Origin of the sequence: Neorhizobium sp. NPDC001467, from assembly GCF_050275975.1 — a bacterium.
In the GTDB taxonomy this organism is placed as follows: domain Bacteria; phylum Pseudomonadota; class Alphaproteobacteria; order Rhizobiales; family Rhizobiaceae; genus Neorhizobium.
Genome location: NZ_JBNNPS010000005.1, coordinates 224,883 through 312,547, shown reverse-complemented (window position 1 = coordinate 312,547; position 87,665 = coordinate 224,883). Strand labels below are relative to the sequence as shown.

The 87,665-nt window shown below is 62.2% G+C and carries 91 protein-coding genes, 1 tRNA gene and 1 pseudogene (1 of these 93 only partly in view); 33 read left to right on the top strand and 60 right to left on the bottom strand.

All coding sequences use genetic code 11. From position 1 onward, the window contains the following. Positions 1–1,632, bottom strand: a pseudogene (locus ACQKKX_RS13450) (hypothetical protein); the annotation flags it as partial. Between the two features lie 509 nt (positions 1,633–2,141). Between ACQKKX_RS13450 and ACQKKX_RS13445 the strand changes: the two are divergent. Further along, positions 2,142–3,077, top strand: coding sequence for a DMT family transporter (locus ACQKKX_RS13445; protein ID WP_427571186.1), 936 nt, complete (start codon positions 2,142–2,144; stop codon positions 3,075–3,077). Between the two features lie 39 nt (positions 3,078–3,116). Here the strand turns inward: ACQKKX_RS13445 and ACQKKX_RS13440 are convergent, their stop codons facing one another. From ACQKKX_RS13440 to ACQKKX_RS13420, 5 genes are all read right to left on the bottom strand, one after another. Next, positions 3,117–3,257 carry a hypothetical protein gene (locus tag ACQKKX_RS13440; RefSeq protein WP_427571185.1) on the bottom strand — a complete coding sequence of 47 codons (141 nt, stop codon included), beginning with the start codon at positions 3,255–3,257 and terminating at the stop codon, positions 3,117–3,119. Between the two features lie 251 nt (positions 3,258–3,508). Further along, entirely contained in the window at positions 3,509–3,700 is a 192-nt protein-coding gene (locus ACQKKX_RS13435; protein ID WP_427571184.1) for a hypothetical protein, read from the bottom strand. Positions 3,701–3,836: 136 nt separating this feature from the next. Further along, a complete protein-coding gene (locus tag ACQKKX_RS13430; protein WP_427571183.1) occupies positions 3,837–4,754 on the bottom strand; it encodes a uracil-DNA glycosylase in 918 nt (305 codons plus the stop codon). A gap of 71 nt (positions 4,755–4,825) precedes the next feature. Then, entirely contained in the window at positions 4,826–6,118 is a 1,293-nt protein-coding gene (locus ACQKKX_RS13425) for an Hsp70 family protein (RefSeq protein WP_427571182.1), read from the bottom strand. 126 nt (positions 6,119–6,244) lie between these two features. After that, positions 6,245–7,147, bottom strand: coding sequence for a LysR family transcriptional regulator (locus tag ACQKKX_RS13420; RefSeq protein ID WP_427571181.1), 903 nt, complete (start codon positions 7,145–7,147; stop codon positions 6,245–6,247). A gap of 102 nt (positions 7,148–7,249) precedes the next feature. On the opposite strand from ACQKKX_RS13420, the gene blaOXA reads away from it, so the two are divergent. Next, positions 7,250–8,077: a class D beta-lactamase gene (gene blaOXA / locus ACQKKX_RS13415; protein WP_427571180.1), complete on the top strand. Its 828-nt coding sequence runs from the start codon at positions 7,250–7,252 to the stop codon at positions 8,075–8,077. Between the two features lie 34 nt (positions 8,078–8,111). Here the strand turns inward: blaOXA and ACQKKX_RS13410 are convergent, their stop codons facing one another. The 3 genes from ACQKKX_RS13410 to ACQKKX_RS13400 form a co-directional block, all read right to left on the bottom strand. Further along, positions 8,112–8,315: a hypothetical protein gene (locus ACQKKX_RS13410; RefSeq protein ID WP_427571201.1), complete on the bottom strand. Its 204-nt coding sequence runs from the start codon at positions 8,313–8,315 to the stop codon at positions 8,112–8,114. Between the two features lie 78 nt (positions 8,316–8,393). Further along, on the bottom strand, positions 8,394–9,002 hold the full coding sequence (locus tag ACQKKX_RS13405; protein WP_427571179.1) for a hypothetical protein: 609 nt from the start codon (positions 9,000–9,002) through the stop codon (positions 8,394–8,396). Between the two features lie 323 nt (positions 9,003–9,325). Then, a complete protein-coding gene (locus ACQKKX_RS13400) occupies positions 9,326–10,114 on the bottom strand; it encodes an SDR family oxidoreductase (protein ID WP_427571178.1) in 789 nt (262 codons plus the stop codon). Between the two features lie 254 nt (positions 10,115–10,368). Between ACQKKX_RS13400 and ACQKKX_RS13395 the strand changes: the two genes are divergently transcribed. From ACQKKX_RS13395 to ACQKKX_RS13385, 3 genes are all read left to right on the top strand, one after another. After that, complete coding sequence (locus ACQKKX_RS13395; protein WP_427571177.1) at positions 10,369–12,033, top strand: 4Fe-4S dicluster domain-containing protein; 1,665 nt, start codon at positions 10,369–10,371, stop codon at positions 12,031–12,033. Positions 12,034–12,358: 325 nt separating this feature from the next. Further along, entirely contained in the window at positions 12,359–13,417 is a 1,059-nt protein-coding gene (locus tag ACQKKX_RS13390) for a preprotein translocase subunit SecY (protein ID WP_427571176.1), read from the top strand. 96 nt (positions 13,418–13,513) lie between these two features. After that, positions 13,514–14,134 carry a L,D-transpeptidase gene (locus tag ACQKKX_RS13385; protein WP_427571175.1) on the top strand — a complete coding sequence of 207 codons (621 nt, stop codon included), beginning with the start codon at positions 13,514–13,516 and terminating at the stop codon, positions 14,132–14,134. A 55-nt stretch (positions 14,135–14,189) separates the two neighbouring features. Here the strand turns inward: ACQKKX_RS13385 and ACQKKX_RS13380 are convergent, their stop codons facing one another. The 3 genes from ACQKKX_RS13380 to ACQKKX_RS13370 all read right to left on the bottom strand — a co-directional run bounded on the left by ACQKKX_RS13380 (position 14,190) and on the right by ACQKKX_RS13370 (position 17,042). Next, positions 14,190–14,606, bottom strand: a complete 417-nt coding sequence (locus ACQKKX_RS13380) for a DoxX family protein (protein ID WP_427571174.1) — start codon at positions 14,604–14,606, stop codon at positions 14,190–14,192. Between the two features lie 95 nt (positions 14,607–14,701). Further along, positions 14,702–15,718 (bottom strand): zinc-binding alcohol dehydrogenase family protein, encoded by a 1,017-nt coding sequence (locus tag ACQKKX_RS13375; RefSeq protein ID WP_427571173.1) that lies wholly within the window; start codon positions 15,716–15,718, stop codon positions 14,702–14,704. A gap of 103 nt (positions 15,719–15,821) precedes the next feature. Then, complete coding sequence (locus ACQKKX_RS13370; RefSeq protein ID WP_427571172.1) at positions 15,822–17,042, bottom strand: MFS transporter; 1,221 nt, start codon at positions 17,040–17,042, stop codon at positions 15,822–15,824. 264 nt (positions 17,043–17,306) lie between these two features. On the opposite strand from ACQKKX_RS13370, the gene ACQKKX_RS13365 reads away from it, so the two are divergent. From ACQKKX_RS13365 to ACQKKX_RS13355, 3 genes are all read left to right on the top strand, one after another. Beyond that, positions 17,307–18,212 (top strand): diacylglycerol/lipid kinase family protein, encoded by a 906-nt coding sequence (locus tag ACQKKX_RS13365; RefSeq protein WP_427571171.1) that lies wholly within the window; start codon positions 17,307–17,309, stop codon positions 18,210–18,212. A gap of 155 nt (positions 18,213–18,367) precedes the next feature. Next, the gene (locus ACQKKX_RS13360; protein WP_427571170.1) at positions 18,368–18,853 is read left to right on the top strand and encodes a hypothetical protein; all 486 of its coding nucleotides are present in this window, start codon (positions 18,368–18,370) and stop codon (positions 18,851–18,853) included. 103 nt (positions 18,854–18,956) lie between these two features. Next, positions 18,957–19,706 carry an SDR family oxidoreductase gene (locus ACQKKX_RS13355; protein ID WP_427571169.1) on the top strand — a complete coding sequence of 250 codons (750 nt, stop codon included), beginning with the start codon at positions 18,957–18,959 and terminating at the stop codon, positions 19,704–19,706. 120 nt (positions 19,707–19,826) lie between these two features. Here ACQKKX_RS13355 and ACQKKX_RS13350 read toward each other — a convergent pair whose 3' ends face one another. After that, entirely contained in the window at positions 19,827–20,255 is a 429-nt protein-coding gene (locus ACQKKX_RS13350) for a winged helix-turn-helix transcriptional regulator (RefSeq protein WP_427571168.1), read from the bottom strand. 82 nt (positions 20,256–20,337) lie between these two features. Beyond that, positions 20,338–21,672 (bottom strand): glutamine synthetase family protein, encoded by a 1,335-nt coding sequence (locus tag ACQKKX_RS13345; protein WP_427571167.1) that lies wholly within the window; start codon positions 21,670–21,672, stop codon positions 20,338–20,340. Positions 21,673–21,773: 101 nt separating this feature from the next. On the opposite strand from ACQKKX_RS13345, the gene ACQKKX_RS13340 reads away from it, so the two are divergent. After that, positions 21,774–23,129, top strand: a complete 1,356-nt coding sequence (locus tag ACQKKX_RS13340; protein ID WP_427571166.1) for an aspartate aminotransferase family protein — start codon at positions 21,774–21,776, stop codon at positions 23,127–23,129. 51 nt (positions 23,130–23,180) lie between these two features. On the opposite strand, the gene ACQKKX_RS13335 is transcribed toward ACQKKX_RS13340, so the two are convergent. After that, complete coding sequence (locus ACQKKX_RS13335) at positions 23,181–24,683, bottom strand: ArnT family glycosyltransferase (RefSeq protein WP_427571165.1); 1,503 nt, start codon at positions 24,681–24,683, stop codon at positions 23,181–23,183. Between the two features lie 4 nt (positions 24,684–24,687). Beyond that, on the bottom strand, positions 24,688–25,710 hold the full coding sequence (locus ACQKKX_RS13330; RefSeq protein ID WP_427571164.1) for a glycosyltransferase family 2 protein: 1,023 nt from the start codon (positions 25,708–25,710) through the stop codon (positions 24,688–24,690). A 78-nt stretch (positions 25,711–25,788) separates the two neighbouring features. Here ACQKKX_RS13330 and ACQKKX_RS13325 point away from each other — a divergent pair, with 78 nt between their 5' ends. Beyond that, positions 25,789–26,775 (top strand): lysylphosphatidylglycerol synthase domain-containing protein, encoded by a 987-nt coding sequence (locus tag ACQKKX_RS13325; protein WP_427571163.1) that lies wholly within the window; start codon positions 25,789–25,791, stop codon positions 26,773–26,775. A 79-nt stretch (positions 26,776–26,854) separates the two neighbouring features. On the opposite strand, the gene ACQKKX_RS13320 is transcribed toward ACQKKX_RS13325, so the two are convergent. The 5 genes from ACQKKX_RS13320 to ACQKKX_RS13300 all read right to left on the bottom strand — a co-directional run bounded on the left by ACQKKX_RS13320 (position 26,855) and on the right by ACQKKX_RS13300 (position 29,962). Next, positions 26,855–27,283 (bottom strand): type II toxin-antitoxin system VapC family toxin, encoded by a 429-nt coding sequence (locus ACQKKX_RS13320; protein ID WP_427571162.1) that lies wholly within the window; start codon positions 27,281–27,283, stop codon positions 26,855–26,857. Beyond that, a complete protein-coding gene (locus ACQKKX_RS13315; RefSeq protein WP_427571161.1) occupies positions 27,280–27,558 on the bottom strand; it encodes a type II toxin-antitoxin system VapB family antitoxin in 279 nt (92 codons plus the stop codon). Before ACQKKX_RS13315 ends, ACQKKX_RS13320 begins: the two co-directional genes overlap by 4 nt. Positions 27,559–27,606: 48 nt before the next feature. Further along, positions 27,607–29,106 carry an AMP nucleosidase gene (locus ACQKKX_RS13310; RefSeq protein WP_427571160.1) on the bottom strand — a complete coding sequence of 500 codons (1,500 nt, stop codon included), beginning with the start codon at positions 29,104–29,106 and terminating at the stop codon, positions 27,607–27,609. A 215-nt stretch (positions 29,107–29,321) separates the two neighbouring features. Next, positions 29,322–29,483 carry a hypothetical protein gene (locus ACQKKX_RS13305; protein WP_427571159.1) on the bottom strand — a complete coding sequence of 54 codons (162 nt, stop codon included), beginning with the start codon at positions 29,481–29,483 and terminating at the stop codon, positions 29,322–29,324. Positions 29,484–29,626: 143 nt separating this feature from the next. Continuing rightward, positions 29,627–29,962, bottom strand: coding sequence for a DUF2147 domain-containing protein (locus ACQKKX_RS13300; protein WP_427571158.1), 336 nt, complete (start codon positions 29,960–29,962; stop codon positions 29,627–29,629). A 506-nt stretch (positions 29,963–30,468) separates the two neighbouring features. Here ACQKKX_RS13300 and ACQKKX_RS13295 point away from each other — a divergent pair. Continuing rightward, complete coding sequence (locus ACQKKX_RS13295) at positions 30,469–30,744, top strand: SEL1-like repeat protein (RefSeq protein ID WP_427571157.1); 276 nt, start codon at positions 30,469–30,471, stop codon at positions 30,742–30,744. A 254-nt stretch (positions 30,745–30,998) separates the two neighbouring features. Here ACQKKX_RS13295 and ACQKKX_RS13290 read toward each other — a convergent pair whose 3' ends face one another. Together ACQKKX_RS13290 and ACQKKX_RS13285 are read right to left on the bottom strand one after the other, a co-directional pair. Further along, positions 30,999–32,120 carry a pyridoxal phosphate-dependent aminotransferase gene (locus ACQKKX_RS13290; RefSeq protein WP_427571156.1) on the bottom strand — a complete coding sequence of 374 codons (1,122 nt, stop codon included), beginning with the start codon at positions 32,118–32,120 and terminating at the stop codon, positions 30,999–31,001. A gap of 95 nt (positions 32,121–32,215) precedes the next feature. Next, positions 32,216–32,557: a hypothetical protein gene (locus ACQKKX_RS13285; RefSeq protein WP_427571155.1), complete on the bottom strand. Its 342-nt coding sequence runs from the start codon at positions 32,555–32,557 to the stop codon at positions 32,216–32,218. 351 nt (positions 32,558–32,908) lie between these two features. On the opposite strand from ACQKKX_RS13285, the gene ACQKKX_RS13280 reads away from it, so the two are divergent. From ACQKKX_RS13280 to ACQKKX_RS13265, 4 genes are all read left to right on the top strand, one after another. Further along, a complete protein-coding gene (locus ACQKKX_RS13280; protein WP_427571154.1) occupies positions 32,909–34,129 on the top strand; it encodes an NAD(P)/FAD-dependent oxidoreductase in 1,221 nt (406 codons plus the stop codon). A gap of 105 nt (positions 34,130–34,234) precedes the next feature. Further along, positions 34,235–34,324: transfer RNA gene (locus ACQKKX_RS13275), tRNA-Ser, on the top strand. Positions 34,325–34,816: 492 nt separating this feature from the next. Beyond that, complete coding sequence (locus ACQKKX_RS13270; RefSeq protein WP_427571153.1) at positions 34,817–35,896, top strand: porin; 1,080 nt, start codon at positions 34,817–34,819, stop codon at positions 35,894–35,896. Between the two features lie 256 nt (positions 35,897–36,152). Beyond that, entirely contained in the window at positions 36,153–37,235 is a 1,083-nt protein-coding gene (locus tag ACQKKX_RS13265) for a porin (protein ID WP_427571152.1), read from the top strand. Between the two features lie 412 nt (positions 37,236–37,647). On the opposite strand, the gene ACQKKX_RS13260 is transcribed toward ACQKKX_RS13265, so the two are convergent. Further along, complete coding sequence (locus ACQKKX_RS13260) at positions 37,648–39,747, bottom strand: transglycosylase SLT domain-containing protein (protein ID WP_427571151.1); 2,100 nt, start codon at positions 39,745–39,747, stop codon at positions 37,648–37,650. Between the two features lie 325 nt (positions 39,748–40,072). Between ACQKKX_RS13260 and dapA the strand changes: the two genes are divergently transcribed. From dapA to ACQKKX_RS13245, 3 genes are all read left to right on the top strand, one after another. Further along, on the top strand, positions 40,073–40,957 hold the full coding sequence (dapA, locus tag ACQKKX_RS13255) for a 4-hydroxy-tetrahydrodipicolinate synthase (RefSeq protein ID WP_427571150.1): 885 nt from the start codon (positions 40,073–40,075) through the stop codon (positions 40,955–40,957). Between the two features lie 155 nt (positions 40,958–41,112). Then, positions 41,113–41,589 (top strand): SsrA-binding protein SmpB, encoded by a 477-nt coding sequence (smpB, locus tag ACQKKX_RS13250; RefSeq protein ID WP_306837647.1) that lies wholly within the window; start codon positions 41,113–41,115, stop codon positions 41,587–41,589. A gap of 134 nt (positions 41,590–41,723) precedes the next feature. Continuing rightward, positions 41,724–42,752 (top strand): hypothetical protein, encoded by a 1,029-nt coding sequence (locus ACQKKX_RS13245; protein ID WP_427571149.1) that lies wholly within the window; start codon positions 41,724–41,726, stop codon positions 42,750–42,752. 347 nt (positions 42,753–43,099) lie between these two features. On the opposite strand, the gene ACQKKX_RS13240 is transcribed toward ACQKKX_RS13245, so the two are convergent. Continuing rightward, positions 43,100–43,675, bottom strand: coding sequence for an NYN domain-containing protein (locus ACQKKX_RS13240; RefSeq protein WP_427571148.1), 576 nt, complete (start codon positions 43,673–43,675; stop codon positions 43,100–43,102). 286 nt (positions 43,676–43,961) lie between these two features. Here ACQKKX_RS13240 and rpoZ point away from each other — a divergent pair, with 286 nt between their 5' ends. From rpoZ to era, 8 genes are all read left to right on the top strand, one after another. Then, complete coding sequence (gene rpoZ, locus ACQKKX_RS13235) at positions 43,962–44,357, top strand: DNA-directed RNA polymerase subunit omega (RefSeq protein ID WP_427571147.1); 396 nt, start codon at positions 43,962–43,964, stop codon at positions 44,355–44,357. Between the two features lie 140 nt (positions 44,358–44,497). Further along, on the top strand, positions 44,498–46,738 hold the full coding sequence (locus ACQKKX_RS13230; RefSeq protein ID WP_427571146.1) for a RelA/SpoT family protein: 2,241 nt from the start codon (positions 44,498–44,500) through the stop codon (positions 46,736–46,738). Between the two features lie 207 nt (positions 46,739–46,945). After that, positions 46,946–47,098 carry a DUF3563 family protein gene (locus tag ACQKKX_RS13225; protein ID WP_427571145.1) on the top strand — a complete coding sequence of 51 codons (153 nt, stop codon included), beginning with the start codon at positions 46,946–46,948 and terminating at the stop codon, positions 47,096–47,098. Positions 47,099–47,169: 71 nt separating this feature from the next. After that, positions 47,170–47,754 carry a DUF2062 domain-containing protein gene (locus ACQKKX_RS13220; RefSeq protein ID WP_427571144.1) on the top strand — a complete coding sequence of 195 codons (585 nt, stop codon included), beginning with the start codon at positions 47,170–47,172 and terminating at the stop codon, positions 47,752–47,754. Between the two features lie 29 nt (positions 47,755–47,783). After that, on the top strand, positions 47,784–48,188 hold the full coding sequence (acpS, locus tag ACQKKX_RS13215; protein WP_427571143.1) for a holo-ACP synthase: 405 nt from the start codon (positions 47,784–47,786) through the stop codon (positions 48,186–48,188). A 116-nt stretch (positions 48,189–48,304) separates the two neighbouring features. After that, a complete protein-coding gene (gene lepB, locus ACQKKX_RS13210; RefSeq protein ID WP_427571142.1) occupies positions 48,305–49,054 on the top strand; it encodes a signal peptidase I in 750 nt (249 codons plus the stop codon). Continuing rightward, positions 49,051–49,770: a ribonuclease III gene (gene rnc, locus ACQKKX_RS13205; RefSeq protein ID WP_427571200.1), complete on the top strand. Its 720-nt coding sequence runs from the start codon at positions 49,051–49,053 to the stop codon at positions 49,768–49,770. The genes lepB and rnc overlap by 4 nt, the downstream gene beginning before the upstream one ends. Before the next feature lie 6 nt (positions 49,771–49,776). Further along, positions 49,777–50,775: a GTPase Era gene (gene era, locus ACQKKX_RS13200; protein ID WP_427571141.1), complete on the top strand. Its 999-nt coding sequence runs from the start codon at positions 49,777–49,779 to the stop codon at positions 50,773–50,775. A 137-nt stretch (positions 50,776–50,912) separates the two neighbouring features. Here the strand turns inward: era and ACQKKX_RS13195 are convergent, their stop codons facing one another. Next, entirely contained in the window at positions 50,913–51,299 is a 387-nt protein-coding gene (locus ACQKKX_RS13195; protein WP_427571140.1) for a hypothetical protein, read from the bottom strand. A 180-nt stretch (positions 51,300–51,479) separates the two neighbouring features. Here ACQKKX_RS13195 and recO point away from each other — a divergent pair, with 180 nt between their 5' ends. Then, positions 51,480–52,241: a DNA repair protein RecO gene (gene recO, locus ACQKKX_RS13190; protein WP_427571139.1), complete on the top strand. Its 762-nt coding sequence runs from the start codon at positions 51,480–51,482 to the stop codon at positions 52,239–52,241. A gap of 99 nt (positions 52,242–52,340) precedes the next feature. Here the strand turns inward: recO and ACQKKX_RS13185 are convergent, their stop codons facing one another. The 16 genes from ACQKKX_RS13185 to ACQKKX_RS13110 form a co-directional block, all read right to left on the bottom strand. Then, positions 52,341–53,567, bottom strand: a complete 1,227-nt coding sequence (locus ACQKKX_RS13185) for an MFS transporter (protein ID WP_427571138.1) — start codon at positions 53,565–53,567, stop codon at positions 52,341–52,343. A gap of 113 nt (positions 53,568–53,680) precedes the next feature. Next, on the bottom strand, positions 53,681–54,658 hold the full coding sequence (locus ACQKKX_RS13180; RefSeq protein ID WP_427571137.1) for a flagellin: 978 nt from the start codon (positions 54,656–54,658) through the stop codon (positions 53,681–53,683). A 209-nt stretch (positions 54,659–54,867) separates the two neighbouring features. Further along, complete coding sequence (locus tag ACQKKX_RS13175; RefSeq protein ID WP_427571136.1) at positions 54,868–55,764, bottom strand: DMT family transporter; 897 nt, start codon at positions 55,762–55,764, stop codon at positions 54,868–54,870. Positions 55,765–56,116: 352 nt separating this feature from the next. Continuing rightward, entirely contained in the window at positions 56,117–56,974 is an 858-nt protein-coding gene (locus ACQKKX_RS13170; protein WP_427571135.1) for an MOSC domain-containing protein, read from the bottom strand. Between the two features lie 3 nt (positions 56,975–56,977). After that, positions 56,978–57,634 (bottom strand): HD domain-containing protein, encoded by a 657-nt coding sequence (locus ACQKKX_RS13165; protein ID WP_427571134.1) that lies wholly within the window; start codon positions 57,632–57,634, stop codon positions 56,978–56,980. Further along, positions 57,631–60,561 (bottom strand): DUF2339 domain-containing protein, encoded by a 2,931-nt coding sequence (locus tag ACQKKX_RS13160; RefSeq protein WP_427571199.1) that lies wholly within the window; start codon positions 60,559–60,561, stop codon positions 57,631–57,633. Before ACQKKX_RS13160 ends, ACQKKX_RS13165 begins: the two co-directional genes overlap by 4 nt. Positions 60,562–60,802: 241 nt before the next feature. Then, positions 60,803–61,663 (bottom strand): mechanosensitive ion channel family protein, encoded by an 861-nt coding sequence (locus tag ACQKKX_RS13155; RefSeq protein ID WP_427571133.1) that lies wholly within the window; start codon positions 61,661–61,663, stop codon positions 60,803–60,805. A 175-nt stretch (positions 61,664–61,838) separates the two neighbouring features. Next, positions 61,839–62,357: a tyrosine phosphatase family protein gene (locus ACQKKX_RS13150; protein ID WP_427571132.1), complete on the bottom strand. Its 519-nt coding sequence runs from the start codon at positions 62,355–62,357 to the stop codon at positions 61,839–61,841. Beyond that, positions 62,354–62,932, bottom strand: coding sequence for a hydrolase (locus ACQKKX_RS13145; protein ID WP_427571198.1), 579 nt, complete (start codon positions 62,930–62,932; stop codon positions 62,354–62,356). Before ACQKKX_RS13145 ends, ACQKKX_RS13150 begins: the two co-directional genes overlap by 4 nt. Positions 62,933–62,976: 44 nt before the next feature. Continuing rightward, positions 62,977–63,819, bottom strand: a complete 843-nt coding sequence (locus tag ACQKKX_RS13140) for a YgfZ/GcvT domain-containing protein (protein ID WP_427571131.1) — start codon at positions 63,817–63,819, stop codon at positions 62,977–62,979. A 132-nt stretch (positions 63,820–63,951) separates the two neighbouring features. Next, positions 63,952–64,680, bottom strand: coding sequence for a hypothetical protein (locus ACQKKX_RS13135; RefSeq protein ID WP_427571130.1), 729 nt, complete (start codon positions 64,678–64,680; stop codon positions 63,952–63,954). Positions 64,681–64,739: 59 nt separating this feature from the next. Next, complete coding sequence (locus ACQKKX_RS13130; RefSeq protein ID WP_427571129.1) at positions 64,740–64,997, bottom strand: hypothetical protein; 258 nt, start codon at positions 64,995–64,997, stop codon at positions 64,740–64,742. A gap of 103 nt (positions 64,998–65,100) precedes the next feature. After that, positions 65,101–65,535, bottom strand: a complete 435-nt coding sequence (locus ACQKKX_RS13125; protein ID WP_427571128.1) for a TIGR02301 family protein — start codon at positions 65,533–65,535, stop codon at positions 65,101–65,103. 55 nt (positions 65,536–65,590) lie between these two features. Beyond that, a complete protein-coding gene (locus ACQKKX_RS13120) occupies positions 65,591–66,019 on the bottom strand; it encodes an NUDIX hydrolase (protein WP_427571127.1) in 429 nt (142 codons plus the stop codon). Further along, complete coding sequence (locus ACQKKX_RS13115) at positions 66,016–66,324, bottom strand: HigA family addiction module antitoxin (RefSeq protein ID WP_427571126.1); 309 nt, start codon at positions 66,322–66,324, stop codon at positions 66,016–66,018. Before ACQKKX_RS13115 ends, ACQKKX_RS13120 begins: the two co-directional genes overlap by 4 nt. Positions 66,325–66,335: 11 nt before the next feature. Beyond that, positions 66,336–66,611 carry a type II toxin-antitoxin system RelE/ParE family toxin gene (locus tag ACQKKX_RS13110; RefSeq protein ID WP_427571197.1) on the bottom strand — a complete coding sequence of 92 codons (276 nt, stop codon included), beginning with the start codon at positions 66,609–66,611 and terminating at the stop codon, positions 66,336–66,338. Between the two features lie 150 nt (positions 66,612–66,761). Here ACQKKX_RS13110 and ACQKKX_RS13105 point away from each other — a divergent pair, with 150 nt between their 5' ends. Genes ACQKKX_RS13105 through ACQKKX_RS13095 form a run of 3 tightly spaced genes read left to right on the top strand, consistent with a single transcriptional unit; the run spans position 66,762 to position 68,578 of the window. After that, positions 66,762–67,091, top strand: a complete 330-nt coding sequence (locus tag ACQKKX_RS13105; RefSeq protein WP_427571125.1) for a YnfA family protein — start codon at positions 66,762–66,764, stop codon at positions 67,089–67,091. A 46-nt stretch (positions 67,092–67,137) separates the two neighbouring features. After that, complete coding sequence (locus ACQKKX_RS13100; RefSeq protein WP_427571124.1) at positions 67,138–67,905, top strand: SOS response-associated peptidase; 768 nt, start codon at positions 67,138–67,140, stop codon at positions 67,903–67,905. Between the two features lie 55 nt (positions 67,906–67,960). After that, entirely contained in the window at positions 67,961–68,578 is a 618-nt protein-coding gene (locus tag ACQKKX_RS13095; RefSeq protein ID WP_427571196.1) for a LysE/ArgO family amino acid transporter, read from the top strand. Between the two features lie 11 nt (positions 68,579–68,589). Here ACQKKX_RS13095 and ACQKKX_RS13090 read toward each other — a convergent pair whose 3' ends face one another. The 7 genes from ACQKKX_RS13090 to ACQKKX_RS13060 form a co-directional block, all read right to left on the bottom strand. Further along, positions 68,590–68,718, bottom strand: a complete 129-nt coding sequence (locus ACQKKX_RS13090) for a hypothetical protein (protein WP_427571123.1) — start codon at positions 68,716–68,718, stop codon at positions 68,590–68,592. A 161-nt stretch (positions 68,719–68,879) separates the two neighbouring features. Continuing rightward, on the bottom strand, positions 68,880–69,734 hold the full coding sequence (gene pssA / locus ACQKKX_RS13085) for a CDP-diacylglycerol--serine O-phosphatidyltransferase (protein WP_427571122.1): 855 nt from the start codon (positions 69,732–69,734) through the stop codon (positions 68,880–68,882). A 69-nt stretch (positions 69,735–69,803) separates the two neighbouring features. Next, positions 69,804–70,502: a phosphatidylserine decarboxylase gene (locus ACQKKX_RS13080; protein ID WP_427571195.1), complete on the bottom strand. Its 699-nt coding sequence runs from the start codon at positions 70,500–70,502 to the stop codon at positions 69,804–69,806. Between the two features lie 330 nt (positions 70,503–70,832). Further along, positions 70,833–71,855, bottom strand: coding sequence for an LLM class flavin-dependent oxidoreductase (locus ACQKKX_RS13075; RefSeq protein WP_427571121.1), 1,023 nt, complete (start codon positions 71,853–71,855; stop codon positions 70,833–70,835). A 173-nt stretch (positions 71,856–72,028) separates the two neighbouring features. Next, on the bottom strand, positions 72,029–72,169 hold the full coding sequence (locus ACQKKX_RS13070) for a hypothetical protein (protein ID WP_427571120.1): 141 nt from the start codon (positions 72,167–72,169) through the stop codon (positions 72,029–72,031). Positions 72,170–72,186: 17 nt separating this feature from the next. Beyond that, positions 72,187–74,076, bottom strand: a complete 1,890-nt coding sequence (locus ACQKKX_RS13065; RefSeq protein ID WP_427571119.1) for an ABCB family ABC transporter ATP-binding protein/permease — start codon at positions 74,074–74,076, stop codon at positions 72,187–72,189. Positions 74,077–74,264: 188 nt separating this feature from the next. Then, positions 74,265–76,055, bottom strand: coding sequence for a LysM peptidoglycan-binding domain-containing protein (locus tag ACQKKX_RS13060; RefSeq protein ID WP_427571118.1), 1,791 nt, complete (start codon positions 76,053–76,055; stop codon positions 74,265–74,267). Between the two features lie 167 nt (positions 76,056–76,222). On the opposite strand from ACQKKX_RS13060, the gene ACQKKX_RS13055 reads away from it, so the two are divergent. The 3 genes from ACQKKX_RS13055 (at position 76,223) to rarD (ending at position 78,890) form a co-directional block, all read left to right on the top strand. Continuing rightward, positions 76,223–76,828 carry a TIGR00730 family Rossman fold protein gene (locus tag ACQKKX_RS13055; RefSeq protein WP_427571117.1) on the top strand — a complete coding sequence of 202 codons (606 nt, stop codon included), beginning with the start codon at positions 76,223–76,225 and terminating at the stop codon, positions 76,826–76,828. Between the two features lie 164 nt (positions 76,829–76,992). Next, positions 76,993–77,865: a protein-L-isoaspartate O-methyltransferase family protein gene (locus tag ACQKKX_RS13050; protein WP_427571116.1), complete on the top strand. Its 873-nt coding sequence runs from the start codon at positions 76,993–76,995 to the stop codon at positions 77,863–77,865. 107 nt (positions 77,866–77,972) lie between these two features. Further along, entirely contained in the window at positions 77,973–78,890 is a 918-nt protein-coding gene (gene rarD / locus ACQKKX_RS13045) for an EamA family transporter RarD (RefSeq protein ID WP_427571115.1), read from the top strand. An 85-nt stretch (positions 78,891–78,975) separates the two neighbouring features. Here rarD and pip read toward each other — a convergent pair whose 3' ends face one another. The 11 genes from pip to radA form a co-directional block, all read right to left on the bottom strand. Beyond that, positions 78,976–79,935: a prolyl aminopeptidase gene (gene pip / locus ACQKKX_RS13040; RefSeq protein WP_427571114.1), complete on the bottom strand. Its 960-nt coding sequence runs from the start codon at positions 79,933–79,935 to the stop codon at positions 78,976–78,978. Further along, the gene (locus ACQKKX_RS13035) at positions 79,932–80,408 is read right to left on the bottom strand and encodes a GFA family protein (RefSeq protein ID WP_427571113.1); all 477 of its coding nucleotides are present in this window, start codon (positions 80,406–80,408) and stop codon (positions 79,932–79,934) included. The genes pip and ACQKKX_RS13035 overlap by 4 nt, the downstream gene beginning before the upstream one ends. Further along, positions 80,405–80,911, bottom strand: a complete 507-nt coding sequence (locus ACQKKX_RS13030) for a GFA family protein (protein ID WP_427571112.1) — start codon at positions 80,909–80,911, stop codon at positions 80,405–80,407. The genes ACQKKX_RS13035 and ACQKKX_RS13030 overlap by 4 nt, the downstream gene beginning before the upstream one ends. Next, positions 80,908–81,402 (bottom strand): GFA family protein, encoded by a 495-nt coding sequence (locus tag ACQKKX_RS13025; RefSeq protein WP_427571111.1) that lies wholly within the window; start codon positions 81,400–81,402, stop codon positions 80,908–80,910. Before ACQKKX_RS13025 ends, ACQKKX_RS13030 begins: the two co-directional genes overlap by 4 nt. 67 nt (positions 81,403–81,469) lie before the next feature. After that, positions 81,470–82,855 (bottom strand): cysteine--tRNA ligase, encoded by a 1,386-nt coding sequence (cysS, locus tag ACQKKX_RS13020; protein WP_427571110.1) that lies wholly within the window; start codon positions 82,853–82,855, stop codon positions 81,470–81,472. A gap of 193 nt (positions 82,856–83,048) precedes the next feature. Then, the gene (locus ACQKKX_RS13015; protein ID WP_427571109.1) at positions 83,049–83,219 is read right to left on the bottom strand and encodes a hypothetical protein; all 171 of its coding nucleotides are present in this window, start codon (positions 83,217–83,219) and stop codon (positions 83,049–83,051) included. Between the two features lie 104 nt (positions 83,220–83,323). Further along, on the bottom strand, positions 83,324–83,869 hold the full coding sequence (locus ACQKKX_RS13010; RefSeq protein WP_427571108.1) for a hypothetical protein: 546 nt from the start codon (positions 83,867–83,869) through the stop codon (positions 83,324–83,326). An 80-nt stretch (positions 83,870–83,949) separates the two neighbouring features. After that, complete coding sequence (locus ACQKKX_RS13005; protein WP_427571107.1) at positions 83,950–84,690, bottom strand: SDR family NAD(P)-dependent oxidoreductase; 741 nt, start codon at positions 84,688–84,690, stop codon at positions 83,950–83,952. A 120-nt stretch (positions 84,691–84,810) separates the two neighbouring features. After that, positions 84,811–86,301: an amidophosphoribosyltransferase gene (purF, locus tag ACQKKX_RS13000; RefSeq protein ID WP_427571106.1), complete on the bottom strand. Its 1,491-nt coding sequence runs from the start codon at positions 86,299–86,301 to the stop codon at positions 84,811–84,813. A 139-nt stretch (positions 86,302–86,440) separates the two neighbouring features. Then, complete coding sequence (locus ACQKKX_RS12995; RefSeq protein ID WP_427571105.1) at positions 86,441–87,019, bottom strand: CvpA family protein; 579 nt, start codon at positions 87,017–87,019, stop codon at positions 86,441–86,443. A gap of 136 nt (positions 87,020–87,155) precedes the next feature. After that, on the bottom strand, positions 87,156–87,665 hold the end of the coding sequence (radA, locus tag ACQKKX_RS12990; RefSeq protein WP_427571104.1) for a DNA repair protein RadA. Its footprint extends 894 nt past the window's final position; the window shows 510 of its 1,404 coding nt (coding positions 895–1,404); the start codon falls outside the window, past its right edge — the gene reads right to left on this strand; its stop codon occupies positions 87,156–87,158.

Below are 87,665 nucleotides of genomic sequence, written 5' to 3'. Positions count from 1 at the left end.
TGAACGCGGCGCTGTCATACCAGATGTCGGCGAGCGGCATGTCGCGGATGGTTTCGAACGACAGCGAAGGAATGGTTTCTGCCGTGCGACCAGCCGGTAGAGGACGGCGGTGACCCAGGCGGGGGCGGCGAGGAAGGCATCCGCCCGGCCGGCGGGCGCGGAGCGTTGTTCGCGCCACACGCCGAGGCGGGCCGCCGCCGCGAGGACCAGGGTGTACCGGTCGGCGAGGCCGAAGCTCTGCGGGCTGGACAGGGCCTCGCGGTCGCCCTCCGCGACCTTCTCGAACGCCTTCTTCAGCTCGGCGAGTTCACCGGTGAGGACGCGGGCCAGGAAGCGCAGGGCCGGCCCGCCCAAGCCGGTCTCGTCCGGCGGTTGCGCGGCTTCGAGGAGGTCGGTGCAGGCGACGAGGGTCGCGGCGAGCGGGTCGCCGTCACCGAGCAGCACGGGCTGGGACAGGTCCAGCGGCGGCAGCTCCCGGTCCGGCCGGAACAGGTCCGGCGGCGGCTCGGGGTCGGCGAACCAGGCGTGCCGTGCGAAGTACGGCAGTTGGGGCAGGATGCTGACCTGCCGCCCCGCGCTGCCCGCGTGCCCCAGCGAGGTGACCGGCAGGTCGCGCCGCTGCTTCTGGAACATCGCGTACGCGCCGTCCTGGGCGAACGTCTCCTCCCCGAGCACCGACGACATCTCGTCCATGCTCTCGGCCACGAGCTTCGGGGCGAGGTAGGCGGCGGCCGCCGCGTAGGCGCTCATCTGCCGGGGCAGCAGATGCAGGGCCCGGGTCGCGACCAGGGCGAGGCAGTCGATGATCAGCAGATCGAGGAAGCCGCCGGTGAGCACGTCCCGCACATGGCGCACGTCCAGCGACGAACGGCCGTCCGCCCGGCTGCGGCCCGCGAACCGGGCCACGGTGCGCAGGGCGGTGTCGGCGCCCGCGAGCACGATGGACGGGATGAGGCCCCGGATGAGCAGGGAGGAGCGCAGCGACAGCTCGTAGCCGTCGCCGACCTCCCCGAGCACAGCGCTGCGCGGGACGAGGCAGTCGGTGATCCGCAGTCCGCCGAACTCCGCGCTGCGCATGCCGGTCGTCGTGCGGCGGGCCAGGTTCTCCACGGCACCGGCCGGCAGCAAAAAGTTGCCGTTGGAGAGCATGACCGGGTTGGCCGCCTTGTCACCGATGATGGTGATCGTATAGGGCGCCAGAACGTCCGGGCGGTCGGGGAAGTAGGTGATGCGGCGGAAACCTTCGGCCTCGCACTGGGTGCAATAGATGCCGTTGGTGCGGTAAAGGCCCATCAGCTGCGTATTGGCTTCCGGGTTGATATAAGTGGTGACGGTGATCTCGAACGGCGCCTCGGCCGGCAGGTCACGGATCGTCAGAAGTTCCGGGGTCACGTCATACTGGCTTGCCGGCACTTCGCGCTGGTCGAACAGCAGGCCCGAAAGTTTCAGCTCGTCGCCATCCAGAACCAGCGGTGCCTGCGGATCGACGCCTTCGCGGCGGTGGAAGATCAGGCGCGCATCGACCTTGGTATTGGTCGGATCCAGTTCGAAGGTCAGATCGACGCGTTCAAGAACAAAGTCAGTGGGACGGTAGTCTGCCAGATTGACGATCTGACCCGTGTCTGTGCGCATGATCTTTCCTGGAAATAGCAAATATTAAAAGGCGGGTTTCTTGAGGCTGGCCAAGAGTTGACCTGATAATGGCAGCCAAAGCTGAACGATTGCTAAAATTCTGGACCATTGCTTCAAAAAGGTACAGTGCGTTTGTCTGCCTGCAATTGTCGGACTTTCGATAGCATAGATGGCACAGCATCTTTTATGCAGCCAATATATTGGTGTGCAGCCGTGATATCGCTACAAGTTCATGTGTGCCTGCGGGCGATGGCACGGGGCCTTTAGTTTGACCGGATACAGGCCTCCGGCAGTCAATCAGGAAATCCCTTTTGCGGCGTGCGAATTTTCGGGCCGCACGGCGTCAGCTTGCAAGACCGATGGCCGCAATGATGCCGATTTGTGCGGGAACAAGGCATGGACGACCGCAGCGTAAGAAGATGTGAACTCTTTTTCGCCATTGGTTGGCATAGCAACTGATTTGAACGTCCTGCAGGCGTTTCTCGGCCTGCCTTCACAACGAGTCCGAAATGGCACCCGAAGCGATCAATCCCCTCAAGGGCATCGCGCTGAAACTGTTTTCCGTCGTGGCCTTCCTCGGCATGCAGACCTGCATCAAGTCGGCCGGGCCGGATGTCGAGGCGGGACAGGTGACATTTTATCGCTCGGCCTTCGCGCTGGTGCCGATCATGGCCTATCTCGCCTTCCGCAGCGATCTGCGCGCGGCTTTTTACACCAACAACATGTTCGGTCATTTCAAGCGTGGCTTTCTCGGCATCGCCTCGATGGGCTTCGGCTTTTACGGCCTGGTCAAGCTGCCGCTGCCCGATGCGATCGCCATCGGCTATGCAACGCCGCTGATGGGCGTCGTCTGCGCCGCCGTGTTCCTGAAGGAGAAGGTACGCATCTATCGCTGGTCGGCGGTGGCGGTCGGCGTTTGCGGCGTGATGATCATTTCCTGGCCCAAACTTTCCATGTTCGACGATGGCGGTTTCGGCAATGCCCAGGCGATCGGCGCCGCCTCGGTCCTGATGTCGTCCTTCCTCGCCGGTTTCGCCGCCATTCAGACCCGGCAACTGGTCAGCACGGAAAAGACATCGACCATCGTGCTGTATTTCTCGCTCTCGGGCGCGATCTTCGCGCTCGTCACCATTCCCTTCGGCTGGTCGGCGCTAACCTTCTGGCAGGCATTCTTCCTGATCGCATCGGGTTTCTGCGGCGGCGTGGGACAATTGCTGCTGACCGAAGCCTATCGTAATGCCGATGTCTCGACGGTGGCGCCGTTCGACTATACCTCGATCCTGCTCGGCATTGTCATCGCCTTCATCCTGTTCGGCGATATCCCCACCGTGACCATGCTAATCGGCACGGCGATCACCGTCTCGGCGGGCATCTTCATCATCTACCGCGAACACAAGCTTGGGCTGGAGCGCAAGGCCGCCCGCAAGGCAACCCCGCCCGCCTGACCGCATGGCTGATAGATCAGCCTCGACGGCGCGACGCTTTCAGAAATGAATGCCGGTGTCGCATGGCGGCGACGTCTTGCTGCGGGTGGCCTGCGTGTACTGGCGCGAGGCGCTGATAGCGGTGCCGATATCGCGCAGGTTTTGACGCAGCGACCGCAGGGGGTGGAGGCTCATTTTCATCGGCTTGCTCCTTGCCGCCGGCGTCCGGGTGGGACGCACAAAAAATGCGCGGATGTTCCTAAGATCTTTGCATCGCTCGGAAGCGTAGCCCTACAAAGGCTTTACCGCGTCATGCGCATTGCATGGCGTTTCCGCTCGCGATCCGATCCGAAAAAGCGGGATGCACCGTATTGGAAGCGTCCTGCGTGCCGCCCGCCATTCACAAGGGAAGGCCGGCGCCTGGGAGTGGCCGGCCACTGCCCACCGGAAACTCAGCGCTCGCGAAAATCTGCGAAAACGGCGGTCGGACGGGTGAGCATGCCACGGCGGGCAAAGCCGGCTGCCGTCAGTTGCTCGTTGGTGGCCGAGCCGAAGTGGTGATAGCCTTCAGTCGTGCGCGCCGACAGGCCGGCAAACTGCAGGGTCTCGAAACCCGAATGGATCGGGCGGGTGTTCGTGGTCATTGCCTTGGTTCCTTAAACCAGAATTCCTCCCAAGACATGGCGGCAATATCGCAGTGCAGCGTGATTTTCGCAATGCACGCAAAGGAAGTGCAGCCATGCGGGTCACGCATGGCTCTTGTCATAAAACCTTAATCGATTATATTTCTGCCTGAATTTCGTTCAGTCTTGCCTTGAATTGCAGCAGATCCTGCCAGGCAAGCGCCTTGTTTGCAGGCGCAGCCATCAGATCCTGCGGGTGCAGGCTGGCCAGCGCCGGCAGGGTCAGCTGACCGAGTGTGACATCGCGGAAGGCGCCGCGAATCGAAAAGATGGACGCGTCGCCGCCAAGCAGACATTTCACGGTAAAGTTGCCGAGAAGCAGCAGCAGCCTCGGTTCGGCGAGCACTACCTGGCGCTCGATGAACGGCCGGCAGATTTCCATTTCGGCCGGCGAGGGCGTGCGGTTGCCGGGCGGCCGCCACGGCACGGCATTGGCAAGCAGCACGGTCTCGCGCGAAAGACCGATGGCGGAGAGCATGCGATCGAGCATCTGGCCCTGGCGGCCGGAAAAGGGCATGCCGTCGCGATCATCGTCGGCATTCGGCATGGGGCCGATCACCATGACGCCGGAGGATGGATTGCCGCTGGCAAACACGGTGGAGCGGGCGCCATGCTTCAAGTTGCAGCCCCCGAAGGCTTCCATCGCCACCTTCAGCTCGTCGAGCGAGCGGGCGCCGTCGGCGGCAAAACGCGCGGCGGCAATCGCCTGATCGTCGGGAATGGCTACGGGCGTGCTGGACGGGCGCGGTGGCGGCGGGGCGCGGCCGGGCAGGACCTTTGCCTGTGGAGAGGGCGACGGCGGGGCAGACGTGTCGCCGGCCTGTTGCTGCGGGGCGCCTTGGGCGGCGGGCGTCTGAAGCGGCGGGCGATTTGCCCGTGCCGCCTGCTGCTCGGCAAACTCGGCAAACCGATCCACCGGCGCGTCTTCCAGCATCCATTCGACGCCCGAATCCGCATAGAAATGCAGAAGGGCGGCAAGCTCTGCCGGGTCGAGATGGCTGGCGCTGGCGTTCATGGGCTTACCCTATAACACGATGGCTGCGGGTGAAAACCGCCTCGCCGCTGTCATGTGCGGAATGCCCGGCTTTATGCCGCCCATTCCTGCACATCACCGCTTTCGCCGATGAGCGCCAGTCCGTGGGCGATGGACAGCAATTCGCCACCGGTCTCGATCTTGGAGGCATCGAAACGCTCGGTGAAGATCTTGCGCACGGCCGGCACGAAGGACGTGCCGCCGGTCAGGAACACCTTGTCGACCTGATCGACCGCGGTGTTGGTCTTGGTCAGCACATCGTTGAGCGCGCCCTCGATCTTTTCCAGATCCGCCGCGATCCAGCTTTCGAAATCGGCGCGTTTCACGGTCTTGCGGCCGGCCTTGCCGAGTGGCGAAAAATGGAACTCCGCTTCTTCCGCACCCGACAGCGCCATCTTGGTGGCCGAGATCGCCTGATAGAGCGGATAGCCCTCGTCATGTTCGACGAGATCGATGAAAAGTTCCAGCTTGTCCGGGTCGGTGGCCGAGCGCACCAGCGATTTCAGGTCGGTGAATTCGCGCGTCGTCTTGAAGATCGACAACTGGTTCCAGCGCGAGAAGTTGGCGTAATAGCCGGCTGGCACATCGAGCAGCTTGTCGAAGCTCCTGAAATGCGTGCCCTTGCCGATTTCCGGCGCCACCAGTTGGTCAACCATGCGGGCGTCGAAATGATCGCCGGCAATGCCGACGCCGGAATGTCCGATCGGGGTTGCCTTGAGCTTGCCGGCAACCCGTTCGAAACGGATCAGCGAATAGTCCGTCGTGCCGCCGCCGAAATCGGCGACCAGAACGTTTGCGTCGCTTTTCAGCGTCTGGGCAAAATAATAAGCGGCCGCGACGGGTTCGTAGACGTAGTGGATTTCCGGGAAGCCAAGGCGGGTCAGAGCTTCGTTATACCGCTCCGTGGCGAGCGCCGGGTCCGGGTTGGCGCCGGCGAAATGCACCGGGCGACCGGCAACGAGGCGCGACACATCGGCCGGCCAGTGGCCGTCCGCATAGGTCTTCAGACGCTTCAGGAAAACCTCCATCAGGTCTTCGAAGGAATGGCGGCGGGCAAACACCTGCGTGCCCTGGAAGAGGGGGCTTGCCGCAAAGGTCTTGATCGACTGCAGGAAGCGCGCGTCACCGGGATTGTCGATGAACTGGCGGATGGCGGCCTGACCGGCTTCAACTTTCAGCGCCTGCGCGCCGAGCTGCGCATCCTTCATGAAGGACAGCGCGGTGCGCATGGAATCGGTCGTGCCGGCGCTGCTGGTGAACGACATGGAGTTGGTGGTGCTGCCGTCCTTGGACAATGCGAGAACAGTATTGGTCGTGCCGAAATCAAGCCCGAGCGCCCGTGACATGGCCGTGCTCCTGAAAAGGTCAGAAATGGATGGGACGGGGCCTTGCCCCGAACGACAAGGGCGCGCCAGAGCCGCCCGGAAATAGGAGCGCGCCTGATGCCACAGGGACTGCCGGATAGCAAGCCGTCAGCGCGGATTTCGATGGCCCGGATCGGTCTGCGCTTCGCCCGCACGCTCCATGATCCAGGCGCGAAAGGCATGCATGGCCGGGGTGACGATGCGCGATTTCAGCCGTGTCAGCCAGTATCTGCCAAGCGATACGGTGATATCGAACGGCTGCTCCAGATGGCCGCTCGCGATCTGGCGGGAAAACATCAGGGGCGGCGCCAGCGCCACACCAAACCCCTGCAATGCGGCATCGACCATCAGAACGGAACTGTCAAAAACCGGACCACGGATCGGCGGAGCGTTCATGCCCGCCTGCTCGAACCAGCGCGGCCATTCGTCGGCGCGATAGGAGCGCAGCAGGCGGTGGCCGACAATGTCTTCCGGGACTTTCAACTGGCCGGCGATCGAGGGCAGGCACAGCACCGACAACGGCGTCTCGATCAGCGGTTCAGCCTCGATATCGTGCCATGCGCCATTGCCGAACCGGATCGCGTAGTCCAGTCCCTCGGCGGCGATGTCGACGCGGTTGTTATTGGTGGACAGGCGCAGGTCGATGAACGGATGGCGTTCCAGAAAATCGTCGAGCCGGGGCAAAAGCCAGCCGGTGGTGAACGTGCCGACGGCGCCCACGGTGAGCACCTCGCGCAAATGCCCGCCCTCGAACCGTTCCAGCACGCCGGCCATGCGGTCGAACGATTCCTGCAGAATGGGCAGCATGGCAAGCCCTTCTTCGGTAATCATCAGCCCGCGCGGCAGGCGGCGGAACAGCGTTGCGCCGATGCGTTGTTCGAGCAGCTTCACCTGATGGCTGACGGCGGCCTGGGTGACGCAGAGTTCGATCGCCGCACGGGTGAAGCTCAGGTGGCGGGCGGCCGCCTCGAAGGCGCGCAGGGCATTGAGCGGCAGATGCGGACGAACCATGGTCGAGGCCTAGATAAATTTATGGCTCGCCGCAGATATCATCGTTTGATCGGGTCGTGCAACGGATCGTAGGAAAGGGCTAAGAAACCTTGGAGAACCGCCATGACCATGTGCAAACGATCCTATCTGGCCACCATCTTGCTCGGCCTTTCCGGCCTGGCCGCCAGCTTTTCAGCCACGCACGCCGCAGAGAAGGTGGAATGCACGGTCGTGATCGACGGGCAGAGCGGCGCGCCCATCCTGCGCGAAGGGCATTGCGACGAGCGCTTTTATCCGCAATCGACCTTCAAACTGCCATTGGCCATGATGGGCTATGACGCGGGCATTCTGATCGATGCACAAAATCCCCGTTGGCCCTATCAGGCCAAATTCAACCGTTCCAAGCGCGAGCAGCAGGACACCGATCCGACCATCTGGGAGCGGGATTCGATCGTCTGGTATTCGCAGGAGATCACCCGCAGGCTCGGGCCTAAAGCTTTTGCCAAATACGTGCGCGATTTCGGTTACGGCAATCGTGACGTTTCCGGCGGGCCGGGGAAAACGGATGGTCTGACCGAAGCCTGGCTGATGTCGTCGTTGAAAATCTCGCCGGATGAGCAGGTGGCGTTTCTCAAGCGTTTCCTCGACGGCAAACTGCCGATTTCGGCGACTGCTGGCGACAAGACCCGGGAGATCGTGCCGGTCTTCAAGGCTGCGGACGGCTGGGTGATCCGCGGCAAGACCGGGTCAGGCAGCCTGCGCGACAAAGCCGGCAAGCCGGATCGCAACCGGCCGATCGGCTGGTTCGTCGGCTGGGCCCAGCGAGAAGGACGCTCGGTGATTTTTGCACGCCTTCTGGTCGATACCCGGCCGCACAAGGATACGCCGATCAGTTATACCGTGCGTGACGGTTTGATCGCCGACCTTCCCGGGATCGTCGCCGGGGACTGACGGGTTTTGAGACCGATCCTAGGCCGATCGCCGCTCAGCGCAGGTGGCGCCGGGCGATCCAGAGGATCGCGGCGCCAATGACCGCGACGACTGCGCCGCGCAGGATCCAGGGTGACTGATCGATCATGAAGCTCGAGGCCGGGTAGGGGAAGATGCCGGTTCCCTGAGCGGCCCAGAGAAGGCCGGCCAGAAGCATCAGCAGGCCGAGGATTGTCAGAACGATCCGGACAAGGCGCATGGTCATCTTTCCCCCGACGAACAGGTCTGCATGTTACGATGCAGACCTGCTTTCGTCATGTCGGAAATTGCCGCAGGGTCAACGCCCGGTTTCGGCGTAATACCGGCTGATGAGCGAAACCGGATCGGCGGCTTCGGTGCCGCGGTCCAGAAGCGCGAGCCGTGCATCCGCGGTCGACATGCGGTCGATCAGGCTGGTCAGGACACGGTTCTGTGCAAGTTCGAGGGCACGCGCACGGGCCGGGTCCGTTTCGATCTTTTCCGGTTCCGCCAGCATGGTCTCATAGCGGGCGATGAGGCCGGTGATGCGCGACACCGCGTCGTTCCTGTAAACGGCGGGGCCGGGGGTTGCGACAATGTCACCAAGGTCGATCCCAGGCACCAGCGGGTCGGCCAGACCCAGCGGATCCTCGCCGAGATCTGGCGCCGATGGCAGCGACGGCATGCTGTCGTCGATGCCGGCGTCGTCAGCCGCGTCCGGGCCGGGGTCGGCCATGTCGGGCAGGGGGAGTTCGAAAGCGGGGTCGGTTTCGCCGGTCCCGGTGTCTGTGCCGGCCCCCGTCCCCGTGCCTGGCGGAGCTGCTTCCGTTTCCGGCGCATGCATCTCTGTGTCTTCGGCAACCGGTGCCGGCAGATAGGTTCCGTCGTCGCTGTCCATCGGCAGGCTGTTTTCCGTCGTGTCGGTCACGGGTGGGGCCGGCTGCGGCGCCGGGCTTGCGGGCGCCGTGTTTTCGGCAGGGCCTGCGGGTTTGGGAGGAGGAGAAGAACCACCCCCTCCCAATAGGGCATCCAGTAACATGAGTGTCTCCGATCGAATTATCGGAAACCCATTAGATCAAGGGCATTTAGGTATATTCAACTCACGTGTCGCAATTAAAGTAAAAAGCGAAGTTGTAACGAGTATCGTTCAATCTTCTACGGCGATGTTGCAACGATCCTCAACAGGAACCGGGATCGTTGCTTGAAATTTGTGACTATTTATCGGATTTAGACTTCGCGCCGACCTGGCTGCTATACGGATTTTGCGGCGCCTCCATCCACCCGCAGCATCGTGCCGGTAATGTAGCTTGCCGGTTGCGAGCACAAAAATGCCCCGGCGGCGGCAAATTCCTCGACCTTGCCGAGACGGCCGGCTGGGATGGTCTTCAACGAGGCGGCACGGATCTCCTCCACCGGCTTGCCTTGCCGCTTGGCATTGGCGCCGTCCAGTTCGTCTATGCGATCGGTATGGATGCGGCCCGGCAACAGCATGTTGACGGTAATGCCGGAATTGGCGACTTCGGTTGCCAGCGTCTTGTTCCAGCCGACCAGTGCCGAGCGCAGCGTGTTGGACAGCGCGAGATTGGCGATCGGCTCGAAAACGCCCGAAGAACCGACGGTGAGCACGCGACCCCAGCCCTGTTCCTGCATCTGCGGCAGAAGCGCGTTGGTGAGCGCGATCACCTTGAGAACCATTGTTTCGAAAAAGGTGGACAGCTTGTCCGCCGTCATTTCCGTGACGCCGCCCGGGGTCGGGCCGCCCGTATTGTTGACCAGAATATCGATGCCGCCCAGCTTTTGCCTGACCGCTTCGATCATGGTTGCGACGAAATTCTCGTCGGCGAGATCTCCCCAGACCCAATCGGCCCGGCCTTTGCCCTCGGCATTGATCGCCTTGCAGTTCTCCGCAAGCTTTTCCCCGGAGCGGCCGACCAGGAGCACGTTTGCGCCTTCGCGGGCAAGCGCGGTTGCAATGCCAAGCCCAAGGCCGCGTGACGAGGCGAGTACGAGCGCCCGCTTGCCGGCAATTCCAAGATCCATATCGCTGTTCCTTCCATCTGGCCTGCATGGTCCGTGCAGCAGTTATAGGGAGGCAATGCGAAGAGGCAAAGGGAACTTGCCGGGAGCGTATTGAGTTTGGTATTACGTGCACGTAAACGTAATATTATCCTGCCTTCAGGTGGGCTGGAAAGCGTGCGATCCGCATCGCTTTACCGGGTCGACAAGGCCTGCGGCTTTTGTCAAAGAAAAACGAGCGGATAGAACGCTGTGGGCGCAGCAAGGGAGCCAAGACAATGACCGAAGCGATGGAGCTTCCCGAGCGGGAATCAATGGAATTCGACGTGGTGATCGTTGGTGCCGGCCCGGCCGGACTGTCAGCGGCGATCCGTCTGAAACAGATCGATCCGGACCTCTCGGTCGTGGTTCTGGAAAAGGGTGCGGAAGTGGGCGCCCATATCCTCTCCGGCGCAGTGGTTGATCCCGCTGGCATCGATGCACTTCTGCCGGGCTGGCGCGAGGAGGAGGGGCATCCCTTCAAGACGAAAGTCACCGACGATCATTTCCTGCTGCTCGGCCCGGCAGGGTCGGTGCGGCTTCCCAATCTGCTGATGCCGCCGCTGATGAGCAATCACGGCAACTATATCGTCTCGCTTGGCAATGTCTGTCGCTGGCTGGCGGAAAAGGCGGAAGCGCTCGGTGTCGAGATCTATCCCGGCTTTGCCGCAACCGAAGTCCTGTACGATGAAAACGGTGCGGTGCGCGGTGTTGCGAGCGGCGACATGGGCATCGAGAAAGATGGCACGCCGGGCCCCAATTTCACCCGCGGGATGGAACTTCTGGGCAAATATACGCTGATCGGCGAGGGCGTGCGCGGTTCGCTGGCCAAACAGCTGATCCGGAAATTTGATCTGTCGAAAGACCGCGACGTCCAGAAATACGGCATCGGCATCAAGGAACTCTGGCAGGTCAAGCCGGAGAACCATAAGCAGGGGCTGGTGCAGCACTCGTTCGGCTGGCCGCTCGACATGAAGACCGGCGGCGGGTCCTTCCTCTATCATCTGGAGGACAACATGGTTGCGGTCGGCTTCGTCGTTCATCTGAACTACAAAAACCCCTATCTCCATCCGTTCGAGGAATTCCAGCGCTTCAAGACGCATCCGGCGATTGCCCGGACCTTCGAGGGCGGCAAGCGCCTCTCCTACGGTGCCCGCGCCATTGGCGAGGGCGGTTACCAGTCGGTGCCGAAACTGACCTTCCCGGGCGGCGCGCTGATCGGCTGTTCCGCGGGTCTCGTCAACGTGCCGCGCATCAAGGGCAGCCACAACGCCGTGCTGTCGGGCATGCTGGCGGCAGACAAGCTGGCGGCGGCGATCGCGGCCGGCCGGGCCAATGACGACGTGATCGAGATCGAGAACGAATGGCGCGCCGGTCCGATCGGCGCCGACCTCAAACGCGTGCGCAACGTCAAGCCGCTGTGGTCGAAGCTCGGCACGGTGTTCGGCGTGGCACTGGGCGGGCTCGACATGTGGACCAACCAGCTTTTCGGCTTTTCCGTCTTCGGCACGCTCAAACACGGCAAGACCGACGCGCAGGCGCTCGAGCCGGCGGACCGCCACAAACGCATCGATTATCCGAGGCCGGATGGCGTCCTGACATTCGACCGCCTGTCCTCGGTGTTCCTGTCCAACACCAACCACGAGGAGGACCAGCCGGTTCACCTTCAGGTCAGGGACATGGAGTTGCAGAAACGCTCCGAACACGACGTCTATGCCGGGCCCTCGACACGTTACTGTCCGGCCGGCGTGTACGAATGGGTCGAGAAGGATGGCGAGGAAGTCTATGTCATCAACGCCCAGAACTGCGTGCACTGCAAGACCTGCGACATCAAGGATCCCAACCAGAACATCAACTGGGTGCCGCCGCAGGGCGCGGAGGGGCCGGTGTATCAGAATATGTGAGGATGCGGCATGACCGGCGGGGCCGGACGAGCGAGCGGGTTCGAGAGGCAGCCCGGCGGACTTAGCCAGCCCACCTGATCGGCAACGGCAGGCGGCCGGGTCGTCGGGCGCAGGCGGGCGGTCACATGGGCCGGCCGGGTCTCTCTGCCGGGTCTGGCCGGCGGCTCTGGCGGCTGACGTTGTCGGCTCGGGCGGGTGATGCGCAAACCCGTTGCACCCGCAGCGTCACGGCGGCGCTTGTAGACTGAAGCGTCCGCCTTGACTTCGGCGCGCCCTGCCGAAGATAACGGCTGAACCACATCGAAGCTGCGGGCAGGGCGAGGGCATGGCTGCGAAACGATCGATCCTCATGCTGCTGCTTGCCGCGATCGTGATGATGGTGGGAACGAAAATACCGCTTCCCGGCCTCGATACCGCCGCGGCCGCAGCCCGGATGTCCGGTGGTGACGGCGCGCTTTCGCGTCTTTCGATCTTCGCGCTCGGCCTGATGCCGCTCTATAATGCGCTGGCGCTGGTGGAAATCGGCCGGCTGTTTCTGGCAAGGGGCGCAGGCCGGAACCGGCACTCCGGTCCGGTCGAAACGGCGATTGCCGGCGTGCTGGCCTTGGGCGTGACGGCGCTTCAGGGATACGGGATCGTGCAGGCGCTGGCCGCCATGGGGATGCTCAACGGGACCTCGCCGATGGTCGGGATCGCGACCTATATGGGTGCCACCGCCGTGACCCTGTTCCTTTGCTACCACCTCCGCATTGCCGGTTTCCGCAACGGTTTTTGGGCGCTGTGGTCGGTCCCGGCTTTGATCGGCCTGCCGGGGCAGGTGTCTGATGCGGCGGCATTGATGCAAACCGGCGCGATTTCTGCCTTGCCACTGCTGATCTTCGCCATTCAGCTGGCACTGTCGGTCGCGGCGATCGTCTTCATGACCCGCACGTGGGAGACTGTAGCCACGCACGGCTCGGGGGAGGTTGGCGAGCGCCGCGCCGCGCCGCGTGAAATTCTCATCTGGCCGGCTGTGCTGGCGAGCGTGGTCGCAGGCTATCTGCTCACACTTCTGGCCGTTCTTGCGCCGGCGGCCGTCAACGGGGTTGATATCCTCATTCTCCAGGCGATCGTCCTTGCCGTCACCTGCGCTCTCATCCCGGTCTTCGTCGCTGTCTATCTGCGGTCGATCGACCTCGTTTCGACGCCGGATCGGCCGTTTGCTCCGGTTGTGTTTGTCGTCGTGGCCGTCCAGGTTCTGCTGGTCGTTTCCGGTGGCGTGTTGAGCGTCTGGGTCGGTCTGCCCCTGGGATTGGGATTCTCCTCGCTTCTGGCCATCGGCCTAACGATCGAGGCGCTGCTGTTCGCAATCCCGTCGGCCCGCTCTGCCACTGGGCGCGCATGACCGGGACGTGAATGCATCGCGGCACCACGTTAGCGTTTGATTAACCATGAATTCCTAATCCTTGGCCATCTTTCCGACTCACCAAGGACACGTTTCATGTCGATTTCCCGCCGCGGCCTGATGTTCGGCCTGCCGCTGTTTCTGGCCGGATGCAGCGCCACGACCGTCAATCAGCAGACCAATTACGCGGCGCTGCCGAACGAGCCGTTTCCGATGAAACAGGTACCGATCGACCGCATCGCACCGGAACTGCGTCGCCAGGAAGTCGCCTATGCCTCCGCTTACGCGCCCGGCACGGTCGTCGTGGATACGCCGGCGCGGCGGGCCTATTTCATCCTCGATGGCGGCCGTGCCATCCGCTATGGCGTCGGCGTCGGTCGCGCCGGGCTGGCGCTTGCCGGCGATGCCTATGTCGGGCGCAAGGCCGAATGGCCGACGTGGACGCCGACCCTCAACATGCAGCGCCGCGAACCGCGCTACCGCAAGCTTGCCGGCGGCATGCCGGGTGGCCCGAACAACCCGCTCGGGGCCCGCGCCATCTATCTCTATCGCGGCGGCAACGACACGCATTTCCGCATCCATGGCACCAACCAGCCGGAATCCATCGGCCATGCGATGTCGAGCGGCTGCATCCGCATGATGAACCACGACGTTATCGACCTCTACGCCCGTATCAAGACCGGCGCACGGGTCGTCGTCATCCAGGCAACCGCCTGATCCTTTGCCACGTCAGGCAGAGGCCCGCCGCACTTTGTGCTGCGGGCTTGGCGGATCACCGCGATTTCCAGGCGACCACCATCAGGCCGCCGATCACGGTGATGTGCTCGGCCACGATGTGGAACTCCATCGTCCGCATCGGCTCCTCCATCGTCCAGAAATGATGGACGAGCGGAATGGTGAGCGCGGTAAAGACGGCAAGCGCTGCCGCGCCGAGCCATGTCCAGCGATTGAGGATGATAAGCACCGACCCGCCGATCTGCGTGACGATGGTGGCGATGTTGAAGACGACCGCCGGTTCCAGCCCGAAATGCGCCATTTCGGCGACCCCGGCGTTGAAGTCGATCAGCTTCGACAGCCCGCTTCCCCAAAAGGCGAAGGTGAGCAGGATGCGGGCGAGATAGCCGAATACGGTCGATCCGGTCAGTGCATCGAACGGATTACCGAACGAATTGGTCTGTGCTGTTGCCATGATGTCCCCCTCAGACGTTGACGAGCGACTATGACATCTTGCGCCTCATAGATAAAGTGCACTCCCTGGACAATGCACCTATATCGCGAAGCCGTTCAGAAGCCCGACAGAACCAGCTTGCCGCGGGTCGTACCGCTTTCGATCAGGGCATGCGCCTTTTTCAGATTGTCCGCATTGATAGGACCGAGCACGTCCGCAAGCGTGGAGCGGATGCGCCCGGCATCGACGAGTTCGGCGACATGGGTCAGAAGCTTGTGCTGCTCGATCATGTCGGCGGTTTGGAAAACGGGACGCGCGAACATCATTTCCCAATGAACCGACAGGCATTTGCGCTTGAAAAGACGCAGGTCCACCACTTCGGCGGGGTCGTCGATCAGCGCCATCCGGCCCTGCGGCGCGATCAGGTCCAGTATATCGGGAAGGTGCTTGTCGGTCTGGGTGAGGGAAAAGACGAAACCCGGCTGGCCGATGGCCATGGCGGCCAGTTGCGGCGCCATCGGTTTCGAATGGTCGATGACGTGATGGGCGCCCAGTTCGCGCACCCATGCCTGACTTTCCGGCCGGGAGGCCGTGGCGATGACGGTGACGTCCGAAAGGGCGCGTAGAAGCTGGATGGCGATCGAACCGACGCCGCCGGCAGCGCCGACCAGCAGAACCGCATTCCAGGCGCCGGCGACCTTGTTCTCCACCTTCATGCGGTGGAACAGCGCTTCGTAAGCCGTGATCGCCGTCAGCGGCAGCGCGGCCGCCTCCTCGAAGCCGAGCGTTTTCGGCTTCATCCCGACAATGCGCTCATCGACCAGATGAAACTCGGCATTGGTGCCGGGACGATCGATCGCGCCGGCATAGTAGACCGCATCGCCGGGCCGGAACAGCTTCACGCCCGGGCCGACGGCCTTCACGACGCCGGCGGCGTCATAGCCGAGAACCCTGAACTGGCCGGGCTCGACCTCGGCGCTCCTGCGCACCTTGGTATCGACCGGATTGACGGAGACGGCGCGGATTTCCACCAGCAGGTCGCGGCCCTGCGGATCGGGCTCGGGCAGGTCGATATCGACAAGAGCGGTTTGCGAAGTGATCGGCTGGCTGTGGTTGAACCCGACGGCGCGCATTCTGTTCTCCCTGGTCTGACTGGCGGGGAACATGGCCTGCCGAACGGCGTGTGGCAAGCGGTTGGCCGGGGTGCGGGGCGCCCGACGATGCGCCGCACCCGGTTCAGGCCGCGGCGGTCTTTTTCTCCAGCGTCATCGAGGTGAGGAAGACGAGAAAACCACCGGCTGACAGGAAGGCGCCGACATAGCCGGTGGCGGCAAATCCCCAACCCATCGCGATCACCAGTCCGCCGAGCCAGGCGCCGAGCGCATTGGCGATGTTGAAGGCGGAATGGTTGGAGCCGGCCGCCAGCGTCTGCGCGTCGGCGGCGACGTCCATCAGCCGCGTCTGCAGCGCCGGGCCGGCAGCAAACCCGCAGCCGATCAGGAAGACGCACAGGCACAGCACGACGGGATGCTGCGCGGCAAGGCCGAACACGGTCATGACGACGACGTTGAACAGCATCGTGCCGCCGATCGTGCCGGTGAGCGACACGTCGGCGAGGCGCGAGCCGACGATATTGCCGACATTCATGCCGATGCCGAACAGGGCAAGCACGATGGATACCATGGCGACCGGCAGGCCGGCGGTCTGCGTCGTCGTATGGGCGATGTAGGAGAATACCGAAAACATGCCGCCGAAACCGACGGCGGCGATGCCGAGCGTCAGCCAGACCTGGCCGCGGGCAAAAGCCCCCAGTTCGCGGCGCACGCTGGCGCCTTCTGCAACCGTGTCACGCGGCTGGAACGACCAGAGCAGGGCGACGGTCAGCGCGGCGATGAAGCCGACCAGGTAGAAGGCGGCGCGCCAGTTCAGCCACTGACCGAGCAGGTTGGCGATCGGCGTGCCGACCAGCGTGGCGATGGTGAGCCCGAGCATGACGCGGCCGACGGCGCGCGCCCGCTTGTTGGGCGGCACCATGGATGCGGCGACCAGCGCCGCCACCCCGAAATAGGCGCCGTGCGGCAGGCCGGTGATGAAGCGCAGCACGGTGAATGTGTAGAAATCCGGCGCCATCGCGCTCAGGACGTTGCCGAGCGCAAACACGCTCATCAGCGCCAGGAGCAGGGTGCGCCGCGTCATCTTGGCGGCGAGCACCGCAATGATGGGGGCGCCGACGACCACGCCCAGCGCATAGGCGCTGATGACATGGCCGGAAACCGGCACGCTGACGTCGAAGGTTTTCGCGACGTCGGGCAACAAGCCCATGATGACGAATTCGCCGGTACCGATGCCGAACCCTCCCACGGCAAGCGCGATCTCGATGAGAAGGATGGCCAGAGGAGACAAGGCCGAAGCCTCGCCGCGAACGGATGCGGTCATGTGCATGTCTGTATCGGTCATGTTGGGTGGCGCGTTAAGCGCAAAAAGAACGGGCAAAGCCGTGAAGCTCGCCCGCGCTGGAGGTTAGATCATGGAATGATCGTGATAAAACGCTAACACAGGATTGCGCCTTGCGGTAGAGCGCAACGAATCATGTCATCAAAATCACGCAAATGTGTTGCCTGTTTGCAAAAACAGTTTTTGTCGCGCCGCATCTTGCTAAGTGGTCGCCTCGCAACCAATTCCTGATAACCCTTGCGTGGCCCGGACAATGCGAAAGAACCCATGAAGCTCATAGCCATCTTCAACCGCGACGGCGGCACATTTCGCACAACGGACATGGAAGCCTATGCCGGGCGCGCGCAGGAAGTGTTCAGCGCTGCCGGGCATGAGATCGACTGCCGCGTCGTCGCCGGCAGCGAGATCGTTGAGGCGATGGAGCGGGCCGCCAACGAGCCGGGCGTCGAGGGCCTGATCGCCGGCGGCGGCGACGGCACCATGTCGGCGGCAGGCGCGATTGCCTGGCGTCACGGGCTGGCGCTCGGCGTGGTGCCGGCCGGCACGATGAACCTGTTTGCCCGCTCGCTCAAACTGCCGCTCGACATTTTCCAGGTTCTCGATGTGCTCGCGAAAGGCCACGTCCTGCATGTCGATATCGCCACCGCCAACGACCACACGTTCATCCACCAGTTTTCCGCCGGCATGCACGCGCGCATGGTGCGCTACCGCGACAGCATGAATTTTGCCTCGCGGCTGGGCAAGATGCGGGCAAGCACCCGCGCCGCCCTGGGCGTCGTCTTCAATCCGCCGGTCTTTGAGGTGGAGTTTTCGACAGGCGAGAACGCCGGGCATCACAAGGTCTCTGCAATTTCGGTTTCCAACAACGAATTCGGCCGCGACGCTTTGATGTATGCCGACGATCTGACGGGCGGCATGTTGGGATTTTATTTCGCCGAGCCGCTCACGCCGCCCAGGGCGATGAAGCTGTTTTTCGATATCCTGCGTGGCCGGCTGAAGGAAAACCCCGCCGTCACGGCGATGACGGCGCGCGAGATCGATCTGCATTTTCCCAAAACGCGCCATGACGTGCGCTGCGTCATCGATGGCGAACTTCTGCCGATGGCGCGCGACGTGCATCTACGCATTCACGCCGGCGAACTGAAGGTTCTGGTGGCGCCGCCGGCCATGTAAGCGACGCTACCGGCCAGCGATTTGCGGGTCAAAACTCGGCGCCGGCCTTAAGGGCCTTTTAACTGCCTGCGCCTAGCGTCCGGTCATCCCTTCGGGTGTCCAGGCAGAAGGCATGACCGCCTTCCATTCCTGTCCGAATGTAACGGGCCGAGATGATGAGTATTGCGTATCCTTCGATCCTGTCGACCGGTTCCGGCGTGCCGGATGCCGATATCCCGTTCGAATTTCCGGAATTTGCCGCCAGTTGCGAAGAGGCCAAGGCCGGCATTGCCGCAACCCTGGCCGGCCGGGCCGATCTTCGCCGCCGGCTGGAGCAGCAGACCCGCGACCTGAAACGCCGCAATCCGCGCATGCCAAAACGGCAGGCAGCGCATATCGCGCTTGTCGAAGTGCTGAACGAATGGCGCGAGGATTTTCCCCCGCAGGAATTCGTCGTCCAGACGGATCTGGGGGATGGCGCCATCGCCATCGATACGATCTCCTGCGCCGAAAAGATGCGGGCGAAGCGGATGCTGGCCGAACTTTTGGAAACGCCCGCCCAGGCCGCTGAAAGACGCGCCGCGAGCGAGGCGCGCGCGGATGTCTTCACGGCGCGAGCGCATGGGCAGATCGTCTCAGCGCTGCTGTTCGGCAGCAACTGAGATGCCCTCGGCGAGATAATTGTCGCTTACTAAAAGGTGCCTACTTTCCATAAGAGAGTCATCGGCCTAGTTTCCGGGCATCACAAGTGCACGGAGCATCATCATGGATTTCTCGAAAGCAACCATCCTCATCACGGGCGGCAATTCCGGCATTGGGCGGGGCCTGGCCGAAGCGCTCGCATCGCGCGGCGCGCAGGTCATCATAACCGGCCGCAACGAAGCGACGATTGACACAACGCTTGCCGCCAATCCCGGCATGAAGGGCTACGTGCTCGACGTCACCAATGCTTCTGACATTGCCGCCTTTGCGGCCCGCATCGTAACGGACCATCCCGGCCTCAATGCCGTCATCCACAATGCCGGCATCATGGTCGTGGAGGATGTTCTGGCGGAACCCTTCGATCTCGACATCGTGCAGCGGACGGTGGCAACCAATCTTCTTGCGCCGATCCAGCTGACGGCGGCGCTCATGCCGCATCTGAAGACCAAACAGGAAGCGGCAATCGTCACCGTTTCCTCCGGTCTTGCCTTCGTGCCGCGGGCCAATACCCCGACCTATAGCGCGACCAAGGCCGCCATCCATTCCTGGACGCAGTGCATGCGCCACGAACTGCGAAATACCGCGATCGCCGTGGTCGAACTCGCGCCGCCGCTGGTTGCGACCGACCTGACGCCGGGGCAATCCGCCAATCCGAATGCGATGCCGCTCGATGCCTTCGTGAGCGAGGCCGTGGAATTGCTTTGCGCCGACGAGACGCCGAAGGAGGCGCTGGTCGAGCGCGTCATGCGCCAGCGCCGCGCCGAACAGAACGGCACGTTCGACGCCGTCTTTGCAATGATCAATCCCGGCTGATCGATCGCCGCCGATCAATCCACGCGTTAAACAGGTGCCCGTGCCGCATGGCGCGGGCATCCGCTCGTTCATCCGCAAACGTTCAGGCTTTACATTCGCAAGGACCGGCTGCGCTGCGGTTCATTCCGCCTCGTCGAAACGCGCACGCGCGTCATCGACCGCCTTGTGGTTCTCGAGCGCCCAGATCCAGACATTGCAGAAGGCAGCCCCCAGTGTCATGCCGAGGGGCGACAGCGTGTATTCCACTTTCGGGGGCACGCTGGGATACAGAGTGCGCACCACAAGCCCGTCACGCTGCATGCGTCTCAGGGTCTGGGTCAGCATTTTCTGGCTGATGCCGGTCACCTGGCGGGCAAGTTCGGAAAAGCGCAGCGTGCCGGAATCCCATAGCGTATCCAGAATGGTCACCGTCCACTTGTCGGCAAAGCCGGACATCATCTCGCGCACCAGCGTTTCGATGGCCGGATCGACATTCGCGGGGTAATCGCGTGCCTTGTAGGTCTCGGCCCTGGCCAGATCGGCCTTGGAATAGATCGGCGCGCCTGCCATGACGTTCACCATGCTCCCGGTTTGTTACTCTCTTTTGGAGACCTAGTCGACCGAGGCAGGCGTTGCAAGACTCTTCCAGTCCTCAGAGACGCGGCAGATAGGTGCGGTAGTCGAAATCGCTGACGGTGCGCAGATGCGCGATCGCTTCCTTTCGCTTGGTATCGCCGAACAGCTTTTGATAGCGGGTGCCGAACGTGTCGCGGATGAAGGCGGAGGCGGAAAAATCCTCGACGGCCGTGAGGAAATCGTGGGTCAGCCTCGGCGTTCCTGGCGGCACGTCCTTGCCCGGTTCCGTCATCGGGCCTGGATCGAGACGGTCATCGAGGCCAAGCAGCATGCCCCCCAGGATTGCCGCCAGCAGCAGATAGGGATTGGCATCGGCGCCGGCGACGCGGTGTTCGATGCGCGCACCCGGTCCCGCGGTTTCGGGAATGCGGATCGCCGTGCCGCGATGACCGATGCCCCAGTCGATATCGACCGGCGCGAACGAACCCGGCTGGAACCGGCGATAGGAATTGGCATGCGGCGCGAAGATCAACTGCGCCTCGCGCATGGTGGCAAGCATGCCGGCGGTGACGGATCTGAGAAGTGCCGGATCGCCGTCCCCTGCGTCGAGAATGTTTCGTCCCTGCGCGTCGAGAATGCTGGCGTGCACATGCAGGCCTGAACCGGCGTGCTCGCTGTAAGGCTTGGCCATGCAGGTCGATTTCAGCCCGTGTCTTTTGGCCGCCTGCTCGGCAATGCGCTTGAGATAGAGGCAGTCATCGGCCGCGGCCAGCGCATCGGCGCGGTGTTTGAGGTTGATTTCGAACTGGCCGGGCCCGAATTCCGCGGTCGTGGCGTCGCCCGGCAGGTTCATTGCCTCGATATAGGCACGCATGGTTGCCAGATAATCGTCGAGCGCATCGGTGGCGCGCATGTCGTAGAGCTGGAACCCGTTCGGGTCGTTGCGGTAGGTGAGGTTTGCCGGTGGCTGCGGTCTGCCGGTCTCGCGCCAGTCGTCTTCGACCACGTAGAATTCGAGTTCCGTCGCGACCACCGGCTTCAGGCCACGCGCCTCGAATTTCGCAACGACCGAAGCGAGAATGGCACGCGGGTCCATGAAGCTCGCAGCACCGGTCAGTTCATGCATCGTCGCCAGCACCTGGCTCGAACCTTCCGGCGCCCAGGGCATGGCGACATGGCTGCGTGGGTCCGGCATGCAGGTGCCGTCGGGATCGCCCAGCGCCAGCGACAGCCCGGTGATGTCGTCATTGTCGTCGCCCCAGATATCGAGCGACTGGGTCGACGTCGGCAGCCGCACGGTGCCCGCCCAGATCTTTTCCGCCGCATCGAGCGGCAGCCGCTTGCCGCGCAGATCGCCATTCATGCCGACGATCAGGATTTCGATACGGGGAAGGGAATTGTCCGGGGCCATGCGATGCCGTCGTTTAGCTGTTGCAGTGGCCCGTTGGTAGCAACTAAGACAGGGCTGCACAATTGCCGGCGTGCCGATGCGCCGCCCGAACGGAGACTGTCGTGACCGCCAAGCTTTCCAATCTTGCCGCCATCGATGCCGCCCATCACATGCATCCGTTCAACAGGATGACCGAGCTCAACGAGCAGGGCGCGCGGCTGATCGCCCGCGGCGAGGGCGTCTATATCTTCGATGGCGCGGGCCGGAAATATCTCGACGCCTTTGCCGGGCTGTGGTGCGTCAATGTCGGCTACGGCCGCACCGAGATCACCGAGGCGGTGGCGCGGCAGATGCAGGAGCTCCCCTATTACAACACGTTTTTCGGCACCACGACGGCGCCGACGGCGCTGCTCGCCCAGAAAGTGACCGAACATGCCGGCGCAAATCTCAACCGCGTGTTCTTCACCAATTCCGGCTCCGAGGCGACCGATACCTGGTTCCGGCTGGCACGCATCTACTGGGCCGCACAGGGCAAGCCGGGCAAGAAGCAGGTGATCGCACGCCGGAACGGCTATCACGGCTCCACCGTGGCCGGCGCCTCCCTCGGCGGCATGAAGCACATGCACGAGCAGGGCGATCTGCCGATAGAGGGCGTGCATCACATCGGCCAGCCCCACTGGTATGTCGAGGGCGGCGCGCTTTCGCGCGAAGGGTTCGGGCTGAAAATGGCGCGCGAACTCGAAGATAAGATCGATGCGCTCGGCGAAGACACGGTGGCAGCCTTCGTCGCCGAACCCGTGCAGGGGGCAGGCGGCGTCATCGTGCCGCCCGACAGCTACTGGCCGGAAATCGCCCGCATCTGCAAGGCGCGCAACATCCTGCTGATCGTCGATGAGGTGATCTGCGGTTTCGGCCGTCTGGGCGAGTGGTTCGGCTACAAGCATTTCGGTGTCGAGCCGGACATGGCGCCGATCGCAAAAGGCCTGTCGTCCGGTTATCTCCCGATCGGCGGCGTGCTGATCAGCGACCGTGTCGCGGATGTACTGGCGCAGGAGGAGATCCATCACGGCTACACCTATTCCGGCCATCCGGTGGCAGCTTCGGCGGCGCTTGCAAATCTCGCCATCATCGAGAACGAGGGCCTGGTGGCGCGGGTGCGCGACGAGATCGGTCCCTATTTCGCCGAAGCCTGGAAAAGCCTTGAGGATCATGCGGTGGTCGGCGAGGCGCAGGTGGTCGGCCTGATGGGCGGGCTCCAGCTTTCGCCCGACAAGGCCGTGCGCGCCCGTTATGCCAAGCCGGACGATGCCGGCGTGCTGGTGCGCAATCACTGCCTGGAAAACGGTCTCGTCATGCGCGCCACGGCCGACCGCATGCTCGCCTCGCCGCCGCTTGTCATCAGCCGTTCGCAGGTCGACGAGATGATCGAGAAACTGCGTGCCGGCCTGGATCACCTGCGCGACGCGCGCATGGGATGATGGTGGTCTGCTCCGGTCGCCAGAAGCGTCCGGGACAAGCCGGATCTGTCTTTATTGGCGCGCCGGGATCCACAGGTAGCTGAAGTCCGCCGCCTTGGCGCCGCCCGAAAACTGGTAGGGCACGCGCATGGTTTTGATCGCAGCAGGATGCGGAACTGCGGCGTTCTCGCCAAGAAGGGCAAGCACTTCCGGCGGGATCGGCTGGAGCGCACCGTCAGTCGCCTTGCCGGCCCACAGGAGAAGCGTGCTGCCGTTCGTGGGCGCGGGCGCGTCCTGCCGTAAAGCGGCGTCCTTCGGCGTGCGCAACAGGGCCTGCGGTACCAGAATTCGGGCAGCACCACCGAGATAGGGATCGTCGCTGATGATGACGGCAGGAAGCGCACTGTCGCTTTCGGCCAGCACGCGTTCGACAAAGGCGCGGTAGGGCACGGTTTCCTTGTTGTAACGGCCAAGACGGGGGCCAATTGCATTGGCGGCGAACAGGTAGAGGACGAACAGGGTGGCAACGCTCAAGGTGGCGATGGCCAGGCGCTTGAGGCCGACCTCAGCGGCGATGCCGGCCGCATCGAGCTTCAGGCAGAGATAGAGCGGAAACAGCATCAGGAAGGGCGCAAGCCATTTCTGGCGAATGCTGCTGGCGCCGAAGCCGAGTGCAATCAGCGCCACGATAACGAGGCAGACGACGAGCGTGAGGCCGATCAGGCGCGTCCAGCGGCTGTGCGCTCGCGCTGCAGCGCCGATCCTGCCGTGAAAGGCGATGGCGAAGAAGATCAGGGTCGGGACGGTGCCTTGCAACGCCGAGACGACGATGGATGCCAGGCCGCCGAGGCGATCGATCAATGGATTGCCGCTGCCATCCTCGTGCATGGCGGAAATCGTGCCAGATGTGGCCGTTTCGAGATGGTCGAGAACCCACAGCATGTGCGGCAGGCAGATCAGGACGGCAATCACGAGCGCCGGTATCAGCCGCCAGTCGAAGACCCGCTTGCGGAATTCCGCATCCGCCAGCGCCGCGACGAGAGCGGCAGCCGGCAGAATGACGAAATTGTACTTGGTAATGGTGCCGAGCCCAACGATGAGGCCGGTGGCGAGATAGGCGGCAAGGCTCGGTCTCGTCAGCGTGCGAAGGAAGGTCAGCAGGAAAAGCGCGACGAAACAGAAGAGCGCGACCGCATGCGTGAGGTCGCGCTGCACCATCACGATGATCGCCGGCATGGTCAGCACGCCCAGCATGGCGGCGCTGGCCATCTGGCGATCTTTTGCCGCCACGCGGGCGGCAAGGCCGAAGATGATGCAGGTAAGCGCGAGCAGCAGGTTCTTGAGCAGGGTCAGGCCGAGGATGGATGGACCGACCAGTTCGAACATGCCGATCTGCAGCCAGTTGTAGAAGGGCGGCTGGCGACCGTAACCCATCAGCAGATATTGCGACTGGAGGATCTGCTCGGCTTCATCCGGCTGCAGGGCGTCCGAGCGGATGAGGCGCAGGATCACCGACAGTGCGAAATAGCCGAGGATCAGCCACAGGATAGCCTGCGGTCGCGCGAAAAAAGCCACGGGTCTAGCCGTTGCGCTGCGGGTCGCTGCCATAAACTTCCCTGACGATATAGCTGAGCGTGCTGTCGTCGCGATAATAGACGCGCGCCATCATCTCAGCGAGAATGCCGGTGGTGATCATCTGCACGGAAGACAGGAACAGCATGACGCCGATGAGGAACAGCGGTCGCGTGCCGATATCGTTGCCGAGGACGAACTTGTCGAAGCCGAGATAAACCAGGACGACGGCCGAAATGGCGCCGAGGCCGAGGCCGAGCGACCCGAAGAAATGCCCCGGCCGCGCCTTGAAGCGCATGAAGAACATCACCGACAGAAGGTCGAGAATGACGCGGAACGTGCGCGAAATGCCGTATTTCGAAGTGCCGTGCTCGCGCGCGTGATGGGTGACCGGCATTTCGCCGATGCGCGAGGACGGCACGACGCCCGCAACCCAGGCCGGGATGAAGCGATGCATTTCGCCCATGAGCTGAACCTGCTTGATGATCGAGGCGCGGTAGATTTTGAGCGAACAGCCGTAATCGTGCAGGCGCACGCCGGTGATGCGGCCGATCAGCCGGTTGGCGATCCAGGACGGAATTTTTCTCAAAACCAGCCCGTCCTGGCGGTTGCGGCGCCAGCCGACGAGAAGGTCGAGTTCGCGGCGCTCCAGTTCCGCCACCATTTGCGGAATATCCGTCGGATCGTTCTGCAGGTCGCCGTCCAGCGTCGCGATCAGGCGGCCTTTGGCCTGGTGAATGCCGGCCTGCATGGCGGCGGTCTGGCCGAAATTGCGCTGCAGCGCCACGATCTTGAGGTCGAGACCGGGCTGCGAGACCGCGAGACGGGCATTGGCAAGCGTCGCATCCGTGGAGCCGTCGTCGACAAGGATAAGCTCCCAGCGCGCAGCGTAGCCGGCCATCGCCTCGCAGACGCGCGCGATCAGCGGGCCGACGCTTTCCTCCTCGTTAAAGATCGGAACGACCAGCGACAGTTCCAGCGGTTCAAGCGACATCAGCCGGGACGGGATCGATTCTGCTGTTGTCGCCACTCTGTCTTTCTCCTAATGCTCGGCGGTCGGGCAGGTGGGCAGGACGCCGCGACCGTCGAGAGATGAGGCATCCTCTATATGAAGAACGAACCGGTTGCCAGTCAGGGCCCGTGGATAATCCGCAATGCCATGTGGCTGGCAACGCTGGCAATCATCCTGGCCTATGCCGGCGTTATCGAATGGCTGTGGGGCTGGGCGCTGATTTTCGATCGCTGGCAGAAGGCCGGCTGGGGTGCAGCGGTGCTGGCGCTTGCTTTGCTGCTCGCAACCTACGTGCTGCGCACCTGGCGCATCTACGATTATTTCCCGGCCGAGACGAAAGGCCGGTTCGGCACGCTTTTACGGCTGGTACAGGTGCATAACCTGCTCAACATCATGATGCCGCTGCGCACCGGCGAGGCGAGCTTTCCTTTACTGATGCGCCGTGAATTCCAGGTGCCGCTCGCCCGTTCCACCTCGGCGCTGCTGGTGATGCGACTGTTCGATCTGCATGCGCTGCTGGCGGCAGCCGCCATCGGCAAGGTGGTGGACCTGCGCAGCGACGGCTATGGCGGCTGGCTGTGGCTGATCTGGCTGGCCTTTCTGGTCCTTCCGGCTTTTGCCTTCGCGCAGAGCAGCCGGGCGGTCGGCATGGCGAAGCGGATTCTGCCGGCCACTGGCAAGGGCGCCAAACTGGAACGCCTTGTCGAGGAGGCCGCGGCCGGTCTGCCGGCGAATGGCACAGCCTTTGCCCGCGCCTGGGGGGCGACACTGGTCAACTGGTTCGTCAAGATCGCGGTGCTGGCCTGGGTTCTCATGCTGCTTTGCGATGTCGATCTCGGGGCGGCGTTCGGCGGCGGTCTCGGCGGCGAACTGTCTTCCGTGCTGCCGGTGCATGCGCCGGCCGGCGTCGGCACCTATCCGGCCGGCATGACCGCTGGAGCCATCGCCTTTGGTGCGCCGACGGCAAAGGCGGCGCTGGACGCGCTGGGGCAAGCCGCCGTCAACGCTCACCTTCTGGTGGTCGTCGCCTCGCTGCTGGGAACGGCTATTTCGCTGCCGTTTGCCCGCGAGGTGAAAAGCTGAGTGAGCAGGCCGTCGCGGATCGGGCCGAACTGGACGGTGCGACGGCATTCGTCAGCAACGGTTGCCAAAGTGACGTGGGTTATGCCCAGTCATCCAGCAAAACCGCGATAGTGCGGAGGTGGCCGTCGGAAGATTGCTGAAGCTTACGAACCAGACTCTGGTCAGCTGTGAGGAGCTGACATTCCTCTTGTCGTGCCAATGCAATGTACATGCAGTCGTAAGCGGGATGATCGAGCAGGAATGCAAGTTCAGCCGATTGAACGATCAGCGATCTCATCTCGACGAACTCCATGCCGGTACTCTCGATCAGCATTGCCGCGAACCGGCCTTCGCTTGCCGTGAGTTCGCCGCGGCGAACCTTTTTCCAGAGAATGTTGGCGCATTCCGCGAGCATCAGTTCAGGCGCCATCAGCCTGTTCTGTTGGCGGACGGAAAGGGCCTTGTCCGTGCCAGTCTCCTCAACGACCCATTTGATCGCGACGCTGGCATCGATGACGAGAGGCGTCATCGTTCATCGCGCCCCTCTCGCATCAGGACCTCGGAAGGCGTGTGGTCGCGGCTCGCTGTGAGCGCCCTAAATTCCTTCGCCAAGCTTTCGAAGCTTGGGCTGTTGTGATGCCGTCCATGCCAGCCAATGCCGCGCATTTCCTCGACTTTCTGCCCAAGTTCGTGGTTCTTGACCAGAATGCGCAATGCCTCTTCCACGGCAGCTGCGTCGGATAGGCCGGTGATTTTCTCGGCGTTGTTGACCAGTTGATCGTCAAGCTTCACGGATCGGGTCATTTGGAACCTCCCACTCAGTTCCGATGATAGTCCGCAATCAGGTCAATGTCACTGGAACGCCGTCTCGTAGAAACTGCGCAGCTTGCGTGAATGCAGCGTTTCCGTCGGCATTTCGGCCAGTTTCTGCACGGCGCAGATGCCGATCTTCAGGTGCTGGCTGACCTGCGTCTTGTAGAAGGCCGTGGCCATGCCCGGGAGCTTCAATTCGCCATGCAGCGGCTTGTCTGAAACGCACAGAAGCGTGCCATAGGGCACGCGGAAGCGGAAACCGTTGGCGGCGATCGTGGCCGATTCCATGTCGAGGGCGACGGCGCGGGCTTGGCTCAGGCGCTTCACGGGACCGGCCTGGTCACGCAGTTCCCAGTTGCGGTTGTCGATCGTGGCGACCGTGCCGGTGCGCATGATCCGTTTCAACTCGAAGCCTTCGAGGCCGGTGATCTCCTCCACCGCGCCTTCCAGCGCCTGCTGCACTTCGGCGAGCGCCGGGATCGGCACCCAGACCGGCAGGTCGTCGTCGAGTACATGGTCCTCGCGCATATAGGCATGCGCGAGCACATAATCGCCGAGACGCTGGCTGTTCCTCAGACCGGCGCAGTGGCCGACCATCAGCCAGGCATGCGGGCGCAGCACCGCAACATGGTCGGTAATCGTCTTCGCATTCGACGGGCCGACGCCGATATTGATGAGCGTGATGCCGGAGTGATCGTCCTTCTTGAGGTGATAGGCGGGCATTTGCGGCAGGCGGCCCACTGCTTCGGGAGCCGATGTGGCGCCGGCCGGGGTGACGATATTGCCCGGCTCGACAAACGCGCTATAGCCATGGCCGCCTGCGGCCATGAGTTCCCGAGCCCATGCGGTGAACTCGTCGATATAGAACTGGTAATTGGTGAACAGGACGAAGTTCTGAAAATGATCGGCGCCGGTCGCCGTGTAATGGGCAAGGCGGGCGAGCGAATAGTCGATGCGCTGGGCGGTGAAGGGCGCAAGCGGCGCCGGTTCGCCGGGCAGGGCCTCGTATTCGCCATTGGCGATCAAATCGTCGGTATTGTTGAGATCGGGCGTATCGAACAGGTCGCGCAGCGGATGATCTGCCAACGCGCTCGAGCCCGAGGCTTCCACATGCGCGCCTTCGCCGAAGGCGAAATGCAGCGGGATGGGCGTCGTCGATTCCGACACGATCACCGGCACATGGTGGTTGCGCATCAAGAGTTCGAGCTGTTCGACCAGATAACGACGGAAAAGCTTTGGCCGGGTGATCGTGGTCGTGTAGACGCCCGGCGCCGAGACATGGCCGTAGGACAGACGCGAATCGATATGGCCGAAACTCGTCGTCTCGATACTGACCTGCGGATAAAACGCGCGGTATCGGCCGGCCACCGGCCCGCCCCGCGCAAGCGCCTGAAAGGCATCGATCAGAAAGGCGGTATTGCGCTCATAAAGCGCGATGAGCGCCTCGACGGCCTGTTCGGCATCGTCGAAAACCTGCCGTTCGGCGGCAGCGGGGGAGATGCAGGTCATGGGGAAAAGCGTCTTTATCCGTTTGTTCATGCAGCACTATAATACGCAGCGCGTCACAAGCGGAAGACATCTGTTTGATGGTTTGTGGCAGTCACCCGGATATTCTGGTCCGGCGCACGGCGCGTGAAGCGGCACGACAGTCGCTGTGAGCTGCGTTCGCCCCGGTGACTGCGAAAGCCAGTCACCCCTGAAAATACCGTCTAGCGTATGAAACGCAGTGGCGGCGCCTGCGCCGCAGATCGAACCTACAACGAAACGGAGCATGCCTGTGACGGGCCGCAAAGCGCTTGTGCGTTCAGTCGCGTCATCGAGTTCCTGCCCTGATGCGTCACCAGAGCCGAGAAGGAGAGGGCGAACACGCACATGATGAGCGCCAGGATGGTCATGCGTCTTGCAATGATGGTCATGCCATTTGCCCTCTGATCATCTGATTTGAGCTATCATCCGGCCATCCGGCTGAACGGGCGCTGAGACACCCGTTCATCGGACGGACAGAAGCGTTAACAGCTATGCCGATCCGCGTTTGGCGCGCAATCTGCGCCCGGAAACGTCAGATGCGGGTCCAGGTCTGCGTCTTGCACAGGATCTTCATCACGCAGCCCTTCATCTTAAGCGAATTGCCGCTGACCGAGCCGGAGCCGCTATAGGTCTTGTCATTGGCCGGGTCGGTGATCTGGCCGCTGTAACTTTCGCCCTTGCCGTCCATCTTGCCGATCTGCTTGCCGGCATGCTTGCCCGTTTTCAGCGTCACGCAATAGGCGCCGCCGCAGCGGGCAATCTGCGCGGTCTCGCCGCTTGCCGTCTTCCAGCTGCCTTCGATCGGTTCGGCGGCAAGAGCGCCGGACGCGCCGAACAGCAGCCCGGCCAGAACCATGAAACGTTTCATCGCAAACTCCTCCTCAAAGCCGCGGGCGATAAGCGTCCGCCGGCATAGTCCTCCCTGCCGACACTCTAAGCGACGGCCGGTGCAGATTATCTTACGCACACGTAAAGGTAAACTGTGGGGATCGTGGATAAGAAGAGCGTCGGATGCGGTCCCTGGTCCCGCCCTTGCGGCCATTCACAGCAGCCCATGCCGATCCTTGGTGAACGAAGCGTCAATTTGGGGAGCTGAATTTTGTGTAAATTTTAGACCCGATCGCCTGTGCGTCAGGGGATGCGATGTTTAACAAAAAACCAAGTTTACCAAGCGTTTGGACTTTGTTTGCAGCCAATTAATCATGCATTTTAGGCGAATTTTGAAATCCCGCTGGCATAGTCGAAGCATCAAACGAGCGGGGAAGCCCGCCACCCGAGAGATCGAAAAGCCGCTCGAACGGCGATCGTCGGGGCCCCATGAGGGCCGATGAACAGGGACTGCAACAACGACGTCTTAAACAGGGATCACGTCAGATGGCACGTTTTGAAATGCATGAAACCGAACTGGCCGGCGCTGCCCAGATGGGCGGGGCCGACCGCGCCGAAACCTTTTGCGACATGGGTCTGATGTATGCGACCGGCCGCGGTTGCCCGGTCGATCTTGTCGCCGCGCACAAATGGCTCAACATCGCCGCCATCAAGGGCTCCGACAGGGCTGCCGAGCTGCGCGCCGATCTGTCACACCAGATGAGCAAGACCGAGATCGCACTGGCCCTGCGCGCCGCCCGCGACTGGATGACCATGCATTAAGACGGGCTCGCGGCATCGATACGAAAGCCATGAACGGCTTTCGGCACGGCCGATCTTGCCTGTCTTGAAATGCTGCGGCGTCCTTGCGCGCCATGACGGACGCACAAGGACGCCGCAGGCTCAAGCCTTTCGCATTCTACGGCAGAGCCTGCCGAACGCATTATCGCCAACCGGTCGCTTTAAGAATCGGGGCATGGCAAAGCATCAATGACCGCGACCGGCAGGAACAAGGCCGGCGCGGTCTTTCTGTATGGCTAGGACAGTGCTTTCAGCACCTGCGGCAAGGCCTCTTCGAGAAGGGCCATGTCCTGCGGTGTGCCGGCGCTGATGCGGATGCAGCGATTGAGGGGCGCCACGCCCGGCATGCGGATGAAGACGCCGTGATCCATCAGGCCCTCGACGATGGCGCGGGCATAAGCGCCGTCGCGGCCGCAGTCGATGGCAACGAAATTGGTAGCGGAAGCAAGCGGCAGCAGGCCGTTGTCGCGGGCAATGCGACCAATCCGTTCGCGCGAGGCGGCAATGTCGCTGATCACGCTTGTGAGGTAGGCCTGATCTTTCAATGCCGCCAGCGCCGCAGCCGTGCTGATACGCGCCATGCCGAAATGGTTGCGAATCTTGTCGAAGGCTTTGACGGTGCCCGGCGTCGAGATGGCGTAACCGATGCGCGCGCCGGCCAGGCCATAGGCTTTCGAAAAGGTGCGGGTGCGCACGATATTGGGCCTGTCGAGAAGCGCTGCGATGGCCGGCGTCGCATCGGCAGGGCCGGTTTCGCAATAGGCCTCGTCGAGGATCATCAGGCAGGTTTCCGGAAGGGCTTTCGCAAAGGCGACGATATCGTCTGCCTTGTGCCAACTTCCCATCGGATTGTCCGGATTGGCGAAATAGACGAGGGGTGCGTTTTCGCGGCGCACGAGATCGGCCAGACCGTTCAGGTCTTCGCGGTCGTCGACATAGGGCGTTGTCACCAGCCGTCCGCCGAAACCGGCGACATGGAAATTGAAGGTCGGATAGGCGCCGAGCGAGGTAACCACGGGAGAGCCTGGTTCGATCACCATGCGCACGATCAGGCCGAGCAGATCATCGATGCCTTCGCCGACGGCAATATTGTCCGCAGCAATGCCGAGATGCTGGGCAAGAGCCTGCCTCAACTCGAAATTCTCAGGGTCGTTGTATTTCCAGGTATCGGTGGCGGCTTCGGCAATCGCTGCGATGACCTTCGGGGAAGGGCCGAACCCGTTTTCATTGGCGCCGATGCGCGCCTTGACCGCCACCCCGCGATTGCGCTCGATCGCTTCCGGCCCGACGAAGGGAACGGTGGCGGGCAGGCTGCTGATGAGCGGCGTGAAGCGGGAAAAGGACGACGGGTCAGACATGGGCGCATTCCGGTTGGGCAAAGCCGGCACAATAGGTCCAAATCGGTCCCGTGCAAGCGCATTTGGCGTCGGCCGGTGCGTCTGCGCGACGAAGATCACGACGGTGCGGCGTCGAAACCCAGGCGGATGACATGGTGAAGGAAGTCGGCATCGATCAGCATGTTGAAGCCGACCGTCAGCCTGTCCTGCGCGCGGCTGACCAAGGTGCAGCCGATCTCGTCGCGTATGCCGAAAATTTCCAGAAAGAAATGAGCGGGCACGACGGCGCCGGCGGCGACCTCGAGCGTTGCCCCCTGGACCGACATCCTGCGGATCTGGCAGGGCAGGCTTTGCCGGGTCGAAAGATGGTGCTCGACAAGTATGATCCGGCCCGGCCGATCGACGACGAACGGCTCGTAGATTTTCTCGGGCGAGACAATGGGCGCGCTCGGCGGCATGAGACCCCTCCCTGGGCCTTGTCGTGACGGCAGTCCGGTGCGTTTCCGCTCATATATATTGAGCCGCACCGGTAAAATAAGAATGAGCGCCGCCAAGGCTCGGCCTGTGTGCGCCGGTCTCGCCCATCCCGCTGGTTCCCCCTGCCGTCCAGGCTCGCCATGCCGGCCTGCTCCGGAAAGCCGGGTTGCGGTACGCGCCAGGGAACCGGTGTTTGCATGAAGCCGGTGTTTGCATGAAAAGTGCCGCGCGGACCAACCTGCGCCGATACCACTCGGTTGACGGCTCGGCGGCACGGCTTTACCCCTCTCAACGGCCCGCGTCCGGCGGGCGTCCGATCGAGAGGATATGACGTGAGCGCAGGCAGGCTGGTAATCATCGGGGCGGGACAGGCGGGACTGGCGCTGGCGGCCCGGCTGCGGGCGCTCAACGACACGCGCCCGATCACCATGCTCGGCGCCGAGGATGTGGCACCCTATCAGCGCCCGCCGCTTTCCAAGAAATATCTCTCGGGCGAGCTGCCGTTCGACAGATTGCTTCTGCGCGGCCCGGAATGGTTCGTCGAAAACGCTATCGACCTGCGCCTTTCCGCCTTCGTGGAGGAGATCGACCGCGACGCTTGCCAAGTGACGCTGCAGGACGGCACCAGTCTCGACTATGATGCGCTTGTGCTCGCCACCGGCGCCACGCCCCGCACCCTGCCGGCCGAGATCGGCGGCGATCTGGCCGGCGTTTACGTGATGCGCGCCAAGCGCGACGCCGATCGGATGGCAGCCGAGATGAAGGAGGGCCGACGCCTTCTGGTGATCGGCGGCGGTTACATCGGGCTCGAAGCGGCAGCGGTCGCCCGCACGTTTGGGCTCGACGTGACGTTGATCGAGATGACGGACCGTATTCTCAAGCGCGTTGCCTGCGCGGACACGGCCGCCATCCTGCGCGATATCCACAAGGGGCATGGCGTCACGATTCTCGAAAATACCGGGCTGAAGCGGCTGATCGGCAAGGACGGCCGCGTTACCGCCGCCGAATTGTCCGACGGAACGGTGATCGATGTCGACGCCGTCATCGTCGGCATCGGCGTTACCGCCAACGATGAGCTGGCCGGGGCCTGCGGCCTGGATGTCGGAAACGGCATCCTTGTCGACGAATTCACCCGCACTTCCGATCCCCGCATCCTGGCGGTCGGCGATTGCACCAGCCTTCCCTGGCAGGGCGAGCGGGTGAGGCTCGAATCGGTGCAGAACGCCATCGATCAAGCCGAGGCCGCAGCCGTGGTCCTGTCGGGACAGGAGATCCCCTATCAAGCAAAGCCGTGGTTCTGGTCCGACCAGTATGACGTCAAGCTTCAGATCGCCGGCTTCAATCTCGGCTTCGACGAGACCGTGGTGCGGCCTGGCGCCCGGCCGGGCAGCGTCTCGGTATGGTATTTCCGGCAGAATCGCTTCGTCGCCGTGGATGCCATCAATGACGCCAAGGCCTATGCCGCCGGCAAGCGCCTGCTCGATCAGGGCCGTCAACCGAATCGCGCCGTGCTTGCCGATCCGGATGCCGACCTGAAGCTTCTGCTGGCCTGAGCCATTGCAGGGGCGTGGAAAAGCGCCGCTGCGACAAGGAAATGTCGCGGCAGGCGTGAAAAGACCTTGCAATCGCGATTCTTCCCGAATAATCACCACGGCACCGGAGAGGTGGCCGAGTGGTCGAAGGCGCTCCCCTGCTAAGGGAGTATACCCGAGAGGGTATCGTGGGTTCGAATCCCATCCTCTCCGCCATCAAACAAAATTCCCCACATATCCGGTTCCGCGACAGCCATTCCAACATGGTTGGTTCCGCATGATGCCGGATCGCCGCCCTGCGGCTGCTGTCGCCCGCTTTCTTTTGAATATCACGATATGTCGCCCATCAGGAATCGCGGTCCTGGCGATTGACGGGGGAAGCGATTCCCTGCTTCTCCACAGGCACGGAAGCGTCTTTTCGGGGCTTAAGTGCCTGCTTCCCAAGGCAATTGTTAAGGATTCGTAAAAATTGAACGATCCTCAACAGGCGTTTTGTGTCCTTTGCGCAACAGCGTGATTGGAAGCGGGGGCGATGAGCTGCAATTCTCCCACTTCAACATTGCGTGCGCGGGCCGGTCTTGTATTTTCACTCTCGGAAGCGCGGCGGTGGATCGCACGTTTTCGAATACCGACGGGGATGGGGCAGGGAATGCTGTCCTTCAGCTAAAAGAACCCAGACCCTTATGTAACTTTGACTGGAGGTCAAAAATGAACATCAAGAGCCTTCTTCTCGGCTCCGCTGCTGCCCTCGCAGCAGTATCTGGCGCCCAGGCTGCCGACGCTATCGTTGCTGCTGAGCCTGAGCCCATGGAATACGTTCGCGTTTGCGACGCCTTCGGCACCGGCTACTTCTACATCCCGGGCACCGAAACCTGCCTGAAGATCGGCGGCTACGTTCGTTTCCAGGCTGACGGTCGTTCGGACTTCGCAGTTGCCAACCCGAACGGTGGCGCATTCGTTCAGGACGGCGGCTACCGCACCAACACCCGCGGCCAGCTCCGCGTTGAAGCCAAGTCGGACACCGAACTCGGCACGCTCGGCTCGCGCATCACGCTCCGCGCCAACACCAACACCGACGACGACTTCTACCTCGAAGACACCTACCTCGAGCTCGGTGGCCTCCGCGTTGGTTACTTCTACAACTACTTCGATAACGGCCTTCCGGGCGAAACCGTCCTCTCCGACGGCGGCCCGATCGCTGGCGCTTCCTACGTTGGTGGCAACACGCTGAACAACTCCATCCGTTACACCTTCGACGGCGGCGCTTTCCAGGCCTACGTCCAGGCTGACGCATTCAACTCGGAACTGGGTTGGAAGACTTCGGAAAACGACGGTGACGACGATCTCGGCGTCAACGGCCTGATCGCTGGCAAGCTCGGTGGCGTTGCTATCGACCTGTTCGGCGCTTACGACTTCGACTACGAAGAAGCTGTTATCGCTTCGACCCTGACGGCTGAACTCGGCCCGGGCACCCTCGGCGTCTTCGGCGTATACTCCTTCGGCCCGTCGCGTTACTGGGACTTCTCCGAGTGGAGCGTTGGTGCAGAATACGCAATCAAGGTCACCGACAAGTTCTCGATCACGCCTGGCGCTCAGTACTGGGATAACATCGTTTACTCTGCTGGCGACTACAACGGTGGCGACGCATGGCGCGTTGGTGTAACGGCTGACTACGCCATCACCACCAACCTGTCTGCCAAGGCGACCGTCAACTACACCGACGTCGACACCGGCATCGACTCCGACGACCGTTGGGACGGCTTCTTCCGTCTGCAGCGTTCGTTCTAATCTGACCTTTCAGGTTTGATCGGAAAGCCCGGCCTCTGGCCGGGCTTTTTTGCGTTTGCGCCCTGCCCGTCGGCATGACTTCCGCCGGCAGCGGGAAGGGGCGCTCGCTCGCACTATAAAAGTTGTGACAAAAAAGTGACGCATTCGCCGCAACTATGTGGCGAGGCATGTGAGTGATGCCGGATTTGCTTGAAAGCCGGTTATGCACATGTACGTTGTTCTCGTGATATTGAATCGCCAAATCGGGGAATGACCTATGAACATCAAAAGCCTTCTTCTCGGCTCCGCTGCTGCCCTGGCAGCCGTTTCCGGCGCTCAGGCAGCTGACGCAATCGTCGCCGCTGAGCCGGAACCCATGGAATATGTTCGCGTCTGTGACGCGTTCGGCGCAGGCTACTTCTATATCCCGGGCACGGAAACCTGCCTGAAGATCGGTGGTTACGTCCGTTTCCAGGTTGATGGACGTAGCGATTTCGATCTCGACGGCTTCGGCACTGTCGAAGACGGCGGCTACCGCACCAACACCCGCGGTCACCTCGTCGTTCAGGCCAAGTCCGATACGGAACTCGGCACGCTGACTGGTCTCATCACCATGGAAGCGAACACCAATTCCGACGACGACTTCTTCCTTGACGAAACCTATATCGAACTGGGCGGCCTTCGCGTCGGCTATTTCTACAACTACTTCGATAACGGCCTTCCCGGCGAAACCGTCCTCTCGGACGGCGGTCCGCTCGGTGGCAGCGTCGCCTATATCGGCGGCGACACGCTTAACAACTCGATTCGCTACACGTTCGACGGCGGCGCGTTCCAGGCCTATATCCAGGCCGACGCTTTCGATTCGCAGCTGGGTTGGAAGACGGATGAAAACGGCGGTGATGACGATCTCGGCGTCAACGCCCTGATCGCAGGTAAGTTCGGTGGCGTTGCCATCGACCTGTTCGGTGCCTACGAGTTCGACAACGAAGATGGCGTCATCGCCTCGACGCTGTCTGCCGAAATCGGCCCCGGCCAGCTCGGCGTCTTCGGCGTCTACTCCTTCGGTCCTTCCCGTTACTGGGACTTCTCCGAGTGGAGCATCGGTGCGGAATATGCCATCAAGGTCACCGACAAGTTCTCGATCACCCCCGGTGCCCAGTATTGGGATAACATCGTGCCGGTTGCTGGCGATTACGAAGGTGGTGAAGCATGGCGCGTCGGCGTGACCGCCGATTACGAAATCACCACCAACCTGACAGCCAAGGCGACCGTCAACTACACCGATGTCGACGTTGACTTCGGTGGCGTCGGCGACGGCGACCGTTGGGACGGCTTCCTGCGTCTGCAGCGCTCGTTCTAAGCCGGAAGGCCATTCAAACATTAGCCCGCGGATTGTCTCCGCGGGCTTTTTTGCGTCTTGTGCGAGACGGCTGGACGCCGTTATCTGCGATGCAGCGCATCCGGCTTGATCGGCATTAAGCAGCGTGACGGCTGCGCAAGTTTGATCTCCCTTGCCTTCGTCTGTCGCGCGGCAGCATCGTCTGGCAAATGCCACCAAACTGGCGGCCACGTTCCCATAGTTTGTATGGCGCCACGTGTTCGGTCCAAAAGGGTAAAGGGAACTTTATAGCGCGCGGCGGCGGACCGATGAGCGCGCGGACTTGAAAGCGCGCGGACCGGCGGAGCGTGCGGACGTTGGCGAGATTGTCGCCGCAGTACCTGTCCGGCAGAGCCCGTCCGGCGGTCGCGGCCGCTGCCTCCCGCGAAAGGCGTTACCGCCGCCCGAACCGTAGGTCGTCCTCGATATCGGCCGTCTGGCCGAGCCGTGTCTTGTAGACCTGATAGTTTTCCATCACCCGCTGCACGTAATTGCGGGTTTCGGGGAAGGGAATGCGTTCGATCCAGTCGATCACGTCATCCAGGGATTTGCCGCGCGGGTCGCCATAGCGGGCGATCCATTCCGGCACCCTGCGCGGACCGGCATTATAGGCGATGAAGGTGAGGATGTAGGATCCGCCGAAACTGTCGATCTGCTCACCAAGATAATGCGCGCCGAGCGTGGCATTGTAGCCGGCATCGGTGGTCAGTCTGGCGGCCGTATAGGGGATGCCGTGGCGGCCGGCGACACCCTTGGCGGTGCCCGGCAGGATCTGCAACAGGCCGCGCGCATCCGCCGGCGAAACGGCGGACGGATTGAACGCGCTTTCCTGTCGCGCGATCGCATAGGCCAATGCCTTGCCGGAGCCGGCAATGTCGGCGGAGGAGGGGATGACGCCGGTCGGATAGGCGAGCGCCGCAACTTCGATGCCGCGGGCAAAGGCGCTCTTGCCGATCTGCAGCGACAGCGCATGATCGCCGTTCCTCTCGGCGCGGGCAGTAAGGATGGCCAGTTCGCCGGGGCTGGTGATCTCTTCGGCCAGCGACCGATAAAGCGCGTTGGCGCGGCTGTCGTGGCCGGCGGCATCGAGCCGGTCGATGGCGCGCACAACCTCACGGTTCTCGAAATTGCGTCGGTCTGCCTCGCTTGGCGCGGGATAGGCGACGTTCAGCACCTTGGTGCCAAGCTTGGCTGCTGCCAACTGGCCGTAGAATGTACCGGCATATTGCGCAGCCTGGCGGTAGAAGTCGCTCGCCCTTCCGGGGCCGCCGGCCTCTGCGGCGCGGCCGAGCCAGTAAAGCGCGCGTGAGGCGGAGAGTGGCCGCGACGAGGCGGTCAGAATGGCGCGAAAATGTTTTTCGGCGGCCTGGGGGTTGTTAAGCTCGCGCAGCGCGTAGAAACCGGCATGGAATTCCGCATCGACGATATCGGTCGCAGCCGTCGCCGTGTGGTGGGATACCACGCGATAGGCTTCGGCATAATCGCCCCGGTCGGCGAGACCGCGGGCAATGATGCGACGCTCGTTCCACCATTCGCCGCCATTGACGAGCCGGGTGGCATCGCGCGGCGCTTTGTCAAGCAGTGCCGCCGCCTCGCGGTAACGGTCCTGATGCCGCAGCGCTTCGATCCGGGCAAACAGGTAGGCCGGATCGCGGCTCCAACGCGCCGATGCGGCATCGAGCAGCGCATCGGCATTCTTCGCCCCGCTCGCGACCGCCGCCCAGGCCTTGTAGAGCGCCTGTGCCTGGCCAAGATCGGCAAAGTGGGCGGCCTGCGCGGCGCGGCCGCGATACATCAGGTAGTCCATCCGCGCCTTGTGGTCGGACGCGGAAAGCAGGCCCGAAAATTCCTTGAGGATGCGGTCCTCGGTTCCCTTGTCGAGCGCGTCGCCGGTCCAGATCGTGCGCAGCGTGCTTGCGGCGCGCCCTGAGCTTCCGGTAGCGACGAGCGCCCGGGCAAGGATGATCGCGCCTTCCGGGGTTTCCGCCGCACTGTTTCCGAAAGCGGCAAGCACCTGGGCCGGCGCCGGATTTTCCCGGTAAAGCGCCCTTTCGGAATGGCCGCGCAGCCGGTTGAGACCCGGCCAGCCGTGCAATTGACTTTGTGCCGCGGCGATTTCGGACGAGGGGACGCCCGGCAGTCCCGACGTGGCGATCGCCCAGGTCAGGATCTGCCGGTCGAGCGAGCCCGCAGCAAGCGTGTTGCGGGTGGCGATTGCCATCCCGGCATCGCGGCCGGACAGCGCGTCGAGACCTGTCTTCAGAGCGCCGACCACGCCGGGTCGGTCGCCGCGCAGCGGCAGGGGTACGGACGGAATGGAACCGGTAATATCAGGCGATGGCAGGGCGGCGGCCGACACGGGCGCATCGGGGCGCACGAAGGGCAGTGGCACCGGTCCTTCGGGCAGCGGCGCAGCGGTGCCCGTCCGGGGATCGAATGCGCCCGCGGTCAATCCGAGGCCGAGGCCTGCGAGGATCAGAACATGATGTCTCATTCACCGTCCACGTAATAACCGCGTCGAAGCCTGATGGACCGCCCCGTCCGGCAGCTTGCGCGCATCTTCATACCCTCGATGGCGAGCAGTGTAGCGCCATGCCCTATACCATAAATTAACGAGGATGCCGATTAACGATCGCTTACCGCATCCCGGTCCATCCGCGCTTTTCCCCGGGGTGATCGTCACGAAAGCGTCATCGCTGCGCTTGTCGGCGGATCGACGGCGCTTTATGGTGCCCACCGACGGGGTGAAACCTATAGAAATGGATTGCGGCCGAAGCGTGGATCACCATGGATTCCGGGCCGGCAAGGAGAGTTATTGCATGTTCAAGGGATCGATGCCCGCTCTTGTTACCCCGTTTACGACGGAGGGCGCGGTCGACGAGCAGGCCTTTGCGGCGCATGTGGACTGGCAGATCACGGAGGGGAGTTCCGGTCTCGTGCCGGTGGGCACGACCGGCGAATCGCCAACGCTGACCCATGCCGAGCATAACCGCGTGGTCGAATTGTGCATCGAGGCCGCCGCCGGACGCGTGCCGGTCATCGCCGGCGCCGGTTCCAACAATACGCGGGAATCGATCGAGCTTGCCATGCATGCGGAAAAGGCCGGCGCCGATGCCGTTCTGGTCGTCACGCCCTACTATAACAAGCCGACCCAGAAGGGCCTGTTTGCGCATTTTTCCGCCGTGGCCGAAGCCACGAAACTGCCGATCATCATCTACAACATTCCGCCGCGCTCGGTGATCGACATGAGCCCGGAGACGATGGGTGCGCTCGTGAAGGCGCATCGCAACATTGTCGGCGTCAAGGATGCCACCGGCAAGATTGAGCGGGTTTCCGAACAGCGTATCGCCTGCGGCACGGATTTCATCCAGCTTTCGGGCGAGGATGCCACCGCGCTTGGTTTCAACGCCCATGGCGGCGTCGGCTGCATTTCGGTGACGGCGAATGTCGCGCCGCGGCTCTGTGCGGAGTTCCAGGCTGCGCTTGCCGCCGGCGATTACAGGACCGCGCTCGATTACCAGGATCGCCTGATGCCGCTGCACAAGGCGATCTTCATGGAGCCGGGCCTGTGCGGCGCGAAATACGGGCTCAGCCGCACGCGGGGCATGAACCGCACGGTGCGCTCCCCGCTGATGTCATCGCTGGAGCCGGCAACGGAGGCGGCGATCGATGCGGCGCTGCGCCATGCCGGCCTGCTGAATTAGGCTGCTGGACTGAGGCCTGCGGAGCCAGGTCACGACGGCATCGCTTGGCAACGCTTCCCTTTTGCCGTGCCGGACACTAGATAGGAATGAGAAAACCCCGGTCCGCGCCAAGGCCGGGGACATTTATTTCAAAAAGGCGACACGGAAGAATTCCCATGGCACCCAGAGGCAGCCAGCGCACCGTCAACAAGATCGTGGCCGAAAACCGCAAGGCGCGGTTCAATTACGAGATCGTCGATACCTATGAGGCGGGCCTGGTCCTGACCGGAACCGAGGTGAAATCGCTGCGCGAAGGCAAGGCCAATATCGCTGAATCCTATGCGTCCGACGAGGGCGACGAGATCTGGCTGATCAACAGCCATCTGCCGGAATATCTCCAGGCCAACCGTTTCAACCACGAGCCGCGCCGCCGCCGTAAGCTGCTTTTGTCCAAACGCGAGATCAGCCGCCTGCGCGCCGGCATCAACCGCGAAGGCATGACGCTGGTGCCGCTCAAAATCTACTTCAACGAGAAGGGCCGGGCCAAGCTCGAACTGGCGCTCGCCAAGGGCAAGAAGCTGCATGACAAGCGCGAGACCGAGAAGGAACGCGACTGGAACCGGCAGAAGTCGCGGTTGCTGAAGACGGGGTGAAGCCGGCAGGAGGCAATCTACAAAACTGCTTGCTGTTACGCCCTCGTCACCGGCACATGCAACAAATTACCCGAACCATCTTGCTTAATCTCCGGTAGTAATTGATAGTCGTGTCAACCGGAGGTAGGCGCACGATGAAGCTTTTCATGCTGGCAGGTTTGGCAGTCGCAATCTGTGGGTGCCCAGCGCTATGTCAAGACGTGCCGGCAGATACGGCCGCTTTGCTACGGGAGTGGGGGCGATATTGCCTGAACGACTTGCAAGGCAAAGTCGTTCTCACCGACGGTGTTTGGCTGAGCCGTGTAGACATCGATGGCGATAGTGCGGCTGACTTCATATACGATGGATCTGGGGTCGGCTGTGAGAAGGATGGCCGCTTTCTTGGAACACATTCTGCGGCGGTCGGTCCCATCCTCCAAGTCGTGATGTCTACTTCCACCGGTTCAGTAGAGGTCTTCCAACAAGCGATCAGGGCTGTGGAGATAGATCGGCATGACGGGTTCGGCGTTATCGCATACGATGGTGCTGGTGTTGGAAGTATATACCGCGTCGCCGCAGGAAAGATGATAGAGATGCTGGAACGGCCGGCCGGTGGCCAGAGAGTTTATATGCACGACGGTGACAATGCGAGGTTATTGGAGCCGCGCGTACCTGACGCGGTGGTAGCAACGTTGCTGAAATCCGATGATCTGGGATCGGAGGGTGCCTTGTATCTCGATCCATCCAATTTCCCTCCGCCGATCGCGGAAGCAATCTCCAACTGGAAGAGATACTGCGAGGAAATACAGGGTTTTGAAGCAGTTTTTTCCAAGGACTTCATTACTAACGTAGATATTGATCAGGATGGAGATAAAGACATCATCCTCGACGGACACGAAAAGATGTGCGTAAGGGGTGCCTCCGGCGAAGTAAGTGATCGTGGAAGCGGTAATGGTAACTCGATTGAAATATACACTGTAGCAAAGAGGGGTATGTCAGGCGAGCGGTTCGACAATATCAGGCGAGGCCGGGTAATTGAGTGGAAGGGCTTTGCAGTATTTGTATATGAAGCCACAACTGGGGTAAGGCATGTTGTACAGTTGAAGGGCGGCAAGTTAGCGAGTTTGAAGGCGGAACCAAGGGGTGGTAAGGTGGTTTACATTACGCAGGAAAAAACGCGATAAGCATCAAAGCGTCGTTGTGGTAGCCACGGTGGCTTACGGTTCTCGTTAGCAGTGAAAAAGATCCAACGGCGGTTCCGCGCAAAGTATCCTCGGTGAATGCCTATCAGTTTAATGATAAGTCTTGTGAATATGCCAAGTATCTCGATAGCTAATTTGATGACGTTTCTCGCAGTGCTCCTGATCAGCCGGTCCATTCATGCCGATACGGACCGATACATAGCACTCTTATAGGCGATCGTATTTGGCGCGTGGCCGCGTTGATGGCTAGACACATTTCAACGCACTGGTCGAGGTCGGGCAGGCGCCACCGCGGCCGGGGCGCCTGCATGGTTTTCATCTGGCGCGTATCAGGCGTCGGCGCTTTCAGCCGGCTCGATCGGCCGCTGCGGCCGCTCCGACGGGTCGCGGCCGATTTCGGCACGAAGCGACGAGAGGTCGATGAAATGGTCGGCCTGGCGGCGCAGATCGTCGGCGATCATCGGGGGCTGGGTTGCCATCGTCGAGACCACCGAGACCTTGCGGCCCTTGCGCTGAAGGGCCTCCACAAGGGTGGTGAAATCGCCGTCTCCTGAGAAGATGACGAGATGGTCGGCGGTTTCCGATTGCTCCATGGCGTCGATTGCCAGTTCGATGTCCATATTGCCCTTCACCTTGCGCCGGCCCATGGAATCCGTGAATTCCTTGGCGGGCTTGGTGATGACCTTGTAGCCGTTGTAATCGAGCCAATCGATCAAAGGGCGGATGGACGAGTATTCCTGATCTTCTAGCAGGGCTGTGTAATAATAGGCGCGTAGAAGATAGCCGCGCTTTTGAAAAGCCTTAAGCAGCTTACGATAGTCGATATCAAAGCCCAGGCTTTTGGAAGCCGCGTAAAGATTTGCCCCGTCAATGAAAAGCGCAATCTTCTCCCTAGGGTCGAACATTAATCCTCCACTCCCTTAATAATACGTCGGTGTGCCATGCAAACCGCCCAGCCTTTGAATTTGTAGCTGGAACACCCAGAATAACCGTTACATTACGCTATCTTGATATAAAAGTCATTTATGATAGCGCGTCGTAGAATCCAAACACCTTTTGTGGGCGCAACGCGATTGTCGGGGGTTGCCACGACCATGCGGGCTGCGGTCGTCAACAAAAACTTGAATTTTGCCGGCAATGCCTGTATCGGGCGTGTCAATCCCTGAAAGACACAGAGAAGAAGGACAGGCAATGGCCCGCGTCACCGTAGAAGATTGCATCGACAAAGTTGACAACCGCTTCGAGCTCGTCCTGCTCGCCAGCCATCGCGCCCGCCAGATCTCGCAGGGCGCCTCGATCACCATCGATCGCGACAACGACAAGAACCCGGTCGTGGCTCTGCGCGAAATCGCCGACGAAACGCTGTCGCCGGACGATCTCAAGGAAGACCTGATCCATTCGCTGCAGAAGCATGTGGAAGTGGACGAGCCCGAGCCCGATCCGTCGAGCCTGATCGCTGCGGGCGTGGCCGACGGCGTCGAGGAAGAAGACGCACCGGAAGCGGTCAATTTCGACCAGATGTCGGAAGAAGAACTGCTGGCTGGTATCGAGGGCCTTGTGCCCCCGGAAAAGAGCGACGATTACTAAGATTGATCGGATCGCGGGGAGGGCCTGTTCATCCTCTTGCCGCAATCTGAACGTCTTCTGTCTGATGGCTGCGCCGGTCACCCGATCGGCGCGGCATTTTTCGTTTCCCCTATAGGGCATGTCGAGGGACCGGTTACAGGATGATGCGGCAATATGAGCTCGTCGAGCGGGTGCAGCGCTACAAACCCGATGCGAACGAAGCTCTCCTCAACAAGGCCTATGTCTATGCCATGCAGAAGCATGGCCTGCAGAAGCGCGCCAGCGGCGACCCCTACATTTCGCATCCGCTGGAAGTGGCCGCCATCCTCACCGACATGCATCTCGACGAGTCGACCATCGCGGTCGCGCTTCTGCACGATACGATCGAGGATACGACGGCCACGCGCGCTGAAATCGACGATCTTTTCGGAGAAGATATCGGTCGCCTTGTCGAGGGGCTGACCAAGCTCAAGCGGCTCGACCTCGTCAGCAAGAAGGCCAAGCAGGCCGAAAACCTGCGCAAGCTGCTGCTCGCCATTTCCGACGACGTGCGCGTGCTTCTGGTCAAGCTCGCCGACCGGCTGCACAATATGCGCACGCTCGACCATATGGCGGCCGACAAGCGCGCCCGCATTTCCGAAGAGACCATGGACATATACGCGCCGCTGGCCGGCCGCATGGGCATGCAGGACATGCGTGAGGAGCTGGAAGATCTGTCCTTCCGCCACATCAATCCGGAAGCGTATGAAACGGTCACCAAGCGGCTGGCGGAACTCTCCAGCCGCAATGAAGGTCTCGTCACCAAGATCGAGGACGAATTGCGCGAGCTTCTGGTGGCCAACGGCCTCAAGGATGCCACGGTCAAGGGCCGGCAGAAGAAGCCCTATTCCGTTTTCCGCAAGATGCAGTCCAAATCGCTGTCCTTCGAGCAACTGTCGGATGTCTACGGTTTCCGCATCTTCCTGTCGGAACTTGCGGACTGCTATCGCGCACTTGGTATCGTCCATACCCGCTGGCGCGTCGTCCCCGGCCGGTTCAAGGATTATATCTCGACGCCGAAACAGAACGATTACCGATCCCTGCATACCACGATCGTCGGTCCGTCGCGCCAGCGTATCGAATTGCAGATCCGCACCCGTCGCATGCACGAGATCGCCGAGTTCGGCATTGCCGCACACGCGCTCTACAAGGACGGCGTCGGCAGTGACGGCGAACTTCTCTCGAAGGAAAGCAACGCCTATTCCTGGCTGCGCCGCACCATCGAACAGCTGGCCGAAGGCGACAACCCGGAAGAGTTTCTCGAGCACACCAAGCTCGAACTGTTCCAGGACCAGGTGTTCTGCTTCACCCCGAAGGGCAAGCTGATCGCGCTGCCGCGCGGCGCCACGCCCATCGACTTTGCCTATGCCGTCCACACCGATATCGGCGATACCACCGTCGGCGCCAAGATCAACGGTCGCATCATGCCGCTGGTCACCCGCCTGTCGAACGGCGACGAGGTTGAAGTCATTCGCTCCGGTGTGCAGGTGCCGCCCGCCGCCTGGGAAGAAATCGTCGTCACCGGCAAGGCGCGCGCCGCCATCCGCCGCGCCACCCGAATGGCGATCCGCAAGCAATATTCCGGCCTCGGCCATCGCATTCTGGAGCGCACGTTCGAGCGCGCCGGAAAAACGTTCTCCAAGGATGCCCTGAAGCCGGCACTGTTCCGCCTTGGCCATAAGGATGTCGAGGATGCAGTGGCGGCCGTCGGGCGTGGCGAGCTGTCCTCGCTCGATGTCGTGCGCGCCGTCTTCCCGGATTACAAGGACGAGCGCACCACCGTAAAACCGTCCGCCGACCAGGGCTGGTTCAACATGCAGACGGCGCAGGGCATGATGTTCAAGCTGCCGGAGACGCCACGCACCGCCGAACAGGCGGCGGCAGCCAGCGTGCAGGATGGCACGGGCCCCGGTCCGTTGCCGATCCGAGGCCTGTCCGGCAATCTGCCAGTCCAGTTCGCGCCCGCGGGCGCCGTGCCGGGCGATCGCATCGTCGGCATCATGGAGAAGGACAAGGGGATCACCATCTACCCCATCCAGGCCTCGGCGCTGCAACGCTTCGACGACCAGCCGGAAAGCTGGATCGACGTGCGCTGGGATATCGACGAGGCCAACAAGTCGCGCTTTCTCGCCCGCGTCTTCTTCAACACAATCAACGAGCCGGGGACACTGGCAACCGTGGCGCAGGCTGTCGCCAATCTCGATATCAATATCCGCACCCTCAAAATGGGCAGCAGCCGCGCCGCCGATTTTTCCGAAATCGAGATGGAGGTCGAGGTCTGGGACGTGCGCCAGCTCAACCAGTTGCTGACGCAGGTCAAGGAGCTCGACGTCGTTTCGAGTGTGCGCCGCCTCTACGACTAGAGTGGTTCGCCTTAACATCGCACGGCGTCGCGGCATCTCGGCACAGGCGCGGTGCCGAATGGCGCGCATTTGCCCATTTCATGCGCAGAGAGAAACGCTCCGTTAAGTCGACATGCGCCCAGTGCATGGCTGCCGCATCCGCTGAGCGTTGGTAAAATCGACTGAAAAACGGTACATGATGAACATCCAAAGCAAGGGATTAAAGAGATGTTCAAGCCACTTCGCCAGTTTGCCCGCGCCCTTCGCGCCCCGTCGGTACAGGAGCGTGAAATGGCATACCTCAACGAGTCGACCGACCCGATCGAGCTCGAATACCGCATGCGTCAGATCGATCGCGGCATGTTCCGCAAGGGTCTCTGACAGAATGATCGCGGCGGCGCGTTACCGCGCCGCTCTTGGCATTTGCCACATGGCGGTCTAGACGCTGATCCATGCCGTTTCGTCGCCGAAGCCCTGCCGGATGGGGCGAAAAGATCCGCAGCGCTGTCTGGCCCCGCAAGGGACCGAGCCGAAATCTTCGCTATCAGGCCCTTCGTGCGGCCCGCATCAGCGCCTCGCCGCATGCGGTTGCAGCCGGCATCGCCGCCGGTGTTATGGCCGGCTGGACGCCCTTTCTCGGCTTCCACATTCTTCTTGGCATCATGCTCGCCTTCATCTTGCGCGGCAGCATGGTTGCGGCCGCCCTCGGCACGCTCGTCGCCAATCCTCTGACATTTCCGCTGATCTGGTCGGTGAGCTGGGAGCTCGGCCATATCATGCTTGGTCATGCCGGGCCGGTTGATGGCGGCGCGCTGACCGGCCAGCATGTCGACCTTGCCGATCTTGTCCGCACACTGCGTTTTGCCGATCTCTGGCAGCCCGTCCTCAAACCCATGCTGGTCGGGTGCCTGCCTCTTGCCGCCGTCAGCGGGCTTGTTGTTTACGCCGCGACCTATATGGGTGTGAGAGGTTTTCGCGCCCGCCGGCGCGAGCGCATGGCGGCAAGACGACGGGGCTTGGCCAGGGCAGGGATTTGAGCGCGACGATTTAGGAGAGGCGACAGGACATGATTATCGGCATGGGCAGCGACCTGATCGACATCAGGCGCGTTGAAAAATCGATCGAGCGCTTCGGCGAGCGCTTCACGCACCGCGTGTTTACCGAGGTCGAGCGTGCCAAGTCCGACGGTCGCAAGAACCGCGCTGCCTCCTATGCCAAGCGGTTCGCCGCCAAGGAGGCATGTTCCAAGGCGCTCGGAACGGGCATCGCCCATGGCGTCTTCTGGCGCGACATGGGCGTCGTCAACATGCCCGGCGGCAGGCCGACCATGAAGCTGACCAACGGTGCATCCGAGCGGCTTTCGGCCATGATGCCCGCCGGTCACGTACCTCTGATCCACATCACCATTACCGACGAATATCCCTACGCCCAGGCCTTCGTCATCATCGAGGCCTTGCCGGCGGCCGATTGAAGCCGATTTGAGCCATTGCCGCCGATTGGCGAAGGGTTTAGAGAAAGCACCACTCCGCCGCAGATGGGTGGATCCGGAAGACAGAAAGCCGGAAGACAGAAAGAAAGACGTCCTCAGTGTCGAACACCGCAGAAGCAAAGCCGCAGAATGCTCTTTGGGAAAACATCAAGGTCATCATCCAGGCCCTGTTGCTCGCCATGGTCATCCGGACCGTCCTGTTCCAGCCCTTTACCATTCCGTCCGGCTCGATGATGCCGACACTGCTGGTCGGCGACTACATCTTCGTCAACAAGTTCGCCTACGGCTATTCAAAATATTCGCTGCCGTTCTCGCCGGACCTGTTCGACGGCCGTATCCTTGAATTCAACGAGCCGAAGCGCGGCGATGTCATCGTCTTCCGTCTGCCGCAGCAGCCCGAAATCGACTACATCAAGCGCCTTGTCGGCCTGCCGGGCGACCGTGTGCAGGTGACCAACGGCATTCTGCTGATCAACGGCCAGCCGGTGCCGAAGGTGCAGGACGGCACGTTCACCTCCGACTACCGCCTCGATCCGGGTTCCGACGTTCCGGTCTTCCGCGAAACCTTCGACAATGGCGTGACCTTCGACACGCTCGACCAGTCGCCCGTCTCGCGCGGCGACAACACCCGCGAATTCGTGGTGCCGGAAGGCCATTATTTCTTCATGGGCGACAATCGCGACAACTCGCTCGACAGCCGCTTCGACGTCGGCTACGTGCCGGCCGAAAATCTCGTCGGTCGCGCCAGCGTGATCTTCTTTTCGCTCGGCAATGACACCTCCTTCCGCGAATTCTGGAAATGGCCTGCCAACATGCGTTGGGACCGCTTGTTCAAGGTCGTCAACTGATGAAGGCGGCCACGCTTTCGGGCGATGAGCGCGCCAGGCTGGAAGACATTGTCGGCCACGTCTTTTCGGAGAAACAGTGGCTGGACCGGGCGCTGACCCATGCCAGCACCGGCACTGCCAAGAACGCCAATTACGAGCGGCTGGAATTTCTGGGCGATCGCGTTCTGGGCCTGTGCATGGCCGAACTCCTGTTTCGCACCTTCAAGAACGCCACCGAAGGCGAACTTTCGGTGCGTCTGAACCAGTTGGTCAGTGCCGAAAGCTGCGCGGCCGTTGCCGATGCGCTCGACCTGCACCGTTTCGTGCGCACCGGCGCCGACGTCAAGAAGCTGACCGGCAAGCGCATGCTGAACGTGCGCGCCGATGTGGTGGAAAGTCTGATCGCCGCGCTTTATCTCGATGGCGGGCTGGAAGCCGCCCGCGGCTTCATCGAGCGCAATTGGGCCGAGCGTGCCAACAGCGCCGACGCTGCCCGTCGCGACGCCAAGACCGAATTGCAGGAATGGGCGCATGCGAAATTCGCGCTCACCCCCGTCTACCGCATCAACGACCGTTCCGGGCCGGATCACGACCCGCGCTTTACTGTGACGGTCGAAGTGAATGGCGTTGCGCCCGAAACAGGCGTAGACCGTTCCAAACGCGCTGCCGAACAGGTGGCTGCCACGAAAATGCTCGAACGCGAAGGCGTCTGGCAGAAGAACCCTGCCGAAGGCTGAGGACCGATGACCGAACACGAAGACAATAATACCGGCCACGGGCCGGCCGATGACGCGCATTTGAGCGAAGTGCAGGGCGATGAAGCGCCGGCCGAAGCCGTGCCGGCCGGCCCGACCCATTCCGGTTTCGTGGCGCTGATCGGTGCCACCAATGCCGGCAAGTCGACCCTTCTCAACCGCCTCGTCGGCGCGAAGGTATCGATCGTCAGCCACAAGGTGCAGACGACGCGCGCCATCGTGCGCGGCATCGCCATTCACGACAATGCGCAGATCGTCTTCATGGACACGCCCGGGATCTTCAAGCCGCGCCGCAGGCTTGACCGTGCCATGGTGACATCGGCCTGGGGCGGCGCCAAGGATGCCGACCTGATCCTGCTTCTGGTCGACAGCGAGCGCGGTATTCGCGGCGATGCGGAAGCGATTCTCGAGGGCCTGAAGGACGTTCCGCAGCCGAAAATCCTCGTGCTCAACAAGATCGACCGCGTGCGCCCGGAAGATCTCCTGAAGCTTGCCGCACAGGCCAATGAAACGGTCTCCTTCGAGCAGACCTTCATGGTTTCGGCAACGACCGGTTCAGGCTGCGACGATCTCATGAATTTCCTGGCCAAGCGCCTGCCGGAAGGTCCGTGGTATTATCCGGAGGACCAGATCTCCGACCTGCCGATGCGCCAGCTCGCAGCCGAAATCACCCGCGAAAAACTCTTCCTGCGCCTGCACCAGGAACTGCCCTACGCCTCTCACGTCGAGACGGAAAAGTGGGAGGAAAAGAAGGACGGTTCGGTGCGCATCGAACAGGTCATCTATGTGGAGCGCGAGAGCCAGAAGAAGATCGCTCTCGGCAAGAACGGCGAGGCAATCAAGGCAATTTCCACCGCCTCGCGCAAGGAACTCTCCGAGATCCTCGAACAGCCCGTGCATCTCTTCCTGTTCGTGAAGGTGCGCGAGAACTGGGGCGATGACCCGGAACGTTTCCGTGAGATGGGGCTGGAATTCCCGCGGTCTTAAGATCTTGTGGGGCCACAGCGCCCACGCCCGTCATCCTCGGGCTTGTCCCGAGGATCTAATCACGCAGACAATGACGCCCAGCAGATCCTCGGGACAAGCCCGAGGGTGACGAAAGTGTGTGTAGGGCCCTTCCGCCTTTACTTCTTCCGGTCCATCAGCGCCTTGATTTCCAGATAACGGCGGCGATTGTCGGGGTCCTGCTCGTCGGCCGAATAGCAGGTGGTCGAGATGCAGAATTTCGTGAGCCCAAAGGGGGCCGTCGCCTTGTCGAACTGGCAGTCGATCGTGTTGGTGAAATCGTTCGGTTTCGGATTGTCACGCGTCGAATAGGTCAGGCGGGCGCCCGGCGGATCGAGTTCGGGAAAAGACTGAACCGTGCCGGTGGAAAGGACGGGCGTCATCAGGAAATTCCTGGCGACATTGACGCAGGCGTTTTCCAGCTCCTTCGACTGTGCCGCCGCCGGTGTGGAAACCAGCGTGAGCGACGGAGCCAGCATGAGGGCGGCGACGAGAGCGTATTTCATGAAATCTCCCTAAATTCGATTTCCGCTGGAACACGCAAGGAGGGCAATTGGTTCCGTCCGATGCTCGGAACTTTTGGAGTGCGGTAGCGGCGCCACACCAGATAGCCGAAAACAGTTCTTCCCGGAGCACTTATCGCTTAAAATGGGCTCGGCGCATCAGGGATCAAGATACACAAATCCATGCAGTGGCAGAGCGAAGCGATCATTCTCGGGGTCAGGCGTCACGGCGAATCGAGCGTGCTGGTCGAGGTGATGACGCGCGATCGCGGTCGCCATCTCGGCATGGTGCGCGGCGGCCGTTCGCGAACCATGCAACCGGTGCTGCAGCCGGGCAACCGGGTTGCGGTGGTATGGCGCGCGCGGCTGGATGAACATCTCGGCGAGTTCCGGATCGAGCCGGTCGAATTGCGTGCCGCGCGGCTGATGGAAACCGCGACGGCCGTCTACGGCGTGCAGGCCATGGGCGCTCTGTTGCGCCTGCTGCCCGAGCGCGATCCGCATCCGCATCTCTACGACGCGCTCGATGTCATTCTCGATCATATGGGCGATCCGCTCGACGCCGGCGAACTGTTCGTGCGGTTCGAGCTGGCGGTGCTTAACGATCTAGGTTACGGCCTGGACCTCACCGAATGCGCCGCCACCGGCCGTCGCGACGAGCTTGTCTATGTCTCGCCGAAAAGCGGCAAGGCGGTCTCGCGCGATGCCGGCGCGCCCTATGCCGATCGCATGCTGGCCCTGCCGCCGTTTCTGGGGCAGGGGGCGCAAAAATCCGCAACCCGCGCCGGCATGGCCGAGGCCTTTCGCCTGACCGGTTTCTTTTTGCATCGCCATGTCTATGAACCGCGCGGCATGAGCGAAAACTCCGCCCGCGACGGTTTCGTGCAGGCGGCGTTGAAGGCGATCGGCAGGATGGAGGAAGAGCGGCTGCGTCAGGCCGGCTAAACCGGAGCGGGCCAGCCTGAGAGTGCCCGGACAGGTTCGTCTGGCTCGGGCTGCCTGCTTTGGGCCGCTTCCTTTGGGCTGCTACCTGCGCCGTCTGTGTCAGGCCGGCTGCGCGCCAATGGCCGGGCGGTCCACCGGCTGTTCACGGATCGGCCAGTGCACGGCGGCCGCAAACAGTCCCATCGCCACGCCCAGCCACCAGACGATGTCATAGGATCCGAACCGGTCGTAAAGCACGCCGCCCATCCATACGCCAAGGAACGACCCTATCTGGTGCGATAGAAAGACGAGACCGCCCAGCATGCCGAGATGGCGGGTGCCGAACATGATGGCGACGAGGCCGTTGGTCGGCGGTACGGTCGACAGCCACAAGAGTCCCATGACGATGGCGAAGATGACGACCGACGTCGGCGATTGTGGCAAAAGCAGAAACGCCGTCACGGCGATCGAGCGGCCGACATAGATATAGGCGAGGAAATAGGGCTTCGAATAGCGCTGGCCGATGATGCCGGCAGCAAGGGAGCCTGCGATGTTGAAGAAGCCGATCAGCGCCATGGCGATGACCGCATATCTGGAATCGATGCCGATATCGCCGAGATAGGCTGGAAAATGCGCGGTGATGAAAGCCACCTGAAAGCCGCAGACGAAAAAGCCGCTGGTGAGGAGCAGGTAGCTTCTATGGCCAAAAGCCTCCCGCAGCGCTTCGCCGGCGCTTTGCTGGAACTGCGCCTGCGACTGGCTGCCGGACGAGGAATTGCCGCGCAGCGGATAGGCAAGAAGCGGCACCAGCAGCATCAGCGCCGCCATGATGGTGAGACTGTCCGACCAGCCATAGGTGGTGATCAGCGCCTGGCTGAGCGGCGCAAACAGGAACATGCCGGCAGACCCTGCCGCCGTGCCGATGCCGAACGCCATCGACCTTTGCTGCGGGGTCACATTGCGGGCGAAGGCGGAGAGGATGGTGCCGAACGAACCGGCGCCGACGCCGAGCCCGACCAGCACGCCACCGCCGACATGCAGCCAGAGCGGCGAAGCGGCATGCGCCATCATCAGCAACCCGACCGCATAGATGACGCCGGACAGGACAAGAACGCGACCGGTGCCGTATTTGTCAGCCGCCGCTCCGAAGAAGGGCTGGCTCAGCCCCCAGGCGAGGTTCTGAAGCGCCATGGCAAGCCCGAAGGTCGTACGGTCCCAGCCGGTATCGGTCAGCATGGGCAGCTGAAAAAAGCCCATGGCCGAGCGCGGGCCGAAGGTCAGCACGGCGATCAGGGAACCGGCGGCGATGATGAAAAGGGGTAGCTGCGGGCGGGCGACGGACGCCATGGAATGTCCTCCGGATGAAGGAACTACCTTAGCGCCGGCCGCGATTTTCCAAAAGCCAGTTTCGCTGACACCATCCATCACCGCCGTTGATGATGCGCAATCCTTTTCCCGCGTTACTGGAACAGCTGCAGCAACGTGCTCGGTGTCGAATTGGCGATCGACAATGCCTGAGTGGTCAACTGCTCGCGCGCCTGCAGTGCCTTCAGCCGCGTCGCTTCCTCATCCATGTCGGCATCGATCAGACCGCTGACACCCCCGGTGGTCCAGTCGCGCAGCGCCCCGACGAATTCTGTCTGCAGATCGACACGCGTTTTGAGCGCGCCGTAATCAGCGCCTGCATTGGTCAGTTGCAGCAACATCTTGTCGACGACGGAGACCATGTCGTCGATCTCGTCTTCCGTCGTTGTGTCCGAAAGCGAGATCTCGACCGCCGTGGCCGAATTGCTGTCGTTCACATGCAGGACCCAATTGCTCGCCGCAGCAGCCTCCTGCGCGTAATGGGTACTGGTAAGGATGCCGGCGCTGCCCCCCGTCGCCGTGGTCCTGTCGTCGATCAGCCCCAGAACCTCGCCCGTTGCCGCGCCGCCAAAGATGTCGAAATCGATGGTCTGCATCGACACGAGGCGATCCGTATCGCGGGTAAAGGATCCGACGACCGCCACTTTCGACGTACTGTCGTCGGTAATGTTCAGCCAGTTGACGTCGTTGAAGGTCGAGGACTTGGCGATCGACTGCAACTGTTCCTTAAGCTGCGTGATCTCCTTGTCCACCTTGGTCCTGTCGACGCCGGGCTCGCTTGCGGCAACCAGCTTCGACTTGATGTCGTCGACCACACCAATCGCGGCGTTGAGACCGTTATAGGCGATGTCGATCGTCGCGGCCCCGAGGTTCAAGGCATCCTGCACGGCTGCCATTGCCTTGTCGTCGGACTTCATCGTGCGGGCGATCGACCAATAGGCGGCGTCGTCGGCCGCATGACCGACCCGATAGCCTGTTGTCACCCGCGCCTGCGACTGGTCGAGGTCGTGACTGATGGAACGCAGCGTGCCAAGCGCCGACTGTGCTGCGGAATTGGTGATTATACTATACATACTACGCTCTACACGGAACTATAATCACGGTGGCCAAAAGTCCTGGATGCGCCAACAGAGTTAGCGACAAATAGGCTTTTGATAGCAGAATTTATGCGGCGATAACCTTAATGTGTGCTTAAGTCACAGTGCATATTTTATAGTTAACGTAATATAGATGTAGTAATAAATCGAAAACCTTCCTTACTATTATTGGTTAATGAAGGGTTTTACGCTGTCTTTACGGGCTCGACTTCCGCCTGTCGTCGGCCGAGGCGGCTTTCACGCCATAGGGTGAACGCGCCGGCACCGATCACGATCACGCTGCCGGCAATCATGTTGAGCGTCATGACCTCCTCAAACACGAAAACGCCGATCAGGCAGACGAGAACGGTCTGGACGTAAAAAATGGGCTGTACCGCCACGGCATCGAGCATGGAATAGGCGCGGATCAACAGATAATGGCCGCTCATGCCCGTGAAGCACAGAATGATCATCCAGAACCAGTCGTGAAAGGTGATGGTTGTCCAGTAGAAGGGACCGATCAGGCTGATCGCGGCAGCGCCCGCGACGCCGGTATAGAAGAACGCGGTCTGCGATGTGTCGGCGCGGCTGCCGAGACGGGTCAGGACCGAATAGAGCGCGAACATGGTGGTGCTGATCATCGGAATGATGATCTTCAGGTCGAAATTGGCATGCAGCGGATTAATGATCAGGAGAATGCCGGCGAAACCGACGCCGATCGCCGTCCAGCGGCGCCAGCCGACCTTTTCTCCGAGGATCGGCACGGACAGGCAGGCAACCACCAGCGGTGCGGCAGCAAAGATGGTATGGCTCTGCGCCAGCCCGACGCGCGAAAAGGAAAACACGGAAATGACGATCTGGGCGACGAGCAGGACACCGCGGGATATCTGCAGCAGCGGCCTGTTGGCGACGGTCGTGCGTTTCAATCCGCCGGTGGCGCGGCTGGCCAGAAACAGGGCGAAACCGGCAAAGGCCCAGTAGCGGATCATGGTGACGAAGATCGGCGGATAGGCCGTACCGAGATGTTTCGAAATGCCGTCCTGAATGGCGAAAATGCTCACCGCCAGAAGAGCAAACAGGAGGCCGGTCGTTCGAAATGTCATGGAGCGAAATCTCTGGCTTCGGACGTTTTTGCGTCCGGCATGCGGGCAGGGCGAAGATCGGTCCTCCCGCGCGGGCAGTCGATCACTCTGCCTGACCCGGGTGTTGTTGTGGAATGCCGCGTACAGGTCAAGCGGGCCGGGCCAGGAAATGGTACGGCTGTGCAGAAATCGCGGTCTTGCGGCAAGGCGCTTGCCCTTTTTGCCGTCAAAGGTCGGCGCAGTCATGACCGCCGACCAGACCGGAGCGAAGGGGCAGCCGGTTGGTCGTCAGGATGATGGATAGCGACAGGAGACCGCTGCGTCCTACAACGCAGCCGGCCAATCCTTTCCGCCGTGTCCCGATCGGCGCCCGTCAGTCGCGGCGCTTGATGGTCCAGCCTCCGGCACGGTCTTCGAGAACCCTGGCGGTATCGCCCAGTGCAAGCCTGCCGGTACCGCGGGGCACCGCATTCCAGCCGAACAACGGTCCGGGCACGCGGCGATCTCCCGACATGCGGAGACGGCCCATGGCGGGCATGGGGCTCGGCACGGCGCGCGAACCGGTCTTCTGGTCCTGCGTGGTCATGATGCAGCGGGCACAGGGCTTGACCAGATCGAACCGGATGCCGCCGATCTCGATCGCCGCCCAGTCGTCCTCCGCCCATGCCGCGTCATGGTCGATGACGATATTGGGGCGGAAACGATCCATGCCGACCGGCTCCTCGCCGTGTGCTGCGATGTCTGCATTGAGTGCGGCAAGCGACCCGGTCGTGGTGATGAGCAGCGGATAACCATCGGCAAAGGTGACGGGGGAATTGTCGCCGGCCCATTCCACTGAGGCGGTGCGGTGGGCACGCGCGTCGAAGAAGACAAGCCGCACGTCGCGCTCCAGCCATTCGGACAGGGTTGCGTTGACGGCTTCCGGCGCCAGTGCGGCGGAAAGGGCTGATTTCCACACGACGACATCGAGCCGGCGATCCGGCGTTTCGAAGCGGACGTCGAGCGAGCCGTGGCCGTCCATGGCGAGCGTAGTCTTTCCCGCCGCGTCCACCGGCATCGCCTTCACCTGAGCAAGCGCCTGCAGGTCGCGCTGGGTGAGAAACTGTCCTTTAGGATCGGTCACCATCATCACCCGGTCGCCGGGAATGCCCGTGGCGGTGATCTCGGCAGCCTCGAGCGCAATGCCGCGGCCGCTCTTGAGGGGATAATGGTGAAGTTCCGTAATGCGCATGCCTTAACCCGTTATCTCGTCCAGGAACATGTCGCGGATCGTCTTCAGCCGCTCATGCCGTTGCGTCGCCAACTGCCGTCCCGCTTCGGTCTTGAAGCCTGCGGCGAGTTTGAAAAGCTTTATCTCGAAATGATCGATGGCGTAACGCTTGTCGTCGAGCGGGCGCTCGAGCCCACGCGGATCGACCGGATCGTAGAGCGCCGATGCCATGCGCCCGGCTATGTAGAAACAGCGGGCGGCACCCAGCATGCCGATCGCGTCCAGCCGGTCGGCATCCTGCAAAATCCGGGCCTCCAGGGTCTGTGGCGCAAGATTGGCGGAAAAGCTGTGCGTGGTAATGGCGTGGGCGACGGCAGCCACCTCGTCGTCCTCCCAGCCCAGCGCCTGGAGGATGGCCGTGGCCTTGTCCGCCGCCAGTCGCGACGCCTGATCGCGCAGGGGGGAGTTCTTTTCCACCGCCACGCAATCGTGCAGAAGCACGGCCGCGGCAAGAACCCGGCCGCTACCGCCTTCCTCGGCGTGAATGCGCATGGCATTTTTGAACACGCGCAGGATATGAGCGATATCATGCGAACCGTCATCGCCTTCGGTCGCATGCGGGATCAACTGGGCGGCAAGCGCCTCGTGCGGCGCAAATGCCGCGGCGAGAGAGAGGGTCACGGGCGAGGTCCTTCCGCTGCACCGGCAGAATCGGCCGGTCGTCTGTTGCCGTCCTTCTTCACCAGGATGCGCTGATAGAAAAGCCCGATGCCGATCAACACCGCACCCAGCCCCATGAAGGACAATGCCCGCAGGATGCCTTCGAGGCTGGACATGTCGATCAGGAAGACTTTCAGCACCGCGACCAGGACGAGCCCGGCCGAGGCCAGCCGCAGGCTGCGCTGGTTGAGGCGCGAGCCGAGCACCAGAAGGACGATGCCGAGCAGGAGCCAGACCACCGAATAGGTATAGGTTTCGGCTGCCGCAAACCCCTTCCAGTCGGCGATGTTTTCGCCCTGCCAGAACCGTCGCACCGATAGCGTCGCCCACAGGAAGCCGAGGATGCCGCCGGCGATCGCCAGCATCAGCACATAGGGTCTGGGCCGGCGCTCGCGGGCGAACCAGGCCACCAGCCCATAGGCCATCGCCGGCAGGAGATAACCGATCAGGAGAAGGTTGACGAAGGGCCAGGCCCCGGTGCTTTCGCCCGTCAGATAGGGGTTCAGCGCAAAGACGTGCAGCGACAGCACGTTGACGGTGGCTATGACGCCAGCGATCATGGAACCTATCCGCAGAACCGGGCTTGGCGCCTTCATGTCAAGCATCATCAGGATGCCGGAAAAGCCGACGGTGATGAGCGTATAGATCGACTGTTCGCCAAGCGTCGGGACGCCGGCCTCCAGCGTGCCGCCGTTCATGGCGTGGCGCACCAGAACCGCAACTGTAATCAGTGCCGAAAGCGAGGCGAGCGCCTGCAATATGTTGCGGATGCGGAAATCGGCGGAATGCCGCATCCACCATGCCGATACGATGACCAGCAGCGTCGGAATGCCGTAACCGGGCAGAAGCGCATTGAAGAAAGGCGTCGTGCCGAGGCTGTTGGCGCCGATCACCGTCGGTTCCCAGGCGATGCGGCCGAAAACGATCAGCGTGGCGGCCGCCATCATCCATGGCAGCGCCGGCCAGGCGCGCAGGCGCAGGCGCAGGCCGAGCATGTAGAGGAAGCCGAGGCCGGACATCAGAAGCGTGGTGGCAATGCCGTTGGTAAGCGTGTGCAGGGCCAGCGTGAAGCCCGCAAAAGAGCCGGCAACGAGCAGGTTGGCCGGCCAGTCCATGCCGGTTTCGCCAGCAATGTCATGGGCCGTGGCCACGCCGGCCTTGCTCTCACGCGTCGACGACCGGTGTCGAAACAGCCATTCGGCGCCGGCCAGAAGCGCAACACCAAGGGCAATGCCGTAGAGGCCGTGGGTCCAGTCGCGGTCGAGCCGGCCGAAGGTGAGAAAGCTGATCGTGGCAATCGCCACCGGCACGGCCGGCATCAGCAGGGTCCAGATACGCGAAAACGCCTCCTCGCTGGCACGGAAGCGTTTGAGGAAAACGAAGCCGAGCACGGGGAAGACGGCGCCGAGAAGGAGATGGATACCGATCTGCGGCTCTGCCGACGCTGCCGTGTTGAGCACCTCTCCGTCGAGAAGGGTGGGGACCACGTCCATGCCATCCGAGGTGATGATGGCCATGCTCGCCACCGCACCGAGCGCCGACAGAATGGCCGCCCAGACCGCATAGGTGCGGATTGCGCCAAGAGCCGCGAGCGCGGCCAGCAGCAGGCAGGCAAAGGTCGTGCGATCAAACGTGCCGGACGGATCGGACGAAAGAAGAGCAAGCGCAAAAAGGCCGGTGACCAGCGAGATGGACAGGGTCGTCTGTAGCGGCATGCGGCCAAGCAGGGCGGAAATGCCGCTCCTTTCCGGGCCAATCAGGCTGGCATAGCGCCCGGGCCAGTAGAAGGCCGTGCCGGCCAGCATGGCAAGTATCGCAAGCGTTGGCGCCAGCATGCCGGCATCCTCGTCGACGCCGGCGAGATAGGCAAGCGACCAAAGGCCGAGACCGATCGTGGCAAGCGTGGGTACCACCGTCCAGTGGCGGATGCGCGAGGCGGCGATGACGGCAAGCCAGACCAGCGTCAGAAAGGCGAAAAGCGTGCCGGGATTGGGGTTTTCGCTCGCTACCAGCGCCGGTGTCACCAGCGAGGCAAGCAGGCCAAGTCCTGCCAGCGCCTGGCCATGCAGGAGCGACAGGCCGATCGTGGCGAGAGAGACGAGCGCCAGCGCAAGGAAGGCGGGCGTCTGCCCTATAAAACCGTAAACTGCATGAGCGGCAAAGATTGCGCCCATCAGCGTAACGGTGCCGGCCGCCGTCAGCGCGCCGGGGATCATCGCATTGGCGAAGCGGTCGGACAGTGCCGGCATGGCGCGGCGGCGCAAAAGCTCGCCGCCGCCCATCAGGACAAGGCCAAAAAGCGCCGCAAGGCCCAGACGCGCCGCAGGCCCGAGCAGACCGGCCTCGATCGTGTATTTGACAAGGAAGAGACCGCCGAAGGCAAGCGCAATGCCGCCGACCCAGACGGCCCAGCGCGCACCGAGCCAGCTTTCGAGGCTTTCGCGTTCGTCCGCTTCGCGTGCGGCAAGATCAGGACCCGCCACGGGGCGATCGGCGGCAAGCGACCCGGCGGCCGGCGTTTGCGGCGGGGTGGAGATGGCATCCGTCGGCGCGACGGTCGCAGCCGCGGGCGCCGGGGTGGTCGCTGCTGGCGTCGGCTCGCCGTGCGCATGCCCTTCCGCGCTTGTCGGGAGCACAGCCGCGCTGCCCGCCGAGCCTTCCGGGGCGACGGTCGATACCCCGGTCGGGACCGTCAGCCCGGCCGCAAGGTCCTGCACGACGGCGGCGGGCTGCGTCTCTTCGGCCAATCGGCTCATGCCCGTCACCCGCGCCTGCAGCGCCTTGATCTCCTTTTCGAGACGGTCCACCCGCGACGCCATCTTGCGCTGCGTGGCAAGTCCGATGATGAGGAGAAGGAAGATCAGGTACGGAAACAGCGGTAGCACGATACGGTGACCTCGAGACGTTTGCGATAGGCGCGGTGCCGATCAGGAATGCAGTCCATGTTTAAATGCAAATGTCGCGATCGGAGCAAGCGTAACTGACGCCGTTTGCACTTGATTTGTACACGGTCGAAACTTGTCTTCCCTGGGCTGCGACCATCGATGAACGGCAAGGGGCGGGTTCCCTCGCGAAACCCGCCCCTTGCTTCTTTCCTAAGACTGCACGCGCCCGAGGCAAATCCGGCGGTCAGACCGCCAAAGGTCCGCTCTCGCCATCCGGCGCGTGTTTGTCAGTCTGAGAAGGAAGGTCTTTTGTCTTCTGCTCGTCGAATGTCAGCTTTACCTGTCTGGACAGGTCGTTGCCGACTGTGAACCATTCGTCGCTCTTTGCCCAGTAACGCAGGGTCACGGTGGCTGAGCCATCGTTGAAATCGGACACGAAGGTGATGGGCGCCGGGTTCTTCAGCACCCGCTCATCCGCAGCGACCAGATCCCGCAGCAGCTTTTCGGCGCGCGCGATATCGATCTTCTCGCTGGTCGTGACGGTGATATCGTGGCGGCGCTTGTCGAGCCGGCTGTAATTGGTGATCGGCACGTTCCAAAGCGTGGAGTTCGGGGCAAGGCGATAAATGCCGTCGACCGTGCGAAGCTCGGTTGCGAACAGGCCGACATCGACCACGATGCCCTTGACGTTGCTGGTCTCGATGGATTCGCCCACGCGGAAAGGGCGCAATACGAGAAGCATGATGCCTGCGGCGATATTCTGCAGCGTTCCCTGAAGGGCAAGACCGACGGCAAGGCCGACTGCGCCAAGGGCGGCGAGAACCGAAGCCGTCTGCACGCCGAACTGACCGAGCACCATGACGACGACGAGAACAAGGATCGCGTAGCGAATGATGTTGGAGAAGAACTGCGCCAGCGTCGCATCGATGCCGTGGATGCGGCCAAGGCCATTGCGCGCCCAGCGGCCGATCAGCCCGGCTGCCAGCCAGCCGAGAATAAGCAGAATGATGGCGCCAACGACGGAGAATGAATATTGCACGGCAAGCGCGCTTAACTGAGCAAGAGCCGCCCGCGTTGCGACGACAAAATCCGATGCCTGATCCATATCGGCGATGTGCTCCTTCTATGTGCCTGGCGTCAATGCATGACCAGATGGCGACATTGCTTCGGGGAGCTTAATTGGAGCAAAATGAACGGACGTCAACCATCCATCGGGTTTTTCGTAATACTCTATAAAACCATAGGAATACTCGGTTTTATGCTCGCTGCAAGATGTTCACTCACAGGTTGAGGGGGAGGATGAAGGACACGGTTCCGTCGGTATCGGCACCGCGGCCGATCGCCTTGACGGCGGCGACGAGGCGCCCTTCGCGCTTCAAAATCCGGTCGCCGATCTCGATCAGGCGGCTGTTCGGCGTCGCATGCGGGGCGACCGTGCGCAGCCGCGCCACCAGATCGAAATCGTCTTCCCGAGGCGTGGTGGCGAGGGCAGCGATCAGTGCCGCCGCAGGTGATCGTGAAACGCCCATCCAGCAATGCACGACGAGCGGAAAATTCCGGTCCCAACCCGCCATATAGGCAATCAGGCGCTCGACATGCGCCTCGTTCGGGGCGATCAGGTTGCCGGTTCCGGCAAAGGCGATGTCGTTCATCGCAAGCTTCAGGTGCCGGTCGGCCGCAATCACCGCCGGGCGGTGAAAATCCTGTTTCTCGGCGATAAGGCTCACCATTTCGCGGGCGCCATGTCGCACCGCCAGTTCGGCGATCCGAGCAAGCGGGCAGACAATGATCGCAGTCATCGGCCCGCCGTTCCCCGTTGCGCCTCGATCTCGTCGAAACGGGCCTGAAAGAGCCTCTGCGCCTCGGTGGCGGGCAGGGGTTCGAGTGTCAGCATGTCGCGCGTCACGCCGTTCGGCACGCCGAAGAATTTCCGTGCTTCCGCCAGCGAGAAGCCGGCAAGTTCGGTCGCCTCGAAAAAGGCGGCAACCGAATCGGCGCGCTTGATACGGGTCTTCAAATCCCGCGAGGCATGTGCCGGCAGGCCGAAACGCAGGTGGATGGCGGCTTCCAGCCGGGCTTCCACGGTCTTGTAGCCGCCGCCGACGACAGATTTGAACGGTGAGATCATGTCGCCGATCACGTATTCGGGTGCATCGTGCAGCAGCGTCATCAGCCGCTGTTCCGGCGTGGCGACAGGGTCGGTCAGCGAGAATACCTGCTCGACGATCAGCGAGTGCTGCGCCACCGAAAAGGCATGGTCGCCGCGCGTCTGGCCGTTCCAGCGGGCAACGCGGGCAAGGCCGTGGGCAATGTCGGAAATTTCGACATCAAGAGGCGAAGGATCCAGCAGGTCCAGCCGCCGGCCCGAAAGCATGCGCTGCCAGGCGCGTGCCGCCTTGGTGCCTGCGCCCTGAATGCTCACGGCTGTGTCTCTCCCGCGCCGGTCGGGAAGGAAAGGCCGGCCCAGTCCGGCAGGTTCAGCGTGACCGGCAGGCCGGCCGCAGTGAGCGGGATAGATTGGTCAAGCGCTTCGCCGACACGATCGATGCGCACGATCGCGAGCCCCTGCGTGCCCGCGGTCGAACCGAGCACGCCCACCGGCTTTGCTCCGGCAAGGATCTCCGTGCCGCGTTCAGGCAGGTCCTGTTGAGCGGCGACGATCACAACACGGCGGCGCGCCGTGCTGCGATGCTGCATGCGCGAAACCACTTCCTGGCCGACATAGCAGCCCTTGCGGAAGGACAGCCCGCCATCCTTGTCGAGGAGGATGTCATGCGGGAACGCGTCCTGTAGCGCAAAATCGTGACCGGAAACGGCAAGCCCGGCACCGATGCGCAAGGCGTGATAGGCCGAGGGATCGCCCTCCGCCTGTTTTCCGATGGCACGCACGAGGTCGATGCCGGCCTTGGCGAAGGCTGCGTCCGCAACGCCGCCGGCCAAAATCTCGCCGCCCCAGGCGACCGTCACGCCGACGTCCGTCATCATGGCGATCTCGACGGCCGCCCGCAGCTTGTACATCGTCAGGCGTCGCACCAATGCGTCGCGCTCCGAGGTGTCGATCTCGATCGCAAAACCGTCATCGATCCGCCAGATCAAGAAATCGAACAGGATTTTGCCTTGCGGTGTCAAAAGCGCCCCATGGCGGGCTTCCCCGCCGGGCAGGCCGAGGATATCGGTGGTCACCAGATTATGCAGGAAGTCCTGCGCGTCCGCGCCGGTGACGGTCAGGAGAGCGCGGTCGGGAAGGAAGGCTGACGGCATATTTTCACCCGCATGGATCGAACGGCGCTTCCCGGCGCAGGCATGCGCGGGCGAAGCAGGCTCAAGAGGTAAGGTTTCGACGCGGTGAGGGCAAGCGCCAGAGATCGCCGTTCCCGGCAATCGAATTCGCTATCAATCGCCGCTGACGATGAATTTCCACTTGCCGTCGGGCGAGATGCCGACGCGATAGAAATTGTAGCCGCCGGCCTCGTCCATGGCGGCAAGATCGCCGGCAGTGACAATCCGCAACAGCTCCACCTTTTCCGGTGGCGTCAGGTCGGACAGCGGTTTTCCGACGAAATAGGGCCAGACATAGACCTCGTCCGGCGTGCCGGCTTCGATGCGGGCGACCCCGGTCTGCATCAGGTCGAGCATGATCGCGAGAATTTCCAGCCCGTCCTGATCGCCGGAAAAGCTTTTGAGCGTTTCGATCGGGTCCTCGTTTTCGCCGGGCGCGTCGGTTTTCCGGGCACCCGGATCCATGATCGGGCGCATGCGTTCGACATCGCCCGAGGCAGCAGCCTCGACGATGGCCTGGCGCAGCTTGCGCACCGGCTCGGGCAGCTTGCTCAGATCGTGGATGATCTCGGCCTTAACGGCGGTCTCCGCTTCGGCCTGCGCCGCAGGATCAGGCTTTTCAGGGACGGGCTTTTCAGTGGCAGGCGGAGTGGCCTGGCTGTGCTGGTTTTCCAGGACAAGCGGTGCTGCCTCGCGTCGCGTGGTCGAATCGGCACCTTGGGTGCCCAAGGCGTCTCCCCGCGTCACGCCGGTCAAAGCGCGTGCCTGAGGTGCCTGCGCCAGTGCTGTCGCGCTCACAAGAGCGCCGGCAAGCAGGATGCGGGAAAAACGGCTATTGGGCATGATGATACTGGCGTTCCTGTTGGAAAGCTTCGACCTTACACGAAATTTGCAAGACACGCTTACTGAATGATGCGCTGGGGCGAAAATTCGCCAGCCAGCATGCGTTCCCGCAGCGACTGCAGCATTGCTTCCGCACCGGCTTCACCATGCGTGCGAATGGTTTCACGCATAGCCAGCGCGATGGCGGCATCTGCAATGATTTCAGGTTCGATGCCGTCGGCGCGGCCATCGGCCCAGGCCTCGTTCTGGTATTCGAGCGCCACCTGCATCTTTTCGTGAACAATCATCTCGTCGATGTCGTTGCGGGCTGTCTGCATAATGATCCTCTTTCCGGCGTCGGGTTGTTACCGGCGCGTTAACAAGACTACCAGCCTTTTATCAAAACGACACGGCTGGCGAGCAAAAGAGGTAAATAAACACTTAATTACCGTAGCGGGCGGCGATTTCCGCGGCAAGTGTTGCCCCTTCGGCACGGTATGCCTCCTCGGCTGCGCGTGCGGTGGGGGTGCAGACGGTGTGAACGGAAGCGAACGAACGGTAACCGCGGTTGAAGGCGGCCGTCATTCTTTCCCGCCGTTTCGGCTCGTTGGCCGTTTCCGAATCGATCAACGTCTGCATGGACGCGCGCCAGTTCGACTGCTTTTCGCCACACAGCATGCGCAAATAATGCACCGATCCCAAAATCTCGGAAAGCCGGGACAGTCGGTCGTCGTAGGGTGCGGGCTTTTCCACAGGCGGCGTGGATTCGGCCGGCGGAGGCGGTGTCGCCGCCTTTTTTTGCGCGAGCACCGGGGTCCCGGCAAGCGCCAGGCTCGCGGTCACAAAGCAGAGGGTAAGGCGTGCGCGCAGCGTCATCGAAGGTCCGAAGCATAAATCGACGGCGAATCTGCCGCGATCATTTTGCGGTCTTTTAGCCCTTTGCCGGCCGCGCCGCCAGCCGCTCGACGCAATCGAGAACGCTGGGCGGCACCGGCAGGGTGCGGATTTCATCGACCGTATACCATCCGGCGTCGGCGGCATCATCGGCCGCGAGCGCTTGCGTCGTGGCGTCGGCCTTCACCAGAAATACGGAAAGGAAGAAATGGCTGAGCACGGCGCCATCATGCGATTCGGTTTTCAGATCATAGGTCGCGAACAGTTCGGGGTCGGTGACAGGGATGCCGGTTTCCTCGAAGAACTCGCGCACGGCCGTCTCCGCCGCTGTTTCCCCCGGCTCGCCGCGACCGCCCGGAAAGGCAAACAGATCGGCCGAGGGCGGGTTGATACGACGAATTAGCAGAAAGCGGCCATCGCGTTCGAGGATGGCGGAAGAGGCGGGGCGAGGGAACGATTCGCTCATGCGGCCGTCAATGTCGGAATATTGCTGACATCCACGTCGCGCTCCGCATGCCACGCATCATAGGCAGCCTGCATGCGCAGCCAGATCGCCGCGCCATCCCCGAACATTTTCCCCAGTCGCGCGGCGACGTTGGGCGATATGGGTTTGCGTGCCTGTAGGATGTCATAGAGCTGCTGGCGAGAAATGCCGAGCAGTCTTGCGATCTCCACCTTGCTCTTGCCGGTCGCGGGGATGATGTCCGCCAGAAGCGCACCGGGATGAGAAGGGCATCGCGCGGCAGGTCTTTTTACCTCATGGTCCGTCATCGCTGTCAGCCTCAGTGATGTTGCTCGAAATCGACGCGGACGGCATCGTTGCCGTCAAATTCGAAGGTGATGCACCATGGACCGTTGATATGAACCGTGTAGCGCGTCGGATCGAAACCACGCAATGCATGGAAATCGAAGCCAGGAAGGTTCATGCCCTCGGGGCGTTCAGCCATATCGAGGCGGTCCAATCGCACCAATATCCGCTTGTGCATCTTCGCATTAATCCGACCGGTTTTGCCGGTTTCGAACAGCGGAGCCAGGGCCTTGCTCCGGAAAGATCGGATCGTGAGCCGATGGAAGCATCAGGCTTACGTTTCGTCAAGGCTCTCCACGTCTATGATGGATGCTCAAGCGTGTTTACGATCGCAGGCATCGGATCACCTCATGATTCTGAGGTCATGCGAAGAGCGCAAAAGATCAGCCCGGAGCTTCGGATGGCCAAAACCTACACCCTCTACGCCCTTGCCGCGCTCCTTGAGATCGCCGGCTGTTTTGCCGTATGGGGCTGGCTGCGATTGGAAAAGCCTGTCTGGTGGCTCGCCCCGGGGGTGATCAGTCTGGTTCTGTTTGCGTGGCTCCTGGCGCTGGTGGAAAGCGAAGCGGCGGGGCGGACCTATGCGGCCTATGGCGGCATCTATATCCTTGCCTCCATCCTGTGGCTGATGGCGGTGGAGGGCCGCGTGCCGGATCGTTGGGACGTCGCCGGTGCCGGGCTTTGCCTGATTGGTTCGGCCGTGATCCTGTTTGGCCCGCGCGGCGCCTGAAAACGCTCCGCTTGACCCTCCCGCACGCGGGTGCGATGACAGACCGATGTGCGGACGATACGCCCTGACGACCACACCCGACGACGTGCTGAATTTCGTCAGCGTCTCGCTGGTGGAAGATTTTCCGCCGCGATACAATATCGCGCCGACGCAGCCCATTCTCGTCGTCATGCAGGCGGAAAGGCCCGATCCTCGCAGTAACGAACCGGATCGCCGCGCCTTTCTGGCGCGCTGGGGGTTCATTCCGGGCTGGGCAAAGGACCCCAGGGACCTCAGTCTGATGATCAACGCGCGCGCCGAAACCGCCATCGGCAAGGCATCGTTTCGCGCAGCCATGCGCCACCGTCGCATACTCGTGCCGGCATCCGGGTTTTATGAATGGCGGCGGCCGGAAAAGTCCGGCGAGGAAAAGTCGCAACCCTACTGGATCCGTCCGAAAGAGGGCGGGCTCATCGCCTTTGCCGGGCTGATGGAAACCTATGCTTCAGCTGACGGGTCCGAGATCGATACCGCCGCCATCCTGACCACCGGCGCCAATCTCTTCATGAAACGCATCCATGACCGTATGCCGGTGGTGATCGGCCAGCAGGATTTCAGTCGCTGGCTGGACTGCAAGACGCAGGAGCCGCGCGCGGTGATCGATTTGATGAGAGCGGCAGACGAGGATTTTTTCGAAGCCATTCCCGTATCGGACCGCGTCAACACGGTGGCGAACATGGGCGCCGACCTGCAGCACCCGGTGCAGGAGCTTGCGCCGCTGCCGATTGTCAAAGGCAAAAAGACGCCGGACGACAAACAGCTTTCGCTTTTCTGAGATCGCGCTATGACCGCCCCAGCATTTCCCGTTTGACCGGATATCATTGATGGATCTGTTTTCCGCCGCTCTTGCCGGCTTTGCGCTGGGTGGTTCGCTGATCGTGGCGATCGGCGCCCAGAATGCCTTCATCCTGCGGCAGGGGCTCATCCGCAGCCACGTCTTCATACTCTGCCTGATCTGTGCCACGTCGGACGCGGTGCTGATCGCCGCGGGCGTGGGTGGCCTGGGGACGCTGGTGTCGCGTTCGCCCATGCTGATCGCGGTCGTCACCATCGGCGGCGTGGCTTTTCTCGGCACCTATGCCGTGATGGCATTCAGGCGCGCATGGCGTCCGTCCGCGCTGGTGGCCGGAACGCCGCAGGGCATGCCGCTGCGCGCTGCGGTGATGGCCTGCCTCGCCTTCACCTTTCTCAATCCGCATGTCTATCTGGATACGGTGGTGCTTCTGGGCAGCCTGTCGGCCGCGCATCACGGCGCGGCGCGTCTGGCCTATGGCGCCGGCGCCGTTGCGGCGTCGTTCACCTGGTTTTTCGCTCTTGGCTACGGCGCACGGTTTCTGGCGCCGCTGTTTGCCAGGCCATCGGCCTGGCGCGTTCTGGACCTGCTGATCGGCCTTGTCATGGCGCTGCTTGCCACTGGCCTTCTGGTCAGCTTTCTGGCCGGACGATAGGCCGACTGAAATCAGGCCTTTTTGGCCGGGCTGCGCTTCAGCATCATGGTTGCCGCAATCACGGCCTTGATGCCCAGCGGGCGCTGAGGCGCGTGCAGGTGGTTATGGGTCTTCTGTACAGGGGCCTTGTGGCTGCTCATCTCGTTATCCTCTGGAGCGATCTTCTGATCGACGGCCGCTTTTACCGCCAAACGGGGCGAAAATGCGGTGCCGTCCTAGCGATCCGGAGGCTTTTTCATAAAGGCGTCATCTTGCCGCAGACTGTAGCTGCAATGCAGCATTCATCCTGCGGTGCAGGACATCACGGCGAGGCGTGATCGTCTTCGATGGTGATCGTGCCATAGCGGCGGTGCCAGGCGCGGGCGCTGAATGGCAACATGGCGAGATAGGCGATCACGGTAAACGACAGCACTTCCCAGGTGAAGCTCATCAGCAGCGCGACATAGATGACGACGCCAAGAATGACCGGCAGCATAAGATCGCGGCGGATGCGCGTCTCCGACTTGCCCGACCAGATCGGCAGACGGCTGACCAGAAGATAGGCCATCAGAACGGTATAGGCGGAGGCGAGATAAGCGACCCAGCCCCCGAGCGGCACGCCGAGAAAGCCGAGATAGACCGGCAGCAGAACCAGTGCGGCCCCCATCGGGGCGGGCACGCCAACGAAGAATTCCGACTGCCACGGTGCCTTGACCTGACGGTCTTCCATGACGTTGAAACGCGCCAGACGCAGGCCGGCGGCAATGGCATAGATCAGCGCGGCGATCCAGCCCAGCGACCGGGCGCCATCGAGAACATAGGCATAAAGCACGAGGGCCGGGGCGACGCCGAAATTGATGATGTCGGCAAGGCTGTCCATCTGCACGCCGAACTTCGACGTCGCCTTGAGAAGACGGGCAATCCGCCCGTCGATCCCGTCAAGAAACGCGGCGAGAAGAACCATGCCGACCGCCAGTTCGAACCGTCCTTCGAAAGCCAGGCGGATGCCGGTAAGACCCGCGCAGATGGCAAGCACGGTGATGACATTGGGGATCATCAGCCGCAGCGGAATTTCGCGAAGACGCGGGCCGCGACCGCTATCGTCGCGCGCAGCCGAAGCCGCGTCCCTGTGCGTCTCGTCGTCATGGGTGATCGGCGGTTCGGTCGGCTGTTCCATTTTCGTGCTCCCCTTCCGCCTGATCGGCCAAATTCGTCAAGAGCCGGCAAAGACCGGCAAGCGCCCTTGTCAGTTGCGACGGCTGACGACCGGGCCCTTGCCCGAACCGAATTCCGCCAGCACCGTCTCGCCGCCGATGGCGCGCTGGCCGATCGAAACGCGCGCCTCGCCGCCGGCCGGCACATAGACGTCAAGACGCGAACCGAAGCGGATCAGGCCGAAACGCTCGCCAGCCTCCAGCGGTTCGTTCGGTTGCACGAAGCACAGAATGCGACGGGCAACCAGACCCGCGATCTGCACGACGCCGAGCTTGCCATGCTTGCTCTCGATGACGAGACCGTTACGCTCGTTGTCCGACGAGGCCTTGTCGAGTTCGGCATTGATGAACTGGCCCGAACGATAGGCGATCTGGCTGATGCGACCGCGCACGGGCGCGCGGTTGATGTGGCAGTCGAACACGTTCATGAACACGGAAATGCGCAGCATCGGCTCCAGGCCGAGATCGAGTTCCGCCGGGGGCACGACCATGGCGACATGGCTGATGCGACCATCGGCCGGGCTGATGACCAGATCCTCGTCCTGTGGCACGACGCGTTCCGGATCACGGAAGAAATAGGCGCACCAGGCAGTGAGGATGAGACCGATCCAGAACAGGGGTTCGGCGATCAGGCCAAGCACCAGCGACACCACGAAGAATGCGGCCACGAACAGGTAGCCCTCCTTGTGGATCGGGACGAGCGTGTTGCGAATGGTGTCGAGTAGGTTGATCAACCGTGTTCTCCTGCGTTGTCAGCGAACCCTGACTACATAAAAACCGTTTTCACGGCAATGTAGTTCCGAAAATGCTGGGCCAGCCCTGTTGACAGAACTCCTCGCGCACGGACGACGGATTATTGAACATCGCCGGCATGCGGCGCCACGGCAGGAAGTCTGATATGTAAGCATTTGCCGCTGGCACGTTGCCAGTGATGCTGGACGCGATAAATGCTTATAACGCATTCATCCTCGGCGCCAGCGCCCCTCTCGTCCTGGACAAGATGGAGCGTGGCGCCGAGACAAGTCAACGACTTAGAGCTGCGAAAACGCGAGCTTTTCCGCTCAACGCCAGCCCATGGCCGGCGCGACGTGCTTCAGGATCGCCTCGATGACATGCGCGTTGTAATCGACGCCCAGCTGGTTCGGTACGGTCAGGAGCAGCGTGTCGGCCTCGGCGATCGCCTCGTCTTTTTTCAGATCCTCGACCAGCTTGTCCGGCTCGCCGGCATAGGAGCGCCCGAAGATGGCGCGGGTCTTTTCGTCGAGGAAACCGATCGAATCGTCTTCCTTTCCGCCATTGCCGAAATAGGCGCGGTCACGGTCGTCCACCAAAGCAAAGATGCTGCGGCTGACGGAGACGCGAGGCGTGCGCGTATGGCCGGCGTCCTTCCAAGCTTCGCGATAGGCACGGATCTGCTTGGCCTGCTGGATGTGGAAAGCCTCGCCGGTCTCGTCGTCCTTGAGCGTGGAACTCTGCAAGTTCATGCCGAGCTTGGCCGCCCATTCGGCCGTCGCGTTCGAGCCTGCACCCCACCAGATGCGATCGCGCAGACCTTCGGAATGCGGTTCGAGTCGCAGCATGCCTGGCGGGTTGGGAAACATCGGCCGCGGATTGGGCTGGGCGAAACCGTTGCCTTTCAGAACTTCCAGCAGGATCTCGGTATTGCGGCGCGCCATGTCCGCTTCACTTTCCCCTTCGCCCGGCTGATAACCAAAATAACGCCAGCCATCGACCACCTGTTCCGGCGAGCCACGGCTGATGCCGAGCTGCAGGCGGCCTTGCGAGATCAGATCGGCGGCGCCGGCATCCTCCGCCATGTAGAGCGGGTTCTCGTAGCGCATGTCGATGACGCCGGTGCCGATCTCGATCTTTTTCGTGCTTGCGCCGACAGCCGCAAGCAGCGGGAAGGGCGCAGCCAGCTGCCGGGCAAAATGGTGAACGCGGAAATAGGCCCCGTCCGCGCCGAGTTCTTCGGCGGCGACCGCAAGATCGATCGATTGCAGAAGGGCATCACCGGCCGAACGCGTGCCGGATTGCGGGGAGGGCGACCAGTGGCCGAAAGAGAGAAAGCCGATCTTCTTCATGACTTTGCCTTTGTTGGCTAACATGACGACCACACGAAGATCCGTCTTCGTCACCGATCGCCATGCTGCGCATTCTTTGAATGTTGCACCACAGATGGCATAGAGGCCGGCCTGTTCACAGTTGCGACGCGGTGAACAGTGCGTCGCCGCTGCGTCTGCTGCAGCGCGCTACCTCATCGGGCCGCCTGCGGATCGACCCAACCCATCCAGGTGGTGAATGCCAGAAGCGGAGAGCCCCAGAAGATCAGCACCAGCGCGTAGGCGATGCCGACACTGCCGAGCACGATCAGCCTGGTTTTGCGATTGCTTTTCATGATTTTCCCCTTGCGGCTCATTCGCCGGCCGGCTGACCACGCTGGACCACGCCGAGATCGTCGTTTTCGCGCACCTGGCGCAGATGTTCTTCCGCCTGCGTGGCCTCGCGCTGGCGGTTCCACATCGAGGCGTAAAGGCCACCCTGTTCGATCAGAGCGGCATGCGTGCCGCGTTCGGCAATCTCGCCGGCCCGCAACACGATGATCTCGTCGGCATTGATGACGGTTGACAGGCGGTGCGCGATCACCAGCGTCGTACGGTTTTTCGAGACCACATCGAGCGCCGACTGGATCTCGTGTTCGGTCGTGGTATCGAGCGCCGAGGTCGCCTCGTCGAGAATGAGGATTGGCGGGCCCTTGAGCACGGTGCGGGCGATCGCCACGCGCTGCTTTTCACCGCCCGACAGTTTTAGCCCGCGTTCGCCGACCTTGGTTTCGAAACCATCCGGCAGTTGTTCGATGAATGTGCCGATCTGGGCGATATCGGCGGCCGCCCGGACTTCCTCGTCGCTGGCGGCGGGGCGACCGTAGCGGATATTGTAAGCGATCGTATCGTTAAACAGCACGGTATCCTGCGGCACCATGCCGATGACGGCGCGAAGCGATGCCTGCGTGACATCGCGCACGTCCTGCCCGTCGATGGTGACGGACCCCTGCTGCACATCGTAGAAGCGATAGAGAAGGCGGGATATGGTGGATTTTCCGGCACCCGAAGGGCCGACGATCGCCACCGTCTTGCCGGCCGGCACGGCGAAGGATACGCCTTTCAGGATGGGCCGTTCGGGGTCATAGGCGAAATGAACATCGTTAAAGGCGATCGCAGCCTGGCCGGCCGCCAGCGGTTGTGCGCCGGGACGGTCGACCACTTCCGCCTCGACTTCGAGAAGATCGAACATCTGTTCGATATCCGTCAGGCCCTGACGGATTTCGCGGTAGACGAAGCCGATGAAATTGAGCGGGATCGACAGCTGCATCAGAAGCGCGTTGACGAAAACGAAATCGCCGATCGTCTGTTCGCCCCGCTGCACGGCGAGCGCCGACATCACCATCATGACGGTTTGGCCGAGGCCGAAGATGACGCCCTGGCCGAAGTTCAGCCAGCCGAGCGAAGTCCAGACCTCCGTCGCCGATTTCTCATATTTGACCATCGAGGCGTCAAAGCGTCTGGCTTCCATATCCTCGTTGCCGAAATATTTGACGGTTTCGAAATTGAGGAGCGAATCGATTGCCTTGGAATTGGCCTCGGTATCGCTGTCGTTCATCGAGCGACGGATGGCGATGCGCCAGTCGCTCGCCTTGATGGTGAACCAGATATAGGCCCAGACGGTGACGGCGGTGACGACCACGTACCAGAACCCGTAGGCCGCCCAGAAGATGATCGCCGTCAGCACGAATTCGAGCAGCGTCGGCACCGAATTGAGGATGGTGAAACGAACAATGGTTTCGATGCCCTTGGTGCCACGCTCGATGATGCGCGACAGGCCGCCGGTCTTGCGTTCCAGATGGAAACGCAGTGACAGCTGATGCATGTGCACAAAGGTCTTGTAGGCGAGCTGGCGCACCGCATGCTGGCCGACGGAGGCAAACAGCGCGTCCCGCAGCTGGTTGAGGCCCACCTGCAAGAGCCGGGTCAGATTGTAGAAGACGACGAGCACGACGGCGCCGAGCAGGAAGGCGGGCAGGATGCCGGCCATGTCGAGCCTGCCGTTCAGTGCGTCCGTCGCCCATTTGAAGAAATAGGGCACGGATAGCAGGACGAGTTTGGCCAGCACCAGATAAAAGGTCGCCCACAGAACGCGCGCCTTCAGATCGGCACGCCCCGTCGGCCACATATAGGGCCACAGGTTGACGAGTGTGCCGAGCGGATTGCCGCTATCCGCCGAAACGGTCTTCTTTTTCGATGCCATGAAATGCTGGTCCCGGGAGGCGAGGGGTACGCGGAGCGCTATGTCGCGGACATAGGCGCGAAGGCGCACGGATGCAATGACATGGTCATGAAACTTGGCTTGTGGTGCCGATGTGCCACCGGCCAAGCCGCCTCAAACGACAATCCCCGCCGGAGAGGCAGGGATCATGACGTTCGCTGTGACTGCGGTCAGGATTTACCCTGCTGCATCCGCTTGCGATGCAACTCCTCGGCATCCGGGCGCGCCGCATCCGGCACGCCGAAGACCTGCCCGGGCTGGATCAGGTCCGGGTTGGTGATTTTGTCCTCGTTGGCAAGATAGATCGTCGTGTAGCGCACGCCCTGACCGTAGACGCGGCGGGATATCTGCCACAACGTATCGCCACGGCGGATGATGACGGAGGCATTCTCGCTCTGCGTCAGCGGTGCCTGCTCGATGGTGCGGGCATCGCCCGAAGGCATGGTCGCGACTTCGGTCCCCGTCGCTCCGGCCTGGCTCGGCGGCGTGTCGACAATCGGGCCGACGGCGGTGGCGATGATGGTGTTGATGTCCCTGAGACCCTTGCCGAAATCGGCGACATCGCGTGGCAGGGCCTCGACGGCCCTAAGTGCGGCGGTCGCCTGGGCGATGGTCATGTCGGCGATGCGGCGGGCTTCGCTGCTCGCATCGGCCGGCAGACGGTACTGGACCAGCGACGTGAGCGCGATGGCGGTGGCGGAGCGGGCGGCGGCCAATTGCTCGACCGTCGGTACCGCGCCGTTGGCATAAAGGCCGGTGAGGATGTCATGGGCGCGCGCAACCTGATTGCGCAGACGGTCGAAGGCGCCCCCGTCGATCGGGGCAATCACCTTGCCGGGCGGCAAAGCCGAAAGGCTGGCAACGGCCGCGACCTGATCGCCGGCCGGACGGTTGAAAGGAACGGCGACACGCAGGACGACCTTGCCGTCCGGGCCGATCTGCTCGACCGCAATGCGGTGGTCGCCCACCGAAAGCGGCACTTTGCCATCGATGACGAAATGGCCATTGCCGGCCGCCACGGCCGTCCCGATCACGGTATCGTCGGCATGGCCACGCAGCTTGGCCTGCGGCCGGGCAATGCCGGCAACGAAAAGACGGTCGCCCTCCACCTCGACGGCGGTGACCTGAATGTCCCGGTTCTGGCTGTCCGGCTTCTGGGCGGCGACCTCGGTTTTAGCTGCGGAATTGCCGGCAGCGGGAGCAGCAAGCGCAATCTCGGGCGATACGGGCGGAGCCGCGACCGTTGGCATTTCGGTATCAGTCGGCGTGCCAACGCGTTCGGTGCGGGCGGCGGAGATTTCACCGGTTGCGGGCGTGGCGATCAGGCGGCTGGCCTCGCCCGGCTTGGTGACCATGGCGAGCAGCTCGCCGCCCTTTGCCGCGGGCACGGAAATCGTCGCGACCTCTTCGGACGTCATCACCTTGCCGTCCTTGCCCTTGACCTTGAGGATCAGCTCATGATCCCCGGGCGGCAGCGGTTTGTCTAGAATGGCAGCAAATTCACCGCCATTGGCAACATCGGCCTTGGCCAGAACGGTTTGTCTGTCGGTCACTTCCAGCGTCGTGCCCGGCACGGCGCGGCCGGCGATCACGGTAGAGCCATCAGGCTCGACACGCAGGACGTCAAATGTCGGCGCATCGGATACTGTCGTCTCGCTGCCACGCGCAGCCGGTGCCGTGGCCTGCGGCGGCGTGGTCTCCGCTGCCGCGGTTTTCTGGCTTGCCGACGGGGCGGTATTGGACGCTGTTGTCCGGTTTTGCGACGCTGCCGGTTCGACGAGATCCTGAGCGGCCTTGCCGCCCTGGGCGACGGCCTCCTCCACCTCTCTACCAGCCTCGTTGATGGCCGCGCCGAGCGGTTTTATGTCGGAGGAAATGCGGGGCATGATGAAGAACACCATCACGATGGTCGCGATGGCAAGGACACTCAGGGCCAGCCAGCCGGCAGGATTTCTCAACATCAGTTCTCTCCCGACGGAACCGCCGCCGCATCAAAGGGAAATAGCGCTTTCATGCAACCTTCACAAGCTTTTCAAGGATTTCTGCCTTGCTCTTCCTGCTCTTTGCGGTCAATTTTGACGTTTGTGCGTCGTCACGCGTGAAGAAGAAGCGACAAGCGGAGAAAACCTTGCCCATCCAGTCCATCTGCGTCTATTGCGGTTCCCAGCCCGGACGCGACCCCGCCTACGTGGCGGCCGGTCGCGCATTGGGAAAATCCATCGCTGCCCACGGCTTGCGCCTCGTCTATGGCGGCGGCACCAAGGGCATCATGGGTGCGGTCGCGGCGGGCGTCCTTTCCAGCGGGGGGCAGGTGACTGGCATTATCCCGGGATTTCTTGTCGATATGGAGGCAACCCGTCATTCGCTTGGCCAGCTCGACGACCTGATCATTACTCGTGACATGCATGAGCGCAAACACAAGATGTTCGAGCGGGCGGACGCATTCGTCACCCTGCCGGGCGGTATCGGCACGCTTGAGGAAATCGTCGAGATCATGACCTGGGCGCAGCTTGGTCGCCATGAAAAACCGATGGTTTTTGCCGATATCGGCGGCTTCTGGAAACCGATGCTCGATCTGGTCGGTCACATGCGCGACCAGGGCTTCATCCACCGCGCGCACCTGGTGCAGCCACTGGTGCTGTCCGATGTCGAGCAGATCGTGCCCGCCATCCTTGCGCACGCCGCCGATGGTGGCGTGTTCGCCGGACGGGAGGACGTGATTTCCAGGCTTTGATCGCCAGCAGTGACGGAGCTGCCCGGGCCGGTCGGCCGTCGTCGCGATCAAACGTTGGAAGCGGTCCTTTGCGGCGCAGTCGAGGGCAATCCCGACGGACGGCCATTGCTTTTTGCACGGTTGTTGCGATCATCTGAGACAACCAGAGAGGGAGGTGATGACCCATGGGCGATCCCGATGAGAATGTCCACCGTGCGCTCTATGCCCGCCAGATCCTGGCCAAGGCTGGAATAGCCCGCGATGAAAGGCTGGAAACGGCTTTCGCCAAGGTCCGGCGGGAGGATTTTCTCGGTCCGCCGCCCTGGCTTGTGAGCGATCTGCAACAGTACAAGGAACTGGCTTCCTCCGACCCCGCCATGCTCTACCAGGATATGGTGGTAAGCCTGGATGCTTTTCGCCGCGTCAATAACGGCATGCCCTCGCTCCACGCGCTCGCCCTGCACCGTCTCGGCATCCGGGAGGGGGAGACGGTCGTGCATCTGGGGGCGGGCACCGGTTACTATACCGCGATCATGGCCGAACTCGTCGGGGAAAGCGGCCGGGTGATCGGCGTCGAATATGATGGTGCGCTTGTCGATCGCGCCCATGCGGCGCTTGCCGGCTTGGATCAGGCCAAAGTCGTGCACGCCGATGCCCTGCGGCAAGGCTGGGTCGAAGGCGAAGCGGATGTGATCTATGCGAATTTCGCGCTCGATCATCCACCGGCGCTGTGGGTCGAGACCCTTTCCGTGGGTGGCCGGCTGCTGTTTCCCTTCGGTGTTCCTGCGCCCGGCAGCCGGGCGACGTTCAGCCGCTGGGCCGCCTTCCTGATGATCGACCGGCGCGCCGGCAGTTTTGGTGCGCGTTTCCTCGCGCCCGTCTCCTTCATCTGGGCGGAGGATACGGAACCTCCGCCGGAGGGGCGCCATGCGGCGTTGACCGAGGCCTTCAAGGGCGGTGGCCTGTCCCGGGTGCGCAGTTTTCGCTGGCAGGCACCGGCCCGCGGCGCGGAATGGTATGGCGAAGAGCCGTGGGGATTGTCGTTTGACGAGGTCTAGCGACGCCTCGCATTCATGCCCGTGCTGAATGTAAGCTTCAACCGAATGAATTGGCTGGCGTGCCGTTTGCGGTCTAGAAGCGGGCCATTCAGCATGGAGTATCATCGATGGCAACCGACAGCACCGCACCGCAGGTTAGGAACGAGGACACGCCGCGTGGCTTTGCCTTCGCACTCGCCGCCTACCTGATGTGGGGTTTTCTGCCCTTCTATCTCAAGGCCGTGTCGCACCTGCCGCCACTCGAAGTGCTGGCCCATCGCGCCCTGTGGTCCGTGCCGGTGGCGGGGGCGGTCCTGCTCATCCTGAAACGGACCGAGGAGTTGAAGCTGGCAATCCGCACGCCGCGCATGCTGGGCATGGCCTGCGTCACGGCGGCTTTCATCACGGTCAACTGGGGCATCTACGTCTGGGCGATCGCCAACGATCACGCCCTCGAAGGCGCGCTCGGCTATTTCATCAATCCGCTGTTCAGCTTCTTCCTGGCGGCCGTGGTGCTGCGCGAGAAACTCAGCCCTGTGCAACTGGCGGCGATCGGCCTTGCCGCTATCGGCGTCGTCATCCTGACGGTCGGATCGGGTGGGCTGCCGTGGATCTCGCTGGGGCTCGCCTTCACCTGGGGTTGTTACGCGCTGTTTCGCAAGACCCTGCCGATCGGCCCCAACCAGGGCTTCTTCCTGGAAGTCCTGCTCATCAGCATTCCGTTCCTGCCCTATATCGTCTATCTGGAATGGACGGGGCAGGGCCATCTCTTCAACGGCACCGGCTACGATACGTTCATCCTGATGCTGGCCGGTCCGATCACCGCCGGCCCGCTGATGATCTATGCGAACGGCGCCAAGCTGCTGCGCCTCTCCACCATCGGCATCATGCAATATATTGCACCGACGATGATCTTCCTGATCGCCATCTTCGCCTTCAAGGAACCGCTGAGCACGGTGAAGCTGATCGCCTTCCTGTTCATCTGGTCGGCGCTGGCCGTGTATTCCTGGGGCATGCTGAAGGCCGCGAGGAAGCGCTCGGTCTAAAAGGTTGCTCGCTGCGCTACCCGGACAATTCCTCAGGCGGTCGCCGCCCCGGCCGGTAGAGCGGGGCGGCGACCGGTGGTGACGATCAGGCCTTGCCTGCAAACCGGTCTGTCGCACGGATCAGCCGGTCGGTGATGCCCGGTTCGGAGACGGCATGTCCCGCGCCCTCGACGATATGAAAGTCGGCCTCGGTCCAGACCTTGGAAAGCTGCCAGGCATATTTCAGCGAGCAGGGCATATCGTAGCGCCCATGCACGATCGTGCCGGGAATGCCCTTGAGCTTGGCGGCGTCACGCAGAAGCTGGCCATCTTCCAGCCAGCCGCCATGCATGAAATAATGCGTTTCAAGGCGGGCGAAAGCGAGCGCAAAGTGCTCCTCGTCGTGTTTTAAGGTCAGTCCCGGATCGGGCAGAAGGGTGATGGTCGAGCCTTCCCAGACGCTCCATGCCCTGGCGCAACGGATCTGCTCGCCCCTGTCGGTGCCGGTCAGGCGGCGATGATAGGCGGCGAGCATGTCACGGCGCTCGGCTTCGGGAATGGGTGCGATAAAATCCTCCCATTTATCCGGAAACATTTCCGAGACGCCGAACTGATAATACCAGTCCATTTCGGCCTTGGTGAGCGTGTAGACGCCGCGCAGAACGAGTTCGCTTACCCGCTCGGGATGGGTCTGCGCATAGGCGAGCGCCAGCGTAGATCCCCAGGACCCGCCGAACACCTGCCATTTGTCGACACCCACCATGCCCCGCAGCCGCTCAATATCGGCGACCAGATGCCATGTCGTGTTGGCTTCGAGGCCGGCATGCGGCGTCGAGCGCCCGCAGCCGCGCTGGTCGAACAGCAATACGTCGTATAGCGCGGGATCGAACAGCCGGCGTTGAGCCGGAGTGCAGCCGCCGCCCGGTCCGCCATGCAGGAAGACGGCCTGCTTGGCGCCTTTCGTGCCGACCCGTTCCCAATAGATCACATGGCCATCGCCGACATCGAGATGACCGCGCTCGTAAGGTTCGATCTCAGGATAGAATGTACGCAGGATTTCGGTCACAGATGCAAACCTCTTTCAGGCCAGTTTTCGGTGTCGTGGTCGGGATGCTGGAAGGAGATGATCTGCTCCTGGCGTGCGTAGTAGCCGGCATCGCCATGCACCGGTGCATCGAAAATCGTCTCCACCCATGGCAGCTTGAAAGCGTGATTGACCTGCAGGACCGGTGCGAGGTCTCCCCGTTCGTCGAAGGCGCCGATGGCGATATCGAGGCCGGAAGGGGTGCGATAGGTCAGCGGCGTGCCGCAGTTTTCGCAAAAGCCGCGGTCGATATTGACGGAAGACTGGAAATATTTCGGTTCGCCACGGGTCCACTCGACTCCGCCCTCCGGTGCGGTGACCAGGGGGCCGAAAAAGCCTCCAAACGCCTTCTGGCACATGCGGCAATGGCAGATCGAGGCACGCCCCAGCGCACCATGGACCCTGAAGCGCACCGCGCCGCACTGGCAGCCGCCCGTTCTGACTTGCTCGGTCATTGCTTTTCTTCCTCGTTGCCGCCGGTTGCGATCACCGGCGTCCAGGTGTCGGTCTCGTGGTCGGGATGCTGGTTGGATGTCAGGTCGGCCAGAAAGGGTGCGTCCTCGATGTCGTCCATCGTCTCATGGCCGGGCAAGGCATGAAGACGGTCGACGAAAGGCAGCTTGCCCTCGATGCCATACTGGACGACCGGCGGCAGGCCTGCCGGGTCATCGAATGCGCCGGCGGCAACCGCGATGCCATCCGCCGCCTCGTAGGTGAGCGGCGTGCCGCAATTGCCGCAAAAACCGCGGCGCACATGATTGGATGACTGGAAATATTTCGGTGCCCCGCGCGTCCACGCGAAAGTCTGTCCCCCAGTGGACACCAGCGGCGCGTAGTAAGCACCAAATGCCTTCTGGCACATGCGGCAATGACAGATGGAGGACTGGCCGGGCGTACCCTCGATCAGGAAGCGAATGGCGCCGCACTGGCAGCCGCCGGTATGGACAGGCCCGGTCATTCTTTCGTCACCATCGGCCAGCGGGCGTCGTCGGCCGTATCGTGATCGGGATGCTGACGGCTGCCGGCGTCATTTCCGGCATCGTTCGACGGCGAAACGTCAAAGCTGCTATCGTGGGGAAGGACGGCAAGCTCCGCGAACCAGGGCATCTTGCGGGCAAGATTGGTCTGCAACGCCGGTCGGACGCTTTCGGGGTCATCCAGCGAACCGAGCGTGATGCTGATATGATCGCTGCCGCCATCGTAAAACAGCGGCGTACCGCACCGGGCGCAAAACCCGCGCCTGACGCTGTCGGAAGACTGGAACCAGGTCGGCTCGCCCCTCATCAGTGTGAAATTCTCGTGGCCGATGCCGCCGAATGGCATGAAGTAATTACCGGCCGCCTTCTGACACATGCGGCAATGGCACACATGCGGAAAGCCGATCTCTCCCGTTGCACGATATCGCACGGCGCCACATTGACAGCCTCCGCTATAGGCCCTTCCAGTCACGGCTCCATCCTCCTCTATCGGAGAACACCATAGGGTGGCGCCCCAAGACACCGCAACCGGAATTATCTCAGCGCCTGACCTCCCAGCTCGTTACCCTTTCGCCGGTTGCCGCGTCCTTGCCGTCCTTGAGCTGGATGCCCTTGGCCGACAACTCGTCGCGGATTTTGTCGGCCTCGGCAAAGTTCTTGGCCTTCAGCATTTCCAGCCGCATCGAAACAAGCGCGTCGACAGCACCGGCGAGCGCCTCGTCTACCTCGGTCTTTTCCGGCAGCACGCCAAGAAGTGCCGCGCTTGCTGCAAACATCGGCAAAAGCGTTGCGTCGGCATTGGCTTCCTGCGCCAGCGCATGCAGGCGTTGCACGGCGGCCACCGTGTTCAGATCGTCGGCCAGCGCATCGATGACGATCGGGCAGGGCGCGGCATCAGATGCCTCTGCCGCAGGCCATTTTGCCAAAAGACGTTCAGCCTCTTCCAGACGCTTTACCGAAAAATCGATCGGTTCGCGGTAGTGGGTCATCAACATCGCAAGCCGCAAGACCTCGCCCGGCCATTGCCGGCCGCCGAAATCGTCGGTCGCCAGCAACTGATTGATGGTGACGAAATTGCCGTCGGACTTCGACATCTTGCGGCCTTCGACCTGCACGAAGCCGTTATGCATCCAGACATTGGCCATCACCTGCGTGCCATGAGCACAGCGGGATTGCGCGATCTCGTTTTCATGGTGCGGGAAAATCAGGTCGAGACCGCCGCCGTGGATATCGAACACCTCACCGAGATAACGACCGCTCATCGCCGAGCACTCGATATGCCAGCCGGGGCGTCCACGGCCCCACGGGCTTTCCCAGCCCGGTTCGTTGTCGGCTGAAAGCTTCCAGAGCACGAAGTCGCCGGGGTTCTTCTTGTGCGCATCGACAGCGATGCGGATGCCGGCATGCTGCTCGTCGAGCGGTCGCCTGGAAAGCTGACCGTAATCCGCCATCGATTTCGTATCGAACAGCACTTCGCCTTCGGCCACATAGGCATGGCCGTTGCCGATCAGCTTTTCGATGATTTCGACCATCTGCTCGATATTGTCGGTGGCGCGCGGCTCGACCGTCGGCTCAAGGCACGCGAGTGCCGCTACATCCGCGTGGAATTGCGCGGCGGTTTTTTCCGTCACCGCATGGATCGCTTCATTCAGCGGCAGGTGGGGAAAATCGCGCAGGGCGCGGGCGTTGATCTTGTCATCGACGTCGGTGATGTTGCGGGCATAGGTGACGTGGCTGTTGCCATAGACATGCCGCAGCAGGCGGAACAACACGTCGAATACGATGACCGGGCGAGCATTGCCGATATGCGCAAAATCATAAACCGTCGGGCCGCAGACATAGACGCGCACGTTGTCGGCGTCGATGGGCTGGAAGGCCGTCTTCTCGCGGTTCAAGGTATTGTATAGCTTGAGCGTGACGCTCATCGAAAAAATCTCCCAAGGTGCTCGAAGGCGCATGCCACCACCGGTACCGGACCGGGGCGTTTGTCTTCAAGGCTTTCGAGAGACGAAAACGACCGGACCAGCGCGAACGCTAGCGGATAATGTTCCCACAGATGGAAATCGTCGTTTTCATGTGGTCGTTATGGCGCGCCCCAAGGGGACGGTCAAGGGGAGGCTAGCCACACTTGCGATCAACGACGTCATGGCGATCGACGTCGACCAATTCAAAGGCGGTGCCTTCGCCTCGCAACACGATCCGGTAATTGCCGCGGTCGGGATGGATGGTGCGGTAGTCGCTGCCCTTGAGCTTTTCGAAACGCAGGCCGGGGTGACGCGGGTTTCCCATGAATAGCCTCAATGCCTTCTGAACCTGTTCCTTTGCTTCTTGCGGCAGTGCTTTGTAGGCGCGCGTGAAGCGAGGCGAGGCACTCAACTGCACGGGCAACGCTCTCAGGTTTCAAGGAAGGCAATCAGGTTATCGGCTTTATCGAATTTTGGACCACCGCGAGGATCGGGATCATGGTCCCATATCACACGCATAAGGCGATCCTTGCAGTCTTCACACATTGTCAGCCAGCCAAATATAGCTTCGCGCCCCTCTCGCTCAATGTCCTGCATCCTTACGTTAAGGGCATTGCCTCCCAGCAACGTGAGAGCATCATGCCAAAAATACTTTTCTGAAGCAGGGTCCTGGAGAGAAACGAGGTTTTGAATGGCTGTCTCGATACTTTCGCGCAATGGCGTAATCATCGTCATCACAGTGCGGACATCGTCGTGATCCGCCTGGGTGAGTAGCCGTTCAAGCGTGTCGATGAGATCGTAAATCTGCTCCCGCCACTCAGCCACATCTTGGCCAGCAACTTTGGTATGCCGTCTGACGGTCGAGATAGTAGGATTCTCGTTATCGTTGGCAATTTTCGATAGATCAAAGGTCGGTATTGTCGGCCAAGCGGCAACCACGTCTTCGACTTTTCTTTTTAAGGCTGCGTTGCTCATGACAGGCCTCTTTCCGTGGCAAGCAATGTAACGCTTGAAAGGTCAAGATAAAAGCCCCGGCTTTAAAAGGGGCAGGTAGATCACGCGGGCAGCCGGTACTCCACGAACCGGTTTTCCCGCACAACGAACAGCTTGCCGCTTTCCGTCATTTCCGGCGACATCAGCGGCAGGATCTTTTCCGCGATCTCGGAGGGATGCGGCAGCGTTTCCGGGTCTTCACCGGGCATGGCCTGTGCGCGCATGGCCGTGCGGGTGGCGCCGGGGTTGACCAGATTGATCTTCAGGTTGGTATGCGCCATTTCCTCGGCCCAGATGCGGCCCATAGTTTCCACCGCCGCTTTCGACATCGCATAGGCGCCCCAGAAGGCCCGCGGATTGGTGGCAACGCCGGAGGAGAGGAGGAGCGCGCGGCCGCCGTCGGATCTGACCAGCAGTGGCTCCAGCGAGCGGATCAGACGCCACATCGACGTGACATTGGTGGTCATCACCTTCTCGAACACCTTGGCCTCTACATGGGCAAGCGGCGAGATGACGCCGAGAATGCCCGCATTCGCCACCAGAATATCGAGCTTGCCCCAGCGCTCGAAAATAGATGCGCCAAGCTTGTCGATGGCCGCCATGTCGGTGATGTCGAAGGGAACGAGCGTCGCCGAGCCGCCGATTGCCTTGATGGCGTCGTCCAGTTCTTCCAGACCGCCGACCGTGCGGGCGCAAGCGATGACATGCGCGCCCGCCTTCGCCAGTTCGAGCGCGGTGAAATAGCCGATGCCGCGCGATGCGCCGGTGACCAGCGCAATCCTGTTCCTCAGGTCGATCGTCATGCTATCCGTTCCCCCCGCCATCGGCTTTTGCTGCAACAACCGAAAAAGGCTGCGTTTCCGCAGCCTTTTAAAGTGTTTGTACCCGGATGGGAACCGGTCCAGGCCGCCGCAGCCTCAGCCTCAGCCGTTGCTGGCCAGAAGCGAAACCTTGCGGCCAACCGCCTCGCCATCCTTGTCGAGAAGACGGGTCGGATAGTCACCGGTAAAATAGTGGTCGGTGAACTGCGGACGCGCGTCGTTGCGGTCCTCGCCGCCAACGGCGCGGTAAAGCCCGTTGATCGACAGGAATTCGAGGCTGTCGCAGCCGATATATTTGCACATGGCTTCCAGGTCTTCGTACTGGTTGGCGAGCAGTTTGTCGCGGTCCGGTGTGTCGATCCCGTAGAAATCCGGGTAAAAGATCATCGGGCTGGCAACACGCAGATGCACTTCCTTGGCGCCGGCATCGCGGATCATCTGAACGATCTTCAGCGAAGTGGTGCCACGCACGACGGAATCGTCGACCAGCACGACACGCTTGCCGTCGATCATCGCCCGGTTGGCCGAATGTTTCAGCTTGACGCCAAGCGCGCGGATCTGCTGCGTCGGCTCGATGAAGGTACGGCCGACATAGTGGTTTCGGATGATGCCGTATTCGAACGGAATGCCGCTCTGCTGGGCGTAGCCGAGCGCTGCCGGGGTGCCGCCGTCTGGTACCGGCACAACGACGTCGGCGTCGACCGGGGCTTCCTTGGCAAGGTTGATGCCCATGTTCTTGCGGGCCACATAGACCGAGCGGCCGCCGACGACCGAATCGGGACGTGCAAAATAAACGTATTCGAACAGGCACAGCCGTTCCGGCTGACCGTTGCCGGCCTTGCGGGCATCGATCGAGATCGAACCGTCGGACTGCACTTCGCAGATGATGACCTCGCCGTTTTCGACGTCGCGCACATATTTCGCGCCAATGATGTCGAGCGCGCAGGTTTCCGAGCAGAAGACCGGCTTGCCGTCGAGTTCGCCCATCACCAGCGGACGGATGCCGGTGGGATCGCGCGCCGCGATCAGTTTCGTGCGGGTCATCGCCAGCATCGAATAACCGCCTTCCATCTGTCGGACGGCATCGATGAAACGGTCGGCAGTGGAGGAGTAGCGCGAGCGAGCGATGAGATGCAGCACGACTTCGGTATCCGAGGTGGACTGACAGATTGCGCCGCCGGCGATCAGCTGGCGACGCAGCGTCAGGCCGTTGGTGAAATTGCCGTTATGGGCAATCGCGATGCCGCCGACTTCCAGCTCGGCAAACAGCGGCTGCACGTTTCTGAGCGCCACCTCGCCGGTGGTGGAGTAGCGCACATGGCCGATGGAAATGTCGCCCGGCAGTTTGGCGAGCGTCGCCGGATCGGTATAGTGATCGCCGACCAGGCCCATGCGGCGCTCCGAATGGAAGCGCAGCCCATCGAAGGTGACGATGCCGGCGGCTTCCTGGCCGCGATGTTGAAGGGCATGCAGGCCAAGGGCGGTCAGCGTCGCCGCGTCGGGATGCCCCAGAATGCCGAATACGCCGCATTCCTCATGCAGCGTATCGCCGTCCAAATCATCGATAATGCCTTGCGAAACCGGCTGACTCATCTCTGCTGGCCTTTACCTTGGTAGGGGAAAACGAATAGGCCGGGCGGGGGAATCGGGTCCCGCTGTCCGGCCTTGCTCTGTTCAGATGCTTGATAACACAAATGGTGACGGCATGCTGCCAATCAAGCGAAACTTATCGTCAATTATTCGTTGACGGCGCTTCATCCGAAGGCGCTGCCTCGGGGGCACCTTCGGCCGGCTGTTCCTCGCCGCGGATACGGGCGCGGATCTGTGGCTCAATATCTCGCGGCAAGGCGGCTTCCAGGCGCGCGACGAGCGAATCCAGGAACGGCTTCGACTTGGCCTGCTTCACCCAGTCCGGCTGCGCCTGTGCCCCGACCAGCCAGTTCCAGAACCCCAGCGCCACGACCAACAGCAGAATGCCTCGGGCCGCGCCGAACAGAAAACCCAGCGTCCGGTCAAGCGCGCCGATACGGCTGTCGATGATGAAATCGGCAATCCGGGTGGTAATGAAGGTGATGATGATCAGCGCGACAAGGAAAATGATGCCGAGCGACGCTGCAAGCGCAATGCGGTCATCGGCGGTATAGTTCTTCGCATAGGGCAGCAGCAACGGATGCAGGTAATAGGCGGCGGCAACCGAACCGGCCCAGCTGGCGATAGACAGCACTTCGCGCGAAAAGCCGCGAACCATGGCGAGCACGGCCGAAAAAAGCGTGACGCCGATGACGATACCGTCGAAAATCGTGATGGGCATAAACTACCTACTCCAGAACTTGGGCGGCGAGGGGGCCGGAACGCGAAGGCGATCTGGTCGCCCGATGACATGTGCCGAAAAGGCGCGGAGGTCCTTGTCGCTGCCCTCTTACATCAGTCGCCTCGGTAACGGAAGATCAATCCTCACCGTCCTGTTTCCCCAGCTTCTTTGCCGATCCGGCGATGCGTGAGACGAGATCGGGCAGGTCCTCGATCCTCGTCCAGCGCGCGTTTGCCCCCTTCGGCAATTCGGCTGACGTGGCCGGCAGCATGGCGCCCGAAAAGCCCAGCTTTTCGGCTTCCTTCAAACGCTGGGCCGTCTGCGACACTGGGCGCACCGCGCCCGACAAGCTGATCTCGCCGAAAAACACGCAGTCGGCGGGCAGGGCGAGGCCGGCAAGCGAGGAGACAAGTGCGGATGCAATCGCCATGTCGGCAGCCGGCTCGGAAATGCGGTAACCTCCGGCCACGTTGAGATAGACGTCGTGCTGGCCGAGCCGCACGCCGCAATGGGCTTCGAGCACGGCGAGGATCATGGCGAGGCGTGATGAATCCCAGCCAACCACGGCCCGGCGCGGCGTGCCGAGCGAAGTCGGCGCCACCAGTGCCTGAACCTCGACCAGAACCGGGCGTGTCCCTTCCATGCC

Coding starts and splice junctions, on each gene's coding strand:
- ACQKKX_RS13355 (WP_427571169.1), top strand. CDS start 18,957: ATGGATTTCTCGAAAGCAACCATCCTCATCACGGGCGGCAATTCCGGC.
- ACQKKX_RS13015 (WP_427571109.1), bottom strand. CDS start 83,219: ATGGGAAACCCGCGTCACCCCGGCCTGCGTTTCGAAAAGCTCAAGGGC.
- ACQKKX_RS13435 (WP_427571184.1), bottom strand. CDS start 3,700: ATGACCACGAACACCCGCCCGATCCATTCGGGTTTCGAGACCCTGCAG.
- ACQKKX_RS13305 (WP_427571159.1), bottom strand. CDS start 29,483: ATGACCATCATTGCAAGACGCATGACCATCCTGGCGCTCATCATGTGC.
- ACQKKX_RS13175 (WP_427571136.1), bottom strand. CDS start 55,764: ATGACATTTCGAACGACCGGCCTCCTGTTTGCTCTTCTGGCGGTGAGC.
- ACQKKX_RS13320 (WP_427571162.1), bottom strand. CDS start 27,283: ATGACGCCTCTCGTCATCGATGCCAGCGTCGCGATCAAATGGGTCGTT.
- ACQKKX_RS13130 (WP_427571129.1), bottom strand. CDS start 64,997: ATGCAGACAGCCCGCAACGACATCGACGAGATGATTGTTCACGAAAAG.
- ACQKKX_RS13325 (WP_427571163.1), top strand. CDS start 25,789: ATGAAGAACGAACCGGTTGCCAGTCAGGGCCCGTGGATAATCCGCAAT.
- ACQKKX_RS13090 (WP_427571123.1), bottom strand. CDS start 68,718: ATGAGCAGCCACAAGGCCCCTGTACAGAAGACCCATAACCACCTGCAC.
- era (WP_427571141.1), top strand. CDS start 49,777: ATGACCGAACACGAAGACAATAATACCGGCCACGGGCCGGCCGATGAC.
- ACQKKX_RS13050 (WP_427571116.1), top strand. CDS start 76,993: ATGGGCGATCCCGATGAGAATGTCCACCGTGCGCTCTATGCCCGCCAG.
- ACQKKX_RS13185 (WP_427571138.1), bottom strand. CDS start 53,567: ATGGCGTCCGTCGCCCGCCCGCAGCTACCCCTTTTCATCATCGCCGCC.
- blaOXA (WP_427571180.1), top strand. CDS start 7,250: ATGACCATGTGCAAACGATCCTATCTGGCCACCATCTTGCTCGGCCTT.
- ACQKKX_RS13285 (WP_427571155.1), bottom strand. CDS start 32,557: ATGCCGCCGAGCGCGCCCATTGTCTCGCCCGAGAAAATCTACGAGCCG.
- smpB (WP_306837647.1), top strand. CDS start 41,113: ATGGCACCCAGAGGCAGCCAGCGCACCGTCAACAAGATCGTGGCCGAA.
- ACQKKX_RS13010 (WP_427571108.1), bottom strand. CDS start 83,869: ATGAGCAACGCAGCCTTAAAAAGAAAAGTCGAAGACGTGGTTGCCGCT.
- ACQKKX_RS13385 (WP_427571175.1), top strand. CDS start 13,514: ATGTCGATTTCCCGCCGCGGCCTGATGTTCGGCCTGCCGCTGTTTCTG.
- ACQKKX_RS13180 (WP_427571137.1), bottom strand. CDS start 54,658: ATGTATAGTATAATCACCAATTCCGCAGCACAGTCGGCGCTTGGCACG.
- ACQKKX_RS13430 (WP_427571183.1), bottom strand. CDS start 4,754: ATGAACGCCAGCGCCAGCCATCTCGACCCGGCAGAGCTTGCCGCCCTT.
- ACQKKX_RS13075 (WP_427571121.1), bottom strand. CDS start 71,855: ATGAAGAAGATCGGCTTTCTCTCTTTCGGCCACTGGTCGCCCTCCCCG.
- ACQKKX_RS13345 (WP_427571167.1), bottom strand. CDS start 21,672: ATGGCCCCGGACAATTCCCTTCCCCGTATCGAAATCCTGATCGTCGGC.
- ACQKKX_RS13145 (WP_427571198.1), bottom strand. CDS start 62,932: ATGCTTTCGGGCCGGCGGCTGGACCTGCTGGATCCTTCGCCTCTTGAT.
- ACQKKX_RS13155 (WP_427571133.1), bottom strand. CDS start 61,663: ATGGATCAGGCATCGGATTTTGTCGTCGCAACGCGGGCGGCTCTTGCT.
- ACQKKX_RS13245 (WP_427571149.1), top strand. CDS start 41,724: ATGAAGCTTTTCATGCTGGCAGGTTTGGCAGTCGCAATCTGTGGGTGC.
- ACQKKX_RS13220 (WP_427571144.1), top strand. CDS start 47,170: ATGCCGTTTCGTCGCCGAAGCCCTGCCGGATGGGGCGAAAAGATCCGC.
- ACQKKX_RS13360 (WP_427571170.1), top strand. CDS start 18,368: ATGAGTATTGCGTATCCTTCGATCCTGTCGACCGGTTCCGGCGTGCCG.
- purF (WP_427571106.1), bottom strand. CDS start 86,301: ATGAGTCAGCCGGTTTCGCAAGGCATTATCGATGATTTGGACGGCGAT.
- recO (WP_427571139.1), top strand. CDS start 51,480: ATGCAGTGGCAGAGCGAAGCGATCATTCTCGGGGTCAGGCGTCACGGC.
- ACQKKX_RS13300 (WP_427571158.1), bottom strand. CDS start 29,962: ATGAAACGTTTCATGGTTCTGGCCGGGCTGCTGTTCGGCGCGTCCGGC.
- ACQKKX_RS13100 (WP_427571124.1), top strand. CDS start 67,138: ATGTGCGGACGATACGCCCTGACGACCACACCCGACGACGTGCTGAAT.
- ACQKKX_RS13120 (WP_427571127.1), bottom strand. CDS start 66,019: ATGAGCGAATCGTTCCCTCGCCCCGCCTCTTCCGCCATCCTCGAACGC.
- ACQKKX_RS13135 (WP_427571130.1), bottom strand. CDS start 64,680: ATGCCCAATAGCCGTTTTTCCCGCATCCTGCTTGCCGGCGCTCTTGTG.
- ACQKKX_RS13195 (WP_427571140.1), bottom strand. CDS start 51,299: ATGAAATACGCTCTCGTCGCCGCCCTCATGCTGGCTCCGTCGCTCACG.
- ACQKKX_RS13150 (WP_427571132.1), bottom strand. CDS start 62,357: ATGACTGCGATCATTGTCTGCCCGCTTGCTCGGATCGCCGAACTGGCG.
- ACQKKX_RS13420 (WP_427571181.1), bottom strand. CDS start 7,147: ATGGTTCGTCCGCATCTGCCGCTCAATGCCCTGCGCGCCTTCGAGGCG.
- ACQKKX_RS12995 (WP_427571105.1), bottom strand. CDS start 87,019: ATGCCCATCACGATTTTCGACGGTATCGTCATCGGCGTCACGCTTTTT.
- ACQKKX_RS13380 (WP_427571174.1), bottom strand. CDS start 14,606: ATGGCAACAGCACAGACCAATTCGTTCGGTAATCCGTTCGATGCACTG.
- ACQKKX_RS13370 (WP_427571172.1), bottom strand. CDS start 17,042: ATGACCGATACAGACATGCACATGACCGCATCCGTTCGCGGCGAGGCT.
- ACQKKX_RS13295 (WP_427571157.1), top strand. CDS start 30,469: ATGGCACGTTTTGAAATGCATGAAACCGAACTGGCCGGCGCTGCCCAG.
- ACQKKX_RS13225 (WP_427571145.1), top strand. CDS start 46,946: ATGTTCAAGCCACTTCGCCAGTTTGCCCGCGCCCTTCGCGCCCCGTCG.
- ACQKKX_RS13005 (WP_427571107.1), bottom strand. CDS start 84,690: ATGACGATCGACCTGAGGAACAGGATTGCGCTGGTCACCGGCGCATCG.
- ACQKKX_RS13400 (WP_427571178.1), bottom strand. CDS start 10,114: ATGGATCTTGGAATTGCCGGCAAGCGGGCGCTCGTACTCGCCTCGTCA.
- ACQKKX_RS13115 (WP_427571126.1), bottom strand. CDS start 66,324: ATGACGGACCATGAGGTAAAAAGACCTGCCGCGCGATGCCCTTCTCAT.
- ACQKKX_RS13445 (WP_427571186.1), top strand. CDS start 2,142: ATGGCACCCGAAGCGATCAATCCCCTCAAGGGCATCGCGCTGAAACTG.
- ACQKKX_RS13270 (WP_427571153.1), top strand. CDS start 34,817: ATGAACATCAAGAGCCTTCTTCTCGGCTCCGCTGCTGCCCTCGCAGCA.
- ACQKKX_RS13260 (WP_427571151.1), bottom strand. CDS start 39,747: ATGAGACATCATGTTCTGATCCTCGCAGGCCTCGGCCTCGGATTGACC.
- ACQKKX_RS13060 (WP_427571118.1), bottom strand. CDS start 76,055: ATGTTGAGAAATCCTGCCGGCTGGCTGGCCCTGAGTGTCCTTGCCATC.
- cysS (WP_427571110.1), bottom strand. CDS start 82,855: ATGAGCGTCACGCTCAAGCTATACAATACCTTGAACCGCGAGAAGACG.
- ACQKKX_RS13365 (WP_427571171.1), top strand. CDS start 17,307: ATGAAGCTCATAGCCATCTTCAACCGCGACGGCGGCACATTTCGCACA.
- ACQKKX_RS13350 (WP_427571168.1), bottom strand. CDS start 20,255: ATGGCAGGCGCGCCGATCTATTCCAAGGCCGATCTGGCCAGGGCCGAG.
- ACQKKX_RS13265 (WP_427571152.1), top strand. CDS start 36,153: ATGAACATCAAAAGCCTTCTTCTCGGCTCCGCTGCTGCCCTGGCAGCC.
- ACQKKX_RS13170 (WP_427571135.1), bottom strand. CDS start 56,974: ATGCGCATTACGGAACTTCACCATTATCCCCTCAAGAGCGGCCGCGGC.
- ACQKKX_RS13395 (WP_427571177.1), top strand. CDS start 10,369: ATGACCGAAGCGATGGAGCTTCCCGAGCGGGAATCAATGGAATTCGAC.
- ACQKKX_RS13375 (WP_427571173.1), bottom strand. CDS start 15,718: ATGCGCGCCGTCGGGTTCAACCACAGCCAGCCGATCACTTCGCAAACC.
- ACQKKX_RS13230 (WP_427571146.1), top strand. CDS start 44,498: ATGATGCGGCAATATGAGCTCGTCGAGCGGGTGCAGCGCTACAAACCC.
- ACQKKX_RS13425 (WP_427571182.1), bottom strand. CDS start 6,118: ATGTCACGGGCGCTCGGGCTTGATTTCGGCACGACCAATACTGTTCTC.
- ACQKKX_RS13105 (WP_427571125.1), top strand. CDS start 66,762: ATGGCCAAAACCTACACCCTCTACGCCCTTGCCGCGCTCCTTGAGATC.
- acpS (WP_427571143.1), top strand. CDS start 47,784: ATGATTATCGGCATGGGCAGCGACCTGATCGACATCAGGCGCGTTGAA.
- ACQKKX_RS13390 (WP_427571176.1), top strand. CDS start 12,359: ATGGCTGCGAAACGATCGATCCTCATGCTGCTGCTTGCCGCGATCGTG.
- ACQKKX_RS13240 (WP_427571148.1), bottom strand. CDS start 43,675: ATGTTCGACCCTAGGGAGAAGATTGCGCTTTTCATTGACGGGGCAAAT.
- ACQKKX_RS13035 (WP_427571113.1), bottom strand. CDS start 80,408: ATGACCGAGCAAGTCAGAACGGGCGGCTGCCAGTGCGGCGCGGTGCGC.
- ACQKKX_RS13315 (WP_427571161.1), bottom strand. CDS start 27,558: ATGACCCGATCCGTGAAGCTTGACGATCAACTGGTCAACAACGCCGAG.
- dapA (WP_427571150.1), top strand. CDS start 40,073: ATGTTCAAGGGATCGATGCCCGCTCTTGTTACCCCGTTTACGACGGAG.
- rarD (WP_427571115.1), top strand. CDS start 77,973: ATGGCAACCGACAGCACCGCACCGCAGGTTAGGAACGAGGACACGCCG.
- ACQKKX_RS13440 (WP_427571185.1), bottom strand. CDS start 3,257: ATGAAAATGAGCCTCCACCCCCTGCGGTCGCTGCGTCAAAACCTGCGC.
- ACQKKX_RS13125 (WP_427571128.1), bottom strand. CDS start 65,535: ATGACGCTGCGCGCACGCCTTACCCTCTGCTTTGTGACCGCGAGCCTG.
- pssA (WP_427571122.1), bottom strand. CDS start 69,734: ATGGAACAGCCGACCGAACCGCCGATCACCCATGACGACGAGACGCAC.
- ACQKKX_RS13140 (WP_427571131.1), bottom strand. CDS start 63,819: ATGCCGTCAGCCTTCCTTCCCGACCGCGCTCTCCTGACCGTCACCGGC.
- ACQKKX_RS13065 (WP_427571119.1), bottom strand. CDS start 74,076: ATGGCATCGAAAAAGAAGACCGTTTCGGCGGATAGCGGCAATCCGCTC.
- rpoZ (WP_427571147.1), top strand. CDS start 43,962: ATGGCCCGCGTCACCGTAGAAGATTGCATCGACAAAGTTGACAACCGC.
- ACQKKX_RS13310 (WP_427571160.1), bottom strand. CDS start 29,106: ATGAACAAACGGATAAAGACGCTTTTCCCCATGACCTGCATCTCCCCC.
- ACQKKX_RS13410 (WP_427571201.1), bottom strand. CDS start 8,315: ATGCGCCTTGTCCGGATCGTTCTGACAATCCTCGGCCTGCTGATGCTT.
- ACQKKX_RS13030 (WP_427571112.1), bottom strand. CDS start 80,911: ATGACCGGGCCTGTCCATACCGGCGGCTGCCAGTGCGGCGCCATTCGC.
- ACQKKX_RS13290 (WP_427571156.1), bottom strand. CDS start 32,120: ATGTCTGACCCGTCGTCCTTTTCCCGCTTCACGCCGCTCATCAGCAGC.
- ACQKKX_RS13070 (WP_427571120.1), bottom strand. CDS start 72,169: ATGAAAAGCAATCGCAAAACCAGGCTGATCGTGCTCGGCAGTGTCGGC.